We start from the raw sequence: 115,343 nt of genomic DNA, 5'->3' as shown, positions 1-115,343 counted from the left end.
CCAGAGTGCCAACTTAAATGGTTTTCGCTACAGTCTATACTCAATGGAGAAGAGACTCTCGCGTTTGACCATCAAAAAACCATTGAAAAAGCGTGGCAGAAGCTTCGTGCATCCATTGAATACACATCGGTTCTTTTGTTTGCATTAGACAAAGAGTTTTTGGTTGCCGACATCATTTCTGCTTATCAAGAGTTTGGTATTGATATTAGCCGAATGACGATTAAGCGCCGCTTGATAGATTCAGGCGTACTAAAACCCACCAATAAAGTCGCTTCTACCAACAAAGGCAAAGGTGGAAAACCCGCAATGGTATATACGCTGACCAGCGACGAAGTAACCTTTTTTCAAAACTGTTTGCGTGGATAAACGCAGGCAGGCAATCAGACAGACAAGGAGTCTGCCATGACTGTTCGAGTAAACTATCAAACTACAGCAGTGATCGACGTTGATCCAGAGAAAGGCTTTAGTGAGTTATGTCCAAATGAACTACCCGTTGCAGGTGCGTTGGAAATCGTACCGGAGCTTCTGAGTAATCATGCCAAAGGCCGATTAAAACTGGTGAGCCGTGACTTGCACCCACCGAAAGCAAAATGGGATGCAGAAACACCAGCCAACATGCTTGAACCCGTCGGTCTACCCAATGTGGATATAAAATGGAACCGCCATTGTGTGCTTGGCACAACAGGTTCTGAACTGCTAGACGGTTTACCACCCGTGTTGGACTACGATTTTCAAGTTAATAAAGGCATGGATCCTGACGCGCACCCTTACGGTATTTTCTTCCATGATATTGCCGATACTAAAACGACAGGCGCACATGAATTTCTAAAATTCAACGGGATTGATACCCTAGTGATCGGTGGTCTCGCGCTAGATTTTTGTGTGAAGAAATCCGTCATGCAAGCACTGGATCTTGGCTACAATGTGGTGGTCAACCTTGCTTCAACTCGCGCAGTGCTGCCTGATAATGTTGAAAATGTGCTGACAGAGCTCAAGGTTCAAGGCGCATTATTTGTCGAAAAAGCGGATGACATCATCGTAGAAAAATTCGCCTAGAGACGATAGTAACCGAGAAGGATTTCACTATGCATCAACATGAAAAATTGAATTACGTCGAATTTAGTTCCACCAATATTAACGCTACAAAACAATTTTTTGAGAGTACCTTTGACTGGACCTTTATCGATTATGGTCCTGAATACTCTGCATTTTCAGGACAAGGGTTAGATGGCGGATTCTTCAAATCTGAGTTTGTAAACCAAACCGCAAATGGTGGCGCACTTTTAGTGTTTTATAGCTCAGATATTCAGGCCACGCAGATAAAAGTTGAGCAGCATGGTGGAAAAATTATCCGTCCTATTTTCGAATTTCCCGGCGGCTGCCGATTCCACTTCACCGAACCAAGTGGAAATGAATTCGCAGTATGGTCGGAGAGCCATTAGTACTTACCCCAACACCACTTCCACACCTAGCTTTTTGATTTGCTCAAGGTCGCTTTTCGGAGCGGCTTTGTCGGTTAACAACACCGATATTTCGTTGGTATTTCCAATTGAAGAAGGATAAATCTGTCCAAATTTACTGGAGTCCGTCAGTACGATGTTACGTCTACTCTTTGCCAGAATGGCCTCTGCGATGTCGGCACGCATCATGTCTCGGCTAGTAAAACCAGTGTCTTGGTGAAATCCGTCGATACCCAAGAAAGCCGTGCTGAAGTGAATGTTCTCAATACACAACTTGGTTAATGGTCCAACTAAGCTCTCGCCTTGATGCTGATACACACCACCAAGCAAGATGATGTTAGCTGAGGTGTTACGGATGAGATGGGCGATGTACGCCGATGGGGTAATGATGGTCACATCGCCGCGTTCAGCTAAAGTGCGAGCCAAGAGCGCATTAGCACTGCCGCCCTCGATCAATACGGTTTCGTTTGGTGATACCAAGTCCGCCGCTTTATTTGCAAGTGATTGTTTAATATCGAAACGGACTTCTAATCGGGTATCAATATCATCACTTTGCAATGCGGTTGCTGCGCCGTGTACGCGCTTTAGATAGCCCTGTTGCTCCAGAAAATTCAAATCCTGCCTGATGGTCACGCCCGACACGCCGATAATGTCAGAAAGCTCCGTGACTTGAACGCGTTTACGATCATTCACTAATTGCAGGATTTCATTTTGTCTTGGGTTCACAGGCTCGCTCCTTATTAATGAGCTTGCAGTATACGCCCGAATACTTTCATATGAAAGCAGCCTGTGAACGATAGAAATAAGCGAAGCTGCGTTACACCGTAAGCTCTAGACGGTTGCCATCCGGATCTAAGATGCAGCTTTCGTAGTAACCATCACCCGTTTGTCTCGGACCGTCGATCCATTGGTAGCCATCATCTACTAAGGTTTTGGTTAATTGATCCACCGCCTGCTCTGATCCTAAAGCGAAGGCAAAGTGTGCTAATCCTGTTATCTGCATCGCATGAGATTTTTCACAAGCTGTCACACCTTCCATCGACATCAACTCCAATCGTGCACCACTTTCAAACGAAAGAAAGTAAGATGAAAACTGCTTAGTTGGGTTGTGGTATTTATCGTTAGACATCGCGTTAAAATATTTCTCATAGAAGGCTTTTAACTCTTCCAAACGTTCTGTCCAAATCGCGATATGTTCAATTTTCATTGGGATTCCCCTTAGCTCTTAACTGCGCTCAATCTAACGAGGAAAAGCAGCACAAAAAAGAGAGCAAATCACCACCGAGTTGTTCCTGTTTTATGTCCGAACTGCTCATCGATGAGTCATTAAATCTATGGTTGGAGTTGTGTTTGAGCGAAAGTGATGTCCATAATGGCGCAAAGTTTTACAGGATAAAATGATGGAAGAGATTTACTTCGCAGGCGGCTGCCTTTGGGGCGTGCAAGAATTTATGCGCCACCTTCCGGGCGTAATTGGCACCGAAGCAGGGAGAGCAAATGGCACGACGGATAATACTCAATCCGAATACGATGGTTACGCAGAATGCGTGAAAACCCAATTCGACCCTGAGCTGGTTTCGGTTGAAACTTTGATGGGGTATCTGTTTGAGATCATCGACCCGCACAGCGTTAACAAGCAAGGTGAAGACGTAGGTGAAAAGTACCGTACCGGTGTTTATAGCCAAAACGAGCAACACCTAACTATTGCTAAAGCGTTTATCGCAGCAAGACCGGATGCCGATAAAATCGCCGTAGAAGTGCTGCCACTCACAAACTACGTGCCAAGTGATGATGAGCACCAAGACCGACTCACGCGCTTTCCAAATGACTACTGCCATATCCCATTAGATTTGCTGCATAAATATAAAAATTAATGGCCAGCCTTTATCGCTGTTTCTATTATCTCAAACTAAGAGGCGCAACGCCTCTTTTTGCACCCTAACCGGGGCTATTTGATCCTCCTCCAGTTCATTTTTATGTCTAGTTATTTGTTTCAAAATAACTGGAATATAAATCACATAATAACTTTTATAATATTCTGCATTATTAATGACGGCTATCACACTTAGCTCTCAGTGATACAAAAATATAGTTATTGGTTTTTTTTTACTATTTCAGAAAACCGTAACATTAATTAAATTTGCCTCATTACTTCAGTACCAATGATTCAAAAAATGATTACAGAACTAACAAACGTCAATTTAATTAAAGGCAACCTTCAAGCAAATAATAAAAAAGAAGTCTTTGAAGAGCTAGCACAGATGCTATTCGAAAATAATCGAATCAGTAGCAAAGAGGCTTTTTTAATCGACATCGAAGCACGCGAAGCATTAAGCGTGACTTCAATGGACGGCATCGCTTATCCACACGCAAAAAGCAAAGCAGTAACAGAGCCTGCAATCGCTGTTAGCGTAAAGCGTGAAGGCATCGAGTATGGCGACGAAGAGGGAGTCAAACCAACCGTATTCTTCATGATTGCTTCACCTGATAACGGTGCCGACCACCATATTTATGTTCTTCAAGAATTATTCGGAAAATTTAGCGAAGAGTTTATTGAAGATATTCATAACGCAAAAGACGAAAACCAAATACTAAATATTTTAATTAATTCATAAGGCGTGAAATTATGAGTACAATCACAGCTCAAGCTAGCAATAATAGCGATTTCAAAAAACTCCTAAGTACCATGAAAGGTCACCTTTTATTCGGTACTTCTCACATGCTTCCATTTATCGTTGCGGGTGGTGTACTACTGGCTCTGGCGGTAATGGCATCCGGTAAAGGTGCGGTTCCTGCAGACGGGTTATTGGCTGATATTTCTAATATCGGTATTAAAGGTCTGGTGTTGTTCCCAATTATTCTTGGTGGCTTCATAGGTTACTCAATTGCAGACAAACCAGCACTAGCGCCAGCGATGATCTCTTCTGGCATCATGGCTGACATGGGCGGCGGCTTCCTAGGTTGTATCGTCGCTGGTTTTATCGCTGGTGGTGTAGTTCTACAACTTAAGAAGATCCCTCTTTCTGCTAACATGACTGCGTTGGGCGCTTACTTCATCTACCCACTTGTTGGTACGCTTATCTCTGCAGGTATCGTTCTATGGGGTATCGGTGAGCCAATCAAGATCTTCATGGCTTCTATGAACGAATTCCTAGCTTCTATGGCTGGCGCTTCTAAAGTGGTTCTAGGTACGATTCTTGGTGGTATGACTGCATTCGATATGGGCGGTCCAATCAACAAAGTAGCAACGCTATTCGCTCAAACTCAAGTTGATACTCAACCATGGCTAATGGGCGGTGTTGGTATCGCAATCTGTACGCCTCCTCTAGGTATGGCACTAGCAACATTCCTATTCAAGAAGAAGTTTACTAAACAAGAGCAAGAAGCAGGTAAAGCAGCAGCAATCATGGGTTCTATCGGTATCTCTGAAGGTGCTATCCCATTCGCAGCAAACGACCCTGTACGCGTTCTTCCTTCAATCGTTGCTGGTGGTATCGTTGGCTGTGTGTTCGGCTTCCTAACAAACGTACTACTACACGCACCATGGGGCGGTTTAATCACAGCACCTGTATCAAGCAACATCCCAATGTACGTTGTGGGTATCGCACTAGGCTCACTAACAACTGCAGTTATCGTTGGCTTCTGGAAACCAGTCGCTGAAGAAGAAGCAGAAGACGAAATCGTAGAAGCAGCACCTGCACAAGCTCAAGCGGCTCCAGCAGCAGGCGAAGGCGAGTACGACATCGTAGCAGTAACATGTTGCCCATCTGGCGTAGCACACACATTCATGGCAGCGAAAGCACTAGAGAAAGCAGGTGCGGCAGCGGGTCTGAAAATCAAAGTAGAAACTCAAGGTCAAAACGGTATCCAGAACCGCATCACTGACCTAGATGTAGCAAACGCGAAGCTGGTTATTCTAGCTCACGATATCCAAGTAAAAGACGCTCACCGCTTTGCAAAAGCAAACGTTGTTGAGTGTTCAACGAAAGAAGCGATGCGTAACGCAGCGACTCTTGTGAAAGCTTAAACCTTAAGCTCCTCCCCTAAGAGCCCTTTCCCCCAAAGGGCTCTATTTCAAGTTTTCAAGTTTTCAAGTTTTCAAGTTTTCAAGTTTTTAAGTTTTAGTAATACCCCTGATTTTTTAATCACATAACCATATGATTTACAAGGCTTTAAAAATGAAATTCAAACCTTCCCTACTTGCTTGCGCAGTTTTAAGTGGTCTAGTCGGTCTGACTGGCTGTAACGACGACACAACCAACATTTATGAAGGCGGTGACACCAACCCTGCACTGCCGGATATTCCTGACGGCGGCAAGCCAGTATGTCCTCCAGTTGGCGATGGCGACTGCGATGACAAGCCAAACCCAGAAACACCTGAAATCGACATGGGCGTTCACATCCCGGTAGATTTCGCCGATATGGACGTAACACGCTACGTCAACCCATTCATCGGCACAGGTAACCTAGGCAACACCTACCCTGGTGCAACCACACCACACGGCATGGTGCAGCTTTCTCCAAACAACGGCTCTAATGGCTGGGAATACATTTCAGGCTACTACTACCACGACGCACGTACTTCCGGTTTCTCTCATACCCACCTTTCCGGAGCTGGTGCTGGCGACTTGAACGACATTCTCGTCATGCCAATCAACTCGCGTTCGGATTACATGATTGATGAAGGTTCGGCAACGCTAAACCTAGAAGCGTCTCGCTTCCAACATCGTGACGAGCAAGCGACAGCAGGTTACTACAAAGTCGATCTATTGGATTACGACATCAAAGCTGAGTTGACGGCGTCTGATCGCGTTGGTGTACACCGGTACACCTTCCCTCGTGATGAGAAATCAGAAATCATCGTGAACACCGGCTTCAAAATTAACTGGGACTACACATCAGATTCTTACTTGAAATGGGACAAAGACAATAACCGTCTTGAAGGTCACCGTTTCTCTGATGGTTGGGCACCAAGCCAAAAAGAATTCTTCGTGATGGAATTTGACCAACCAATCAAAAACGTTCGCTTTGCTTACTACGATAAAGAGCAAGGTCGTTACATGGATGTGCCAGAAGGCATTACGGAAATCGGTAACGAAACACGTGGCAAGTATCAATACGCACGCGCTTACGTTGAGTTCGACACATCTAAAGACGGCTTAACGGTTGAAGCGAAATTGGCGCTATCAAACGTTGAGATTGGCGAGAATGGCAAGTCTGGTGCTTCTCTTAACATGACAGAAGTTGCGGGCATGAACTTCGACCAAGTACGCGAAGCGGCAACGAAGAAATGGGAAGACGAACTCGGCAAGATCCAAGTCTCTGGCGACGAAGATTACAAACAAACCTTCTACACCGCGATGTACCACTCGTACCTAGGTCAAACCATTCACTCTGACTTAGATGGTCGCTACCGCCAAGTTCACCAAGGTCGTAACGCTTACCCAGATGGCAACACACCTTGGGGCGATAAGATTGATACGCTGAAAGAGTCAATCCGCACTGCCGATGCCAACAAAGATGGCAAAGCAGACTTCACGCGCTACGACACTTTCTCGTTATGGGATACCTACCGCGCAGTTCAACCGCTGTCTTCGATTCTTGAACCTGACCGCCTAGCCGACGTGGTGCTGTCTATGTTGTCTTACGCTGAAGAAGAATGGGTGGATGACAAAGGCAACGTGCGCAAAGGTCGTCTGCCTGAGTGGACATTCAAAGGCAACGAAACCGGCATGATGATGGGCATGCACTCAACGCCTGTGATTCATGATGTATTGTCGAAAGGCTCACTAGAAAAACGCATGATCGATCTTGGCTTCACAGAAGCAGAGCGCAAAGACGTGAAAGAGCGCTTAGTTGAAGCAATGATCACTGACGCGCGCGCCGCAACGAGCCAAGGCGTAGCATGGATCAAAGAATACGAAGAACAAGGTTACGTGCCAGCGCAACTGCACGACACTCCACCAGATTCTTACGGCGGTCACTCACCATTTAAAGATTCTTGGACAGCATCTTACTCGCTTGAATACTCAATGAACGACTGGGCAATCGCACAATCGATCAAGGAAGTCTTCGGTGAAGAAGATCCACGCTACACCGAGTTCGCTAACCGTTCTAAAAACTGGCAAGCGCAATTCGACTTCGGTGGTAAGCAATACCAAGGTTGGTTCAAAGCCCGTGACTACGATGGCGAGTTTATCGATGCAGGTTGGGTAGACCCAATCACCGGTCGTGCGGTTGGTAAAGACTGGCGTCCAGACATGTTCAACTGGTCATTCTCTGAATCGAACGGCTGGCAATACTCGTTCAGTGTTCAGCACGACATTCATGGCTTGATTGACCTGATGACACGCTTCGACAAGACACAAAACCCTGAAGCAGAGCGCGGTGACTTGTTCGCAGCACGCTTGGATGAATACTGGTCAACTTACCCAGACCGCAACGCAGGCGATAACCAATTCCCAGTGTTCAACACTGGTAACGTTGGTCAGCACGTTCAAGGTAACGAACCAGATATCCACGTGCCGTACCTGTACAACTACGTCGGTCAACCTTGGAAAGGTCAGGCAGCCATCGCCGCAGCAACCAACATTTGCTACAAGAACACCGCTGACGGCATTTGTGGTAACGACGACTTCGGTACGCTCTCTGCGTGGTTCGTGTTCCGTGCACTTGGCTTCTACCCAGTGAACGCTTCTTCTGGCATCTACGAAATCGGTACTCCGCTGTTTGAAAGCGCGTCTATTGATGTCGGCAACAACCAGAAGTTCACGGTTACCGCAAAAAACGTTAGCCGCGAGAACATCTTCATTCAATCGGCTCGCTACAACGGTAAAGACTTCAACCGTACTTACCTGACTCATGACGAAATCATGTACGGCGGTGAGTTGGAGTTCGTGATGGGCGACAAACCAAATCAACGTTGGGGATCTCTAGAGCAAGACCTACCACCAGCACAAGGCATCGGTGAGTTCTTGCATGAAGACGAGATGCCAGCAGGTTCTCGTTAATCCCAATAGTGACAACTCAGCCGGGGGAGCGCATCTCCCGGCTATCCCTACAAGCAAATTTTATAAGCAGTCTCTTATAAACACTTTTACATACGAATAACGACAAAACGGAAAACGGTATGCACATGTTTAAACGTAATCTTATCTCTTTGGCTATCCTGGTTGGTCTGACGGGTGGCTTAGCTGGCTGTAACAGCGACAACGATTCTTCCTCTTCACTGCCGGGCGATCCAATTGTTGATCTTGCGGTGTTGAAATACGTCGATCCTATGATCGGCACAGCAGCTTCTGGTCATACATTCCCGGGCGCGACGGTACCGGCAGGTATGGTTCAACTGTCTCCAGATACCTTCATCGGTTCTAACACAGACCATGAATCTGGTCTTAACCCTTGGCACTCGGCATCTGGCTACTGGGATTCATCCAACTACGAAACTGGCGAAGTAGTTAACACTGACGTTCCGCTGTACGGCTTCTCCCATACTCACCTTTCAGGAACAGGCGCAACGGACTTAGGCGACATCTTGGTTCTGCCATACGCAGACATGGCGAACACACAACTGAACTCTTTCGACAAAGCCAATGAAGAAGCAAGCGCGGGCTACTACAAAACCAAGCTAAACCAAGGTCAAATCGAAGTAGAACTGAGCGCAACCAAACGCGTTGGTTTGCACAAATACACCTTTGCTGATGGCGCGGACCGCAACGTGAAGTTCGATTTGGGTCATACCCTAATGAACAACAACGGCAAGTCTTTGAAGAACAAAGTAGAGGTGGTGGACGAATACACCATTCGCGGTCGTAAAACCTCAACAGGCTGGTTCCAAGGGCAAGATCACCAAGGTCAGGACATCTTCTTCTACGCGAAATTCAACCAACCAATCGCCAAAGCACTGTTGGGCGAACAAGACCTAGAACCAACGCGCGAAATGCGTAATGGTGCGGTTTACTCAGGCGATGATCTGACGGCTTACCTAAACTTCGGCACAGGCGAAGAGCCAATTGAAATCCGCGTCGGTATCTCTCCAGTTAACTGGCAAGGTGCGCAGAAAAACTTAGAAGCGGAAGCACCAAGTTTCGACCTAGCAAAAGTAAAAGAAGACGCAGAATACGCGTGGGTTGAGAAGCTGGCGAAAATCAAAGTAGAAGGCGGAACAGACGCAGAGAAAACCAACTTCTACACTGGTATGTACCACATGATGATCGCACCAATCGAGTTCTACGATGTGGATGGTCAATACGTGGATATGCTTGGCACAGTGCGCACACTGAAAGATGGCGACACACCAAACTACTCGATTTACTCAACATGGGATACATTCCGCGCCGTTCATCCAATGTGGACCATCATCGACCCAGACCAAGCAACGCTATACGTGAAAGACTTGATTCGTAAATCCAACGACGAATTTGGTCTATTGCCGAAATGGGAAGGTCATGGCTCAGAAACCGGCACCATGATCGGCTCCCCATCAGCAGCGATTCTGGGCGATGCGGTAACCAAAGGCTTGATTGATGCAGAGCAGGCTTACACGGCATCAGTGAAATCAGCGCGTTACACACCGCATGAGTACCCACAGATTCATGACGACATCTTAAGTTCGCTCATGGCTGGTCAGTTGAACTACCACGAGAAAGAACAGTGTGTTCGTTACCCGAACTGGAACTCCGTGTCGTACTCGTTGGAATTCTCATTCTACGATTGGACGATCGCAGAAATGGCGAAAGCCGCTGGCGATATGGACGCGTATGAAGAGTTCAAAGCTCGTTCTTACAACTCTTTGAAACACTGGGATGCAGAAGCAGGTAACGCAGACGGCACGGGCTTCTTCGTACCAACAGAGCTGAAAGAAGGCGACCCATGTGCACTGAAATACGCTTCAACTGACTTCGACCCTTACAAGTCTGACGCGTTCTACTACACAGAAGGTAACGCGTGGCAATGGCAATGGGCGTTCATGCAAGATTTAGACAAGCTGACTGAAATCATGGGCGGCACGCAAGGTCTGAACGACAAGCTGAACAACCTATTTACTGCCGATCCAAATGGCGGCGAAGCGCACCAAGACATGACAGGCTACATCGGTCAGTACATTCACGGTAACGAGCCTTCGCACCACGTCATCTACTTGTACAACCGTACTGAAGAGTCTTACAAGGCGCAGGAATACCTAGACCAAGTTTACGACCAGTTCTACAAACCGACGCCAGACGGCATCATCGGTAACGAAGACGTAGGTCAAATGTCGGCGTGGTACTTGATGTCGGCACTGGGCTTCTACCAAATCTCGCCAACCGATCCAACCTACAGCATCGGTCGTCCAATCTTCGACAAAGCGACGGTAGACATTGGCTCTGGCACCTTCACGGTAACAGCTGAAAACAACGGTCCAGACAACATGTACATCAAAGAAGTGACCATCAACGGCAAGCCTCTGGATGTGTACAACACCTTCCAGCACAGCGAATTCAAAGCAGGCGGCGAACTTCACTTCGTGATGACAGCAGACAAGTCTGAAGCAATGCAAGCCAACCTAGGCGAATAATGATTTTGAGGGGACCTCGTGTCCCCTTTTCTCGTGGAATAAAAACAATGAAACTAAAAAGAACCCTACTATCTACCGCAGTGTTAACCGCCATGCTTGGTCTTGCTGGTTGTGGCAGCGACTCTGATCCAGAAACTCCAGTTATCTCTACCCCTACTTTGGAATTCGTTGATACCTTGATCGGCACTAAAGGTCTTGGCAACGTTAACCCGTCTCCAGTTATGCCTGAAGGTATGATTCAACCTTCACCAGATAACTTCGATCCAAACGGTTGGAATGGCAAAGGATCACCTGTTGAATACGATCCTGTACACAGCTTGCTTTCTGGCTTCTCAATGACCCACATTTCCGGCGCAGGTAAAGGCGACCTAAACGACTTCGCTTTCTTGCCATACACAGGCTTCAATACCGATGCCGTAACCATGGATAAAAGCTCGGAAGTGGCAGAGGTTGGTTACTACTCGGTTAACCTTGTAGAAACCGGTGTAAAAGCTGAGCTGTCGGCAACCGACCGCGTGGCGTTCCAACGTTACACCTTTAAGCCGGGTGAAGATCGTAAAGTACGTATCGATCTTCAACACGAACTGTTGGAGCAATACGGTAACCACTCTCGCAGCATCTACTACAAACGCGTTAACGACACCACCGTCGTAGGCGCGCGTACCTCAAACGAATGGGGTCAATGGCAAACCGTGTTCTTCGCGGCAGAATTCTCTGATCCAATCATTGAAGAGAACCTGTACACCAAGCTGGCTTCTGAAAGCAAACTCACCCCAACCGACGCTACCGAAGTCGGCTTGGAAGATTACCGTGGTTACGCAGAGCACAAACCAATGCCGGGCGAACCAGAACCTGACCCAGAACGTTTGGCAAAACGCGCAAACGATGTCCTGACGCATTTGAACTTTGGTAAGAGCGACGAGCCATTGGTGGTCAAAGTAGCGATTTCTGGCACTGGCGTTGACGGCGCACTGAAAAACCTAGAAGCAGACACCAACGGCTGGGATTTCGACAACGTCGTACAACAAAACCGTGTGGCTTGGGAAAACATCCTTGGCGAGTTTGAACTGGAAGGCGGCAACAAAGCTGACAAGACCATGTTCTACACCTCGCTCTACCGTACGTTTGTTGCTCCATTCCTATACCAAGACGTGGATGGCAAATACCGTGGCATGGATGGCAAAGTGCACCAAGCAGAAGACGGCTTAGTGAACTACTCAGTGTACTCAATGTGGGATACCTTCCGCGCGGCACACCCACTGAAAACCATCATAGATAAAGACCGCGCGATTGAACACGCACGCGATCTATTGAACAAATACCAAACGGGTGGCGTGCTGCCAAAATGGGAACTGCACTCGGATTACACTGGTGAAATGGTCGGTCACCCTGCGGTTTCGGTTATCGCCGATATCATGGTCAAACACCCAGAAGCCTTTACCGCAGCTGAATTTGATTTGGCGTTAAAAGCCGCTGACGAAACAGTCAACTTCAACCTTGATAAAACTGAAAGCTGGGTGCCTTACCAAGACGCTTGGAACGGTGACAAACGCTTCACGATCATGACGCGTCACAACGACTACCAAGAAGACGTCGGCTTTATTCCAGCTAACACCAAATGGGCGCCGGACTCTGGCGACAAACCGGGTTACGTAGAAGGCTTAAAAGTCGATAAATACGACGAGCTCGTGAACGAGTCGGTGTCTTACGGTCTTGAGAACGCATACTACGACTGGTGTATCGCTCAGATCGCTAAACTTGCGGGCAACGACCAACAGTACGACCGCTACATGGCTCGCTCTGAATCGTTCAAGAACTACTTCGATTACAACCCAGAGCAATACGGCAAACTGCAAGACACCAAAGGCAACGCATTGGGTGCGACGGGCTTTATGCGTCCGGCTTACATGAACAGCGGCAGCAAAGTTTGGGCAAATAACCTGAAAGCCGAATGTTTGGACGGCAACATGGCGCTGTCTATCCCAGACGGTATGGACTACAACGCGTGTAAAGACCGCAAAGCACTCAACGAAAGTGACGTGTTCTGGCCTTACCGCGCCGAGCACCGAGGTGAAGATTTTACCGAAGGCAACACATGGCAATGGACATGGTTTGCACCGCACAACTTGAACGGTCTGGCTAACGTGATGGGTGGCGAGCACATCGACCGCACTGACTTCTCTCTTCCTGAAGACGTAACCGAACAAGGCAAAGCGGCATTCCTCGCTAACCTGAATGCGCTGTTTAATGCGGACTCCAACGCCGATACGAGCCAATCACACGACATGTCTGGCTACATCGGTCAGTTCGTGATGGGTAACGAGCCTGATCACCACGTGCCTTACCTATACAACTGGACGGCGGAACCTTGGAAGACACAAGAAATCGTCGACCAAGCGATGGACGAGTTCTACCACCCAACACATGAAGGTCTAATTGGCAACGAAGACGTCGGTCAGATGTCGGCGTGGTATGTGATGTCTGCATTGGGCTTCTACCAAGTCACGCCGGGCGAAGCAAGTTACACCATCGGTCGTCCTCTGTTCGACAAAGCCGTGATTCCAGTCGCGGACGGTAAATTCACCATCACCTCAGAAAACAACAGCCAAGAGAGCATCTACGTGAAGTCGGTGACCATCAACGGCAAACAATTGAGTGACAACTTCAGCTTCGCGCACAGCGATTTGAAAGACGGTGGTGAGCTGCATTTCGTCATGACTTCAGACAAATCTGAAGCGATGAAAGCGCAGTAGTCGACACCTATCCAAATAACGAAAGGGGGCATCTAGCCCCCTAAAAAACTTCACTTCAGTGGAACCATAAAAATGAAACTAAAAAGAACCCTTATCTCTACCGCTATTCTCGCTGCCATGTTTAGTCTTGCTGGCTGTAACAGTGATGACGACAACAGCAAATCTGGTACTCCATCCCTCGACACTACGCTAACCCAATACGTCAACCCATTGATTGGTACAGGCGCAGATGGTCACACCTTCCCAGGGGCGGTTGTGCCTTACGGTTTGGTACAACTTTCTCCTGATACCGAAATGGAAGGCTGGGGCTCTGCCGCCGGTTACTTCGACCACGGCAAGCTGACTGAAATCCCAGTGTATGGCTTCTCCCACACCCACCTTTCTGGCACAGGCATCACCGACCTTGGTGATATCTTAGTTCTGCCTTTCACCAAGAAAGAAAACGCCGTTTTCAACACCTTCGATAAAGACAACGAAACGGCAGAAGCGGGCTACTACGCAGTTGAACTGAACAAAGGCGAAATCAAAGCTGAGCTAACCACCACGCAACGTGTTGGCTTCCACCGCTACACCTTCAAAGAAGGCACTACGCCACACATCAAGTTCGATTTAGACCACACTCTCAACAAAGGTCACTTCAACAACCGCACCATGAAGGGCGATTTGGAGTTCATCGACGCTTACACCATCCGCGGTTTACGTAGCTCGAACGGCTGGGCGAACAACCAACACGTGTACTTCTACGCCACCTTCAACCAACCTATCGTCAAAGCCATCGCTTTGGTTGACGGCGCAGAAACCGAAATCGATGTAAACAACGACAACATCGACGCAGTGAAAACCATCGCTTACCTAGAATTCGCACCATCATCAACACCGCTAGAAATCCAAGTAGGCTTGTCACCAACAGGCACAGAAGGTGCGGAGAAAAACCTAGAAGCAGAAGCGAAAGACGTATCATTTGATACTGCGCGCGCTCAAGCCAACGACGCATGGCACCAAGAGCTTAGCCGCATGATGGTATCTGGCGGCACGGAAGATCAGAAAGAGATCTTCTACACCGCGCTTTACCACGCTTCTATCGCGCCAATGATTTTCCAAGATGTCGACGGTCAATACCCTGCGATGCGTACTCGCATTCAAAAAGACGCGGGCGACACACCAAACTACTCTGTGTACTCCATGTGGGATACTTTCCGTGCAGCCCACCCACTGAAAACCATCATCGACCCGGAACGTGCCGAAGAGTTTGCCAACGACTTGATTCGTAAATACGAAGACGGTGGCATCTTGCCGAAATGGGAACTGCACAGCCACTACACGGGCACTATGATCGGCTTCCCTGCGGTCTCAATCATTGCTGACGCGATGGCGAAAGGCTTAGACATCGACCCACAACTGGCTAAAGAAGCGGCTGAGTTTACGGTGCGTTACCACGAGGCGTCTGAATTCCCAGATTGGACGGAAGACAACAACATCGGCGCAGCAAACGTTGTGCAAGTGAAGGTGTACGAAGAAAACGGCTTTGTTCACCACGGCTACTGGAACAGTGCGTCTTACACGCTTGAGTTTGCTTACGGCGACTGGGCAATGGCAGAAATCGCGCGCATGGCTGGCGATGTAAAACTGCAAGAAGAGTTTATGACTCGTGCCGACAACTGGCTTAACCATTGGGATGCAGAGACGGGCTTCTTACGTCCGAAAAACCATCCGCTGAGTTCATCACCAAACAAACCGCCTTTGGAGTTCAACCAACCAATTGATGAAGAGCGTTTGGATGAGTGTGAAATGGTTGAGTGGCCAGAAGACTCTGGCGTAATGAAAGAGAAATGCCCACTGCTACCATTTGACCCTTACTACGTGGACGAGTTTGCCTACACCGAAGGGAACGCGTGGCAATGGAAGTTCCAACCAATGCACGATTTCAATCGCCTGAAACAAGAAATCTATCAAGCCGACTTGGCGCAAGGCAAAGACACCACGCCAGAGAAAGCCTTCCGTGAAGACTTGGACGAGCTATTCAACGCGCGTTCTTCAAACACAGGTGAAGAGCTGCCAGACCTAACGGGTTACATCGGTCAGTACATGCACGGTAACGAACCATCGCACCACATTCCTTACCTATACGCGCTAACGGATGAGCCATGGAAAGCGCAAGAGTACCTAGACCGCATCATGTCAGAGATGTACACCAGCGAACCAACTGGTTTGATTGGTAACGAAGACGTGGGTCAGATGAGCTCTTGGTACTTGATGTCGGCAATGGGCTTCTACCAAGTGACGCCTGCAGACCCGGTCTACACCATCGGTCGTCCTATGTTTGATGAAATCACCATTCCAGTGGAAGGCGGCGAGTTCAACGTCATCGCAGACAACAACAGCCCACACAACAAGTACGTGAAGTCCGTAACCATCAACGGCAAACCGCTGGATGCCAACTTCACCTTCAAACACAGCGAAATCAAAGCGGGCGGCGAGCTTCACTTTGTCATGACGGGTGACAAGCAAGAAGCGCTTCAAGCTCAGTAACGTTTTATGTAATTCATGTTTAAAGAATAAGCAGATAGATTAACTCAGTGGCAGGAAGTGACGCGCTTCCTGCCTAAGGAATCAAGATTATGAACTTTACGAAAACCGCTATCGCCACCGCAGTGATTGCAAGTGTTATTGGTTTGGCTGGCTGCAACGATGACGACGATAACACCTCACCAAGCGTCGATACTTCCAACCTAAAATACGTCGACCCATTCATTGGTACCGGCTTTAACGGACACACATTCCCGGGTCCTGTTGTGCCAGAAGGCATGGTGCAACTTTCTCCAGATACCGAGCTGATCGGCTGGCACTCTTCATCAGGTTACCACTTCGATAAAAAGACTCTATTTGGCTTTTCACACACTCACCTATCCGGCACGGGTATGGGCGGCTTAGGTGACATTCTGTTCCTGCCGTTTACCGAAGACAAAGCTAAGTACATCGAAGACAGCGACGATTACCGCGAAGCGATTTCGGTCAAGATGGACAAAACCTCAGAAGTGGCAGAAGCGGGTTACTACTCGGTGAAAATTGCAGAGAACGGTATCAAAGCTGAGCTTACAGCTTCTGAACGTGTCGGCTTCCACCGCTACACCTACCCACAAGGTCAACCACAACGTCTGAAGATTGACCTCAACTCCATCCTAAATAGTGACTGGGGTTCGACCTCTCTGCGCAACAAACTGACGGTGAGCGAAGACGGTCATACCATCACGGGCGAGCGCGATGCAGCACACTTCTCTGGTTGGGCGAAAAACCAAAAAATCTTCTTCTATGCGACTTTCGATAAGAAGATCAAAGACGTCTACATCCTTGCCAATGGTAAGCCTGTTGACGGTCTAACGGCAGAGCACGTTTCTGAGTTGATTTACGATGACCAAGGTAATCCAGTTAAGCGTGTCAAAGCGGACGTCACTGCCTACATCGAATTTGAAGATGAAGGCTCACAAGAGTTGAATGCGCAAGTGGCGTTATCTGCGGTTGACCCACAAGGCGCAGAAAACAACTACGATGCCGAAGCGAATGTCTCTTTCGATACTGCGTGCAACAACGCACGCGAGAAATGGGCAAAAGCACTCAACTTCTCAATTGAAGGGGGTACCGAAGATCAAAAAGAGATCTTCTACACCGCGCTTTACCACACCAAGATTGCGCCTATGGTACATCAAGATGTAGACGGTCGATTCCGTGGCATGGGCAAAGGCTCGATTCGTGAAGGTGAAGGGGAATACTCCATCGCTTACGGTCAAGCAACAGAAGACCAACCAAACTTCTCAGTTTACTCTCTATGGGATACCCAACGTGCATTACACCCACTAAAAACCATCACAGAGCCAACCCGCGCGGTGCAATACGCGAAGAACCTAGTTCAGAAGTACACTGAAAGCGGCTTGCTGCCGAAATGGGAGCACTTAGGTGACGAAACAGGCACCATGGTCGGCTATCCAGCGGTAGCAGTGATTGCGGATGCGATCACCAAATTCCCAGAAGAGTTTACTCAACAAGAGAAAGACCTGGCGCTGAAAGCCGCGATCGACTCTTCGACTTACGACAACTACCCTGCACTGCAAGCCGATTGGGATCAGGGCGTATTGGATCGCACTTTAACCAAGCACATCGACTACATTGAGAAAAACGGCTTCACGCCAGCTATCCAACGTGTCGATGGTGAGCCAGTATTTGAAGACTACACGGTTGAGTCTGTTTCTTACGGTCTGGAAAACGCATTCTACGATTGGGCTATCGCACAAATCGCCAAAGCGGCCGGTGATACTCAAGCAGAAGAGCAATACCTTGAACGCTCAAAAGGCTACAAGAAGTACTTCGATTACAACCCAACGGAATACGCAGAGCATGGCGTGACGGGCTTTATGCGCCCAGTGATGATTGATGAAACCTTCATGACGCCATTCGACCCATACGGCACAGAACACGAGACAGGCAACTACACCGAAGGTAACGCATGGCAGTGGACTTGGTTTGTGCCGCATGACATCGCGGGCTTAAAAACCATCATGGGTGGCGATGCTGAGTTCCAGAAGAACCTAGAAGCAACCTTCACCGCAGAAAGCCAAGGTACAGAAACACCGGATATGTCTGGTTTGATTGGTCAAGTTGCGTTTGGTAACGAGCCTTCGCACCACATTCCTTACCTTTTCAACTGGACCGCAGAACCATGGAAGACACAACAAGTTGTCGATCACATTCTGGATGACATGTACTTTGCAGCGCCAGAAGGTGTCATTGGTAACGAAGACGTGGGCGCAATGTCCGCTTGGTATGTGATGTCTGCATTAGGCTTCTACCAAGTGAACGCAGCAGAGCCTATCTACACTGTGGGTCGTCCGCTATTCGACAAAGCGGTGATTCCGGTGAAAGGCGGCACGTTCACCATCACCACAGAGAACAACGCCGATGACAACATGTACATCAAGTCTGTCACCATCAATGGCAAAGCTTTGGATAACGGTTTCTTCTTCGACCATTCCGAGTTCAAACCGGGTGGTGGGTTGCACTTCGTGATGACGGGCGATCAATCTGAAGCGATGAAAGCGCCTCAATAACCTTCACTTGAAATGTGTTCCTCAGGCCAAATCAGTCTGAGGAACACAAGCTCAAATCAATCCCTTCCACTAATGATAGTGTCATTTCTGCTGCTGAAACTTCTTTGCAACCCGACGAATTTTGTCCGCACCACAACGGCGTAAATTCATCTCGGTTTTGCTTCTCCATAAGCGCTCTTAACTGAGTCATTTCAATGGACGCATATGGGAATTTCGGCGCAGACTCACAGATGTAGCCTAGCTCCGACATCGCGCGATTCACAATGCCTCGTGCTGGCCTGCCCGAGAAAACATTAGTCACCGCCGTATGCTGCGCGCGCTCACTGGCAATCGCATATCGATGTAAAGACGAGGTTTTTGCCTCATCACACAACAAATAGGCGCTGCCAACCTGCACGGCACTTGCTCCTAACTTCAGCGCGGCTTGTACACCGTTTCTATCGGCAATTCCTCCTGCTGCAATAACAGGCAAATTCACGCGCTTGACGATTTGCGGTAACAACGCCATCAAGCCTAATTGAGTAGATAAATCATCCGATAAAAACATGCCTCGGTGTCCACCAGCCTCCAAGCCTTGGGCGATAATGCCGTCAACGCCTTTTGCTTCCAGCCATAGTGCTTCATCCACTGTGGTCGCTGTCGAAAGGATCTTCCCTCCCCAACCTCTAATTCGCGCTAACAAGTCATCGGCAGGCAAACCAAAGTGGAAACTGATTACTGGCGGTGCAAATGGTTCAATCGCGTCAGCAATATCATGATTGAAAGGCATCCTTGTCGGAGCGTTTGGCTGAGCCTGTACGGTTGCACCAACTTCAGAAAAATACGGTTGCAGCGTTTTTTGCCACTCTTCGTGCTTGTTGGCGTCGTATTCCGGCATTTCATGGCAAAAGAAGTTGAGGTTGAACGGTCGATTGGTCGCCTGTTGAATAAGTTGAAGTTCTTTAACGATGGCGTCTTTATTCAGCATTCCACAAGGTAACGAGCCAAGCCCGCCAACATTACTGACAGCTATGGTCATTTGGCTGTCTTGCACGCCGGCCATTGGCGCTTGAATAATCGGTAACTCTGTTCCCAAAAGTGTATTAAATACCTTGTTTATCATGATCTTTCCTTGAAAACTTAACCTTTACCTGTGATGGCTCTGCGCCATAGTTATCCAGACTAGACTTTCACATGATTAACCACTTATAAAGTTAAAGTGATGCATTTGTGCGCTATGCACTTTTGATAGAAATGACAAAGGGAGCACATGGCTCCCTTGATGTAGTGGCGAACAAGAATTGAAATGGCTATCGTGCTACATCTGATTCAAGCTCTAATTCTGCAACAGAAAGCATGGCAAACTCTTCCTCGGCGGTTGCTGCCACCAATTTGTTGCGGCTGTACAACCCATAATAAACACCACCGATAAGAAACAATCCCATTGTCATGAAAAAGGCTGAGGGATCAAAAGCATAAACACCTGTCATTGCGATCAAAGAAAGCACCAGAGAAATACTCGAAGTAATTATCCCGCCAGGCGTTTTATATGGGCGAGCTAACTCCGGCTGTTTAATTCGCAATAAAATATGGCTCAAGGACATTAATGCGTACGATACCGTCGCACCGACAACAGCCATCGCCAAGATTAAGTCCCCCTCCCCCGTAAGAGATACCAAGAACCCAAAAACGCCCGGAACCAAAAGCGCACGAGAAGGCACTTTTTTGTCACTGGTTAATGACAAAGTTTGCGGCAAATAACCCGCGCGGGAAAGCGCAAACACCAAGCGACTGTAACCATAAATGATAGAGAAGAAAGAAGCGATAAGACCAGCCAATCCAAGTAAGTTCACGGCCATTGCTACCGTTGAATTGCCTGTAAGCTTCAGCGCGTCAACTAATGGCACAGCGCTATCGCCTATGACCTTTGAACCAACCGCACCAGCCAAAAGAACGACTACTAGAGTTGCGGTTAGTAATAAGAACAACATCGCACCAATGATGCCTTTTGGAACATCTTTCGCCGGGTTTTTTGCCTCCTCTGCTGCTAAAGGCACACCTTCAACCGCAAGAAATAACCACATCGCAAATGGCAACGCAGCCCATACGCCATACCACCCAAACGGCAAGATTTCTGTTGCCTGAGCCGTCGCCGGAGCAATATCGAATAAGTTGTTCACATCAAAGTGACCAATAAGCACACCAGTAGTAATAAGAATGGCTAACACAGCCAAACCGCTGATGACCATCATCACTTTGAGAGCTTCGCCAACCCCTGCCATATGAATAGCGATAAAGACGGCGTAGAAAAGTGCGTAAACAACAGGGCCATCGATACCAACCAATTCATTTACTGCAGAGCCAATAAAAATCACTATCGCAGCAGGCGCGAGCGCATATTCAATCAAAACTGATAAGCCAGTGAAAAAGCCGCCTGTCGGCCCCATCGCCTGTCTTGCGAAGCTGTAACCACCACCCGCAGCAGGAATCGCCGCAGACATTTCAGCTAAAGACAATACTAGCGTGAAATACATTACTGCCATCGCGATAGCAGCAATAAGAAAACCTCCCCATCCTGCTTGAGCGATGCCAAAGTTCCAACCGGCGAAGTCACCAGATATAACATACGAGACACCTAAGCCAGCAAGTAAAATCCAACCTGCGGTGCCTCTTTTTAGCTGCCTTTTGGCCAAGTACTCCTGATGTTTAGACATAGTAAATCCTTCTACTTTGATGAAATTAAAAAGTTGTCACTGTGTTTATCTTCAACGCTTGCGCCACCTGGCTCATTGATGTCGGAGCGATCTTTCAGGTTCACTCCTGACAGTTGTAATTTTCGAGCCTCCTTGAGCAAGTAAAGTGCGCGTTCACAGGCATCGTCATAGTTGAACCCCTGAGGGCGCACATTGGAAATGCAGTTTCTTTGGGAATCTTTAGAGCCTCGTTTAGCCCCCCAAGTGAGATACATACCCATGCTATCCGGAGAAGTTAGACCTGGCCTCTCTCCAATTAAAACCAGCACGGCCTTAGCGTTAAAACATTCACCAACATCATCCCCTACCGCTACTCTTCCTTGCTTTACGATTGTGATAGGTGCGAATTTCCATTGATGTTCATCATCAGCGCTTAAAAGAGAAATCAATCGAGTCACAACAGGCACGGCATGGTTTTGAATTGCGACGGAAGAAAGTCCATCAGCAATAACAATCGCAAGATCAATGTCAGTGTTATGCTCATTTGCTATCGAGTTGAGCGTTTTCCAAGAAGATTCATCGAGCTGCCGTCCTAAATCGGGCCTTTGCAAGTACATAAGCCGATCACTCACTTGGCTGCTCACTACCACTGGAGGCTCTAAGGTATTTTCAAGAATCGAGTAAGAGTCCGACAAACCAGCAACGAGAGACTCAGTATTCAAACTGCAATGCACTGCATCCATAGCTTGGGCATGATCCAGCTGAAATGAGAGTAACTCGTTGGTTGGTACACTGTTTCCGCTGCGACCCAGAGCGATCCGAGCAGAGGTGAAGTCGCGTAACTTGCCCCAAGGGTTGTGTGTGACAACTTCAGACTCGTCTTGTGTGGACTGAGCAATGGTGATCACTTTACCCATGAGAATACCCCTTATTCAGTTGGTTAATTGCTCCCGAAAACGAGCGAGAGACTTGCTCACTTAACCGAACGTCTTGCACGCTCTCGAAAATCTGCATCTCCATTAACCATCGTTCAAACTCTGGAGCTGGCTTCAAACCGAGTACTTTTCTTGCATAAAGAGCATCGTGAAATGAGGTAGTTTGATAGTTGAGCATGATGTCATCAGACCCTGGAATACCCATGATGAACGAGCACTCGGCCACGCCTAATAGTGTCAGCAAGTTATCCATGTCATTCTGATCGGCATAGGCATGATTGGTGTAACAGATGTCGCAACCCATAGGTAAACCAAGCAGCTTCCCACAGAAATGATCTTCAAGCCCAGCACGAATGATCTGTTTGCCATCAAACAGATACTCAGGGCCAATAAACCCAACGACAGTATTAACCAACAAAGGATCGAACTGTTTAGCGACAGCATAAGCACGGGCTTCACAAGTCTGTTGATCGACCCCATGAAATGCATTCGCAGACAACGCTGTACCTTGTCCGGTTTCAAAATACATCACATTGTTTCCTACACTACCTCGATTCAAAGACAACGCGGCTTCATGGGCCTCTTTCAAAATCGACAAGTCGATTCCGAAGGTATCATTCGTCCCTTGCGTGCCGCCTATCGACTGAAAAACGAGATCGACTGGTGCACCCATTTCAATGGCTTCGATCGTGTTCGTGACATGAGTTAACACACAAGACTGAGTCGGTATTTGATAGTGTTGAATCACCTCATCCATTAAGTTCATTAACTTAATAGCTTGAGGCACATTATCTGTTGCCGGATTGATACCGATAACCGCATCGCCATTTCCGTACATCAGACCATCAAAAATGGTCGCTGCGATACCGTTGAGAGAATCAGTGGGATGATTCGGCTGTAAGCGAGTAGAAAGGCGACTCGGCAAACCAATCGTATTCCGAAAAGCCGTGACAACTTGGCATTTTTTAGCAACGAGAATCAAATCCTGGTTGCGCATAATCTTACTGACTGCGGCCACCATTTCTGGTGTTAAACCTTGACGAATTTTAGCCAACATTTCACTGTCGGCTTCTTCACTCAGCAGCCAATTTCGAAAATCTCCGACCGTCAAGTGCTCAATCGGCTTAAAGGCTTCAAGGTCATGCGTATCGATAATTAGGCGAGTGATATCGTCGCTTTCGTATGGAATAACCGCCTCGTTAAGAAACGTTTTAAGTGGTAACTCAGACAGCGCCATTTGTGCGACTACACGTTCTGCCGCTGACTGAGCACAAACCCCGGCTAACGCATCGCCTGAGCGCTCCGGTGTCGCTTTCGCCATCAAGTCAGCTAATGACTTAAAGGTATAGACTTTACTTCCTTGTTGCCGACGATAAGTTGCCGTCATTGCTCTTCCTCTTCACTATTTGGTTCGCTTTTTGCTGAACTATCAATAAGCTTTAAGAAAGTATTGCCAAATGTGTTCCGTAGCGTTATCAAAAACTGGCAACATTTATAAACCAATAATAAACAATGAGTTATGTAAATACTGCTCCAACATGACTCACAAAAAAGGAATGAGCATCACAAGGATGAGTAACCAAATGCCCCAAACTGCACCAATGCTGTGCATCCATCACACTAAGGATGCAAACCAACAAGCTGCGAGTCTGATAAACTGGCAACAGGAATATGACCAACTCAGCAATGGTCGATTTTTAGGTCAAATTCGAGAACGACGATTTCCCAATTTCCATGTATTTCGTGAAGACAGTAACCGCTCACTAAGACAGCAATGCAGGGTTGAAGAAGGGGGAATTTGGTTGGGTTTGAGTGCGGAAAATAAACCGCTACACCTAAATCACAGTCAGTTTAATTCAAGCCAACTTTTGCTTAGGCAAGGTGGCGCTGATTTTGAGTTAATGACACCGGAGCAGTTTTCTATCTATGGAATAGTGCTCGACAAAAACTTCGTTCACATCATAGAAAATCAACTTGAGCTTGGGAGTATCCAAAACAACACATTGCACTTAACGGGTTTGACGGAAAAACACATTCAACAACTTAAATACTACTTGGGTACTTTGCTCGGTCCCACTGAGTCGCGATGGTCTGACAGCACACATCAGGTGGTTTTAAAAGACATCGTACTCGAACTGTTCTCAATCAGTTCACCAAGCGCAAGCCACCCGATATCAATCTCTCATCGTCAGCATGTGATGCGCCGCATAAAGCAACAGCTACACGACTTAGATTACAGAACTCCGATCACCGTCAGTGAACTGTGTGACGCTGTGCACGTCAGTCGCCGAACACTGCAGTACACTTTTGAACATTGCTGTAATACTTCGCCAAAGCAATTCATACACCGAATGCGGCTGAATCAAGTACGTAGAGTGCTACAAAGCCCTGAAGATAATCGAACAATTGCAGAAATCGCTTTTGACTTTGGTTTTTTTCATCTCGGGCAGTTCAGTCAAAGCTACAAGCGGCTATTTGGTGAGACGCCAACTGAAACGAGAAAATGGGAGTCCAGCAAATAAAATGACAGGCAGTATATTCTTTCAAATTCTGCGTTGGGGCCATTTTATGTAGTCGCAATGATTTGCTGAAACTTAGCATGAAGCTCTTCAAGTGCCACTTCAACATCCGGTTCTGCTCGGCTTAAATGTGCGATTAGCGTCATGAAGTAGCAGTCAAAAATCAACGGCATCTTCTCTTCAAGAACAGAACTTGCGCTTGAAGATTCAAACAAAGCTTGGTTAAACGACTGGTAATAATCCAAATCCCAAATCACCTCTTTCAACAAGGCTCGGCTCAGCTCGACGTTCGCAAAATAGTAGCGATAGTATTTCTCCGTCAGCGCCAAACCAATGTCGATAGCTGTCTTACCTTCCACACTGACTAGCGTCTCTTGGCTGATCTGTTGCAGTTGCGTCAGCATCCCTTCGCGTAAAATCGACAGTTTAGTCGGGAAGTGGCTGAACACCGTACCATCGGCTACTCCTGCTTCTCTCGCTATCTGCCTTGTGGTCGTCATGTCATAGCCATTTTGAGCAAAAGATGCCCATGCGGCTTTTAGAATTTTATCTCTGGTTTGTTGTCGCTTCGTCATTGATGTGTCTGCTTAATGAGCCTGAAAGGATCATACCTTGCGTGGTTGAGATTGACAAATTGAGCGCGCTCATTTATAAAATTGAGCATGCTCATTTTATATGAAACAAAAGGAATCGCTCATGTACGTATTAAACAAACTAGGCCAAGGATTGATTTTCTTCCCGACCATCTTCTGCTTTTCGTATATTTTAAGACCGATATTAATGGTCATCCTTATTCCAGGAGGACTCGCACTTTTGGCGTTAATCGGTGGCGCAGAAGTCAGAGCAGAACTCAAAGCCATGCTGCTTGAGGAGCTTTTTGGGGTCAGTCCATCACACACCACCTCGAAAAAGGCGTGAGTGCGCGAGAAACGTTGGCAAGGTTAAGCAAAAACAAAACGCGCAGGTATCGAGATCTCAATACCTGCGCGATATAGATGTGGTGAAAAGAGGACTGGCGTTAATCAGTATTCATGTTCTGACCGATTCGCCATAAAACGCCACTAGGGTCAAACAAACAACATTCGCGCATACCCCAAGGTTGCTCGACCAGCTCAGTTAAACGCGAACCAAATTCCTCATGGCCTACTTTGGATAAGTGCTGATGCCAGCTTTCTGCGTCTTCTACGAGCAAGTGCATCATGAAGTTGTTGCCGTGTTCTGGCTCATAAAAATTCTGTAAAAGAAACGCGCAACTGCCTTGAGAGAAGTACGCCACATCACCGAAGTCTGACGCCATATCAAAGCCTATCGCCTCATAAAAACGTTTTGAGAGCGCGTAATCTTTCGCTGGAACAAATGATTTGATTTCAACAATATTGAGGTTTTCCATTTCCAATTTCCTAAGCCCTTTTCCATCAAACTGACTGACGTAATCACGCTCTACGCCTTCTATTCGCCTTGCGTATTTTGCTGCGATGGTAGTGGTACACACTCTACCATTTGCGTTTGTAACCACGTGATGAATTTATGTTCGAGTTCTGTACGCTTTTTATCTTGGCTCAATAAAACATAATTGCAACCTGATAACACAAAACCAAATGGCGCGACCAAATTACCGCGCTTAATATCGTCCATAACAAAAGGATACGATCCCATCGCCGCGCCTAAGCTACCCACCGCGGCTTGTATGCAAAAATAAAAATGCGCAAATGATTGCTGAGTGTTGCCGTTGAAGGTTTCACAACGTGTTGATTGCTGCCAATCCGCCCAAGCATGTGGGGCGGGATTGGTCACTTTCGGCGCGATGCTGGGCTTAAAGACTTAATGCGCTTGCGATCAGATTTCGACGATAAAAATGCGGCTACTAGAGCCGCATTACAATCCACAAACCTTCGGTCTGATAAGTGAAACGTTTATTGAGTGATAACGGTGAGCGTATCCCAATCAATCGTGAAGCGAATTTGTGCCTCAGTGTAGTGGCTCGTTGTGCCTTGATCGTACCAGTTACACGCATTGCGAGAGAAACCTTCCTCAACTTCTTTCATGCCAGCTCGTGCGATCATCTCCGTTTTTGGCTCTTCTCCGTGCTCAAATTCTGGTGTGAACACGTACTGAAATTTCGGTTTGAAACCGTAGATCAAACGCGGCAAGTTCTCTTCTGGTAATAGGTTCTCGTTTGAACAACCTGTGTAGTGGTAAACGCCCGCCCATTTACCGTAGTACTGGTAATCGTTGGTGTAAATTTGGCTAAGAGAGGTGGTCCACTTAACACCCATACCACGTTCCATGGAAGCCTTTGGTTTTGCTGCGGTGACGTAATCCTTACTTGAGTAGCGAGACGTATAAGCCACACCCAGGTCGGTCGTCAACGAGCCAGAAAAACTTGGTGCCGAGCCCGGTGTTGCAGTCGCGGTTAAGCCGATAGACGGAGCAACCGTGGTTGTCGATACGGAAACATCATTGGCTTCGTTTTGCGGTGAGTAATCCTCACTAAATACCGGCGTGCCACCAGCTTGATAGATACTGTAGTCGAACGTGACTGGGTAGTTTTGAGTAAAACGGTCCACAATCGCAGCATCGTAAGTGTGTTTTACACCCGGATTACCTGGTACATAACCATTCCCCAGAGTGATCACGCGAGCCGCTTTTTTGTCGTTCTTTGAATTATGGAATAACTCAACCAGTAACTTCACCTGCACACGGCTACCACGAAACGCGTACGGGAAAAGCTCAGGCTCGCTTTGCATCACGACCTCATAGCTTTTTTTCACGTAACCTTCTAGCGCGATGTCATCAATCAAGACACTTTCTACAACCTTGTTATCAGAAGCAGCGGCAGTAGCGGAAATCCCTAATATTAAGGGAAGCAGTATTTTCTTATTCATTATTTTATTACCTTACTTGGGAACAATCCCAATTTAAGCTAACACATTGAACAAATAGCAACAATAAAACGAAAACGATTCACATTATCAATAATTTGACCTACACCCAGAAATGAAAAAAACAGCCAACTTACGTTGGCTGTTTCGATACAGTTAATGAATGACCCGAGCGTCCCCTTTAAGTAACTGAGACAGATCGATAGTGAATATCGTCACTGTCGGACGTTTAGGCAGAGCATTTTCGATCGAAAACTCTGGCCCAGCTGGAACGAGGGGGAAGTGAATAGCAGTCGGCCACGTTGACGAAGCTTCATTACCGCCCGGCTCAGATATTGAGAAAGAAAACGCAGGTAAACGGGTCATAACACTTACCTCAAATGACTGATTCGCGGGCTCAAGCGAGCCCGCTTAGGTTTTGCAATGTTATTGTTGTTTTAATGCCTACTTAATCACTAACGATTGATAACGTTAGATATCAAGTTCTTTGTCTTCAACGTGGTTGGTGATCATCGCTTCAGTCGTGATCATCAAGCCAGCAACAGACGCCGCGAATTGAAGCGCTGAACGTGTTACTTTCGCAGGGTCCAAGATACCCATTTCGATCATGCTGCCGTATTCACCTGTTGCAGCGTTGTAACCGTAATCGGCATCACCCGCTTTGACAGCATTCGCTACGACTGAAGCTTCGTCACCTGCGTTGGTTGCGATTTGACGAAGAGGCTCTTCCATTGCACGTAGCGCAACTCGGATACCCACGTTTTGGTCATCGTTGTCGCCTTTTAGATCCGCCAATTCTTTCGCGATCTTAGTTAGGGCAACACCACCACCAGCAACAATACCTTCTTCAACCGCTGCGCGAGTAGCGTGTAGCGCATCGTCCACGCGGTCTTTCTTCTCTTTCATCTCAACTTCGGTTGCAGCGCCGATCTTGATCACCGCTACGCCGCCAGAAAGCTTCGCAACACGTTGTTGAAGCTTGTCTTTGTCGTATTGAGAAGTGGTTGTTTCGATTTGTTTTTCAATCGAAGCCACACGATCAGCAATCGCGCTTGCTTCTGCTGCGCCACCCACAATAGTTGTTGTGTCTTTGGTGATGGTCACTTTCTTCGCGCTACCTAGTTGCTCTAGCGTTGCTTTTTCGAGTTCTAGGCCGATTTCTTCAGAGATGACCGTACCTGCGGTTAGTACCGCAATGTCTTCCATCATCGCTTTACGGTTGTCACCAAAACCAGGTGCTTTCACCGCCGTCGCACGCACGATGCCGCGCATGTTGTTCACAACCAATGTCGCTAGCGCTTCACCTTCGATGTCTTCAGCAATGATCAATAGCGAGCGAGAAGATTTCGCCACTTCTTCTAGCACTGGCAATAGCTCGCGGATGCTGCTGACTTTTTTGTCCACCAATAGGATGTAAGGGTTGTCTAGCTCTACGCTGCCATTTTCTTGGTTAGTGATGAAGTATGGCGACAAGTAACCGCGGTCGAATTGCATACCTTCAACCACAGACAATTCGTTGTCTAGACCTTGGCCTTCTTCCACCGTAATCACGCCATTGCGACCCACTTTTTCCATCGCTTCTGCAATGATTTCACCGATCGCGCGATCGCTATTTGCAGAAATGCTACCCACTTGGGTGATGGATTCTTTGTCGCTGCATGGCTTAGACATTTCACGTAGTTTCTCAACCGCCGCTTCAGTAGCTTTGTCGATACCACGTTTTAGGTCCATTGGGTTCATGCCAGAAGCTACCGCTTTAAGACCTTCGTTGATGAAAGATTGCGCCAGTACAGTAGCGGTCGTTGTACCGTCACCTGCTTCATCATTCGCTTTGGACGCCACTTGTTTCACCATTTGCGCGCCCATGTTTTCGAACTTGTCTTTCAGTTCGATTTCTTTCGCTACAGACACACCATCTTTGGTAATGGTTGGCGCGCCGTAAGATTTATCAAGCACAACGTTGCGGCCTTTAGGGCCTAGTGTCACTTTTACTGCGTCCGCCAGTAAGTTCACACCTTTCAGCATTTTTTGACGTGCGTCATTAGCAAATAATACGTCTTTTGCAGCCATAATTATCTCCTCAAAAAACTACTACAAAAATAATTACTCAACGATTGCTAACACATCAGATTCGGACAGAATCAAGTATTCTGCGCCGTCAATTTTCTCGGTTTTCACCCCGTAACCGTCATTGAAAATGATTTGGTCGCCCACTTTGACTTCCATCGCAGCGCGTTCGCCATTTTCAAGGCGTTTACCTAAACCAACAGCAATGACTTTCCCGCGGTTTGATTTTTTCACCGACTGAGAAGTTAAAACGATTCCCCCTTCAGATTTATTTTCCACCTCTTGTCTTTCAACAATTAGCTTGTCATTTAAAGGACGAATTTTCATTTTTAAGTGCCTCCTACTTGGAACCAAAAATAAAAGACAGAATAAACATCAAGATGGATTTGCGAGTCGACCGCTCGCTTTCGATGAGAATAATAAGGTCGAAAAATTGGAGTTCAAGAGGTGGATTTCATAAAAATTTTTTATTGAATTGAATAAAATCTTCTATCGAAACTTTTGACATTCACGACCACTTAAAACCTCTTTATGATGGAAAATGTGTTCAATCAAATCTAGAGTGGTTACATACTCTTAAAAAGGATAATCAAACAATGAAAAAGGTCGTATCTCTGTTTCTTGCAACATTGTGCGTTGGCTTGCTTTCTTTCAGCGTTGCGGCTTCTGAGCGTGCTGAGCAAGGGTGGCAACTGATTGAGAAAGGCGCAATGATTGTCGATGTACGCACGCCGCAAGAATTCTCTGAGGGGCATTTAGACAATGCGGTCAATTTCCCTTTATCTGATCTTGATAAACATTTCCAAGACGTCGATAAAGATCAAGCGATCGTGTTGTACTGCCGCAGTGGTAACCGCTCTGGTAAAGCGTATCAATATTTGCAATCGCAAGGGTTCACGAATCTGCACAATGCAGGTGGCTTAGAAGAACTGCAAGACGCAAAATAATCATCTCTGTTCTAATTTCAAAAATAAAAGTGCAGAGGGCGTTGCAGACTTATTGCAACGCCCTCTGTTACTAAATAATTCTCTTCCGCTACTACTCTATTTGGGCCCGGCCTCAAACTGAGTCAGGTTATCCGATATCTCAAGCCACGGCGCTTTGGACGCGACAAAAATATGGAAATTTGGCTTGTGGGATGGAGCATCATCCAAGACACCTAGGCGAATATTGACAATCCCATTGTTCTTTTTCGAATACAGGCTCGATCCACAATGGCGACAAAAACATAACATGGTATTTTCGCTTTTCTGATAAGTTTGAATATCCTCTTTTCCTTGGATAATGAGCAACTTATCTAGAGCAATACCGCCCGCCGATGAATAGTCAGAGCCAGTAAATTTTCGACATTCCGAGCAATGGCAATTTCCCATGTACTTGAATTCATCTGCCACTTCCAATTTCACCTTACCACACAGACATGAGCCTTTGAGTACTTCCATTTGAGTCCCTTTTTGTTATGAATCTAATTGAATTAGACGAATACACCGACACCATGCCACTGCAATGCGAAAAATTAAAGGCAGGTAATACAGGTTTTCAAAAATGAAACGAAAATGTAAAACACTCTACTCAGAGGAAAGATAGGTGTGCTCAGCACGTGAGAGCTCAAGCTATTGTCGATACAAAAACACCAAGCAAGACGCTTGGTGTTTTCTTAATATTTTGTCTAACACAGTCATCGCTCTTAATGAGAGACGCCGTGTTGAGAAAGTGTAGTGCTTAGAAAATGCAGTGCTTAGTAAAGCTGGTGGCTTCGTTTGCACTCCAGTCACCTTTTGGCTTATCTTTCAAGTTCTCACACCATTGCTCGCTGCCCACACCATCTTGAAGAACACAGTGCTTCGCAAAGTCTACTGCGTTGTCTGCTGTCCATTCTGTTTTTGGCTTATCGCGCATGTCGTTACACCAGCCTTCAGTGCCCACTTCATCACTACAAGCGGTTAAAGCAGAAGCCGCCAACATCAGCATGACTAGTTTTTTCATAAATTTAAGGTTCCAGTTGCAAACAATATTAAAATAAAACTCAATCGCTTCAACAAATGCCCATTCAACTGTCTGAACTAAGCAGTCACTTGTTGAAGTGACTTTTGTATCAACTATAACGAAATTATCAGTCTACGTGTTAAGACACCGAAAAATTATTGAGCCAAGCTGCGTAAATGACACCATAAACACCTATAAGTAGCGCGCTTGCGTTAATGCGCTGATCTTAGAAGACCCCGTGCCAAAACATGCTAAACGTAACTCTAACGCCATTTGCTCAAAGTGCTCGACCACCGCTTGAGTGTTTATAGTAGCCGCTTTCAAGACTGCGCCCGCTTGCCCAACGAGATTGGCGCCCAAATGTATGGCTTTCGCCGCTTCAAGTCCGTTATGCACACCACCTGAGGCAATCAAAGGTAATGTAGGATGCTGTGCTCTTATCTGAGTCAAACATTTTGCCGTCGGGATACCCCAATCGCGAAAAAGCTCGGCTGCACGCTGCATTTTCGGATTATCTTGGCAATAGCCTTCAACCGCGCTCCAACTTGTGCCACCCGCGCCCGCTACGTCAATGGCATCCACACCGGCGTCAACCAATCGCTGCGCAACGTGACCACTTATACCAAAACCGACTTCTTTGATAATGATCGGAACATTCACGCGAGATTTAAGCTGCTCGATAGCGTGTAAGACGCCAATCCAATTATGGTCGCCATTTTTCTGAAACACTTCCTGCATTGGGTTTACGTGTACAAACAACGCATCCGCTTGAATGGATTCAACCGCACGCTGCGCATTATCAAGTTTACCTTTGTCGCGCAACTGAGCGGCTCCAAGGTTGGAATAAAGCGGCACATCTTTGGCTAAATCACGAATGGTTTTACCTAGACCTGCGTGTTGGCGCTCTTCTAAGCTAATACGCTGCGAACCCACGCCCATCGCAATGCCTAATTCACTGGCAGCTTCAGCCAAACGACAATTGATCACTTCTGCGTCTTTTGCTCCACCTGTCATTGAGCTAATCAGAAACGGCAGCGCCAGTCGGTGGCCAAGAAACTCTGTCGAAAGGTCGATCGCCTGAAAGTCACATTCTGGCAGCGCGCAGTGTTCAAACTCGACAGACTCAAAGCCCGCCGTTTTATGCTTCATGCTCATGTCATGATGTAAAACAGCGTCTAGATGTAAATCTTTTCGGTTAGTTTGCGGAGCCATAATGTCACCCTAAAGTAAAACAGTCGCGCAGTATTGCGATCCTTATCAGTAACGTCAATGCGAATTTTCTGAATTCACGAGATTACTTTTCCGAAACCAGTAATGAATCACGACTTACTCTGACATTATAGGAAGAGAAACTCGCCTTCTGTTTTAAACAAGCAGGCGAGTGTTTCTCCAAGTTGAAGTAATCAGCGTGCGAGACACCACGATAAAAATGGGCCGCATACTTCTCTAATTTACTTTGCGCTTTCTGACAGAATCAGAGACACAACGGTGCTTGTGGTGGTTGGAGCAAACTGCTCAGGGTCATCACAGAATTGAATTTTCCCTTTTTCTTCAACGTGGAACAACGGTACTACCGAGTTCCCTTTGTGGTGCGCTAAGTAGTCTTGATACGTAAAGTTGTCGCTCAATTTCGTGTGTTTTATCTCTGCACCGCGGCTCAATAAACTGGCCAGCTGCGTATAGCTTACGTTACCGCCCATCAGCAATTTACCGTGGTACTCCTGAGCCACGGAGTGCTTCTCGCTACCATTGCCGTTGGTTTTCACTTTTTGCAAGCAGTGAACTTTATCTTCACCAAACTCGTCGACAAATTGCATGCAAGCCATAATGTTGAAATGCTGATCAGGCGTTAATGCAACGACTTGTCCCACCCCTATCAGGTTCAAATTGTCATCTGCGTGACTAGAAATCGGATTCCCGTAGTAGTAATCCAGCCCCAACATACGAACTTGACTGATGTACTCCCAGTTAGAATCGGTCATCAATATGCGGCGGTCATAACGTGCCAACGCTTGACCAATTTCTCTGGCTACTCGGTTAGCACCAATCAACAAGAAGCCGCGTGGCGCTGGCTCCGCGACGCCCAACATCAATGCGACAGGACGTGCCGTTGCACTTTGTAAAACAACCGTTCCGATGATCACCATGAAGGTCATAGGAACCAGTAAAATCGCTTCATCAATACCGTATTCGGTCAATTTGATCGCGAAAAGAGACGAAATAGAGGCAGCGACAATACCGCGCGGTGCAACCCAAGACAGAAACAGTTTATCTTTAAGTCTCAAGTTACTGCGGATGGTTGAGAGGAAAATCGACAACGGACGCGACACCAACTGCATAAATACAAACAGCAATAACGCGCCACTACCCAGCGCAGCAAAATCATCCAAGCTGATGCGTGCAGCAAGGAAAATAAATAGGCCGGTGATCAGCAATATGGTCAAGTGCTCTTTAAAGTGCAGAATTTGTTGAATATTGATGCCCTTTGCGTTGGCAAGCCACATACCCATTACAGTAACCGTGAGTAATCCGGCTTCAGACTCAATATGGTTGGAGACGGAAAATACGCCGAGCACGATCATCAAAACCGCAAATGGCTGCAAGTATTCCGGTAGCCACGCACGGCGCATAATCGTTGCGACTGCTGCGCCAGAGGCCGCACCAAGAATGACGCCCACGGCAATGAGCGTCCCGAACACTTCGACGCTATTTATCGCGCTGTGCGATACGATGAACTCATAAACCATCACAACAAAAAGCGCACCGAGTGGATCAATCAAGATCCCCTCCCAACGCAATATATTAGCAAGCGTACTGTTAGGTCTTACCGTCCGAAGAAGTGGCACGATCACCGTCGGACCTGTTACCACGGTTAAGCTGCCGAACAACATGGCGAGCTCCCAAGTAAAACCGAGGAAATAGTGCGTCGCAATACTGGTTGCTGCCCACGAAATGATGGCCCCGATGGAAACGATACTCCAGACTGAGCCACTCACACCGCGAATTTCTTTAAAGTTTAGGGTCAAGCTGCCTTCGAAAAGAATCACCGCAACCGCCAATGAAACCAACGGAAAGAGCAAATTCCCTAAAATCTCATCTGGATTTAACCACTGCATAAATGGCCCGACAATCAACCCAGCTAGCAGCAAAAATAAAATCGCTGGTAAGCGCAATCGCCATGCCAACCACTGACAACCTAAACCAATGACCCCAACCGCTGATAGAACCAGCGCTTCATTACCCACTTGCATTAATCATTACCTGTTTTGTCTTTTTTCGCGTGAATGCGCTATACCCAAATAACCTCGGGCGTGCGGTTCAATAAGCATGACTTGGCATGCAGACTAAACGGCTTACCTTCGACTCTTCGACAGCATGCCTCTGAAATGCACATTTTTGAGGTCACTTGGGTATCGCATCAGAATTATGAATATAGTTGAACCCCAATGACTTAACGACTCATTTCTGTTCATCAGATCTTAAAGTGACACACAAGTATGTCGCTTTGTCGAATTCATCATTACGCATTGAGTTTCATTATGTAGAATGATTCTTAAAGAAAGCGCGGAACCTAGCACTATATGAAGCTAAGGCAAAGCGCTTGGACTAAGCTTTAGCGTACGTGCTCAAAGTTAAGAATCGTGTGTCACGCGACGTACGCAGGGAGAAATGGATTGTACGTAATACTAGCACTGTTCATGGCGTTGCTCGCCATCCTCATCGGAGTGAAAGCCGCCAACCGAGCAGCACTTTTAGAAAAAGAGCTAACCAAACTTCGTGAAGAGGTAACATCACTGCGAGTCAGTCTAAATAAGGACTCGAACCAACCAACGCGCCAACAATCCAGCGTTGAAGAGGTAGCAAAAGAAGCAAACTCCTCATCCTCTAAGGAGCATGACCCGATTACCGACCGAGCATCTTATCCAAACACAACACATCAAGCTCAATACCAGACAAGCGAAGTTCAACTGGACGTTTTTAGTCAAGAACAAGAGTCTATATTACCAAGTAGAGTGCAGAGTCTGTTTAGCAACATTCAAGAAAACTGGTTGGTTTGGGTGGGCGCGCTGGCAATGCTAATTGGTGGGGGGTATCTCGTACAGGTTATTGGTAGTCACATTGAGTTTTCGCCACTTATGCGTGTGTCCTTTGCGTTTGTACTCTCGTTACTTATGGTGCTTGTTGGCGAATGGTTCCACCGCAAAGAACAACAAAATCCTCAACGAGCAACACGAGCCCAAGGCTTTACTTATGTGCCTGCCGCCGTTACCGGAACCGGGCTAACTGGCATTTACTGCACGGTTATCTTTGCGTTTGTTGTTTATCAAATGCTGACACCTAGTGTCTCGCTTATCATCTTAGCCGCTGCCGCATTTTGCAGCTTGGCTCTATCTTTACAGCAAGGGCCGTTGATGGCGGTGCTTGGTCTGATTGGTGGATATACCGCACCGTTATGGATTGGTGGAAGCGAGCCTAATTACTTCTTATTAGCTGGGTATATCAGCGCGATCTCGGTCGCGGCAACATTGCTAATGCAAAAAGTGCGTAGTGCATGGATTTCTCCAAGCATCGCGCTTCCACATGTTGTTTGGATGCTGTTGCTCATTGAAAGCATGCCGCTTGAGACGCTTTTTTCTTGGCTGGCTATTTATCTCTCCATTACGCTCTATCTTATTTTCGCCGTTCCAAGACTGGGTTGGACACTCAATCCTCGTTCTCATCAATGCCAGAATAAGTGGACAAATCCGCCGACCGCTACCTCTCTCGCGATTGCGTTATTGACCTTTTCGGCTGTCACTAGAATGCCAGAATTGGACACACTGCAAATGGTGTACTGTTATGCGCTGCTCGTTGCGACAGTATGGCTCCCAGCGGTTCGCACAGGTTGGTCATTGCGCGTATTTTTGCCTTCCATATTGGTCTCTGCGACCGCACTTGTTGTCCTCACTGTCGCGTTTGACGCTTTGTATATGCCAGAACATGGTGCCAGTATCTTACTCGCATTGGCCACCAGTATTGCACTGATCTGCTGTCGAACTTATTGCCAGTCACTCAGTGACCGATCGCAACTTAGCGGCGTACTTCTGTTGGTACTGGCTCCAGCAATGAGTTTGATTACGTTGTTTTATGTCGACGAATTTATGCAAGGCTACCTGTGGCACTGGACTGCATTCTGCGCATTGGTGACCGTTTATTACGTTGTACTTGGTCAGCGCTTACATTCGCTAGCATTGGAATGTTCTGCCGTCATGCACGCTTTAATCGTAGGCGTCGCCTTTGTTTGGTTAAGCGATACCTGGTTGACGACAGCAATCTCGATACAAGTTGCGGTAATGGCGCTACAGACGCAATCAGGGTTATTTCGCCCCGCAAGTTGGGCGATTAAAGTGGCGATGGGGATACTGGTCATCCGCCTCACACTTTTACCCTTCATCCCTGAATGGCAACCCGTAGAAGCAGGACATTGGGCTTGGGTTATTGTGAGTTACCTACCGTCTCTCATCATCCTGCTCTATGCTCGAGCCACGCTAAAGCAAGTGGACCTCGAACTGACCAACTGGTTTGAAGGCGCATTTTTGCATGTATTCTTAATGGCGCTATTCACCCAAACCAACTACTGGTTAACTGGGCAGTACGGCTATTTGGGACACCTTGATTTCACAAGCGCCATCGTTTTTGCTAACCAAGCGTTGGTTATGGGTTTGGTGTACAGCTACCGTAGCCAATTTGCACAACGCTTAAGCCGCATCTATGAAGCCTACAGCTACCTGCTTTGGTGTGCCTTCGCATTGCTGATAATTTTGCTTAATACGGCAGAGTCGCCATTGGTGACTGACAACGTCTCAGCCCAAGCTCTTCCCGTTATTAATATGCTAAGCGTCGGCTGGTTGCTGCCAGCTTGCATCCTACTTATCGCAACCTTTAGAGGCTGGAATACGTTACATGTTCATCGATTTGCGGTTGCTAGCCTAGGCTTTGCACTTGCTGCTATTTGGTTAGGTATGTCTATCCGTCAATTCTGGCAAACCACATCCATGATGTTGTACCAACCGACCAGCATGGCAGAACTGTTCAGTTATTCAGTAGCAGGTTTGCTCGTGGGTGGATTGCTTACTTGGCGCGGTGTGACACACAGAGGGTTGATGATGCAGCGCGTGGGTCTAGTGGTTTTAGCTTTTGTCGCACTCAAAGTATTCTTATGGGATGTTAGTTCTCTGGATGGGTTCTGGAGAGCAATCAGCTTCTTAGGTTTAGGAGCATCTTTAATCGCGCTTGGGTGGTTATTCCAGAAATTGAATCGCTCGGTGGCAAAAGCACTCGAACCATAAACGAATTAAAGAGAGATTCCCGACAATGCACCGTTCTCGTTATTGGGGGGCGATAGCGATGCAAAGCCGGGAATCATTGGAGTGTTCGTTATTTTAGCAACGCAACAACCGTATGACGACGCACGTTTGCTTGTGCATTCAACGCTTGAAAAGTCGAGGTAAACTCACCAGACTTCTGCACAAAACCATCCAGTTTTGCATTCACATCATCCACAGAAAGCTGCGCGGTTTTATTTTGAATTGAGCGCATTTGAGTATTCAACTCTCCATGAAATGCTTTCGCTTCCTGCAAGCTCGTTTGCACTTGTCTTAGGTGCTGGTTCACTTTGGCAATCGTCTGTTTCATGCCATCGCGTGACGCCAAATCAAACCCAAGTTCTGCAATACCATCTGGCTCTGACTTTAGATTTAGAACGTTCGGCTGGCCCGCAGGAAAACGGTGCCCTTCGCCCGTGACCATCACTTTCTGCTGCATTTGCTGATAAGCGTTGTCTCTGGCTTCAAATAAAATGCTGCCATCGTCAGCTAATGAGGCACGCATCCCTAAAGCAATCAAGCTTCGGTCAAGCATTTTGACAGTTCGAGCACCATCGGCTTGTCCATCGAACTGAATCATTACCGCTTGACCCTGAGGGAAATCCAAACGAATTTGCTCAGCCTTGTCACTTAAGCGATGCACGTTCAAGCCAGGAATAGAAAAGCGACGAATGTCTGCTTTATCTAGCTTTAAATGCAGTTCGTTGTTGAGCACTTTCTGGCCGTCGAAACGAGCATGCTCCACAACGTTCTGAATGGTGGCTTTAGAACGAACCAATGTATCCTGCAAGCCAGGTACATTTTGTACGCCTTGATTCACCGCTTGCGTCAAGCCACGTTTAATTTGAGTCAGCTCTTTGCCAATCACCTGCAACGATTTCGATGCGATCTGCACTGCCGTCGCTTGCTGCTGACCCTGGGTCAGTTGAATCCCAGAGACAGAGTAGGCTGACGCAGTGTCAGCCTGAACTTGCGCCGGGCGCGGTTTAATTGCAGTACTTGAGTCTGCAGAACGGGTCGGCATGATAGAGGCTTGTTCTTGCCCACCCAAGCGTATGCTATGGGGTCTGACCTCTACTGTACTCATTACCATAAAAGAACTTCCTAACCTTATAGACGGTCAAACAACGATAGATCATTGATCTTTACATAGCTCGCTTGCGTTGCTTGCAAAGCCGCCATGTAATTGCTCAAGCGTACCGATGCTTCACCGTAATCCAGAGCTGAGAGGTCACCTGATACTTTATCGACGAACAGTTTATTCTCACCATGAGCACCGCCAACCAAATCTAGGTTATTGTGTCGGCCACCAATCTCCGTCATCGTGCCAAGTACGCTTGCCAACGTATCATCAATGGCACTCAGGCTTGCGTCCACTTCGGCTTGGAAATTCGGACTCGGGTTCTCAAATTCTGTAATTAGATTATTAATTTGATCCAGTACGTTTTTGCCGCCACCAAGGTCCAAAATGTCCTTTGCCGTCATGTTGGAACCCATCGTTACGCCTTTCGCAATCGTCACGACACGTTTATCGCTGTTGCCCTCGATGACATAACTACCGCTTGCACTGTTTATAGCAGGGGTGTCAGTTTTGGTGCCTGAAAATAGGTAATGTCCTTCTTCATCCTGAGCATTGAAAGACGACTCAATTGAATCACGATAGCTCTTTAGCTCCGTGATCATACCGGTACGGTCTTGATCAGTCAGTGAGCCATTCGCGCCCCATAATGCAATATCACGCATGCTCATTAGGCTCTCTTTCACTGAGTCTAAATGTGTTTCTTGACTCGAAAGCGTGGTTTTGACGTTTGCGATATTGTTTTGATATTGGGCGATGGCACTGTTTTCACGATCCAAATTAAGCAGCTTAATCGATGCCATTGGATCGTCAGATAGTTTAGTTAGACGCTCACCTGTCGTCATTTGTTGTAGCACGTGCCCCAGACCTGCATTGTTACCTTGCAGGCTTTGCAGCATCATTTGGCTAAATTGATTGTCACTGATTCGCATCTGGGTTTCCTTTAGAATAACTGCAATACAGAATCGAACAGCTGATTCGCTGTGCTGATCACTTTCATGTTGGCATTGTGTGCATTAGCAAACGTCATTAAGTTAGCCGCTTCTTCATCACTGTTAACGGCACTCACATTGTCACGAGCCGCATGTGCTTGCTTGTTCATGGCTAACTTAGCTTGGTAATCGGCGTCTGCTTGGCGTGCTTTAATCGCGGTTTGACCCACCATAGAACTGAATGCGTCATTCAAACTCACTGAGCCATAGCCAGTCACAGAAACAGGCTTGTTGCTTAAATTAATCAACGACTGCAATACATCCGCATTACCTGGCGTACCATCACTTGAAAACGCAAGCTCACCTGGAGTCAACTCAGTGATATCCAAACTTGCCGCTGGGTTGGCAGGGTCGTAACTGAACAATGGTTTACCTGGGTTACCATTTAAATCTTGTCCAGTAGCGAGCACAGCGTTGTATTCATCCGCTAATGCTTTCGCCATGTCATTCAAAGCCAATTGGTTTGGTTTTAATACATCGGTTTGATAATCGTTAATCGCACCTAATTTGCCACCAAGAGAGTCACCAATCGCAAAACTTTGGCTTGAGAATGTTACGTGTAAGTCTGCTACGTAAGGGTCACTAGGGTCTGGAACGGCTGCGAGTTTGCCATGGTCCGTGCCCATCACAAGTGGCTGACCAGAGGTCAACGTTACCTGAACACTGCCGTCAGGCTGTTCTGTTGTTCTGATTTCGATGGTTTGAGATAACTCGCCGATCAATTTATCTCGTTCATCCATAAGTTGCGATGGGTTGCCGCCTGTTCCTTGCATTTCAACCAGCTGCTTGTTTACCTTCGCGATGTTTTCCATGAGGCTATTCGCGTGGTTGAGTGCCGCATTACGCTGATCGCTCATATCTTTATGTTGATTGTGCAAAGACTCGGTCAGCGTATTAAAGCGGCGTGCCAACGCTTCAGATTCGTTGATGATTTGTTGACGGTAAGGGATCGACTCAGGCTTAACCGTGGCATCGTTAAGCGCAGCGTTTAGAGAGTCCAAACCAGCAGAAATACTGAAGCCATCGGCCCCTAGCGTATTTTCCAATTGGCTCATGTTGCTGGTGTAACCAGAAGCGTACGCCGCCATACTGTTAGTTGACCACGTTTGCTTAATCAGAAATTGGTCTGTAACGCGGCGAATGCTGGTGACCTCTACCCCTAGACCAGGGCTTAAGCGGTTAGCTTTTCCGTCATCGACTGATGCCATCAATGCTTGTTGACGGCTGTAGCCCACAGTATTCACGTTCGCCACGTTTTGTGCCGTTACGTCTAAGGCCACGCGGTTCGCGCCTAAACCTGAAAGGGCAATATTAACTAGGTTCATTTACAGCTCCATTTTCCTGATCAACGGCTGAGAAAACGCGGTAGTCATACCGGCCTCACCGAGCACCTGTTTTACAGAGGCGACGGCTTGAGAGGCGGTATTAAATAAGCTCGAGTTCCCCTCAATCTCGTTAGCATCAAGCTGTGAGATAGATTCAGAATTCGCACCTTTACCATCGTTTGCAGATGAGATGTTACGCGCAGCATCAAAGGCGACTTCGCGCATAGAGGGGCTAAGTTGCTGGATGAGCATATTGGCAATGCCAGAGCTCTGCTTTTTTGCCAGTTCCATTGCCAGTTGCCCATCGTACATATCGCGGAAAACACCTTGCTGTTGGCTCGCAAACGGGCTGTCTTTATCCGCTAGAACATCGCTGCTGCTGCGCATTTGACGCAGCACCATTTGTAAAAACATCGCCTCAAATTGACCCGCCACTACTTCAAGCGCGCCTTCCTGATCTCGACTCTGCTTGATGTTGGCAAGTGCGCTGTTGTCGTGATACAGCATCGAATTCAGTTGAGTTTGTTCATTGGTACTGTCTAGTTTCATCCTTAACTCCTTAAATCACGACCAATTCAGCGTTCAATGCACCCGCTTCGCTCAGTGCTTGCAGGATAGACATTAAGTCAGTAGGTGTGGCACCTAAGCTGTTTACCGCAGTCACAATAGTGTTGAGCTCCGTGCCTGGAGGCCAAATCACCATTTGAGCTAAATCTTCGTTCACATCAAGATCCGTTTGGTTAACGACTTTCGTATCGCCATTTGCAAACGCATTTGGCTGACTGACTTGTTGTGATTCAGAAATTCGCACGGTTAAGTTGCCATGGCTCACTGCTGCCTCACTAACTTTGACACTCTTACCGATCACGACCGTTCCCGTACGAGAGTTAAAGACAATTCGAGCCGGCTTGCGGCCTTCCACGACGCTCATTTCTTCAAGCATCGACATCATCACTACGCGCTGTTGGGTATCTTTTGGTGCACGCATATCAATGCGCGCTTTATTGATCGCAACAGCAACGTTAGGCCCAAAAGTGTTGTTGATTTCACGCGCGATATTTTTTGCCGTCGTGAAGCTTGGTTTACGCAGGTTTAAGGTGACTTCATCACGCTGGTTGAAATCAGTTTTGATTTCTCTCTCTAACGTCGCACCATTCGGGACGCGACCTGCCGTTGGCGTGTTAACTTCGACTTTGGAGCCACTTCGCCCTTCTGCAGATAAACCGCCCACCACGACGTTTCCTTGTGCAATGGCATACACTTCACCATCAATACCGCGTAAAGGCGTCAACAATAGCGTACCGCCACGGAGGCTTTTCGCGTCACCAATTGAAGACACGACCACGTCCAAAGTTTGTCCGGGGCCCGCCATTGGATCAACGGACGCTGTCACGCTCACAGAAGCCACATTTCGTAGCTTAGGGTTCATACTGTCATCAATTTGAACCCCAAACTGACGAAGCATGTTGGTGATAGATTGAGAAGTAAATTTCACTTGGTTTCGGTCACCCTGGCCAGCTAAGCCAACCACCAAACCATAACCAACCAATTGGTTTTCTCGAATGCCGCGTACATCGACCAAGTCCATGATCGGAATTTCCACTTCAGCATGTGAAGTGGTTGGTAATCCCAAGGTCAACACCAATAGGAAAGACGTAAAGAAAGATTGCATTGTCTTCATTAGAAAGGTACCCATGGGCTGTTGAAGAATTGAGTTAGCCATCCGGCTGCGTTGCTGTCAGCCAGAGCTCCGCGACCTGCGTAAGTAATTCGTGCATCAGCAATTCGTTGAGAAGAAACTTGGTTGCTGCGATTAATATCATCCACACGAACAATGCCAGTGAGACGAATAAACTCATCTCCCTGGTTAAGGCGCAGCCATTTTTCGCCACTGATACGCAATACACCATTAGGTAACACCTCGTGTACCGTTACGGTGATAGCACCTTGCAGCTTGTTACCCTGTGAGCTTGAAGCGCTGCCATCAAAGTTGCGGCTGCCATCGACACTAACCCCTAGCTCATCGAACGTTTTCGTTCCAATGGTCGGCGCCGCGAAATTAACCGCTGAACTTTTGCCAAACTTAGTACCCGCTTTTTTGCTCGATGAGGTTTCTTCTGATAGTTGAACCGTTAACACATCGCCAACTCGGTAAGCACGACGATCCTGAAACAGGGTCATCGTGTATTGGTGACGATAAAGGCTACCAGACTGGGTTTCCGGCAACGTGTAATCGAGCGTTGGTGGTGCGTATTCCTCGGCATTTGGCTCAGGCGGAATAAATTCCTGACGGCCGGCACATCCCACCAGCAACACGGCGGCTACTGCCCAACTCTTAGAAAGCCATTTCATTGCTTTTTCCTTCATCATCACCAATTTCATACTTACATTGATTGCGAAACAAACTTCAGCATGTCATCTGCAGCAGAGACCACTTTCGCATTCATCTCATACGCACGTTGAGTCGTGATCATGTCGACCATCTCTTCCACTACTTGTACGTTTGAACCTTCCAATGCACCTTGCTTGATGAGGCCTGCGCCATCTTCACCAGCAATCAGTTCATCTGCCGGGCCGCTGGCTTCCGTTTCACGGAACAAGTTACCACCCACAGCCTCTAAGCCTGCTGGGTTAATGAATTTTGCGAGTGTGATTTGACCAAGCTGCTGTGGCGTTGGATCGTCCGCCGTCGTTGTTGTTACCGTGCCATCAACACCAACAGAGAATGAAGAGGCATTATCTGGGATCTGAATTTGTGGCTCTAACGGCAAGCCTTGGCTGTTAACCATCAAGCCTTCAGAGTTGACATGGAACTGACCATTACGTGTGTACATGATCTGTCCATCCGAGTTTTCGATTTGAAAGAAACCCTGTCCCATAACGGCAAGGTCCAACTCTTGTGTTGTATTTTGAGTGTTACCTTGCGTAAACACTTTTTGCGTACCAACTACGCGAACACCACTACCTAGCTGAATACCACTTGGCAACTCGTTAACTTGGTCTACTTGAGCACCAGGTTGACGCTGAATGCTGTAGAAAAGGTCTTCGAATACAACTCGGTCACGCTTAAAGCCAACTGTATTTACGTTCGCTAGGTTGTTAGAAATGGCAGTCATTTTCGTGTCCTGCGCTGCCATGCCTGTTTTACTTACCCATAATGCTGAATGCATTTTTTATTACTCCTTGCGGGGCGAGACTTATCTCGCCGCCATTAATTTATTACCAGCTTGTGCCAACGTCTCGGCCGTTTTCATCATGCGAACTTGCATCTCGAAGTTACGCGTCAACGACATCACGCTAATCAACTCATCAATGGCAGATACGTTACTGCCCTCAATGTGCTCAGGAGAAAGTTGCACGGTTTCATCGGCAGCGAATGGCACGCCATCTACACTGTGCAGTAGGCTGTCACTCTCTTTTTGAAGTTGGTTCATTTCTGGTTTAACCAACTTCAACGTTCCCGCGACGATTTCTGCGCCACCACCTGGTGGAATCACAGATACTTGACCACGCTCGCTAATTTCAATCTTTTGATAATCAGGCACAACCAAAGGCCCATTTTCACCAAGAACAGGAAAACCGTTGATGGTCATGGCACCAAAAGTGTCGACTTGGATATTGCCCGCTCGCGTGTACGCTTCGTTACCCGCAGGGGTTTCAACAGCGAGATAACCCTCACCCATGATGGCGACATCCAACGGGCGTCCCGTTTTCATAATGTCGCCAGAATCAAAGCGCGTTGAGGCAGAGTTGGTCACAACCATAGTGCGACCATCAAAACCTGGGCCTTGCATTTCTACACTGCGCACGCGCTCCATATCCGCTCGAAAGCCAGCAGTATCAGCGTTTGATAAGTTGTTTGAACGCACGTGCTGAGCCTTAAGAACTCGACTCGCACCTGACGTTGCAGTAAATAACAAGCTATCCATGCAAAACTCCCATTACACCGCGTTAAACAAAGCTTGAGTTAGCTTGTCGCTGGTAGAGATGGTTTTCGCGTTTGCTTGGTAGTTACGCTGTGCGGTCATAAGCGCCACAAGCTCACTGGTTAGGTCAACGTTAGAACCTTCTAGCGCACCTGGGGTTAAATCACCCAACGTACCTGAACCAGGGACACCCGTGATTGGCGCACCAGAGCTGAAGCTTTGAGTCCACGCCGTACCACTCACTTTTGCTAAACCTTGTGTGTTGGCGAAGTCTGCAAGTATAACTTGACCTTGCAGCTGTGATTGGCCGTTATTGTAGGTCGCGTAAACCATGCCATTACCTTCAACGCGTACACCTGTAAGCTTACCGGATGTGTAACCATTCGGGCTGTTAGTACTTACGCCGAATTTCGCACCAAACTGCGTGCTGCCTTTCAAGTTAATGTCGACACTCATCGCGTTTGCGCCTGCCGCAGGGAATGAAACATTAAACGGAGCCGTCGGTGAAGAAAGCGAACCGTCTTTGTCAAACGTTACTGGCACCGTTGTCACTGGTGTTGCGCCACCATCCACTTGAACATTCACTTCCCAAGAGTTAGAAGCGGTCTTAGTGAAGTACTGGGTTACCGTGTGCGAGTTGCCCAGCGAGTCATAGACTTTTGTGGTGTAAGACGTATTGAATGAGTTTGAATCGTCCGGATTGAACGGCGTTACCGTTTTATCAATGGCAGACACACTTGCATCAAAGTTTGCAACAAAATCAACACCGTCTGTCGCTTTTGCACTCAGTGATGACGTAGATACTTGGATATTGCCCACAGAGCCTGTCATCAGGTTGTTGTTGCTATCCACACTGTAACCTTGCAGTTTTGCGCCACTGTTGGCCGTAATAAAGTTGTCCTTATCCCTTGAGAATACACCTGAACGCGTGTAGAGCGTTTGACCCATGTTGTCTTTAGTGACAAAGAAGCCACCGCCGTTAATTGCTAGGTCCATATTACGGCCTGTCCCTGAGATACTGCCGTCTTTGTCGAAGTTCTGTGAAATTGACGCGACTTCTACACCACCAGGTTGCATGCCGTTGTATACTGCGGAGAATTCTGTGCGGCCACCTTTAAAACCATACGTTGATGCGTTGGCAATGTTGTGACTGATTGTGTTTAGCTCTGTGTTGGTCGCGTCCAGACCACTTAGTGCGATGTTAAAACTCATAAAAAGACCTCTGATTTCCCTATTTGGTTAAGCACCAAACTGAGTGATTTGATAGAAAGGAACGTTGCCAACGCCATGGACATTGACTAATGCTGCGCCGCCAGTGTTTGGAATACGCACTTGCTCAACAGTGCCAGCCATAAGCACATTTGGACTTGCTTGCCCTTCTTGCACTTCTACTGCCACTGAGTATTTGCCTGGTTTAAGACCAAGTTCTTCAGGATTAATTGAAAAGTCGACGTCACCTTTGCCGTGAGCACCTAATGGCACTTTAGTGGATTGACCAAACTCATCTTTCACAACTAACGTCACTTGGTTTGAGCTATGAGCGAGTTCGATTTTTCCGTTCTGTACGCCTTCACCAAGCTCAAATTCTTTGGAATTGACGTAAACAGTTTGTCCGACGAGCCCCGCTGTCGATAGCACTTGCATGTTGTCGAGGAGAATCATGCTCTGTTGCATTGTCTTGGACATATTCTCGGTACTTTGAACTTGAGAGAATTGAGCCAACTGACCAACGTATTCCGTGCCATCAAGTGGGTTAAGTGGATCTTGGTTTTGGATCTGCGCCACCATCAAAGAAATGAATTCGTTCTCTAATGAAGAAGCACTGTTCATATCTTTAGGGTTTGGTGCAATGCCATTGTTCTCTTTTGCTTTAGTGCTCACCGGAGCATCAGACGATAAAGGTGTATATTGTGCGAGACTCATTAACTGCCCTGCCCTAATCTAAGCAGACCTTGCTGCATACTTTTCACATTTGATAACACTTCAACATTGGTTTCGAAGCTACGTGTCGCTGACATCATGTCTGCCATTTCAGCCACGACATCGATATCTGGGTAATACACATAACCTTCACCATTAGCCAACGGGTTGTTTGGCTCAAAGCGTTTCTCGGCTTCTCCCGCATTTTTCACAACGTCAACAATGCGAACTTCAGCATTGGGATAAACCCCGTTTTCCGTCGTCAACTGCGCTTTTTGGTACACAGTCGCGAATACAGGCTTCAGCGCTTTATAAGCGTCATCTGGATTTGCAGACACCGCGTCCGCGTTAGCTAAGTTACTGGCGACCGTGTTAAGACGCACAGTTTGTGCTGTCATCGCGGATCCAGTGATCGAGTAAATATCAGTGAATGACATAATTAACGTCCCTCAATCGCTTTCGTTAAGCCATTAAATTTCATGTTGAGAAACGTCAGGCTAGTTTGAAAGTCCATGTTGTTTTGCGTGAATTTCGCTTGTTCAACACCCAGTTCTACAGTGTTGCCATCTTTGCTGTTCTGGTAAGGCACCGAGTATTGGGCCTGAACCTGAAACTTAGGCACTGGTTTGTTCACACCGCCTGCAGCCACCTGGTTCATTACGGTGGTGAAACTTAGGTCTTTCGCCAAATACCCAGGGGTGTCAACATTTGCTAGGTTACTGGCAAGGACTTTGGTACGCTGAACGCGAAAATTAAGTGCCTCTGGATGTACACCTAAAGCATTTTCAAATGTGATCGCCATGCATCTTCCTTACAGTTGGCTCGAATACGCCAACATACAAACAAGATGCGTGCCATAAAAAATAGCTATATATATCAATGATTTACAAACAAGGATGGAAGCCAAACTTCCGGCTCACGGAAAGCATTAAAAGCAAGGGGAAAGTGCTTACTTCCTCAACATTAATGCTAACTCTGCTTGCTCTAATACCAGGACAAACTTTCGCCAACCCCTCTGGCAGAACCCTAAGCGTTGAGGAGATAAAATCTGTTGTAGCAGAGCATTTCAAACAAGAAGTGGCCCAAAATGCTCACTCTAACCAGTGGGGAGAATACCAACTGGATTTCGACATGTGGGTACCAGGCTCGGCGAATCACCTACCTGAGTGTGAGTCGCCTCTGGTCATCACTGGTCGCGACAATCAAGCGTTGCCAGTTGGAAACCTTAAGCGCTCAGTAAGTTGCGATGACATCGCTTCACCCTGGCGAATTAACATCACGATAAAATCTTCTCTGACACTGCCTGTCTTGGTTGCCACAACCACGGTCGGTCGAAATGAAGTTGTGACTGCCAAGCACGTTAAACTGGAAACGCGCACCATCTCGCGACAAGACGATTTTTATACTCGCCCAGGACAAGCAATAGGCTTAGAAACCTCTCGCCGTTTACGTGCAGGGCAAGTGGTCAACCCATCCAATTTATCGGCTCCCCCTTTAATCGAAAAAGGCAATGAAGTCATAGTGATTGCGAGCAAAAATGGATTTAGCGCCAGCACGAAAGGAGTCGCCTTAGAAGATGGTGCGAAAGGGCAACAAATTGAAGTAGAAAACCTAAGTTCTGGCAAGGTCATTAGAGCTGTCGTAACCGGGTTAAACCAGGTTCATACTCAATTTTGATTTTGGACTCAGAGTAACATTTTTTAATTTTGGCTCTCGTCAGTAACGCTGAATTTCGAGTACAAAAAAAATATTTAATGTTTATCACATCCTAACCGCCTACTTAATTTAGAACATGATGATGAGGACCACAGCATGAAAATCGACAAAGTCGCGGGCGGTCATGTCCCACAAACAAAATTACAGCAAGCAAGCAAACAGCCTGTCGACGTCGTCGAACAGAGCAAAGTACACGAGCCTGCATTTCAAGCGAATACCGTAGCGATAGATCGCGCTCAAGCTGAAATGGCATCACTACCTGATGTTGATATGGAAAAAGTAGAACAAGTACGTAACGCATTAGCGCGTGGCGAACTTAGCCTAGATACAAAAGCACTATCAAAGGCGATCATGCAATTCCATACAGGTCACGAGTAATAACACACTAGGAAGAGATCATGGCAAGCGCAGTATCGCAGCGAATTCAACAATTTATTCGCTCAATACCTGAGGATATCAAGCTCTATCAACAACTTATCCCTTTGCTTCAACAGCAAAAAACGTTGTACTTAAAGTTTGATGGTGAGGCACTGAGCAATAATGTTCAGAAACAAATGCCAATACTCAATAAACTTAGCCGCTCAGCCAGTGATAGAAGCCAGTGTATGCGAGAGCTGGGGTTAGCGTGTAATGACGCCAGCGTAAAACGAATTTTCAATGCTTTGCCTGCCCAAATAGGTATGCAAGCTAGAAAACAATGGGCGCTATTGGAAACGTTGGTAAGTCAGTGCCAACAATACAATCAGAGCAATGGCCACAGCTCTGCGGCGTTCCATGAGTTGGTCAGTCAACTCAAACAACCTGTGCAACACACTTATGAAGATAAATCGTTCTAAACGATGTTCGTCTTGCCTACAGATTCAGTCGCCATCTCGGCTGAGTACTGTAGGCCTTTTTATTTTTATCGCCTTACTATCCTGCCTTTCAATCACCAGTCAGGCGAAACCAAGCCCAGCTGATATTCAAACGCAATATCAAGTTTTAGCCCCATACAAACCACAAATTGCCAAGCGTCTCGATTCATCCAGCCTGGTGATTCATCATATTTTCAAACAACTGCAAAGCCACTCTTTACCAAAGAGTCTAGCCTTAGTGCCAATGTTGGAATCCTCTTACAACCCCAAAGCCGTTTCTCATGCCAACGCCGCCGGACTTTGGCAACTGATACCAGCAACAGCTCAACGATTCGGGTTGACCGTAGATACAAAACAAGACGATCGCTTTGATACAGAAGCAAGCACAGCTGCAGCACTCAAGTATCTGACGTTTTTATACAACAAATTCGATCAAAACATGGCGCTGACATTAGCGGCCTACAATGCAGGTGAAGGGCGTGTCGCACGCGCTATTCAGCGAGCAGGCAGTAACGACTTTCAGAAGCTCACACTACCTAAAGAGACTCGCCAATACGTTAGTCGATTCTTCGCGCTGGAAAAGTTGATAGATATCGGTCAGTTACAATCCTCATCATTTCAACCTTTACTCTTATTTGCTTCAGATGCTCCGATGGTTTCGCAACCGCTGATCGACTTTAGTCCACTACCTCCGTTGGTCAATTTGTGATAAAAATCACGACAAAATCCAATGTCAGAAAAACGTAAAATTACAAGATCGTGTTCGGCCAATTTGAAAACTCGTGATCTCTATGCAAACGTGTGCAAAAAAGTTGAGGTAAGGTATCTCAAAGATAAGAAAGAGTAGTGGTTTATTAAAAGGTACCCAAATTGCGCTTGCCAATTGGGTAGATATGCGTCACATTGCGTTTGCAAAAAACATGAAAACCAATGGTTGGACCTAATAATTATTTACACACTAAATGTAAAACAGCTATTGTTTTCATAGTTCGAAACAAATTTAAAATATCAAGATGACGCTTCGCTTGCGCGTCTGGAATAAGTCCGGGTTCCGGGGGGGAGTCCGGACTTTTTTTATCGATTTAAAAGCTGACCTATCAACAGAACAATGAGTGGGTAAGTCACTATGAGGCAAGCTAAGTTATTTATAGTAATTCTTTAGAAATCAACTGAAGCAAAAACGTTTCGCGCTCGATGCTCGTGCCTTTTTTCGGGCTTTCTGCCATGGTCTTTTCATTGTGCGCTATCGCTTCGTGAATGTTCATCCATACTGGACGCATTCCATTTTTAACTTCATAGTCTTCATAAGCCGTTTCGCCTAGCTCACGATCAATTTTACATGTATAGCAATACGACACCATGTGCATTACGTCAGCGTCGTCTTTGTACCAAGGACGAAACTCCTCAAAGATTCCGAAAGGCTTAATACCATGGATATTCTGCGCGCCGGTTTCTTCTTCCAGTTCACGAACTAGTCCAGCAATCACATCTTCACCATCATCAATACCACCACCTGGCAAAGTGTAGTCATGGTAACGCTCTGTATAGAGCAACAACACATCTTCACCATCTAGTACGATGGCGCGTGCCGCATTGCGCTGGAAAATAATTTTGTCGTCCAAGTGCTCAATGTCCGGATGAACGGTCGATTTTAAGTGTCTCATCGAAAATACCACTGTCATGTTTTGCGCGCATATTACCGAACTTCACGCTTTAAATCATCGTTGTCGGTCCAAATGCGTTCAAGACATTGATTTGAACGTAACGGTTCTAACCTTCGTAACAATCCGCAACAAATAGAAGTGTGACGTGATAACCAGTAAAAGATGAGAATATCTAAATTCTTATACGTCCCTCTTACTTTTAACATCGATAAGACAATAATCTCTGAAAGTTGCCTATAATCAATACAATACTCGCCCACCCCATGCGGAGATAAAGAATGAAAAAGACAAATTTAATGATGGCTATGGCTGCAACGTTGGTACTGGCTGGTTGTTCAACTTACGAAGGTGCCACTCGCTCGACTGAGTATACCTCCGTCGCAAATCCTGCAGCCGTTTACTGTGTTCAGCAAGGTGGTGAGTTGGATACCGTTTCGGAAAATGGCGAACGTGTGACTTACTGCGTGCTGTCTGACGATAACCGTGTCGAGCAATGGGAATACTATCGCGACAATCATAAAGAAAGTGAGAGTGGCGACTACTAAATTTTTTTGTCGACACGTTAGATTCCCTCTATCACTTAGGAGCCTTTAGGCTCCTTTTTTATTTGATTTATCAAAACTTTCTCACTTCATTTTTACATACCTCTGACTTTACCGCACATCGATACTATATCGAACAGTGTTCTATTCTTGACATTCCTCTGACATAACTTTCCACTTGGACAATAAAATTCCAAACACAGATCACACTAATTCACATTTCTTCCACATTTTCTGGAACAGGTGAGCAAGATGAAAACACAAATAGTAAAAGAAGCCGAGTCAGCCCCAAGCAACGTTGTTACTGAAGAGTCAAAGCGCATCATTTATAAATCGAGTTTAAGTGCATTGATGATTGTCGCTATCAGTATTCTCGTTAACCTCAGTCTTCGCCTTGATTATGTCGTGTTGGGTTCAAGCCTTGGTGAGCTTTCCATAACAGAAACACTCCAGCTTGTGATGCTCGCGATTGCGTCATGGTCATTTTTTAGCCTATCCAAACAACAGCCTCAGCTAAAGCATGCGGCCATTTTGATTGCCGGCTTTTTCGCGGTGCTCATTATTCGTGAAACAGACTATTGGACAGACATGATTCGTCATGGTTCTTGGGTTTTCCCTGCGCTAGCTGTCACCGCACTGGCTTGCGCCAAAGCTTACCAAGGTGGTAAAGGTACCATGAACGAAATGGCGACCATCTTAACGGTTCCCCACATGAAACTGTTAATTGGTGCCGTGATGCTATTGTTGGTCTTCTCTCGCTTGTATGGCATGGGCAGTTTTTGGCAACAAGTGATGGACGAGAACTACATCCGTGATGTTAAAAATATTTCGGAAGAAGGCATGGAACTCCTTTGCTACTGTTTGATCGCATTGAGCGCAGTCCGCACAAAACGCGAACTTAATGAATAGACTCAGGATCCAAGCGGCGGTTCAATGCAGTTAATATCGGATGAACGATCCTTAACGCTTGTTCCGCAGCTCCTACAGATTCATCCAAGGCCGTCATTTCGATGGCCTTTTTCATATCTTCAATCTGTTGCAAACTATCTTTATCGATTGGTAAAGCGAGCAATTGCTGAATGGTATGTCTCGCGATCATAAGCGGCTTCTTTCGGACAACCGATAAGTCTCGTAAAAATGCTCCCTGCTTGACCCCTTCTAAATAAACTCGGTAAGTCGTGAGTTCATCCAGTAATAAAAATGCCGCCGCCACAGGCCCTTTATGTGGGTATGGTACGCTGATATGTTTGTTGATATCCAAGGGTAAGTTGAGAGTAACGCCCATGGAGGCGCACTCAGATTTTAGTACTCGTAATAATCCCTGCTCATCCATCAAGGTTTGGATTTCTATGATTCGCTCAAGGTGGTAGTCATTCGACAACAAGGTGACCTCAACCGGACGCGCTGACCATAACTGGAACAAACCACTATCACACAAAACGCGAGAAGCGTAACGCATGTTCTGAAACGTATTCAAAGAGCGATTTTCTAAAAGTACTTGATGTTCAGGGAACGGATGCACAGCGGCCGCATTTAGAGATTTAAAATAACTGTACATTGCATCTGCTTCAGAAATGCGTTGACCTTGCGTTAATCCACCACAAAAAATAATCGCCGTTCGCTCTGTCGGCAATGACGCAATCACATTAGATAACGCTTCGACTCTTGTTACCCCCTCAACGGTCAATCTGCTATTGACGAGGCGTTTACCTAAAACGATGACCACATTGTCTAACTTCATTTCAAAATCTCGCGCTTAGTTGGCAGTGTTACAAAAATCTTCTTTCACTCCCGGCCTACAGGCTTTAACATCTAGTTAACAACACTGTTCTAGAGACCTTTATAAAGGTTCACTGCTAAAGGAAGTCAATTATGCTGTCGATTTTCGATATATTTAAGATTGGTGTCGGGCCTTCTAGCTCCCACACTAATGGTCCTATGCTTGCCGGATTCCATTTCACTCAACTAGTTAGCGACTCTATGGCGAAAGTGCATCGGGTGCAAGTGGACCTTTATGGCTCATTATCGCTCACTGGTAGAGGGCACCACACAGACCGAGCCACTGTCCTTGGTTTGATGGGAAATAAACCCGATACGATCAAAATGAGTAGCGCTAAAAGTGCGCTACAAAATACTATAGACAACAACACGCTGCTGCTCGCTGGTACGCACCAGATTGAGTTTAGCTACGACCATGACATCGTCTTTCATAGTGACAACCTTCCCCTGCATGAAAACGGAATGACGATTACTGCACTAGACGCTGCGGGAGACCAAGTGGCGTTTGAAATTTATTATTCCATCGGAGGTGGGTTCATCGCCACCGCTCACGAACTAGAAAACGGCACGCAACAAGATGAAGTCGCGGTACCATTTCCTTTCACATCAGCGGATGAGATGCTGGAAAAAGCCGAGACTAACGGTTTTAGTTTGGGAGGTATGATTCTACAAAACGAGCTGGCATTCCGCTCAGATGAAGAAATTAGCCAAAGAGCAGAACAAATTTGGAAAGTGATGTCGCTCTGCATGCAACGTGGTTTCGATACGGAAGGGATTTTAGAAGGTGGTCTCAATATCACTCGTCGTGCACCAAATCTTTTGAAGAAGCTCGAAGCTAACGCTGCAGTTGAGAATGATCCAATGGAGATCATGGATTGGATTAACCTCTTTGCCTTTGCGGTTAGCGAAGAAAATGCAGCTGGAGGACAAGTCGTTACTTCTCCAACTAATGGCGCTGCAGGGGTTATTCCGGCGGTATTGATGTACTACCATCGCTTCATCAAAGAGCTTGATATTAAACAGCTGAAAGATTTTCTCGCAGTCGCTGGCGCTATCGGCATCTTATATAAAACTAACGCGTCAATTTCCGGCGCCGAAGTGGGTTGTCAGGGAGAGGTCGGGGTTTCTTCATCCATGGCAGCCGCTGGTTTAACGGCGCTCAGAGGCGGCAGTAACGAGCAGATTTGTATTGCTGCGGAAATTGCGATGGAGCATTCATTAGGAATGACTTGTGACCCGATCGGCGGCTTGGTTCAAGTGCCTTGCATTGAAAGAAATGCCATGGGCGCAATGAAAGCCATTAATGCCTCACGTATGGCATTAAAGCGCACGAGCAAATGCCTTATTTCATTAGATAAAGTTATCGAAACCATGTATCAAACTGGTAAAGATATGAACAAAAAATACCGTGAAACTTCCTTAGGTGGCTTGGCCGTCATTCATATGGCACCGCCATGCGAATAGTCAAATAAGCCCGCTATATCATTGCTGGCGATGCACTTCGTCAGCAATTTCCTTTCTCGCAAGACCTCTTTTTATTTACCAGTAATCCTATAAACCCCCCTTCGGTCTCAATTAGTAACAAATACAACAAAATTAAACAAAAACAGAATCAAGCACTGCTTTATTCAAATTGATCCAGAACAACACATTAGCATTTAGCCACCTAAGCATTAGAAAATATAGTGCAGCATTTCCACGTTATGCGACAATTATTTCAATACTCAATCTTTCGTTTCATTACTATTTAATAGAAATAACAATACCTACCTTTCTCCGCTAATGTGAGTACAAAATTATGTGGAATAAACTCAATAAATCCATGATGTTCTGCCAAATGATGTTTGGCTTATCATTTTACGGTGTATTAGTAAGTCTAACTCGATTTTTTCTAGAGGTTCTAAATTACAACGAAGCCGATACGATGATGATCGTTGGTGCTTTTTCGGCGATCGGGCCACTTTTCGCGATTGCGGGCGGCTTTATTGCAGATAAGTTTTTAGGCGCTTATCGCTCACTTTCTATCGCATATTTCGCTTTTGCATCCGGTTACGTATTACTCGTGTTGGGGGCTTCTGCTTCTAACGTTCCACTTTCAATGTGTGGTATTGCGCTCGCCAGTTATGGCCGCGGCCTGATGTCACCCTCTTACCCTAGCCTCTATAAACGAACGTTCAAATCACAAGAAGATTTTGAAAAAGGATACCCAATCAATTATTCAGTGAATAATGTTGGCGCCTTTTTAGGTCAATATTTGTTCCCAATGATTGTCCTTGTGATCGGCTTTAATGGCGGTTTTACCATCTCTGCTGTTATGGCAGCAGCGGCATTGATCATGCTATTGGTATTCCGCAAAGATCTTGTTGGCGTAGCCTCTGAGCTTGATCAAAAAACCGTAAGTTTAAAAAACTGGGTACTCTTTGCATTGATTTCATTGGCAATGATCGCGTTGGTATTTTTCATGTTTTCAAACATGGATATTGGCCAAAATATCGTATACGCCATCGGAGGGGCGGCGATCGCATACTTCATATCTCTGATGCTTAAAGCAAGCAAAGCTGAGTCTTTGAAGATGGGGACCATCTTAATTGTGACCTTGCTGACAACCTGTTTCTTTGTTTACTACGGACAAATGATGACCTCGATGAACATGGTTGCTATCAACACATTAAAAGGCTCTCTATTTGGTTTTATTCCGCTCGAACCAGAAGCAGCAATGGCAATGAACCCGCTTTGGTGTATGGTTGGTGGTCCTATCGTAGCTGGCTTTTTTGGGTTGCTGGAAAAGCGCGCTATCTACCTCTCTACCGCGACAAAAATCGCCTTGGCATTTGTACTGACCGCAATAGCGTTTGGTATCTTGACGTTTGCCGTGACTACCGTGGGTGAAGATGTCGTGATCATGCCAGAAATCTTTCTCGCTATTCACTTCTTCCAGGCGATTGCAGAAGTCATCGTGGGTTCGATGGTCGTAGCGTTTATTCTTTCCGTCGCGCCGAAGCACATCGAAAACTTCTCTGTGAGCCTATTTTCTGTGGCAATCGCATTGAGCGGTATTATTGGCGCTGCATTCTCAACCTCTATCGCGTTAGAGAAAGGACAGACCATCACACAAGACATTGTACAAAACGTATATGGTGATTATTTCCAATTACTCACTGTCCTTGCTGTCGTGATGGTCGCTATCGCAATGGCAGCGTCACTCATTATTCGCAAGATGCTTGATGCGGCGAAAGAAAGCGATACTCAAGCGCAACCAGTCGAGATCGAAGCTGGGGTTGAAGTTCAAAGCTAAGTTTGATGATTTACCTATCTCAAAATATAAAAAATGCCGCGCGATATTCGCGGCATTTTCTTAACAACAACATGTTCGATTAATCACGTCGACCACGAAGTTCAATTTTTTGTGTAGCAGCATCCGTTTGGATGATTACCCCGCCATAGGCCGTTTCATTTCGACCTTTCAGCGTCAGTTGAGAATCTGCGCGCTCGACGTCGACCTGATTTTTCGTAGCCATCGTCATATCAATCGTGCCCGTGTATGACCCATCGCCAGCTAATGCTATGTTTGTTGAGCAAACCATCAAACCAAGTGCGATTAATTTTTTCATACGTCACCTCTGTTTTTGTTCTTACTTTCTATCGATGAAAAAACTGTAACAACAGAAACGTGTTCATACGAGGAAAGTCATCATTTACCAAATGGAAATCCAAACCACTAAATTGATATGACCAAGCCTATTTGCTGTCCACCGTCGCCTTCAATAAACCATAAGATACGACAGCATGCTTAAATTGACCGAACGTTGTCTTTTGTTCAGTAATCCAGAGATATGATTTCTCAGCAGAAGACAAATGAGACGATGTATGAGCATTAATCTGGACATTCAAAACGTATTGGTACTAAAACGGATGTATGAGTTACGTAGCGTCCGATTGGTGGCAGATTCACTCGGAAAGACATCAGGATCAATCAGCAAAAACCTGACAAAAATGAAAGCGCAGCTCGATGACCCTTTGTTCATTCAGACTAAAAATGGCTTTGAACCGACCGCTTTTGTCGAGGCGAACATGCCACATTTTGAACAAATCCTCACCAGTATTGATTCCATCAAACCACAGAGTTTTTCACCCGCTAATTTTGACGGCTCGATCACTATTTATGCGAACACATTGTTTTGGGATTACTTTGGTGACAAGTTTTACTTAGAATTACTAAAACACGCCCCAAAAGCAAAGTTCTCTTGTTTACGTTGGGGGAGCGACGCGAAAAAGCGATTAACTGAGGGTGAAAACGCTATTGCGATTCATTATTTTGATGAGGATCTTCCGCAGTCAATTATTCAAAACGAACTAGGTCGAGGAAAAGCCGTATTTTTTGTTCGAGATGAGCATCCCGCTCAACATTTCCAAGAGCTAGAAAACTACCCCTTTTTACTTTTCAAAACGCCGGGATGGAACGACTACCGATACCCGTTGTTGGAAAGGCTCAACCATATGGGGTTCAGAACCACACCTAAGGTAGAAATTGAACACCCTGCGATGATTCAAAAAGTGCTCCTACAAACGGATCATTTTGGTATAACCATGAGTGGACATGTGCCTAAGGGCTGCCGAAGTATCGCGCTTCCTGGCGGGTTAGAGCTTGATGTTCGCTACGTGATGAGCTGTCGTCGATCACAACAGCAAGCCCCGATAAACCAGTGGCTATTCAATGTCATTAAAGATATCACCCAGCCCTAACCTAAAAGTCCTAGGGTGATGACTTGTCTATGTTTTCTTAGGTACTCGATATCGTTGAGGTAAGCGGTATGATGGCAATCTTTTAGATTCGCTTGAAACCTATCATTACCTTGAGCTGCTAACCCCCTCATATGATCAACTAACACGGTGAGTCGGTGTGTCATCACCTCCACCAGCTCTTCCCGTTCCAATCTCGAACAGCCATAAGCGTCACAGAAAAGTTTTGCACGCTGAATTTGTTGCTCCAAACAGCCCATTTTATCGTGCTCATCGGTTTTAAATGGTGCCCAACCATAGACCGAAAAAGCGACATCCCAAACTCTTGGCGCCGGATGCGCCGTATCAAAATCAAACACACCAACGACAAACTCTCCACGGAGTGCCACGTTATATGGCATGAAATCACCATGACAAATCACCTCTTGTGGTGTTCGTGGTGGCAGCATCCAGTGCAGCGTTTCATTTTGATATTGATTAAGGAAACCCTCAGATGCATCGTGCATATCGCGTAACATTTTTGCCGCAGATTGGAGCGCGGAAACAGAAGCAATGTTGCCAATCAATGGATAGTTGTAAGTCTCTCCTTCGACATAGCTAACCCACTCTTTTCCTTTTTCAATACCAACCGCTTTAGGGCATGCCGTAAAGCCTCGTGAATGAAGATAGGTAAGTAGCTGATGGATAGTCATCGTCCAATAACTGGCAGGACGAGATATCAAATTCCCTTTTCGATAGATGGCATTTTCTCTACCGCCTTGCATTGTTTCCATAACAGTATCCTGTGTGGATTAAGCGCGCATCAGATAACGTAAAGCTAGCTCATCTTACACTCAAAGCTTTTAGAGAAGGTTGACTGACCCTATAAGAAACCGCGCATTTTGTTAGGTAAATCGCAAGAATAAGTACCGCTGTAAAAATAGACCGTAAAACATCAAAGGCTTTGTATTAACCATTGGGCAAAGGTGTTTACGTGTGACTTTTCTGATGCTCTAACCATCATATAGTGTGCGCCGGAGCTGGGCATACGCCAATCTCCGATTTGTACTAATATCCCTTGTTGCAACTCATCCTCAACAAGAAAGTCTCTCACCAGCAAGACACCAAGTTGATTGGTTGCAGCTTGAATAGCAAGCAATGAATGTTCAAATTCGGCTATCACTTTGCTCACCTTGCCTTGATAACCTTGGTACGCAAACCATACCTGCCAAGATTCATGATAACCCCCGGTGCAAATTTTAGGTGTTTGAGACAACTTCGTGAGGTCATCAATCGGATTTAACTGAATAAAGCCGGGGCTTGCTACAACGATCCAGTTTTCTTGGGTAAGCTGAATAGCTTGTTGTTCTTGCCAATCGCCATCTCCGTTAATAATTTCTATATCTGCTATCGCACTGGCGTTTGGAACCGTATTCGCGGTTGTCGAGATCTTAAAGGAAACATCTGGAAATTGACGCTGAAAATCGGCTAGCCTTGGCATTAGCCATTGCGAGCAAAAACTGTGGGCGACATGTAAGGTAATTTGCTTGTTCTGTGGGCGAGTAAATAAATGATGGGTCGAGGTTGATAAGGTTTGAAGCACATGGTTAACCACAGGCCAGTATTCTTTTGCTGAGCTGGTCAGCGTAAGGTGCGTACCCTTGCGCTCGAATAATGTTGCATTTAACTGCAGTTCTAGCGATTTCACCTGCTGACTGACGGCCGCACGGGTCACATTTAGCTCCTCTGCGGCTTTAGTGAAGCTCTGTAATCGCGCCGTGGCTTCAAACGCTCGGAGCAAATTAAGCGGCGGTAAACTTTGCATAACACTCTCCCAAATACTTGGTAGCCATGGTATGAACTGGTGATGACAAATTGATGAAAGTGCTGAGTTTGTTAAGCGGGATCAAAAAAGCCAGCGTGATACACGCTGGCTTTTGGAACTGTCTCTTAAGCAGGAATTATTCTGCTTTCTCAGTGGTTTGGTATTCAAACGTAGGGACAACTACTTCAACACGACGGTTCATTTGACGACCTTGACGTGTTTCGTTGCTTGCTACTGGGTTAGCTTCACCCATACCTTTCACTGTCATACGCTCAGCCGCAATACCTTTTGCTTGGAACTCGTCAGCAACGGCTTTCGCGCGTTTTTCTGTAAGTTGCTGGTTGTACGCAGCAGAACCCGTCGTATCACTGTAACCCGTGATCTCAACTTGAGCTTGTGGGTAAGTGTTCATCAGATCAACGGTACCAGAAAGGGTCGATGCATCTTTCACTTCTGCACTTTCTAGGTCGAATTGTACTGTCGCTGTTGTTTGAGCAGGGTAAACATGCTCAACAATACGTGTTGCAGGGCGTGTTTCTACTACTTCCTCAACCACTTCTTCTTGAACTACTGGCTCAGAGCCGAACTTGTAGTTAAAACCAATACCGAAGAAATCTGAATCCATGTCTTCAATCACGTCATCAGACATATCTTGGTAACGTTGGTATTCAGCACGTAGGCTCCAGTTGTAGTTGATTTTGTACTCAGCACCTAGAGAGCCTGTTGGTACGAAATCTTTTTCGTCACCCGCCATCATGTATGCAGCACCAACTTTCGCGAATAGATTCCAAGAATCTGTTAGCGGTAGGTTGAATTTAGGAGCAAGAGTCAACGCCCAAAGATCACCGTCAACGGTGTTTAGGCCCGGCTTTTTGAAGTTTGCAGTGAAGTCACCAAGGTAATCAACACCGTACTCTGCTGCAACGTACTCGTTGAAGCTGTAGCCCAGGTGCATAGATGCTGCAAAACTGTCGTCGTCACAAGGTTCGTTTAGGTAACACGCATCATTTAGAGAGTTGTAACCTACTTTACCGCCCATGTAAGTGTCAGCAAGTGCGACGTTTGAGATCACACCACCAGCAAGTACAGTAGCCACTGCTATAGCGATTTTTTTCATTATTCTTTTCCTTTTTCTTGTGCACAAAGCAACACATCGAGGCAGCATACTGCCGTAAAATATGAAGCCGTAACTTTCTCTTTTCTTCGAACAGAAATAGCTAAATAGCGTAGGAAAGAATCAAAAAATGATATTCAAACGCCAATGACGTAAAACGGAGAAAGATAACCTCAAGACCATCTATTCATGAGCTTCATCCGCATACCCAACCGAGAAATAAAGTCTCGTTGCGTTGGTTTAGCCATAGTCAATTCGTTGCGGAGAATATCACAAAATAGCCAGTTTTCTGTGACGCAAATCACCATAAAAACCCATTTTCTCAAATTTAAGAATCGACATTTAAGCCTGTGAATGGCAACAAATTTTTACAGGAGAGAATGGATATCGAAGGCATAAAAAAACAGCTCATTTAAAATGAGCTGTTTTCGAAATAATGAACAGACGTGAACTTATCGAACTAGATTTTATCCGCCACGGTAAGCGTTGCAGCTAAGACATCTTGCCCAAATAATACACTGCGTTCTGGTGACCAACCATAAAGCGGATCTGGGTGATTGTTGTTATCTTTAAATGGCATCTCGATCGTGTACGACAGGCATTTGAACTGCTCCGCGACCCAGTTTGAGCCTACCGTCAAATTCGCTTTACCCGGCTCATCTTTATCATAACCAATCTCATCTTGGAACTCAGGTGTAATAGTCAGTAACGCTTGCTTAAATGATGCCTCTAAAGTGGCAAGATTTTCATCGTAAGAAGGAATACCTTCTGAGCCAGCGACGAAGTTATACGGTATCGCTTCATCACCATGGATATCTAAAAACATGTCAACACCCGTTTCCAGCATACGTTGACGCACAAGGTAGACTTCTGGACTTTTCTCCATAGACGGAGTTTGCCATTCACGGTTCAAGTTCACGCCTACCGCGTTCGTACGCAAGTGGCCGCGAATACCACCGTCTGGGTTCATGTTTGGTACCACGTAAAGCACTGCTTTTTCCAGTAATGCACGCGCAACCGTGTCATTTTCGTCCAGTAGACGTTGGATCATACCTTCCATGAACCATTCAGCCATGGTTTCACCCGGATGTTGGCGTGCAATCATCCAGATTTTCTTTTTGCCTTCTTCTGGCTCACCAAACGTTAGCAAGCTCATGTCATTGCCGTCTAATGTGTGGCCTAGTGTTTCTAGTTGGCAGTGGTGCGCGCTTTGTGCCATGTGTAACAAATCTAAGTGACGATCGTATGTGTAAGGCGCAAAGTACGCGAAGTAAATTGAGCTACGCTCAGGGATAACAGTGAAAGTCAGTGTGTCGCCATCGAACTCTGCTGGTATACGGAACCATTCTTCACGGTCGTAAGACGCTACGACATCATAACCTTGCCACCCTTCTGGATAAGCCGACTTAGCCAAATCAAGCAGTTTGATCGTGTGCGACTGCTCTGCTTCGGTTTCTAGACGGAAATGGAACCACTGGTAGAATTCCGACATATTGTCATTAGGGATTTTAAGTTGGATGTCATTTTTGTCGTCCGCTTTCACTACGTGAATGCTGCCGCTATCGAAGTTGCTGAATACTTTCATTATATTACTCACCTTTTAAATCTGAGCTTGAAAGACAGAGGCTAACACAAGGCTACATCGCCCCCCAATGACTTTCACTGCAAACTGTCTCGTTTGTGGCTAAAGTCTTCAGTTTAGTCGAGCTTATCCGCTTTGCCTGCTGGTCCTGCGAGTTTCGCTAGCCATTTATCCCAAACAAACGGACGTTTCTCATTATCTTCCGCTTCCTCTTTTCGGCGAACAGCATTTCGTACCATCATTGCTCCCAGCCAACGTATTGGTTCTGGTGGAAAATACCCAAGCGGTCCTTGCGCTAAACCACTTCGCGTCCATTCGTTATCTAGCCCTAACACCAACGACGATAAAATCTTTCCACCCATTCGAGTTTGGGCAACGCCGTTACCTGAATAACCAAACCCGTAAAAGACATTACTTTGCTCATCCAATTGGCCAAAAAAAGGAAACCCAGTTGCGGAACGATCCGAACCGCCAGTCCAAGAGTACTCAAATTCAGCCCCTTTTAAGCGAGGAAAAAGGTTGTCGAATGATTTTTTTAGTAGCGTTTGATAACGCGTCGGTTTGTTAAACATCGCATCAACTTGGTTGTTGAAAGAGAACTGATTACCGCCTTTACCTAGCATCAAACGGCCATCTGGCGTATCTCGGTAATAATGTACGAAGATGCGTGAGTCCAAGACACTCGAACCTGCTTGCCAACCAGATTGAGACAAAGTATCACCAAGCGGCTTGGTGATCACCATGTCGGAAGAGACCACCACGATACTGTTCTTGAACTGTTTAAACTGCTCCACCATCCATGCATTTAATGCCAACACCACCTGCTGCGCTTGAATGTTTCCTTTAGGTGTACAGACGGTGGCAGGTTTTCCATAATCTAGACGCGTCATTGGCGTGTTCTCATAAACTTCTACACCCAGATCAATAGCAATACGGCGTAACCCTCGCGCAAGTAAGGCGGGTTGTACGTTAGCAGAAACCGGAGAGTGGTAGCCTTCAATATGGCGAGGTGAACCCGCATTGGCACGCAGTTCCTCCACCGAGCAACGACGCCAACTGTTCACATCTAGCCGTTGTAACTCGTCGACAACTGGCTGCATTCCACCTTTCTGAGCCTGATTGGTTGCGGTGTAATAAACCCCTTTTAACGATAATTGCGCATCGATATTGTATTGCTGACAAAAGTCGTCAATCTCCAACACCGCTTGTTCCGACTCTTTTACCAACCAAACAGCATGTTCTTCACCGAATAACCGTTTCAACGTCGGGAACTTGGTAGACCATGTCAGCATACAGCCGCCATTCGCGCCAGATGCCCCACTGCCACACAAGCCCTTTTCGATAACAACCACCTGTTTTTCAGGAGATTGCTGCTTAATCATAATCGCTGTCCAAAGTCCGGTGTAGCCACCACCGACAATAGCAATATCGGTATCAATATTTTGATGTAATGGTTGCGGCGTTTCTGGCTGTTCAGCTTCAATGGCCTGTTTGAACCAGTATGAACTGTGTGTCATCGGATATCCTTGTTAGTGCGTTGCATCGTTTCTGTAAATACTTTACAAACGATGAGCACAATCAACGAGCAAGAATATCTAACGCTGAGCGATAGCAAATGTTGCTCTGAGAGAGTGGAAGTTTCCGCTATCAATGAATACAAAAATGGGGAGCAGCGCTCCCCAAAACAAACAGCAAGGATATAAATTATCGGAAAATCGAGACCGTCTTACTGGTTAGTATTTACCGGTTTCACGCATGCGGTACTCGTATTGAACATTGAGAATAGGCTGGTATACAACTTGCCCGTCACTTTGCAAGAACTCATTCACCATGACTTTTGAGTCGGTGATAGAAAACGACTGGCGATCAACATACTCTGTAAGGCTTGTAAACTCGTCACGAAGCTGACCTGGTGATTTGCTTTGATAGTTCTGAATCATGTCACGACCCATTTCATAAGCCGCTTGTTTGCTATCCATAACATCACCATGGATCGTTTCGGTATCGTTTGTCCACTGATAGCCACCAGCAAAAACAACAGAAGGTGCAGCAGTCAGAGCAATCATACTTGCTAAAGTCATTAAGCGTTTCATAAACCTCTCCTTACTTACCTTTATATCGGGCCAAAATTGGCTCGATATTTATAAGGTACGTATAAAGACCAGAAACACGTCAAAATAATTTCAAATAACGTTCAATTCTTGTTCAACTCATTTCACTTTAACTTAGCAACACGGCATCATACTCTGCCAACACGAGCATTTTTCCACCTCGTAATCACAACGTTCAAAGTGGCTTCCAAACTGACATTTTCTTACCAACCCATACAATACCTAAGGTCAATTTTCTCTTAGAATCCCACCAAAAGAACAGTGTTCAAAACCTTATATAAACGTCGGGCACAGCAAAACCTCCCCTTTTAGTAGTGCTTTGCATTTCCCCCTTTTTCGGGTTCTTCGCTGCTCGTCCGTCGGTTCTTAATTGTGGCTGTTGAGCACACGTTAATCTGGAGTGAAAATGACCGCGAACAAATCCATTTTTTACCATAGCAAATCAATTTACTCAGATGATTATGCTGATGTCTATAAGCCAATTTGGACCTACAGAGCGAAGTTCATCTTGCGCGCACTTTACTACAAACGAGCGTTTAAGCACCTGTCAGATAATATTGAATCGTCATTGCTAGAGATGCTTTGTGCACGTACGCACCGCTTTTTAGAAAAACCGTTTCGTCCCTACATCATCAAAAATAACTCAGCTTTCGATCGTTCAAACCTAGTGGTTGATCACTACAAAACCATTTCAGAGCTGTTTTCTAAACAGACCATTGAAGAGATCTATACCGATTCGACTGGCTTAACATTAACATCATTTGAAATCGACGAGACATTGTACTCTGTGCGATTGGTGTACGAAGCGCGTTACCAAAAAGAAGGCGACATGAGCCTAGTGCTACACAGCGCGGAAGATGGCAACTTCTATACGCTCTCATTTACTCTCGGCCACATAGAATCTGGACGCAGCATTATGATTGGCGGCTTGCAAGGGCCACGCAGCAGTGAAGAGAACAACGCGAAAATTAAAAAGTTAACTCGTAAACTTTACGGGCAAAGACCAAAAAGCTTGATGGTGAGTTTGCTCACTTTACTCGCGCAAATTTGGGAAGTGAATACGATTCTAGCGGTAAAAACACAATCCCATACTTATGCTGCACGACGCTACAGTAAAGGACGAATCAAAACCGATTACGATGCACTCTGGCAAGAGTTGGGCGGCACCGAATACAACCGTCATTTCTACTCACTCGATGTGAATGCCCCGCGTCGTGATATTGAAGGCATGTCGCGTTCTAAGCGTTCGATGTATCGACGTCGTTACGAATGGTTAGACAATACCAAAGCGGAGTTCATGACAAGGCTACGTTAACCCAACGCACCACATGACGTTTTGTTTTTTCATTTTATGATTCGGAGTTTTTATGTCTTACAAGTACGCTGTTGCATGCTTACTATCCGCACTTTCCTTAACGGCTCATGCACAACCAACCCAACATGTTGTTGGAGCAAATTTAGGCTACGGTAATGTTAGTTACGATGTGAACAATAGCCATGATGAAGGTGACATGTTCCTTGGTGATGTATATTACCGTTACATGTTCGATCACAACTTTGGCATTGAAGCTGGCTATAAGGGCGCATTTAACGGCATTGGCTCCGTACTTATCAGTCCCTTAACAGAAATCACCGATGTCAGTTATGGCGGACCTCGACTCAGCGGTTACGCAAGTTACCCTCTGGGAGCTGGCTTTGAGCTTTACGGGAAAGGCGGTATCACTTACTACACGTTAAGTTACACGCTTAAAAACAATGGTCAGAATAAAGAATATGACGAGTCTAGTCTTGGCGGAGAAGCCGCTGCTGGTGTCGCTTGGGCCTATAAACACTTTGGTTTGAACTTAGAGTACAACTACGCCAAGAATAGCGATTTTGATTCTGGCGGTGTGATGTTTGGTGCACAATTGCGATTTTAAAAATTTAGCTGTGCCAAGGCACCGAATCGACATCGGTGCCTTATACCTCAAGCAGGGCTCAATGACAGAATGATTCCGCTCAGGATCAACAGCACCCCGACGCCTCGCGTGAAATACCATTTTTCAGCCAACAACCAAACGCCCATTAATAAACCAAATACAATGCTGATTTGTCGCAAAGCCACAACAAGGCTGACGTTATCAGTCATAGTCATCGCAAACAGCACCAAGCCGTAGGTTGATGCCATCATGATGCCAGCCATACTCGCACTTTTGCGAATCATCCAAGCGGTTTGTAGTTCTTGCTGACTCCCCGAAACAATACACCACAATAAAACCGGTACTCCCATAACCCAAAACTGCACGCCTAGATAAAAAATCGCGCTATAGTGGTCGTTAAGAATGGTCGATGTTTGTTGAGTTAGCAGATTCAGTGCTTGCTTGTCCACAACGGAGTAACCCGTCGTGCCAAACGCCGCAATCAAGGCCCAAAACACACCAACATTCAGGTACTCCCCAAGAGTAATTTGACGAAAACTGGTTACTGGAACTAGGACACAACCTAAAGTAATAAGCAGGAAACCCAACCACTGCTGAGCATTCAACTCATAACCTAAGGCGACGGTGAGTGCGCCCACCATCATTACAGGAAGTGCTCTCGCAATGGGATAAATAACTCCCACATCAGCGTGCTTGTAGGCCACGATCAAACCAATCAAATAGACGATTTGAGATAAACCACTGATAAACAACATTCCCCAAAACACGTTGGGCAACGTCGTCCAGCCAATGTTAAAGAGATACCAAATAAGATAAGGAGTGAGCAGAAGGCAAGCAGATAAACTTGCCGCCATCGTAAACGCGAGCCCTGAACCAGCATTGCTTTTACCAAGAATATTCCAGCCAGCATGCATAACCGCAGACAATACAACGAGTGCTATTGCCAAGAGATCCATTCCGTTTTCCTGTTTATGATATTTAGATACCCTCAAGGTGCTTGGGTACAACAAAGGCCCCAATATGGAGCCTTTGAATTTGAGATATAAATTGCTCGCCGCCAACTAGACAGATGCCCAGCAAACAGAGATTAATTCAGCTCTGCGACAGACTCGATGCTGATGGCATCGTGCCGCCAATACTCGATATCGCAATCAATCAACTCACCATGTTGGTTGTAGTTGATACGTTCAACCACCATTGCAGGCGTACCAGACGTCGCGCGCAATGCCTGTGCCACCTCACCCAACAAAGTACTAGTCGAAATGCGGTAACGAATTTTTTGATACGTCACACCGTAGTGTTCACGATAAATGTCGGTTAACGAGTTTGATAAATCATAAGACAATAAGTTGGGAAATATGTTTGGTCGAATGTAGTTCGTGACATAAACCACCGGACGCTCTTCTAGGTAACGAACGCGGTCGACACGAAATACGTCTGAAAACGGCTGAAGGTCCAACAAACGAGCGGCCAATTTATTAGCCAAGGTGCCTTTTGCGGCTATCACTTCTGTTTTTGGCACGCGATTTTGCGCTTTTGCCATGTTTGGGAAGTTCAACGTTTGGGTTGGGTCGTAACGCAATGGCTCAGGTGAGATAAACCAACCTCGGCGATCTTCGCGATAGATTCGACCTTCCGCTTCTAGCAGTGATAAAGCTTCACGCAAAGTAACGCGTGTAGTATCGAACGACTCCGCCAACTTACGCTCTGCTGGCAGTTTTTGACGCGGCGATAGCATGCCCGCTTCAATCTGTTCAACAATCGAATCTTTAATTTTTACGTATTGCACGAAGTGTCCTTATCTTTTTCGCCAAGCTTGTGTGCGATTCTCTAACAATTTACCCAAAGTCATCTGAACAATCTTCGCAATTGCGGCAGCAATCATGATCATCACCGCCATTGCCGCAGCAGCGCCAGTTTGACCGGCATCGTCCATATTCAGAATCGAGACCGAAGCCGGAATCGTATCGGTTGAGTAAAGGAATACTACCGCAGAAGTGGTGGTCAATGCATTAACAAACAAGTAAGTCGCAATGTCCAAAATCGCAGGTAAACACACAGGTAATGTCACTTTAAAGAACAACTTGTATTGAGGAAGCTTCACCGATGCCGCCGTGGCTTCAATCTCCGATGGCAACTGCTTTAACGCTGTCAGGGCTGTCATGTGACCCACGGTGTAGTAATGCACTACCGTGTTAATCACCAAGAATGCCATGGTGCCATAAAGCACGTTCAAAGGATTGTTCGCGTCGTTGAAGTAAAAGATGTAACCCAAGCCAAGAACCATACCCGGAACCGCCATTGGCACCACGCTGAGCATTTGCATCACCTGACGAATTGGACCAAACGCACGCCCTTTCTCAATGCAGTAAGCACCGACAAAGATGATGGCTGTACCAATAACCGCTGTCCAACCTGCCAGTGTTAGCGAGTTGAAGAATGGGCTCCAACCGTAGGTGCTCATTTCAGCAAAGTTGTAGTTGTTTAGCGTCAGCGCTTTGTTCCAAGGCCAGAATGTGACCAACGAGCCATACACCGCCATGCCAAGCACTGCCAGCACTGCGATAGAAATGATGCTGCAGTAAACCAAACAAATGCTGTCGCGCGCTTTGTTAGGTTCTGGCTGATAAGGCACCGAGCGAGTGTCGAATAAGCTCTTCTGCTTTTTCTGTACCCAGCGGTCTGCGCCGAACGCCATTACCGCAGGGAATAGAAGCATAATGCTGGTCACCGCACCCATGGCAAAGTTTTGCTGTCCCACCACTTGCTTGAAGATGTCAGTCGCCAGAACGTTGTAGCTTCCACCAATCACTTTCGGCACACCAAAGTCCGTGATAACCAGTGTAAAGACGACGATAAGCGTACTGATCAAACCGTATTTCGCCGCAGGTAACGTCACCATAAAGAAGGTTTTGATGGGTGATGTTTTCAGTGCGCGGGCAGCTTCATACAAACGGGCATCAGAAGTACGCAGTGAAGTGGTCAAAATCATCAATGCATGAGGGAAGGTCCAGAAAATCAAACCCATCGAGATACCAATCACGCCGTAAACCGAGTTTCCTAACAGCATCTCTTTGGCAATGCCTTGATTACCGAAAAGGAAGATCAAACTGATCGCCGGCAACAACGAAGGCGCGAGAATCGGCGCAGTACCGAGGATTTGGAACAAACCTTTAAACGGCATACATGAACGAGTCAGCGCGTAGGCATAGCCAAACGCAAGCACACCCACTACCGAGGTCACTATCACGCCCAAAGTGAAGGTGTTACCCACCGACACCCACAAGCTTGAAGAAGAAAAGTACGTCGCAAAGTTTGCCAATCCGACAAATTCGCCATTGGCATTTTGTACACTCTTGGTCAACATTGCCCAAAGCGGCATTAAGATGAACAGCACCATCATGGTCGACAAACCAGCGAGCAAACCGAACAATACTAGGTTATCGCGGCTGACTCGTCCGAGTAGGGATTTTGCTTTGTCTTGTGTGGTCAGGCTATTCATCGTCACTGTCTTCGCATCCATGTTTACACCTACGCCGCTAGCGCTTTATCAACCGAGGGCACGGCGTAACCATGCAACCCTTCTTCAGCAAACTGGATGTAACGTACATCGCCCGCTTTGATATTGAGTTTTTGAACCGTTTCCACAGGCACATCCACTACGATGGTTTTCCTTGAGCTGTCGTTTTGCAATACACAATCAATGCGGAAAAACGCCCCCAGAAACTCGGTTGCGGTAACTCGCACTGGTAAAGAGTTGGCGTAGTTTTCAACAAACTTGATGCTTTCAGGACGCACTGCAAGGTCGAAGCGGTCACCACGTTGTATCTTACGATTGGTCAAGCTTGGCGCTGGCATCAAGGTTTCTGCAATGCGCACTTGGGAGTCCGTCGCGACGGAGGTTTCAATAAAGTTCATGCTGCCGACAAACTCAGCGACAAAGCGCGTTGCCGGTTGTTGGTAGATTTCTTGAGGCGTGCCGACTTGCTCAATTACGCCATGGTTCATCACCACAATTCGATCTGCCATCGAAAGCGCTTCATCTTGATCGTGCGTAACCATAATGGTAGTGATGCCCAGCTTTCGTTGCAGCTTACAAATTTCATCACGTAAGTGAACACGTACTTTCGCGTCCAACGCAGATAAAGGTTCATCAAGAAGAAGCAGTCCCGGAGATAAAGCAAGCGCTCGCGCTAACGCCACACGTTGTTGCTGACCGCCCGACAACTGGTTAGGAAACTTCTGCCCTGAGGTTGGTAAGCCTATCGTTTCTAGCCACTGCTCTACTTTCTCCAGCGCCTCTTTGGTTGACATACCTTGGTTTTTCAAACCCACCGCAATGTTCTCTTGTACGGTGAGGTTTGGAAACAGCGCGTAAGACTGAAACACAATGCCGAAATCACGCTTTTCTGGTGGTAGAAATGTGGTCTCTTGACCGTTTTGAAAAATCGCGCCAGAAGTAGGTAGATCTAAACCTGCAATGGCACGTAATAACGTAGTTTTACCGCAGCCAGAAGGGCCCAAAAAACAAACGAACTCGCCTTTTTCGATCGCCAGTGAGATTTGCTTTAATGCAGTGAACTGTCCGAATTGCTTCACTACATTTTCGATATTTAGGTAATGTTGGTTAGTTGACATAACACACGCTCCAAATGGTATATACCAACTTTAGTTTTGGAGTGTTACGTTCCAATGACAAATTTATAGCCAGAAGATGACAAATAGATGAACGCCCTCGATATTAAACGCTTAAATCTAAACTCATCTTGAAATACGGAATGTCTGATTTATAAAAGCGCTCGCCCTCCTTCTGTAATCCAAACTTCTGATAAATTTTCAATGCCGACTCACGCGCATCGCACCAGAATACCTCTGCGTTAAACGCCTTAGCATCATCAATCATCGTCTCCAACATTCGAGAGCCGATCCCTTTACCTTGTTGACTTGAAGATACAGCAAACTTCCTTAGTCTTGCTGCGCCATTGTTGAAGAAGACTGACGCCACACCCACCAGCTCTCCGTTCACATAACTCCCGTAATGATAGCCAGTTTCATCTTCATCAACCTTGCAAAACTCAATGCTTTTGCTTGGCCATAAAACCTGCTGTCGAAGCGGCAGTGTCTGCTCCGCATTAATACGTTGGATTTCCATGCACTTCCTCTTTTCAACCTGAGTATCCGGCCATTAATGTGCCTCTACTTGTCGCAAGATGCAAAAAAGGAGAGCAACCGCTCTCCTTTTGACAATCGGATTTGTCGTAACCCTTATGATTTTGGCTCTGATTTCGCGTCAAATTTCTCAGACCATGTCGCTAAGATTTCTGCACGCTTGCTGCCCATTTGCGCGAAGTCCATCTTCGCCATGTTCTCTTGAACGTTCGGGAAGTTAGATACGGTCGCTTTCACTTCTTTATGTCCAACCACTGGGTACATTTCTACGTAAAGCTCATTTGCTGCTTTAGAGATTGACCAGTCGACAACACGCTTGGCTGCATCCGACTCTTTCACTAGGCCAACCGCTTCTGATTCCCAGCCAATGCCTTTAGGTGTGATAACCGCAAGTGGTGCACCTTGTGTTTTCAGCTTCGCGCCGCGGCTCGCCATCGAAATACCGATAGCCACTTCGCCCATACCTGCTTGAACGCATGGCTTAGAGCCAGAATGTGTGTAGTGTGCAATGTTTTTGTCTAGGTCACGCATGTAGTTCCATGCCTGATCTTCACCCATGTTTTGTAGCCAAGCAGACACCTGCATGTAACCAGTACCTGAAGAAGCGGGGTTAGGCATTGCAATGTGACCTTTGTAAACCGGCTTTGTTAGGTCTTCCCAGGACGTTGGTTTCGGTAGGTTAAGTTGTTTCGCTACCGCTTCGTTGAAACAAACTGCATTAAAGAACGCATCATTACCGAACCAAGCTTGGTTTGATTGAGGGTCGTTTAGATTCGCGTGCAGCTCTTCCAAACCTTTTGGTGTGTAAGGCTTAAGAAGACCTTCATCTTTAAGCAGTGCCATTGACGAGCCAGCAAGCCCCCAAACCACTTCGGCTTGAGGGTTGTTCTTTTCTGCCAGCAATTTCGCCGTCATGATACCTGTTGAATCACGAACCCACTTAATCTTGATATCTGGGTTGTCTTTCTCAAACGCAGACTTGTATTTCGCAAGAATGTCAGTTTCGAAAGCGGTGTAAACCGTCACTTCCTGTGCTGCCATTGCATTCGTTGCTAGCAGAGAGACAAGTGCAGCCAGCGATCCTTTCATCAAACGGTTTTTCATCATTTTCTCCAGTTAATTTGGCTAAGTTTTCATTTGGTCTGTACCAGTTGACGATAACCACCCTACTGAGCCTTTGTGACGAAATCATGACCATTAAATGGCAGTTTTGAGAAAATTATCGATAAATAGGCGACCAACTGATCGGTGAAATTTTGGATATGAAAGTTTTATGAAATTCACTAAATGGCTATTTACGACCCTTTTTCATCCTTGTTAGAGTGAACCCAACCTCTGGTGTAGACCAATAAAATTATTCTAATGGAAATCGAGATGAAAAACGAATACCTACTACTGACTCCTGGCCCTTTATCCACTTCTGAAAGCGTTCGTGAAGCCATGCTTAAAGACTGGTGTACTTGGGATGATGAATACAACAAAGACATTGTCGAAGTGATCCGCACTAAGCTTGTAAAACTGGCAACCAACCAAGACGGCTACACCAGCGTACTAATGCAAGGCAGCGGCACTGCGTCGGTAGAAGCCACGATTGGCAGCGCCATTGGCAAAAATGGAAAGCTGTTGGTTGTCGACAACGGTGCGTATGGTGCACGCATCGCTCAGATCGCTGATTACCTAAATATTCCATGCCATGTAGTTTCCCCAGGCGAAACATCACAGCCACACTTGAACGAGGTGGAAACTGCATTGGCATCGGATCCTGCGATCACACACGTGGCGATTGTTCACTGTGAGACAACCACTGGCATGCTGAACCCAATTGAGGCATTTGCTTCTGCAGCAAAAGCACACGGTAAAGTGGTGATTCTCGATGCTATGTCGAGCTTCGGCGGGATTCCAATGGACATCGCCGATCTTGGTATCGATTTTATGATCAGCTCTGCAAACAAATGTATTCAAGGCGTGCCGGGCTTTGGCTTTGTGATTGCGAAGCAAACGGAACTCGAAAAGTGCCAAGATCAGGCACGCTCTTTGAGCCTTGATCTTTACGACCAGTGGCACTGCATGGAAGTGAACCACGGCAAATGGCGGTTCACGTCTCCTACGCACACGGTTCGCGCTTTCTATCAAGCATTGTTAGAGCTGGAACAAGAAGGTGGTATTGAAGCTCGTCATAACCGTTACCAAACTAACCAGAAAACACTGGTTGCAGGTATGCGTTCTTTGGGTTTCGAGCCACTACTGAGTGATGATCTTCACTCGCCAATCATCACTTCTTTCTACTCTCCGACTCACAGTGATTACCAGTTCAAAGCGTTCTACACACGTTTGAAAGAGCAAGGTTTTGTAATTTATCCGGGTAAGGTATCAAACGCAGACTGCTTCCGTATCGGCAACATTGGTGAAGTTTACCCAGCAGATATCGAGCGCTTAATCGGTGCGATTGAAAAAGCAATGTACTGGCAAGTTGCTTAAAGCAGCCTTCTAATTGAGAGAGCGTTATGACTCAGAATATCAAACCGACCCATTTCCGCAGCGAAGGCGATGTCAACACGACACCAGCGCGCCAAGCTTGGAATGCATCGATGGACGACGAACGCACGCAAGCATTGTTGAAGCGTGATTCGGAGGTCTTTCTTCATCAAGCCATGTCGACGCCTTGCTTAGATACCTTGGAAGCAGCAGAAGGCATCTACATCCAAGATTCTACGGGCAAAAAGTACATGGACTTCCATGGCAATAACGTCCATCAGTTGGGCTACGGTCATCCGCATGTGATTAAACGTGTGCAAGAGCAAATTGCCAAACTGCCGTTTTCTCCACGTCGTTTTACCAATGAAACCGCGATTGAATGTGCCGAAAAACTCACGCAAATCTGTGGTGGAGAATTAAACCGCGTTTTGTTTGCTCCGGGTGGCACATCTGCGGTTGGCATGGCACTTAAACTAGCGCGCCACATCACGGGCAACTGCAAGGTAGTGTCTCTTTGGGATTCCTTCCACGGCGCATCGCTGGATGCCATCTCAGTGGGTGGTGAAGCGTGTTTCCGTCAAGGCATGGGACCATTAATGGCAGGTGTTGAGCGCATTCCACCAGCGGTGTCTTACCGTGGCGCTTTCCCAGTCGCGGACGGCAGCGATGTGCATTACGCCGATTACCTTGAATACGTGATTGAGAAAGAAGGTGGCGTGGGCGCGTTTATCGCAGAAGCAGTTCGCAACACGGATGTTCAAGTGCCAAGTAAAGCCTACTGGAAACGCATCCGTGAAATCTGTGACAAACACAATGTCATGCTGATCATCGACGACATTCCTAACGGCATGGGTCGCAGCGGTGAATGGTTCACCTACCAAGCCTACGACATCGAGCCAGATATACTCTGCATCGGTAAAGGTTTGGGCGGAGGCTTAGTGCCTATCGCAGCCATGGTAACCAAAGACAAATACAACACTGCCGAGCAAATCTCCATGGGTCATTACACTCATGAGAAAAGCCCTATCGGTTGTGCTGCAGCACTGGCAACCATGGAAGCCATTGAGCAAGACGGCTTGCTAGATAAAGTCAAAGCCGACAGCCAGTTCATGCGTGAAAAACTGCTAGAGATGAAAGCCAAATACCCAGTGATTGGAGATGTGCGTGGCATTGGCATGTTGTGGGGTATTGAGTTGGTCACTGACCACGAAAGCAAAGCGCGCGCGTATGACGAAGCGGAAGCTGTGCTGTACCAATGCCTCAACAATGGCGTGAGCTTCAAGGTATCGCAAGGCAATGTGATTCAACTCAGCCCACCGCTGATCATCACTCGCGAACAACTGATAGAAGCGTTGGCGATCTTCGAAGAAGCGATCGCCAAAGTGTGTAAAGACTTTAACTACTTTTAGGGTCAATAGACCTCAACAAAAACCAATTTATTCAGAGCGCCGTTTCAACGTGTAAGCAAGCGCTCTGGCAAGCAAGAAAAAGGATTGAACATGAGCAACTCACCAATTCAAGCAGTGATCTTTGACTGGGCTGGTACTATCGTCGATTTCGGCTCTTTTGCACCAACCAGTATCTTTGTGGAAGCGTTCAAACAAGGCTTTGATTTTGAAATCGGTCTTGAAGAAGCGCGTGAACCAATGGGGCTTGGTAAGTGGGACCACATCCAAGCTGTGGGTCGCATCCCTGCAGTTGATAAACGTTGGAATGAGAAGTTTGGGCGCTCAATGACCAACGAAGACATCGACGCAATTTACGCGGCATTTATGCCTCTGCAAAAAGCAAAAGTGGCTGACCACGCAGAACCAATCCTCAACGCAGTTGAAGTGGTAAACGGTCTGAAAGACAAAGGCATCAAGATCGGTTCTTGTTCTGGTTACCCTCGCGAAGTGATGGACGTACTGATTCCAGTTGCAGCGGACTACGGCTACCAACCAGATTACGTAGTAGCAACGGACGATCTGCCACAAGGCGGTCGCCCTGCGCCGTTCATGGCACTGAAAAACGTGATTGAGCTTGATGTAACCGACGTTAAAGCATGCGTCAAAGTGGACGACTCTGCACCAGGCATCTTTGAAGGTCACAATGCGGGCATGTGGACTGTGGGTCTGCTACTTTCTGGTAACGAAGCAGGTCTGACATTTGAAGAATACCAAGCCGCAGACGAAGCAACCTTAGAGAAAGCTCGTGAAAAAGCACGCGCGAAGTTTATCAAGAGTGCACCTCACTACTTAATCGATACCATCTCCGATCTGCCAGAGGTGATCGTAGATATCGAACAACGCCTAGCCGCGGGCGAACGTCCGTAGTTTTCGCTCATGAATTCAGAATGTAAAAAGCCTCTCCATCTTGAGAGGCTTTTTGTGTTTATGGAAAGCGGAAGTGTCAGTTAATCGCGGTACTTGCTCGACGCTTTAGCTTAAAGCCCATACTGGCCGGCCGTTCTTCTGGCTCACCTTTGATGGCATGCAACAGTTTTTCTGCCGCCTTGGTGCCCATGCGCTCGTAATCAAATTCTGCCGATGTCAAACTTGGGTAAGCGTGCTCCCCCATAGAAGAGCCTTCAAGACAAATAATGGCAATGTCGGTCGGGACTTTGAGAACACGGCGATGGCACTCAAAGAGCGCACCAATTGCTATCTCCTCATGGCTACACACCAAAGCATTCAAGCTTGAATCGCGCAGCAATAACTTCGCCAATCCTTCCGCACCCAATTGCGAAGATGGCGCTTCATGAGTCGTCAGAAAATGGTCTGGAGTGAGATAGTTTTCAATCATCGCACTTTGCCAACCGTGTAACTGGCGTTGCAACGTTGAGTGATTCCCGCGCGCCCCAATAAAACCAACGTTCTTAAAACCTTGTTCAATCAGATGTCTGGTACAGGCCTTACCCACTTCGAAGTGATCCACGCCAATGTTGAGATAACTGGCCTTTGAGCTCAGTTCGGCAATCTCTAACACTGGCGTATTTGACGCCTCTAACAGTTGATGCGTTCGCTGACTATGCTCACTTCCAAACAGTACAACGCCCGCAGGACGGCTCTCTAAAAAAGTCGAAAGCAACTTTTCTTCTTGCTCAATCGAGTAGTCGCTGTAACCCAGTAGTAATTGATAACCCGCTTTGTTTAACGCCTGTTGGAAGCTTGGTAAGAAATGCGCGCATGCTTTTTCAAACAGTGACGGAATGATAAGAGCGATGGAATAACTTTCTGCAGATGCGAGAGCCCCTGCGGCTTTGTTCGGGATATAGCCGAGCTCATCAACCACTTGTTGAATTTTTTCTCTCAGCTTATCGGATACCAGCTCTGGCGTTCGTAATGCTCGCGACACCGTCATCGTGCCTACGCCTGCTTGTTTGGCGACATCAGCCAAAGTGACATTGCCGGTACTTCTTCGTTTGCGAGGTTCGCTCATTGTTTTTATTTAATGTTCTCTAATTTCAGCTGCGACATCTTATCACAGCGCTTTAATGGTTTTGATATTAGCGCATTAGAACTCGAACACCAGCACATGAAACTTCGATGCCTGATAAAAATGATAGCGCTATCACAATTAATGGTAGCGCTATCAGATAGCGCTACCATTTGTGATCACTCTCAGGTTTTTCTGGCAAATTGATCGATAAAGTACGCAGCAACAAAACAACAAATCGGAAACATTCCAATGCTACGTGAACTGATTACCTCTGATGTCATTCGCATCCATTCTGACGCAACCGACTGGAAAGATGCGATCAGCAAATCTTGTGAAGCTTTGATTGAAAATGGCGCGATAGAACCAAGTTACGTTGAAGCAATTTACCTCTCGCACGAAGAGCTTGGCCCTTACTACGTGGTAGGTCCGGGCATGGCGATGCCACACGCTCGCCCTGAAGATGGCGTTAACCGTTTGTCACTGGCGATCACGGTGATCCAAAACGGCGTCAACTTTAACTCTGAAGAAAATGACCCAGTAAAAATGCTGGTCACGCTAGCGGCAACGGACAGTAATAGCCACGTTGATGCGATTTCGAAACTGGCGGAATTGTTTATGAATGAAGAGCATGTAGAGGCCATCTGCAACGCTCAAAGCAAAGAAGATGTTCTTGCGATCATCGACAAATACTAAGTTTTACTCCTGACATACCCCATTCACAAATGGGTATACCCCCTATAAAAAAGAAAAGGTCTGAATTATGAAAATTATGGTTGTTTGCGGTCACGGTCTTGGTACTAGCCTAATGATGGAAATGAGCATCAAGAGCATCGTAAAAGAATTGAACGTCGATGCCGCTGTGGATCACATCGATCTTGGCTCAGCAAAAGGCACAAGTTGCGACATTTTCATCGGCACAAAAGACATTGCAGAACAGTTGGAAGCACTTGGCGTTGAACAACGTATTGTAGCGCTTGATAACATGGTCGACAAAGTCGCAATGAAAGAGCGTTTATCTTTGGCACTTCAAGAGCTTGGCGCTCTATAAGGTGGCGTTATGGAATTCTTCAGTTTCTTAATGAACGATGTCCTATCAGAGCCAGCAGTTCTGGTCGGTCTCATCGCTCTAATCGGCTTAATTGCCCAGAAAAAACCAGTCACCGAGTGCATTAAAGGCACGGTAAAAACCATTCTTGGTTTCATCGTGCTTGGCGCAGGTGCAGGCTTAGTTGTGACTTCTCTGGGTGACTTTGCGACCATTTTCCAACACGCATTTGGCATTACAGGCGTGGTTCCAAACAACGAAGCTATCGTCTCTATCGCGCAAGAAGCGTTTGGTAAAGAGATGGCGATGATCATGTTCTTCGGTATGTTGGTGAACATTCTGATCGCTCGTTTCACGCCGTGGAAATTCATCTTCCTAACAGGTCACCACACGCTATTTATGTCGATGATGGTGGCGGCGATTCTGGCATCTAGTGGCATGAAAGGTGTTCCACTGATCGCTCTTGGCTCTGTGGTTGTAGGTTCTGTAATGGTGTTCTTCCCTGCAATTGCGCACAAATACATGAAGCAAGTAACAGGCTCAGACGATGTTGCGATTGGTCACTTCTCAACGCTTTCTTACGTCCTAGCTGGTTTCATTGGCAGCAAGTTTGGTAACAAAGAGCACTCAACTGAAGAGATGAATGTCCCTAAGAGCTTGTTGTTCTTACGCGATACGCCAGTGGCTATCTCGTTCACAATGGGCATCATCTTTATGGTGACGTGTTTGTTCGCTGGCGGTGATTTTGTCCGTGAAGTCAGTGGCGGTAAACATTGGTCTATGTTTGCGCTAATGCAATCCATCACATTTGCAGGTGGTGTGTACGTTATCCTGCAAGGTGTACGTATGGTTATCGCAGAAATCGTTCCTGCATTTAAAGGCATCTCAGACAAACTGGTTCCAAACGCAAAACCTGCACTGGATTGTCCGGTTGTGTTCCCATACGCGCCAAACGCGGTATTGGTGGGCTTCCTATCGAGCTTTGCAGCCGGTCTAGTGGGCATGTTCCTACTTTACGTGATGGGTCTTACTGTGATTATCCCTGGTGTTGTTCCACACTTCTTTGTAGGTGCTGCAGCAGGTGTATTTGGTAACGCTACAGGTGGTCGTCGCGGTGCAATCTTGGGGGCTTTTGCACAAGGTCTACTGATTACCTTCCTACCAGTATTCCTAATGCCAGTACTGGGCGACCTAGGCTTTGCTAACACAACATTCAGTGATGCTGACTTCGGCATTGTAGGTATCCTACTTGGCCTGATTGTGCGCTAAGCTTTTATTCTTATGAATGCAGAATTAGGCTCGTCGGCATTCATCTCTCAAAGGCTCTAGCAGGAAAAGCACTCAAACAAAACGCCCCTCACGTGAGGGGCGTTTTTCATATTGAGGCTATCTTATTGAGACAACAACTTTCTCGTTGGTTCTTGCTCGGTGTATTCAACGGATTCGTTACCAGATAGCTTATCGACGTCAGCTTGTTCGCCGCTCACCACCAGTACCTGTTGCTTCACCAACGCATCAACCACTTTAAGGTTATGTTGACGAAGAAGCGCTCTCACTTCGCTCTCTTTCCCTTTGTGATACTTAACAAAGTAACGCGTAGGTTGTTGCTCAGCTTGTTCAGAACGTTCATCCACGAGCGGAAATCCTTGATTGTTCGCCAAGCTGGCCGAGCTTAGTCCGATTGCCAATAGTGCGGTAGCACTCACCGCAGACAAAGAAAGTAAGGTCAACTTCTTCATAGCCACTCCTTATTGAAAAGTCAGAGTCCAACTGTTGATTGTGCCCGTGTCTCTTCTGGCACTGTCTACCGCTTTTAGTTCCCAAGAACCTTGTGATTCAAAACCAGAGAAATCCGCTTGGAAAGTGGCTTTGATATCGTTAGCGCTGCCGCCAGTATTATCGTGAAGCACGACTTCTCCACCAGTCGGTGAAGTTAGCGTCACTCGTAGGTCACCGATGTAAGTGTGGCTAATATCAACGTCAATACTTACTGTACCTGAATCACCAGAGCGATCGACATCTACTGCGCTGATTGCGCCAGAAGATTTGTTGTCAGGAATCGCAACAGGGCTGGTGTTTGAGAAGCTAGAGTCCGAAGAGCTACCGCCACCGTCAGGACCGTTACAGCCCGCATCCAAGAATAGTTTCGCCGCTTCCGCATTCACTAGGCCGTGACCTGTGCGGTTGTCTCGTCCAGCGACATCAATGTCTGTTGCCGTTTGAACTAGGGCATTACGTACTTGCGCTGCTGTACACGTTGGGTGGTAACTCCACACCAAGCCTGCTACGCCTGTTACATGAGGTGTTGCCATCGATGTACCATTGTAGTACTCGTAATCTTCACCAGAGGTGGTTGAAACCGTAATTTCTTGACCAACATACCCCAACAGCTCTTGACCAAATGCACGATCAACCGTTACCGAAACCATACGATAAGCGTTGTTTGTGTCAACCAAGAATGGGTTTTGTAAACCAGGTAGTTCAGAGTTGCTGTATACAATTGCAGCTCGTGCACCTGCATTGTAACAAGCCTGAACTGCATCCACTTCTGGGTAGTTACCTGAAGACTGGTTGCCAATACGCTCAGTCAAACAAATTTTGCCCGACATATCACCACAGTTAAAGTTACCGCCAGATACATCACAGCTATCTAGCATTGCTGTTACTGAACCAGCGATTGGATCCGGAACATACGAAGAACCGTTATTGATCAAACGATTGTGAGGGACAATACCGCGATCAAATTGGCTTACGCCATTCAAGGTAATATCAGAAAGTTTACCTTCGCCTACCGTAACCGTTGATAAGATCGCCACACCTGGGCCAGAGATCTCAACTTGATCAGTAGATTGCGAGAACGCCGCATGATCATTTTGGTTATCGACAGCAGCAACAGACATAACTGAATCGTAAGAAGCTGGGTAGCTGTGTGCGGTGTTACCGTCATTACCAGCTGCGGCGATTAGCAGAACGCCTTGATCGTAAATGTTTTGCAGTGCATTTTGCTCAGTTCGGCTTGATTGACTACCACCAAGACTCATGTTCACAACGTTGGCACCATTATCTGCACACGTTTGGATCGCTTTAACAAGTCCAGATGAGTAACCCCAACCTGATTCGTTAAATACTTTCACGATGTGTAAATTCACATTCTGGTTTGGCATCACACCCTTCACACCTTCGGTGTTGGCAATCGCTGCGATAGTACCTGCAACGTGAGTACCGTGGGCGTTATTGTTACCCGGATCGCTCCATGATCCTGTACCACTATCGTTGGTACCTGCAACACGGTTACCGCTTAGGTCGTTGTGCGAGATGTCGTACCCTGAATCGATAATACATACAGTGCGATTACCAGCATTGAAGTCATCTAACTGTTGAGCATTAACCGCTTCATAACCCCACGGGGTAGTTTCGCTTAGCAAATAGCGAGGCGGATCGACTTCGACATATTCCACATCACTGCGATTACGAAGTGGTTCTAAGTCATCACCATCCAACTCAACGCTGTAAATGGCGCGATTACCTAGTTTTTCCACCTTACGTGCCTTCACCTGTTCTAAAACAGACTCCTGCGCGATTCGTGGTCCCCAAAAAGAGTTACCACCCATTGAAGATCGGCTGACTGCATCTTCTTTGAATTTGACGATGTACTTCGTCGGTAACTTAGATTCATCAAATCCCATTGGTGGAGCCGCAAACGCTGACATAGAAGTGGTCAGTGCTATCGCTACGGCAGACAACGAAAATAAGCCTTGTTTTTTACTTGTTGTGTAGTGCATTTGCCCTATTCCTTATTTGAGCTAATTTTTATTCACTATATTCTCATGAAAAGTCATCACCATGATGTTCGCATGAGAGCTTCAGCTATAGTTTATAGGCCAAAAATGCCAAACAATTTGTTTCATGAATATACAACTTTGTACAAAAGATCATTCAATAAACATTTTTAGTTAACATCAAAAAGCATAAACAAAACCTTATAAAGCAATCACTTAATTAACAAAAAGTGAATGTTAAACTAATGTTAGTGAGTAATTATTCTAAATAATACACATTTAATCGATTGCTATGCTGAATGGATTTTTTGACTGTGGTGCCAAAACTGAAATATTGAATATTTAGTTGTTGACTGTCTTGAGTATTTACTCAGAATTAGAAGGTTTAGTGAGAAAAATTCTCATCTAAATACTGTTATAGCCGAGCGTATTCACGTATTCGGAACCATAACCATTACAAGAAGAGTGAATGATGAAAAAAACAATCACACTATTAACTGCATTACTTCCGCTTGCCTCTGCCGTTGCAGAGGAACCAACATTATCACCAGAAATGGTTTCTGCGTCTGAAGTGGTCAGCACGCAAGAAAACCAAACCTATACTTACGTTCGCTGCTGGTATCGTACGAGCCACTCTAAGGATGATGCGGCTACCGACTGGAAATGGGCAAAAAACCAAGATGGTAGTGACTTCACTATCGACGGTTATTGGTGGAGCTCTGTTTCATTTAAAAACATGTTCTACACCAACACCTCACAAAACGTGATTCGCCAGCGCTGTGAAGAAACACTAGATCTGGCAAACGAGAACGCAGACATTACGTTTTTTGCTGCTGACAATCGCTATTCTTATAACCACACGATCTGGAGCAATGATGCTGCAATGCAACCAGATCAAATCAACAAAGTAGTGGCTTTGGGCGACAGCTTGTCTGATACAGGCAACATCTTTAACGCTTCCCAATGGCGCTTCCCTAACCCAAACAGCTGGTTCTTAGGTCACTTCTCGAACGGTTTTGTTTGGACGGAATACGTTGCTAAAGCCAAAAACTTACCGCTTTATAACTGGGCAGTTGGCGGCGCAGCAGGTGAGAACCAATACATTGCGCTAACAGGTGTCGGCGAACAAGTTTCTTCTTACTTGACCTACACAAAACTGGCGAAAAACTACAACCCAGCGAACACATTGTTTACGTTGGAGTTTGGTTTAAATGATTTCATGAACTACAACCGTAGCGTGCCGGAAGTAAAAGCGGATTACGCTGAAGCTCTGATTCGTCTAACAGACGCGGGCGCGAAGAACTTTATGTTGATGACACTGCCAGACGCAACCAAAGCACCACAGTTCAAATACTCAACGCAGAAAGAAATTGAAACGATTCGCGCGAAAGTATTGAAAATGAACGAGTTCATCAAAGCACAAGCGATGTACTATAAAGCTCAAGGTTACAACATTTCATTGTTTGATACGCACGCGCTGTTTGAGACGTTAACCTCGGCACCAGAAGAACACGGGTTCGTGAATGCAAGTGAGCCTTGTCTGGACATCAACCGCTCATCCTCTGTTGACTACATGTACACCCATTCATTACGCTCTGAGTGTGCGGCATCTGGCGCAGATAAGTTTGTGTTCTGGGATGTGACTCACCCAACCACAGCCACGCATCGTTATGTTGCTGAAAAAATGTTGGAAAGCAGCAATAACTTAGAAGAGTTTCGCTTTTAATAAGACTTTCTTATAGGTTAAACTCTTAATCATCATAAATACGTTGATGATTAAAAATGGCCACGATATTTCGTGGCCATTTTGTTTTCATATACATGAGTCTAATTTATATTTAAATATAGATGAACAATAATTTAAATACAAAATTTCAAGTTATAAGTATTATAAACAAAACTTTTAAATACCAATAAACCAGTAAAATAAAAAATTATTCAATATGCCATCCATTAAAATTTGATTATGGTCATTTTGATTATGCATTTAAAGAGGAGTTAAGTGGCAAGTTAAATAAAAAATACCCACATAACACAGGTAAGACCGAGAGGAGTGTGTCATGTGGGTTTAAACGATAGTTCTCTTGCTGATTCGAACTACCAACGTTGGGATGCAATGGAAATACAAATGACTCAGAGTTTCCATCACGGACACTTTATCGCTGGATTTCCCTCTATTTGTTAGGGAACAGTCAGCACAATAAAAATAGAGAAGTAATACCGCAAAAATAAAAATAGAGGCTCTGAGTTTAATTTACACGTAAAATAACCACCACATTCACGACATGAACCATTAATAAATTCACCAATAAATATTTATTAAGTTAAATTTATTTATTGTCAACATACTGTTAGTTTTACCCCTAAATACACTGGTCAGATTTGTTTATTTTACTGATTTTCGTTGCAATACAACTTCTAATTAATTCATGAGAAAAACATGCAGCGACAATTCACTCTTTCACCGATTTATTTATTAATCGGGTTAGCCTCCTCGACGGCGTATGCCGGTGGTTTTCAAATTAACGAACATTCGGCGACGGGTCTTGGTCGTGCTTTTGCTGGTGATGCCGTCATTGGTGATAATGCGTCTGTAGTCAGCCGCAACGCCGCAGCGATGACGCTGTTTAAACAAAGTGCCTTATCGTTCGGTGTCACTTACGTCAAACCTGACGTTACCGTTAAAAATGCGCAATATCATCAAGCTAACATTAATGCAGATGTCAATGTTGGTATGGGCGGTTTTCCTCCGTCCCCTCAAGTTGATATTACCCCGTCCTTCTCTCAAACCGTGACCGACATTGATGACGTCGATGGCGTTGGTCAACCAGCCGTTGTACCCAATTTTTACTTTATTCACCCTATCAACGACGACTGGTATCTAGGCTTATCGGCATACTCCAACTTCGGAACCGACATGGAGTTTAAACCAAACTATGGCGCACCTGTTTTTGGCGGTGTCACCAGCGTAGCGAGTGTCAACCTTGGCGCAAGCTTGGCATACAAGGTGAACGACCGTTTTAGTATCGGTGGTGGTATTGATGTGATTTACGGCTCTGGTGAGCTGTACCGCGATATGGACGTGGGTGTTTGCGTTGGTGGGAACATACTTGGAAACGAACTAGAACAACGCTGTGGATCCGTAAAAGGCAACGCACTTGATGTGGAAGCTGGTGGCATTGGGCTTGGCGCGAACATTGGCATGATGTACGAGTTTAACGAGCGTCATCGCTTAGGTTTAAGCTACAAGCACAGCCCTAACATTGATGCCAAGGGCGACATCCACTTTGCTGGCGAATCGTACGACTCGCTTGCTATGCCTCTACCGGATATTGCGGAGTTTTCCGGTTATCACCGCGTCTTACCTAAATTTGCCCTGCACTATTCTGTGCAGTGGATTGGTTGGTCAGCATTTGACAGCTTGAAAGCTGATGATCAGTTGCTAAAAGATTTTCAGTGGCAAGACTCCGCGCACTACTCCATCGGTGCGACTTGGTACGCCAATGAACGTTGGACACTACGCACGGGTTACATGTTCGACAAAACACCTGTCGATGAGCTGACTTCGCTTTCTATCCCAGATTCGAACCGTCACTGGTTATCTGCGGGCGCCTCTTACCAATGGTCATCAGATACCACGGTTGACATCGGCATGACGTACTTGATTGGTGAAGATGTCAACGTAGAAGAGTACGCGTATGAAGGTGTTCCTGCACCTATGGTGACGGGCGTGACCCATTCAAATGCGTTCCTAATTGGTGCCCAACTCAGCCACCGTTTCTAATTTGTCAGGCAGTGATCAAACCTCTAGGTCATTGCCTTGTAACAACGCTTATCGAAGCGACCGAACAGAGACATTATTATGAACAAAACACTACTTGCTTTTTCACTCTCACTTCTCACTCTAAGCGCGGCTCAGGCTTCGGAATGGGGCTATGGCAATGACAAACACGGGCCAGAGCACTGGGGAGAAATCGCCAAAGACTGCGCAACCACGAAAAACCAAAGCCCAATCAACATCGACAACCCAGCCGACGCAAAACTGGAAGCACTGAACCTTTCGTACACTGGTCAGGTCATTGGTTTAACCAACAATGGTCATACGCTGCAAGCGCAAGTGAACGGACGTAACAGCTTCACCATCGATGGCGAGACGTTCGAGCTGCAACAGTTCCATTTCCACACACCTTCAGAAAACCAAATCAAAGGCCGCCAATATCCACTTGAAGCGCACTTTGTACACGCCAACGCAGACGGCGAGTTGGCGGTAATTTCGGTGATGTTTGATGCTGGTGATCAAAACGCAGCGCTGTCTAAACTGATCAACGCAATCCCACAAGAGAATCAAACCACGTTCTTTAAAGATACGTTTGAGATTAACGACTTACTGCCAAAAACTGCAAACTACTATCGATTTAACGGCTCTTTAACCACACCGCCATGTTCAGAAGGTGTGCGCTGGTTTGTGCTTAAAGACACTCAAACCTTATCCAAAGATCAAGCCGCGAAACTGATGGAAGTCATGGGACAAAACAATCGTCCGCTGCAACCGCTAAATGCGCGCGTTGTACTTTCTAACTAATCGCCATATCCGATAAGGGGCATCGTATTTGCCCCTTATTTTGATTCGCTCTAACCTCACTTCGTTACAGGAACCCCCAATGAAAACTCCATCTGTTCTGTCACTCTTACTCGCACTCGCCCCGACATTCGCCTTCTCTCATAACCTTTCTGTCGGTCACCCCCCCCCCCCTTCCGTCAGCATTGATACCTATGGTGAAATGACGCTGCAAGGAGACGATGTGGCTTATCAACCTTGGGCAACTCAGCAGATGTTAGGCAAAGTCCGTGTGATACAAGCCATTGCAGGTCGTAGTAAAGCCAAAGAGATGAACGCGCCGCTGATGTCAGCAATCACTGCCGCTCACTTTCCTGAAGATCAGTATCAGACCATAACCGTGATCAACCAAGAAGACGCCATATGGGGAACCGGTACATTTGTAAAATCGTCGGCAGAGGACAGCAAAAAGACATTCTCTTGGTCTTCCATGGTGTTAGACAAAAATGGCGTATTAGCAACAACTTGGGATCTTCAGCAAGAAAGTTCTGCGATTATCGTACAAAATAAACAAGGCGAAGTTATATTCGTGAAAGAAGGGGCTTTAACTCAAGACGAAGTCACACACGTCATCGAACTGATTAAACAGAATATCTAAACCTAAGGTAAGGAAAAGCTATGAAACTGTTCAACACCATCGCGCTCTGTCTTTTAGCGGCTGTAGCCTCTTTCCAATCGATTGCTGGAGACAACGATTGGGACAAGATTGCAGATAAAACCGTCAGTTTTAAATCGGAAACCGACACAGTCAATCCACTGTCACCATTTGCTAACGCTCGTTTCAGCCACATCAAAATCAAATGTACGCAAGGTACGGTCGATCTGAAAAGCGTTAAAGTAATCATGAAAGATGGTCAGGAAAAGACGTTCGACAGTTTAGGTGTTCTGACTAAAGGCATGTCATCAAGAAGCTTAAGCCTACCAACAAAAGATAACGCGAAATTAGACAAGATCGAGTTGAACTATGAATCGGTTGGCAGCACAGCGCTGCAAGTCGCGGGGGTGACCAAGAAAGCAAAAGTAGAAATTTTAGGTAAGAAAATCGACGAGTAAGCGATGGCTCAACGAGCTCTCCCAAACTAAAAACAGCGGCACTAGGCCGCTGTTTTCATTAAAAATTATCATTAAATGAATTTCTTCAGCTTCGCCAAACCATAAGCCGCGATAGTGACACAATCTTTGATCGTGCCGTCGATCATCATTTGTTCGAACTCCTCAACAGAAAAAGCGCGAGTGATCAAATCCTCTTCTTCACTGTCGAGTTGATTGCCCACGTCCGTTAAATCACTGGCGAAGTAGACGTGACATGTCTGATTCAAAAAGCCGTATGCGATAAACTGCGCGCCGACATACGCCATTGCGCTCGCCTGCATGCCCGTTTCTTCACGTAGCTCACCTTTGGCAAGCTCAAGATGATCCGCATCTGGGTTTGATTCCCACGCCCCTTGTGGGATCTCCCAGCAACGTTGACCTACGGTGTAACGGTACTGCTGAACCAAGTGAATCATCCCATTATCGATAGCCAGAATCGCAGCACAATCAGGTTTGTCGACCACACCATAGATGCCCTCTGCGCCGCTCGGACGTAAAATTTTGTCCTCACGCACCGTCATCCACTTATTCTGGTAAACGACTTTGCTGTCTAGCTGTTTGATGTCTGGCATGGTTATTCCTTGATTTTTCTGAGGGTTACTGCGGAATAATACCCGATTCGGTTACGCCACCAAAATGTTCTTTAGTTCACTCAAAGACTCAACGGTGTAATTTGGTGCGATACGCTCATCGACACTTGCGCCTGTGGTATTTAGCCAGCAAGTTTCAATACCAAAGTTATTGCCACCAAGAATATCGGAATGCAGGTTGTCACCCACCATCAGTACGCGCGTTTTGCATGGGTTGCCCATTTGCTGCATCGCGTATTCAAAAATACCTAAGTCCGGTTTTGCTACGCCCACTTGTTCAGAGATCACCACTTTATCGAAATACTCAGTCATCCCTGTGCGCTCAAGGCGAATTGCTTGCAACTCTGTAAAACCGTTGGTGATGATGCCCATTTTAGCTTTGCCTTGCAGCGCTTCCATCAGCTCTTTTGCACCTGGCAACAAACTGCAAATATCGGCCATTGCTTCTAAAAATGCGCTATTGAGATCGGCTGTTGTGGTATTCAACTTCTCAGCCCACTCGGTAAAGCGGTTATGTTTTAGCTCATCTGCCGTTACTTTGCCGTCTTGGTAATCCACCCAAAGCGGTTTGTTTACGGTTTGGTAATGAGCAAAATCTTGTTCAGTAAAATCTACGCCTTTGCGAGAAAACATAAGCTGCAAACCTTTGAAAGCATCAAAGTGGAATAAGGTTTCGTCAGCGTCAAACAGGATCCAATCGTACTTCATTTTCTTCTTCCCAAAATCAAGGTCGTAATACTGGTGCATAGTCTAGATTGTTTTCTTCTTGAAGATAATCTCTATAATTGGAAATTAATTGTATCCTTATGCTCAACAATAAATGCTTCACGATGATAGGAGATTGATGTGAACGCGATTGCCTCCCTGCCCGTTTTTGTTGCTGTTGTCGAATGCGGCAGCTTTTCCCTTGCGGCCAAACAGCTGAATCTGACGAAATCGGCGATCAGCAAACGCATCAACCAACTAGAAGACGATTTGGGCATTCGTCTCCTTAACCGAACCACGCGTAAGCTGAGCCTGACCGAAGCGGGAGAACGCTATTTTGAGTACGCCTCTCAAGCGCTCAACCTAGCCCAGCAAGGCGTGGACGCGGTATCGGAGCTGCAAGGCTCTCCACAAGGTCGGCTCAAAATTACCGTGCCGATGTCTTTCGGTGTGCTGCATATCGCGCCTTTGATCAGCGAGTTTCTCGCTCGTTACCCGAAAATTGAAGTGGATTTAAACCTCGAAGACAAAATGGTCGATTTGGTTAAAGACGGTTTTGATTTGGGGATCCGTATTGGTGAGCTCACCTCTTCCAATCTAATCGCAAAACGTCTCGCCCCTTGTAAAAGTGTGCTTTGTGCCTCACCAGATTACTTAGCGGAGTTCGGCACACCACAAAAACCAAGTGATTTAGTCAGTCACAACTGCCTGCGCTACTCCTATTTCCGTGGCGGCGTCGAATGGATGTTCATCAACAATGGCAGCGAATACAAGGTGCTTCCAAAAGGAAACTTTATCGTCAATAACAGCGAAGCCATTCGCCAGTTGCTGTTAAGAGGTTCGGGCATTGCGCAACTACCAACATTTATTGCAGGAAGAGACTTTGCCGCAGGAAATCTAAAACCGGTGATGGAAGAGTATTCTCTACCAGAACACGCCATTTATGCGGTGTTCCCTGAGCGCAAGCACATGCCGTTGAAAGTAAGAGCCTTTATCGATTTTATCAGCGAAAAACTCGGCACAGATTTACCTTACTGGGATCGTTACAACAGCCCAGAAAAATAACCATATTGATGATAAGTGAGTGAGATTTCACTACTGACATGTTCTGACATTCCATCCGCTTAACCTTATTTGGAACTCAACAGGCAATCCGCCAAAACCAATAAGGAATCACAATATGGAAACCGTTATCGAAACTGTGCAATTTCGTCTAACCGCAGGCACAACAGAGCAAGACGTGGTCGCCGCCGCCAAGCAGTCACAAACGTTTGTGAAGAATCTGCCGGGCTTTTTGTATCGCTCACTCAGTCACGAAGCGGCGGACGATGTGTGGACAGACATCATTTACTGGCGTTCAATGGACGATGCAAAACAGGCGGGAAAACAGCTTAAGCAAGCCGCTGAATTTCAGCCTCTGTTATCGATTATTGACTGCGAAAGCTTCGAGCTTAAACATCACAACTTAAAAATGTGCAGTGAGCTAGAGAAGTAATCAGCCGCACTACCACTAACAACCAGTAGGTCTAGATAAGGAACATCATGAGCAAATCAGAACGACTGTTTGAGCTACTGACGCTTTTGCGCGCAAAGCGTTACGCCGTGACAGCGAAAGAGCTCGCAGAAAGAATGGAAGTCAGCGAACGTACGATTTATCGCGATATTCAGTCGTTGCTTAGTTCTGGTGTTCCTATTCAAGGTGAAGCAGGTGTCGGCTACCTGTTGCAAGCGGGCTCTCATCTGCCGCCTTTGATGTTCTCAGAAAAAGAGATGATGGCGCTTGAACTGGGTATGCGGATGGTTCGAGCCTGGTCGGATGCCGAACTAGCCGAAGCGTCTCATTCTGCGTCCACCAAAATACTTTCGGTATTGCCAGATAAGCTCAAACAACAAGTGGAAGATTGTCCGCTGATTGTGCCCGATTATCACACCCAATCCGAGACTGCCAAACGAGGGCAGCTTCTGCGCCACGCGATTGATCATCAGTTTAAGGTCAGTTTGGATTACCAAGATGAAAGCGGACACGTGACCGAGAGAAAAATCCAACCGTTAGGCCAGTTCTTTTGGGGCAAAGTCTGGACGCTGGTCGCCTGGTGCGAATTGCGCGATGATTACCGCCAGTTCCGCCTCGACCGTATCCAAGCACTGCGTATGCACGATGAAGAGTTTCAGAGTGCGGAAACCAAATCTCTCAAACATTACATTGCGCAGTATGAATCGAAAGATTGAGTGTTCTTCATCCTTCCGTCACAAGGATTCAAACTTGCTCTGCTCAATGCGTGATATTTGGAAAGGCACATTTAGTTAAACTAATGTTTCATTTTTAACAGATGCACAACAAACCTAAGATCGTTAACTTAAGTAGCACGTCAACCACACCGGAGCGTGAAGCTATGAAAGTACTGATTCAATACACCCAAGCAGGGAAATATCGAGATCAAGCGTGGGAGTCTTTAACTCTTCGATCTAAAGGTGATATGCAGGCCGTTACCCCTTCTTATGCTGCCCAACTTATCGAACAAAGCAAAGCGACACTTGTGATGACTGAGGAGCAACAAATCGTTATTCATCCATAACCGACTATTAGCCTTGTTTAACCAACCTTTGTTAGTTACGCAAGGCTTACACCTCGCCATTACACGTTATCAATTTTATATACGACCACCTATATTTACAAAAAACCAATAAGATAGTTCTTATTTTCATTCTCGACATTCTTCTAAAACGCCCTTCCATTCATAGCTAAGATATAGGCTATCTGTTAGTCTCTTTATTTCTTCATGATAAAGATTAGGATATTGATATCCTATAAATAGGATAAACCTTGAAAAAGCATCGGTTTATTATAAGGACAGGTGTAATATGCAATTGTTCTGGAACATTATTGGATACTTAATGTTCTCTGGTGTATTAGTTATTTTTTTCCAGACATTCTTTATAGGTATCATGCACCTTTTAATGCCAAAAGACATTGTCAATAGCTACTTTAAAGAACCTTATTTTAACACTTTCGAACTAGCTCTATTTACAGGTTGGCCTTACGCATCTTTCCGAACATTGATGTTTGTTCGTTTAATCGTTCAACCTAACTCAGGTGAAAAACGAAAGTTACCCGATGTATCCCAAGAGGTGCCTAGATGGTACCGTCTATTATCCTTCATATTAATATGGGTGATTATGATAAACTCTACAATGTTAACGCTTGTATTTTTTATCGCAGGTTTCTTAGCACTAGCGGATCCTTTATGATATTGACTTATCCAGTTAAATCCAACATCGCAATTTAAATGTAAATAACAACACTAATAATTGCACGCAAATGACAAATATATCATCCAATTTGTATGTTTTTAAAATGAAAGTCTAGAATGTAAAAAAATAAACTTCCTAAATATAGTTTTTTGTTAGTATCTGAGAAAATTAATTATTAGCTAGAGGTGCTCTATGTCGGGATTATTTGAGTATAAAATAAAAACTCATGATAACTTATCATCAATTATATTAAACATGTATGGTGCTCCATATGGTAGCAAGGACTATCAGAGAGTGCTGACTCATATAATGACATTGAACAAGCATATTTCAGATCCTAACCGCATTAAAGCAGGCGATATCATTTGGTTATCAGCTCTACCCAAATCAAGCACCCAACTTAACACTCAACGTAACAATGCTTTACCTCCTAAAAGTATCGCGAAGCTAGGGACTTACCCAGCGTCTAAACCTCAAATATCTAGTTCTCCGCCCCATAAAGTTTTGCCTCCCAATATTCTCAGCTACAATCAACCTCCAAAATCGATCTCAAATCAAGTTCCACCACAACATGCTGATATGTTTTGGGCGTTAGCATGGTTAGAAAACAACGCCAATATGATTACTATTCCAGGAGGTACCTTGATGGGTGCTACAGGAAACTTGATGAGTAAAGGAAATATTAAGCTCATTGAGAACATCAACGACCTTTACGCAAACTATAAAAACGGAGTAATAAGTAAAGGACAATATGATGGTCGACGTAAGAAACATCTAGACCTACTAAAGAAAAATGTTGGCCCTATGGAAAAGCTTTTGTTTGGCAACAAAACGACTCACCAGTCTATTCGTATTGCTCGAAATGGAGGATTACCAGCTAATGCTCATATAGTTAAACAGGCCGAAAAACTGAATAAAATAGCTCAGGCATCTAAAGTTGGCGGACATGTTTTAGTAGGTGTTGGTCTAACGGCTTCCTGTATTCAGATCGCGAATACACAAGACCAACATGAGAAGAATGAAATTTTTGTTGAGTCAATAACTAGCACAGCTGTAGGAATGGGTACCAGCGCGTTAGTCGGTCTATTTTTAGTATCAAATCCTATTGGTTGGGGGACTGCTATTGTACTCGCTGCAGGTTCAACGGCTGTAGGCTACGCTTCCGGCAAAGTGGCAAAAGGCTTTTATAATTCAAGTGAAAGCAAGCCAAACTTAGTCGCTAGTACTGGAATAGAAGCCATATGCAGCAAGTAATCACATTTCTTTTTTACACTTTAATGACTGGTGTGGTTATTATTTTCTTACAAACCATTTTTATCGGTGTCATGCACTTTCTGATGCCAAAGAAGATTGTTGGGAACTATTTTAAAAAACCATATTTTAATGAATTTGAGCTTTCTCTATTCACGGGGTGGCCTTACGCATTTTTCCGGACATTGATGTTTGTTCGTTTAATCGTCCAACCTAGCTCAGGTAAAAAGCGAAAATTACCTAATATTTCTGGAGAAGTACCAAAATGGTATCGTTATTTGTCGATTCTATTACTAGTTATTATCATTGTTAACTCTGTTGTCGTTGCCCTGACTTTATCAATTGGGGCCGTTCTGTTAGCAATTGAGTGAGGAATTAACACTTAAATATAACGATGTACTCGACGAAGAGAGCTCAGGCAGAACTCTCTAATCGCCAGTGTTTTGCCAACAGCCCTCTACTCTTCTTCGTTGAGACGACGAATCAACTTAGCAGGTGTGCCTCCGTATAGACAATCTGGCGGCACATCATGGTTGACGACCGAGTTCGCCGCAATCACCGAGCGAGCACCAATCGTTACACCTTGGTTAATGACGGAGTTACCACCAATCCACACATCATCTTCAATCGTGATAGGTTTACAAAACGTCTCCCAACGTCGGCGACTTCGGTAATCAACAGAATGAGAAGCCGTATACAATTGCACGCTTGGACCGATTAGCACGTGGTTCCCGATGGTAATTTTAGCGCCATCAAGCATGACCACATTCATGTTGATAAAGGTTTCTTCGCCGATTTCGATGGTTTTACCGAACTCGCAATGGAAAGGTGCTTGAACAATGCAAAGACCCGCTTTGCCAAACAGCTGTTTTTGTAATTCGTCGCGCTGACTTTCGTCGGTATTGTTATTGAGCGCTCTAAGTGCTTGAAGAGCATGACTTCTAATTGCGTCAATTTCTTTGTCCATGCCATCAAAGATTTGACCAGACATCATTTTTTCGAGTTCTGTCACTGGGAGACTCCTAAAACCTGCAATTACTACTTTCAGATTAATCACACGGTACGTGAATTGCGGAATAAAAAAAGAGAAAAGCCTGCACTTTTCTCTTTCCTGTTTTTATATTTTGTGGAGTCTGTCGACTTACACGATTTCCCAGCTGTGGGTCATCTCAACACCTTCACCTAGCATTAAGCAAACCGAGCAGTATTTTTCTAGCGAGTCAGCCGCCACTTTTGCTACGACTTCTGGGTCAAGCTCGTCACCTGAAACTTCAAAGTGGATATTCACTTGCGTAAAGATACGTGGTGCGGTTTCACGACGCTCTGTGGTTAGCTTGGCATTAACTGACAAGACCTTTTGGCCTGCCGTTTTCAAACCGTCGACAACATCGACAGAGCTACAGCCACCAGCGGCCATTAGTACCATTTCCATTGGGCTTGGTGCCGTTGCACCGCCATTGCCATCCATCACTACGGAGTGACCCGACTGAGATTGCCCAAGGAATTTAAAATCTTCTACCCATTTAACTTCTGCTTGCATGATTTACCTCATTTAGCATCGCTCGTTGAAGACATCGTTGCCCTATCAAGCGGTGTATTTCGTGTCGATACTTTAGCTTTCTCGCATAAAAGGGCAACGGAATTTTCAACATTGCTGTAATTTTTTCGCTCGGTTGCCTTTCTCTATACGTAACACTTTTTATTTCAGTCACACTTTCTACGGAAAACAACCTTGAGGTAGCTATGAAGAATATATCTAAGTTATTGGTCGGATTCTCTTTCGCACTTCCTGTCTTGTTCCTACTTTTGAGTAAAGCAGGCACCGCCGATACGATGGATAAGATGAAGGCTTCAGAGAATGCAGAAATCGCCACACTGGCTGGCGGCTGTTTCTGGTGTACAGAATCGGATTTGGAACAGTTGACTGGCGTAGTCGATGTCGTATCAGGCTATTCTGGTGGTCATGTTGAAAACCCAACTTATCGCCAAGTTTCATCAGGTAAATCAGGTCACATAGAAGTGATCGAAGTTAAGTACGATCCAAAAGTGGTTAGTTACGAGCAAGTGTTGGACTACTTTTTTCGTCATATCGATCCTACTGACGATAAAGGCTCTTTTGTCGACCGTGGCCCACAGTATCGCCCTGCTATTTTCTATCATAACGCGGAGCAAAAGCAGATCGCAGAACAGTTTATAATGGAAATCGACAAGGCGATGATCTATCCAAAACCGTTGAAAACAGAACTGATCGAGTTTGAGAAGTTTTATCCTGCAGAAGAGTATCACCAAGACTACTACAAAAAGAGTAGCTTAAAGTATAAGTATTACCGCTATGCGTCTGGTCGAGATAAATACTTGGATGAAGTATTTGGTGATGATCGTAAAGAGAACTCAAAAACGCTTCGTCAGTTGATCGAAGAAAAAAAGTTGATATCAAAAGTGAAAGCGTACAGTAAGCCTGCTAAGTCCGAGATCAAATCAAACTTAACGGAGTTGCAATACTACGTAACGCAAGAAGAAGGCACCGAGCGTCCGTTCGACAACGAATATTGGGACAACAAAGAAGCGGGGATTTACGTTGATATCGTAACTGGTGAGCCGTTGTTTTCTTCTACCGATAAATACAAATCGGGGACGGGTTGGCCAAGTTTCACTAAGCCAATCAACCCAGGTTACATCGTTGAAAAAACCGATTACAAGCTGATTTATCCAAGAACGGAAGTTCGCAGTAAGTTTGGTGATTCTCACCTTGGTCATGTTTTTAAAGACGGTCCGAAGCCAACAGGATTACGCTACTGCATGAACTCTGCGGCAATGAAATTTGTACCTGTAAGTGAAATGAAAACGCAGGGGTATGAAGAGTATCTGTATCTCTTTGATAAATAGTTCGTATTCATTCAACTTCAAGGGCATACGATGGCAAATGGGGAGGACCAGATGAAAGGTTTTAAAACACAATTACCAACCAAAATCTGCTCTGTTTGCCATCGCCCATTTTCTTGGAGAAAGAAATGGGCAAGAAATTGGGACGAAGTCGTTTACTGTTCTGAGCGCTGCCGAAGAAACAAATCAGTCAAAAGTTAGAACCACAAAAACTTTATGCCGCACTGCTAGCCTTATTTTCCAAGGTTACTTTGCCCAGACCAAGCTGCGCTTCACCAAGGTAACAAGGCACCATCATAAGCCAAAAATGCCCCACTATCCTGCGGGGTTGCTTTGTCAATCAATCCCCATAAGTCTCGCGCGACACGCTCTGGGCTAAACAGCTTTCCTTCAGGTACATTCGCTTGAAAAGGTGCCGATAAAGCCGTATCTGTTGTGCCTGGGTGAAGAGCAAGTACAGTCCCATGTTTGACCATTCTCCGCCATTCAATCGACATGGTTTTGAGGAACATATTTAACGCGGCTTTCGATGCACGATAGCTGTACCAACCGCCTAAGTGATTATCACTAATACTGCCAACTTTGGCCGAAATGGTCGCAAACTTAGGATTGACACTGCGTTTTAACTTGGGCGTGAAGTATTTCGCCAACAGTAAACTCGGCAAAGTATTAACCAAGATGGTTTGCTGAAAAAAGTCTGCGTCGAGCGAGCTAAGATTCTTCTCAGGACCTTTATCTTGGGCGTGCAACATACCAACGCAGTTCACCAACCAATCAACATGTTCAATTTGCTCACTGAACGCTTTCATCTGCTCGTCCTGCGATACATCCACTTGATGCCAAACTACATTTGGGTGTTGCCAGTCTGGTTGATGCTTACGATAAGTGGCATGCACGCGAGCTTGAGGAAAGCGAACTAGCGCTTGTTGAACCATCGCCAATCCAATGCCGCCATTTCCACCAACGATCAGTATGTCCATTACAAGCTCTCCAAGTTTTCCATATAGTGCTCAGCAGTATCTAATATCGCTTGGCGTTGCTGCTCTTCCATATTGTCCCAAGATCGGAAAATCATCCCAATACGTGGATTCGTTGCTAAGCGTTTGTCGTGTTTATTCATAAAGCGCCAATATAAGCTGTTGAACGGACATGAACCTTCACCACTGCGTGCTTTGTTATCGTAGTGACATCCTTTACAGTAGTCGCTCATTTTGTTGATGTAAGAGCCACTCGCCGCATACGGTTTGGTGCCAACAATCCCACCATCTGCAAACAGTGCCATACCGCGCGTATTGGGCATTTCTACCCATTCAATCGCATCAACGTAGATACCGAGATACCATTCATCCACTTGGTCTGGGTCGATCTCGGTTAATAAACAAAAGTTACCAGTGACCATCAAACGTTGGATGTGGTGTGCGTAGGCATAATCGAGAGACTGGCCAATCGCGTTTCGCATACAGGCCATTTTGGTTTCGCCGTTCCAGAAGAAGTCTGGCAGCTTTCTACTCGCTTCCAGTTCATTCTTTTTCGGGTAATGAGGCATGTTCGCCCAATAAACGCCTCTGATGTACTCTCGCCATCCCAAGATCTGACGAATAAAACCTTCTACCTGAGAAATGTCTATGTCGGCATTGGCATGAAATGCCTTAAGTGAAGCATCAATCACCTCTCGCGGATTCAGCAGCTTACTGTTCAGCGAGAACGAAATCCGGCTATGATACAAGCTCCATTTAGCCTCGTGCTGACCTGTCATGGCGTCTTGAAAACGACCAAACAGTGGCAAACAGACCTGACAAAAATGCGCGAGTAAAGACAAGCTTTGAGAGCGATTTACTGGCCAAAGTAAATCACCATTTAATTTACCTATGGTTTGAATGTTGTGCCGACCTAAGCGCTCGACAATATCACTGACGTCATGACTAAACATTAATGGCTTTGGCAGCTGTTCAATGTCTTTTGCTTTAAGTTTATTTCGGTTATTGGCGTCGTAGTTCCACTTTCCACCAATAGGCTTACCGTCTTGCATCAAAATGGTGAAACGCTTACGCATACGGCGATAAAAGTGCTCCATCATGATGTGTTTACCTTGAGGAAACTGCGATTCTATTTCCTCAAACGGTAACAAAAAGTGTTCCGAATCGACGCTTCGCATCACGACCCCATCAAACTTTAGTTTGGCTAACTGCTCTAGTAAACGGTATTCGTCGGGGCGTTGATATTCAAACTTACTTGCACCAACTTCACTCACGTAGTGTTGTAAGACTTGCGCAAGATCCTCGAAAGATTGTGTGTCATCCAACGTAAGGTGCAAAACTTGATGCCCTTCTTCCTGCAGCTCGTTGGCAAAATTCGCCATCGCAGAGAAAAAAGCACACACCTTTTGAATGTGATGCGTAACGTAAGTATTTTCTTGTTTTAACTCAGCGACAAGGTAAAGCACCGAGTCGTCTACACGTTGAAACCACGAATGCTCGCTATTAAGTTGGTCACCAAGAATGAGCCGAACCGTCTCGTAATGCATTGGTTATCTCCCGCTCTCTTTTTTTGGCGCAATCGGCCAATCCACCATATCGACACTATCAAGATGTACGCCTACGCATCTCCCCTGCCATTTGTCGATAAATGAAAAATCTGGATCATAAGTTTGTGTCTGCTTTTCTAGATTAAACTGACGTGAGCCACGTGGGTCAGCGCCAACACCAGCCAAATACTGCCAGTTGCCCCAATTAGACCCGACATCGTAATCAATCAACTGAGTTTCAAAATAAGCAGCACCGTAGCGCCAGTCGAGTCCGAGTTCATGAACCAGACAACTCGCGACCAGTTGGCGCCCTCGGTTAGACATATAACCCGTTTTATTAAGCTGATGCATACATGCGTTAACGATTGGAAAAGGTGTCTCGCCTTTCTTCCACTGCTTAAAGCGTTGCGCATAAAAACTGGTCAGTGGTGGCTGGTTGGCGATACCGCCAAATCGAAACAACTTCTGTTGATACTTTCTCGCGTACCAATAAAAGTATTCCCGCCACAACAACTCGAAATAGATCCAATAGGTTGAATCATTTGCTCCGTTCTTCTGCTCATATTGTTTGAGCATGGCATAAATGATTGTAGGAGAGACGCAACCATGAGCTAACCAAGGTGAAAATTTGGTTGAATACTCCATCCCATCGAGCTCATTGCGAGTCTGTTTATATTCGCTCGCTAAACTTGAAGCAAAATAGCGTCGACAATGTTCAAGACCGCTCAGTTCTCCGCCATCAAATGCTGGTTTGGTGTCAAAGTAATATGTCGTGGCGGTAGGAAAATTCGCACCTGAAGGTGCTGGCGGTAAAGCATGAACGCTCTCGTAAGGCTGAGAGAGGTCTAAACCTTCGACCTGCTTTCTAAATTTCGTGAAGGTCACAGGCAGTTGCCTTAATTCAAATGGTAACTGTTCTTCGCACAACAAAGTGCGGATCGCTTGCTGTTTTATGTTCACATGGGGAGTGCCTTCAATTGCACGCTCTAGTGCCTGTTGCTCATCCGAACCCGCAAACGCATCAGCATAAATATGAGTGATACCGAAATGACTGATGGCATATTTGATCGCTTGATAAGGTGTCAGTTCAACCGTCCATAATCGTTGCCCCAATTTAGCTAAAGATTGATTAAGTTCATTAAGCGATGCCTCGAGAAACTGCAATTTCGCACGGCCTAAAGAGGTCTCCTGCGCAAAGTGCTGCAAGTAAGGTGTCACCGAGGGGCGACAATACAAACAAATTAACTCATCCATTTCTGCATAAGCGTCTATCAACAGCGGGTTGTCATGCAAACGCAGGTCATTAGTGAACCAATACAGTCCTATTTTCTTATCCAAGTCGCACCCTCTTTTTGTAAACTCGTTTTTTGTAAACTCGGAGTCCCGCGTTCTTGTTGCAAATAGCCTAAGCGTTAAGTCTTTTATTCCACTCGTTGTTGTACGGGCAATAGAGCTTTACGATCATTAGGTTACTGACAATCTCACTAAACCAATTGGCTGGTCATCTTAGAGCTCTTAACACCAAAACATCGTTCGCGCATGTTTCATACTAAGATTTTATAAAATTAAAATTTGGCGATATTGATAACGGTCTTAATCACTCATTTTTTATATAAACCATGCAAAAATGATAAAAATTAAAGCGATATTAGTTAATATCCGTTAATCTAAGTCCAATTCCATTTTGCTAGTACCATCGCAGAAATGACCGACGAGTTTAAAAAATCGACCGCTAATTTGAAAAAAGCGGTCCCACTAATGATCAAAAATCATGTTGCTGCCACGCCAGCCAACTATGCGCTTTGGTATACCTACGTTGACAAGACCATTCCTGAACTCAACTTTGAGTTGGATACGGTGTTAGAAAACTACGGTATCTGCCCGCCTGCAACCAATAAACAGCTTTATAACAACTATGTTGCCAGTAAAGCAGAAACTAGCCTTGAAGATCTTAGAACCAATGTAGAAGTTCTGCTGCATGAAGTGTCCAGCTCGATGAGCGATACACTTTCAGATACTTCTTCCTTTTCTGAAATGGTAGACAAAAGTTTTAATAAGCTAGAAAAAGTTGAAGACAACAGCTTAAGTATTGAAGAAGTGATGGTGGTGATTCGTCAACTTGTCGCTGAGTCACACGAAATTCGTCACTCGACAAAGTTTTTGAATAGCCAATTAACTAATGCGAGTGAAGAAATTTCTCGCCTCAAAAATCAGCTGGCTGAAGTACAGCAAGACGCATTATTTGATGGTCTATCCAACCTTTACAACCGTCGAGCTTTTGATAAAGATCTGTCTTCGCTTATCGCATCAAATCAAGCAATGACCTTGATCATGCTTGATATCGACCATTTCAAGTCATTTAACGACAATTACGGCCATCTTTTCGGCGATACGGTGCTAAAAGCCATTGCCCGTCGACTACAACAAAGCTGTCGAGATGGAATATGCGCGTATCGTTTTGGTGGTGAAGAGTTCGCTTTAATTGTGCCCAATAAGTCTCTGCGAATTGCTCGCCAATATGCAGACACACTACGCCGCATGATAGAAAAACTGCGCATCAGAGATAAGCGTTCTGGTACACAAGTTCACAGCATTACCGCTTCTTTTGGGGTAGCAGAATATGAGGTGGGTGATACGCCTGAAGCTCTGGTCAATAAAGCCGATAAGCAACTTTATGAGGCAAAACAACTCGGTCGTAACCGCGTGATGCCCATTTAAATCAACTTGTTATGTAAGCTTGATTAATAGGACCGAATTTTTCGAAGTAGAATAAAAACCCCGCACTATTGAGTGCGGGGTCTATTTATCTGGCACTTCACATCTTAATCGACACTGTAGCAGTAGCTTAGAATATAGTCGTCACCGTTTTTCGCAGTGTATTCTTTATCTTCGCTGCATGCCATCGGCTTACCTTTTTTGTCGCCTTTGATTAGGCTGATCCAGTGGCGCATCGCCGTCGGCGCATTACCCGTTAGTTCAGGATTAAACGTAGTGCGGGTTTCCAGTTGAATGTCATCAATATCCATCAACTCCACACAACCGGTGCCTTTATGACAGCCAAATAGCACTTCTACGTGGTTACCTGAATCGTCTTTAAACAAGATCGATTTTGGATCTTCTTTCTCACCCGTATACGCCACAAAGTGTTTTGGGCTTTTCAGGCCGCTGTGTGTACCGTCTTTGAAGTAAGCCAATACATGGCGGTAATCAATTACGTAACTTGATACATCTTGGTGCGACCCGTTCTCCAATGGGAACATGCGGTCTAGTAGTTGCTTCGCTTTTACTTGCTTCTCGCTCTGCTGCTCAGCACTTACCGCTTCGACGGCAAATACAGCTTCAGCGATAAATGGGCGTTGTTGTTGTTGCATCTCTTTTTTATCGAAGTTCAGCATATTCATCGTCATATCCTCGCACTTAAAAAAACTCGTCCTAGAGTAAAAACTTAATTCCTTCGTTTAAGTTTCAGGCAATTCTGTGAAGTTGATGGTTAATTTCCTTGCCTGCTTATTATGTAGACTAGCGAAATATTGACTACAATTTCACAACAAAAATTTTACAATGTGAATTTTACAAAATGTCTGTGTCAAAAAGCCTTATTCGTCAGTCCCATTTTCTAGGTACGAAAATTCGCAACCTAAGGAAAAACAACCATTTAACTATGGAGGATTTATCTGCACGCTGTGTAAGGATCAATCCTGAGTACGCACCGTCGGTATCTTACCTTTCGATGATAGAGCGTGGAAAACGCGTTCCGAGTATTGATATGCTCGAAGTAATCGCGGAAGTTTTTCAAAAAGATCCTGCGTGGTTTTTAGATGATGAACCGGAATTAGAGGCCATTACCCCCAACAAAGGGAATCGTGGCGGTATCAACGGTATGGCATTGGAGCCGAGCTTTTTGTTCTCCAATGATATTCTCCAAATCGCGATTCCAGAGATGTTGTCTCAAACGGGTATTACTGGACGTCAATTCGCCCACTTGTTGATCCGTGCGCACCAAGAGAACCATCAAAACCATTTTCCTGATTTAGAACGCGCAGCCGAAGAGGTCGGCTTGAAACGCCTGAATCTATCGGTAGAAGATCTGATAGATATTGCGAAAAGCATGGGGTTGGATATTCGCTGGGTAGACCGAGCACCACAGGATGTGATTGATGAACTGGGCGTCAGCGCCAAACAGTTGATTACGTCTTTTATGGAGCCACCTGGTACCATTTATCTCAATAAACGAATGCGTGACTACCCAACCCGATTGAAATATGACTTGGCGGTATACATCGGCCATCGCGTGCTCCATAGCAGTGATGCAATGAATAACGTTTTATCTATTGGGCATCAAAACAACTGGGAGCAAATGGACAGCCCAGTTTCCAACTCTGAGCTCAACTCGCAAGATATCCTACAAGCTTGGCGCGATTTTGAGTCCAGCTTTTTTGCTGGTGCCCTGCTTTGCCCCAAAGTACCATTTCGTCAGTTGCTTGACCGTTCCGGTTACGAAATTGATGTTCACAAAAAGGCCGGCGTTTCTCCTTCCGTTGCGATGCGTCGTATGACCGTGGTTTCTCCGTACCCTCATTGGCACTACTTTGATGCCTATGGTCCGGGCAAGTTGAAAGCGGTATATCGTGGAAATGGCATCCCGCTTCCTTGGGGCAATATGCGCAAAGTGAACGATCCTTGCCAACACTGGGCCGTATTTAGACGTCTAGCCCAACCTTTGGATACCAGTTCAGCGCAAATTTCGATTTTGAATGTGGGCGACGAGCCACGTATTTACTGTTGTGAATCAGTCAACGTATTTGACCCTGCGGGGAACAACCGAGTGTTGTGCGCGGGGATAGATTTAAACCCTGCGATTTCTGCGCAAGGTGGTGATGCGGTTTCTATTGCGGAAGAGCTGAAGTCACTTTGTGTCGCTTCCGGCGGAAGTAGTGTCATTCCTCCCCACATCAAAAAAGACTTAACAACCATCGCTAAGATATTAAACATCAATTGGATAGAACGAGGTATTCAAACCCAAGCTAGGCTAATCTGCTCAAGAGGGGCCGTTTGTCCAAGGCAGCCTAGTTGTTACAGTAAGTGCGGAGAAGCCGATGAGACAGGTGACAACGTGAATATTATTGGTCTCTAGAAAGAAAAAACGCCAATCACAATAATCGTGATTGGCGGTATATACTTGTGAACAATGTGTATTCACTAACAACGTCAGTTGGCTAGGTGACCCTCGGCTTAATAAGGGTCACTCTAGATAAAGCACGATGCGTGCCAACTTTAAAAAGGCCGTTTTTTAATAGATCCAGATGCATATCGTTGCTTTATTAACCATAAATTTCGCAAACTGCATTTGCAAAATGCAACAATATGCAAATATGCCACTTCATGCACTGCTAATAATGACTCTCTCAGCAAAGAGTCTATTAACATGTAAAGTCATATATTCTTATACCCAAATGATGGTGAGATTTCGGATTCTTAACCTTACCACTGCTCCAAAGCCCTGATTGAAACTGGGCTCAGGTTCATCCGCCATGTTTTTGTTGATACATTCTCTCATCGGCTATTTTCATCATTTGCTCTGGAGATGACATGTCCGGATCAAATATCGCGTACCCAATGCTGGTTCTCAGGTAAATGAGCGCTTCATCGTAAATCACGGGCGTCGAACATAAAGCTAACCTGAGCTTTTGTAGCAGAGACTGAACATTTTCTTCCGTCCCAGGGTTATGAACGACAACTAAAAACTCATCACCTCCCATTCGGGCCACTATATCTGATTTACGCAGAGAGCTTCTCACTCTTTCAGCCGTAGCGACTAAGACCTTGTCGCCTGCGTCATGACCATAGGTATCGTTAATATGTTTAAACCTATCCAGATCTATATTGATTAAGGCGAAGCTGTAACGCTTTTTGTAACGTTTCGCTATTTCAAACTGCTGCTTGTAAAACTTCATAAAATAGCGACGGTTTGGTAAGTGCGTCAGTTCATCATGCAGTGCTCTATCATCCGCAATGGTGTATAAGCGATAAATCGCAATAAGCGCGAGGCTCAGTGCAAAAACAATGGGATAACCGATAAGCCTTGCTAAATAAAGCTGATGCCAAGGAATTTGACGGTCGAGTTTGTCTCCGGAGAAAACCACCATACTCCATCCACCATAAGGAAAATGAACCATTTCTTTCGCGTATGGCTTTTTGGTTTCACTCCGTGCGCCAAAGAAAACGTCACCAAAAGCACCGCCACTGTCGTAACCACGAATCATCAAAGGATAGCGATAAGAGAAATCGATCACGCCAGTTTCTCGCATCAGAGCATCAAAATTAATCACCGCACTGATCACACCCCAATAATCTTGGTTCAACGGTGGATCAAGAAAAACCGGAACCCGCACGATCAAGCCTTTGCCGCCTTGAATCAAGTTGACAGGTCCTGCTATGAATATTTCTTGTATATCCTTGGCTTTTTGCACCTGTACCCACTGCTGTGGCACCGTTCGGTAATCGAGGCCGATTAAACGCTCATTACCTTGGCGGGGAAATATATGACTGATAACATCATTCTTCGCGATGCCAATGATCGTAATATGTTTGCTTTTGTTCAAAATGCGGTGAGCCGCAATGTTCAATTCGTCTTCTTGGTTTTTAGGCAGTAAAGTAATGAGTGTCGCCAAGGTACTGGCTTTATAGATATCCGCCATAAGTACCGCTTCCAAATTGGAACGGAGGGTGGAAAGTTGCTCTTTGGCCTCAACTTGAACTCGCTCTTGGTGAAGCTCTTGCTGATTTCGATGCAACAGCTCAATAACCCCAACGCATAAAGCGAAAAAACTGAGGAAGAACAATGCAAAATAGCATCGCTTTCTGGGTAAATAACGCATTTTCTCCCCACAACTCGTATATCGTTACGAGATTTTTATTTATTGTTAAAATTCTTATTATCACAAGAATAACCAATCCCAATCGGAAAGGTAATAGTGATTAAAATTTTTTATGTTTTAGGTATGAGATGATGCATCAACAAGGCGATTTATTTGGCGGTACTCAGTGGCAAGAAGTAGAAAGGGGTAAACTCTATTACGATCCTTATTTTCTTAGCCATCTAGAAGCGGATCACTACTTTGACCAACTCCTGAAAACACTGCCATGGCATCAAGAGCGCATTACCATGTTCGGCAAGTCAGTACTTCAACCTCGTTTACAAGCGTGGCACGGTGATGCAGCATATACTTACTCAGGCTTAACCATGCAGCCTCACCCTTGGACTCCTGAATTAACTCAGCTCAAAGTGCGCTGTGAGTCGATTGCGGATGTAGCCTTCAACTCTGTACTTGCCAACCTATACCGACACGGCCAAGATTCGATGGGCTGGCACCAAGACAATGAACCAGAGCTAGGTAGAAACCCGGTTATCGCCTCTTTGAATTTAGGTGAAACACGTCGATTTTTGCTCAGAAATTTACATTGTAAAACTGAGATTGAATATGAGCTTTCTCACGGCTCCTTACTGGTTATGGCTGGCGAGCTCCAACATCACTGGAAACACTGTGTACCAAAAACCGCGAAAACCAAAGGTGAACGTATCAATCTGACTTTTCGACAGATTTTTAACTATTGACTCAGCTTTTACATTCTTAATTAATATTGATGGTAGGTTTAGATTCAGGACTTCATAGGGAATGGATTTATGCGTATCAAACCTCTTAGCTTAGCGGTCTTACTCTCTTGCTCACTTACCTTTGCTGTTCAGGCATCACAGGAAGAGATACCGCTCCTAGATAATGCTCAATCAGCACAGTTGATTCGTAGTACCTACGAGCAGGAACTGTTCACTTTACCTGCGTTTAAAGAGGGGCACTTTGGCTTACGCATGTACCGCCAGACGTTAGATGAGAAATATCACGCTGCCGTTTGGACCGACATGGCACAAGTAGCTAGCCGATTAAACCGATTTGCTAATGAAGTCGTTGAACCTGAAGATATTATTCTTTATTCATCACAAAGATTGACCGCGTATCAAGAGAAAGAAAGTGAGCGAGGGCAACGACGCTATACCGTCACTAAACACCATCCTGAATATCTTTATCTTGGCGTGGATTTGCTTGGCGCAATGGCAAGAGCAAACGAATATGGTCTGAAACATAAGCAAAACAAAACGCTGAGAAAGATCCTGAGGCGCTACGATTTCTCGCGTTACGTTACGGACAAAGAAATGATAGAGGCGTGGGCAGCTCAGCTCGCAAACCAAGTCTACTGGCTTCGCCAGCTTGGTGAGCAAGATGTGGTCGAGGAATTTACTCAAACCTTTCGCAATACCTACCCCGACGATAAAGATAAGATGCTGTCAGCTCAGCAGTATTGGAACAAACTCTATGGTATGACGCACATCATCTTTGCCGACTCACAGTACTATCAAGAACGAGTAAGCGAAAAGAAACACCAATGGATTTATGATTACTTTCGCAACAACATCGACACTATTCTACTGCGCGCCAAAGAAGATGTGATTGCAGAAGTCGGCATTTCGTTTTTGTTAGCAGGCTTGGACCATGATCCGGTCGTAAAGAAAACCCGCCAAGCCATTCGTCACGCAATCAATGCTGAAAAAGGGATGATTCCATCGGTCGATGGGAGTTTTGATCTCAAGTACGGCGAGCACCGTAACGTGCTAGCCATCATGCTGCTCGATTGGAAAGGGGTACATAAAGCGCCAACTTATCAAGAGCACCCTGACGCTTTTAAATCAATACCCTACGGCTTAATACCTAAGCCTTAGAAATAATAAAACCCGCCATTTAGGCGGGTTTTTAGTGTGCATCTTCAATCTAAATTAGAGCGAGATGAAAATACCCGCTAAACACGCACTCATCAGGTTAGCGAGTGTGCCAGCAGCAACCGCTTTTAGGCCTAAACTTGCTACATCTTTGCGGCGCTCAGGTGCCATCACGCCGATAGAACCCAGCTGAATAGCAATTGAACCAATGTTTGCAAAGCCACACAACGCAAAAGTGATGATGACTTGAGTATGCTCAGACAGCGTCGCTTTGTGCTGTACAAAATCGATGAACGCAACAAACTCGTTCATCACCACTTTCTGACCAATATATGAACCCGCAGCAAGAATTTCGTGGCTTGGCACACCAATCAACCACGCTAGAGGTGCAAACAAGTAACCAAAAATCGCTTGTAGCGTCACACCAGAGAAACCAAGTATGTCACCTAAGTTTTCTAGTCCCGTGTTCACCATCGCGATAACACTAACAAAAGCGATAAGCATGGTACCAACAGCAACGGCCACTTTCATACCGCCCATGGCACCGCTTGCTAGCGCATCAATAACGTTGCTTTCTTCTGATTTATCTAGCTCAATATCGTTGTAATCGCTTGGCGTTTGGCGTTCAGGAACGATAATTTTTGCCATCATCAAACTACCTGGAGCGGCCATAAAGCTTGCCGCTATCAAGTATTTTAGGTCGACACCTAAACCGGCATAACCACCAAGCACACTGCCCGCCACTGAAGCCATACCACCAGCCATCACAGCAAACAGTTCAGAGCGAGTCATGTTCGAAAGAAATGGACGAATAAGAAGTGGGGACTCGCCTTGAGATAAGAAAATGTTACCTGTTGCAACCAGAGACTCTGCTTTACTTGTACCCAAGAACTTCTGGATAGCGCCGCCAATAAATTGAATCACTTTTTGCATGATGCCCAAGTAGTAAAGGGCGGAAATAAGAGCACTGAAAAAGATGATGATAGGAAGGACACGAATAGCGAAGATAAAGCCAGAAGAAGCGAGGTCACCAAAGAGGAATTTAATCCCCTCATCAGCAAAGCTGAGTAGCCCCGCGACACCATTACTTAAACTCGCCAGCGCCGCCTGACCTAACGGGAAATAAAGCACTAAGGCAGCAAATCCCATTTGTAGCATCAAGGCGCGAGATACGGTTTTCCAATTAATGGAAGAACGGCCCTCAGAAAGTAAGAAGGCACAACCTAGCAGTGCAACAATACCAAATAGACTAAATAGAACACTCATGAGCTGGACCTACTGAACGTTGAAAAAGAAAAAAGAGCCAAAGGAATTGGCAGAAAAAAGGGACAACGCAGCGAGTGATAACTCGCCTTCAGATCCAGAATGTAGACAGAACGAATAGTTCGACATCTTATTTTTACCTTATACAAGCAATTGAACGTAGCTGGTCCGGTCCGTGGGGTCATTCACTGCTGGCGAGCGTATTGCTTGGCCTGCTCCATGTGACGGCTTGTATGGGTAAGGGTCCTGAACAACTAAACCCTAATTCCCGCTTAAACGGGACGCAAGTATAGCCAACAAAAAGAGATATTCATCACATTTATTTACGCAAACGTTCAAGCGTTCAAAATTTAGGCAAAAACGTTCTTTTGTCGTCATACTGTTAATAAAAGTAAGGGTATAAGGACAGACTTTGATGGTAAAAAACGCAAAAGTGACCAATAAATACGCAATCAAACTCGAAAGATCCAAAATTCGTCATTTTGCTCTCGCCAACAGATGGATTTTGGTTATACAATTCGCGGTGCTTCTTTTCGAGGCCTCTGAGTATTCAGAGCATCATGATGCCGAGATGGTGAAATTGGTAGACACGCTAGCATGAGGTGCTAGTGCCTTTGGTGTGAGGGTTCGAGTCCCTCTCTCGGCACCATTATCCTTCTTCCCTAATTTTGTTCGAGTGTAATGCAAAGTTCTAAGCAGGCAAGACAGTCTACAGATGCTAACCAACTTCTGAGTGAGCTTGCGGTTCACGCTTTATTGCACCTGCACTTTAAAATTCACGCGTCCTCACATGGTCTATCCCTTAAAGAGCGTAACGACTTACTGCAGAAATGGCTGAAGCCAAAACTGAAGAGTAATCGCTATAAGCTGATTAAAAAGCCGTTAAAGTCTTTGACTCAACAGGCAAAAGGCGAGAACGGAAATCTGGAAGCGTTACTCGAACGTTGCGTAGGTGCAGATAAACCAAGTAACCCTCAACCTGATCTAGATAGCTACTTGCTGTTGATTAACGAGATTGAGAAGAAGTTGGGGACTACCGTATTATTATCTCGACCGGAAGACGTCGACTTATCTCACGACCAACACGGCTGTTTGCTGTGTGTGCTTTCTGAGAACTTAAATCAGCACTTCGATGATAATAACGCCCTAATCGCTCCTATTTCGATGCTGTTCCGTGGACCAATGAGTCAACGCTCACTTTTCCTTGGCAGCATTTACGCCAGTGGTACCTTCAATTATGAAGTGCAGTATCAAGACGACCAGTTCGTTCGTATTACGTTGGAGTTGGCGTAGCTGTAACGCTAAGAAATAAACGAATCGAAAAAGGCCGCGAAACTCGCGGCCTTTTGCTTATCTAGATTTAAACTTGAGTTAATCGATCTCTTTAAACCGAGCAGTAAAGTGGCGCAGCACTGGTGGCTCGTACTCGAAAGTGAGTCCTTTTAACTCATGTGCACGATTTTTCAGTTCGATAATCGCATCCGCAATGTAATCCATATGATCGTTTGTATAGACACGACGTGGAATGGTCAAACGCATCAACTCAAGCTCTGACGCTTTTTGTTTACCCGTTTCCGGATCTCGACCAAGCAGCAACGATCCTATCTCTACTGCTCGAATACCCGCCTCCAAGTACAAAGCATTACACAATACCTGCGCAGGGAACTGATCCGCTGGAATGTGTGGCAAAATCTTAGCGGCATCCACAAACACCGCGTGACCTCCCGTTGGGTATTGAATCGGAATACCGCCTTCACGTAAGCGTTCACCTAAGTATTGAACTTGGCTAATTCTATAGTGAAGAAAACCCTCATCCGCGGCTTCATACAAACCGCGAGCGAGCGCTTCCATATCACGCCCAGCCATGCCGCCGTATGTTACAAACCCTTCCATGGGTACGCAGCGCGTCTGCACCGCCTGGAACAACTCCTTATGATCACGAATACAACACATGCCACCAATGTTTACCATCGGGTCTTTCTTAGCTGACATGGTGAGCATATCACCGTACTGGTACATCTCACGGATGATTTCCAGAATCGATTTATTCTCGTAACCCGCTTCACGCTGCTTGATAAAGTAGGCGTTCTCACAGTAACGAGCCGAGTCAATCACCACGGGAATATCGTACTTGGTTGCAATCTCGTACACGCTGCGCATGTTTTCCATCGATACAGGCTGACCACCGGAGCTATTACAAGTAATCGTGGTGATAATCGCACAAATGTTATGTGAACCGTGTGCTTCAATTGTTGCCACCAACTTATCGATATCAAAGTTGCCCTTCCAATCATAAGGCGTAGTGGTGTCGAATGCTTCTTCCGTTACCACGTTAATCGCTTTACCGCCATTGAGTTCAATGTGACCCGCGGTGGTATCAAAATGGTAGTTCGAGATAAATACTGGCGTTTCGCCACCACGCACCTGACGCATACGCTCAATCAAAGCTGGGAACAAAATTTGCTCGGCACCACGTCCTTGGTGCGCAGGCACGGTGAGCTTGTAACCAAAGAAGTGCTCGACTGCATCACACAGGTTGTAGTAATTTCGGCTACCCGCATAAGATTCATCCCCCATCATGATGCCAGCCCACTGATTATCACTCATGGCACCAGTGCCAGAGTCAGTCAGCAAATCGATATAAACATCATCACTACGAAGAAGAAATGGGTTATAACCCGCTTCTTTTAACGCGACTTCACGGTCTGCCAAAGTGGTCATTTTGATTGGCTCAACCATTTTGATACGGAAAGGTTCTGGAATACGTTTCATTGTTAATTTCCTTATACGCATTGCCCTACGCGCTATCACGTAAGACTAAAAAACAAATAGATAAAATGCTTTTCAATGCGGTTGCATTGAGGAAATCAACGAGAAGAGATTTTACTAAGAAGAGACAAGCAGTAGTCTAGGTTGTACCAGAACGACAGCACCAAACGGCTATCGAGAATATCCTTTATTCTCATCGTCTTCGTCCTCCTGATAAAAATAAAAAGCCAGAAACCCCATGTTTCTGACCTTTTCAATATAGTGCAGTTTTCAATCAACTTTCAGTGAAGTCACCCTCATTTTAAGAAGGTCTCGCCCTTTTCATTCTGCGTTTGATATTACTTTCTTTGACTAAATAATCGAAAAGTGGCGCGAATAAGTTAGCAAATAAAATCGCTAACATGATGCCTTCTGGATAAGCTGGGTTCAGCACTCGGATAAAAATCGTCATCACACCGATTAATAGTCCGTATGCCCATTTACCGTTATTGGTAAAAGCCGCCGAGACGGGATCTGTCGCCATAAAGAAGGTACCAAACGCAACCCCACCAATCACGAAGTGCCAGTAGAACGGCATGGAGAACATTGGGTTAGAGTCCGAACCGATCGCATTCAATAGTAATGAAGCCGCCACCAAACCGACCAACACGCCCGCAACGATTCGCCACGACGCTATCTTCATAAAGATAAGAATAAAGCCTGTTAATGCAATCAACAGCGTGGAGACTTCACCCATCGAGCCTGGCAAATTACCAACAAGAGCATCTCCCCATGAAATTGGCTGTCCCGTCATATTATTTATCAAGGCACTTTGTCCACCTTCATACCATTGGCTCAGCGGTGTAGCGCCTGAGTAACCATCAGCCGCGACCCACACGGCACCACCGGACATGTTGGCAGGATAAGCAAAGTACAAGAACGCGCGCCCTGCCAGAGCTGGGTTTAGGAAGTTTCGCCCCGTACCACCGAAAATCTCCTTCGCCACAACAATACCGAAAGTGATACCTAAAGCCGCTTGCCACAGTGGAATTGTAGGTGGAAGGATCAGCGCAAAGAGTATAGAGCTGACAAAAAAGCCTTCGTTCACCTCATGCTTTCGCACAATAGCAAACAGAACTTCCCAGAAACCACCAACGATAAACACCGTCGCATAAACAGGAATAAAGTAAGTAGCACCAAGCCACATTTTACTTGCCCACCCCGCCTGTAAAACTGCATCTAACGAGCCCCATACCCAACTCAGTTGCCACGAAGAGGCCAGCGCTTGCTGAGCTGAGGCTTGATCCATTCCATACAACAAAGCATCACTGGACTGCTGACCTATGTTGTACATACCCCAGAACATTGCAGGGAAGACCGCCAGCCACACCATGATCATAATACGTTTTAAATCGATGCTATCTCGAACGTGAGTCATGCCCTGATTAACCTTACCAGGCGTGTAAAAAATGGTTTCGACAGCTTCGAACAGTGGATAGAACTTGTGATACTTCCCACCTGGGCCAAACTTAGGTGTCGCTTTCTCAAAGTAGTGTTTAAGGCTCATAACAACTCCTCCTTTATCTAAAAGATGGTACGCACTGCCGTAAAAAGCGATCGTTTTTTAATCTCTTAGCCTTCCTTCTTCGTATTCCATTTTGTTCGTCGCTCTTCCCTCATCTCTTCCAATTCGGCGAACTGTTAATTCGAAACTAAAAAGGGAATGCCCATGGACACACTCGCCATCGATTTAGCCAGATTCCAATTTGCCTTTACTGTCTCTTTCCACATTATTTTTCCAGCTTTTACGATTGGTTTGGCAAGTTACCTCGCTGTATTAGAGGGCTTGTACTTAAAAACGGGCAACAAACATTACATGCAAATCTATAAGTACTGGCTCAAAATCTTTGCCATCAGTTTTGGTATGGGTGTGGTGAGTGGCATCGTGTTGAGCTATCAATTCGGGACCAACTGGAGCGTATTTGCCGACAAAACAGGCCCAATCCTAGGCCCGCTAATGGGCTATGAAGTTTTTACTGCGTTTTTCCTCGAAGCGGGGTTTTTAGGCGTGATGCTTTTCGGTATGGATAAGGTAGGTAAGAAGCTTCACTTCGCCGCGACTTGTATTGTTGCATTCGGGACGTTTTTGTCTGCGTTTTGGATACTTTCGGTTAATAGTTGGATGCAAACACCAGCGGGCTATAGTATCAACGAAACCGGACAGTTTATCCCAGAAGACTGGTGGGCGATTGTCTTCAACCCTTCCTTCCCTTATCGGCTCGTCCATATGTTGCTCGCCGCTTACCTCACTACCGCCTTTGTTGTAGCGGGCATTGCCGCTTATCACTTATTAAAAGCAAACCATAATCCACTAGCCAGAATTATGTTCTCGATGGCAA

109 protein-coding genes, 1 tRNA gene and 1 pseudogene (2 of these 111 cut by a window edge) are annotated in these 115,343 nt (G+C 45.8%); 52 read left to right on the top strand and 59 right to left on the bottom strand.

What is annotated here, in order from left to right; genetic code table 11:
* The 3 genes in view from NB463_RS04215 to NB463_RS04205 are tightly spaced (at most 36 nt apart) and all read left to right on the top strand, a layout consistent with a single transcriptional unit that may run on beyond the window.
* Window positions 1–366: the 3' portion of an NUDIX domain-containing protein gene (locus tag NB463_RS04215; RefSeq protein ID WP_065646362.1), read on the top strand. The gene continues 360 nt to the left of window position 1, outside the view; only the last 366 of its 726 coding nucleotides appear in the window; its start codon lies off the left edge, out of view; its stop codon occupies window positions 364–366.
* A 36-nt stretch (window positions 367–402) separates the two neighbouring features.
* Window positions 403–1,056, top strand: coding sequence for an isochorismatase family protein (locus NB463_RS04210; RefSeq protein ID WP_258431882.1), 654 nt, complete (start codon window positions 403–405; stop codon window positions 1,054–1,056).
* A 29-nt stretch (window positions 1,057–1,085) separates the two neighbouring features.
* Entirely contained in the window at window positions 1,086–1,442 is a 357-nt protein-coding gene (locus tag NB463_RS04205; RefSeq protein WP_258431881.1) for a VOC family protein, read from the top strand.
* Window positions 1,443–1,445: 3 nt separating this feature from the next.
* On the opposite strand, the gene NB463_RS04200 is transcribed toward NB463_RS04205, so the two are convergent.
* Complete coding sequence (locus NB463_RS04200; RefSeq protein ID WP_258431880.1) at window positions 1,446–2,186, bottom strand: DeoR/GlpR family DNA-binding transcription regulator; 741 nt, start codon at window positions 2,184–2,186, stop codon at window positions 1,446–1,448.
* Between the two features lie 91 nt (window positions 2,187–2,277).
* Complete coding sequence (locus tag NB463_RS04195) at window positions 2,278–2,667, bottom strand: VOC family protein (protein ID WP_257887323.1); 390 nt, start codon at window positions 2,665–2,667, stop codon at window positions 2,278–2,280.
* Between the two features lie 193 nt (window positions 2,668–2,860).
* Here NB463_RS04195 and NB463_RS04190 point away from each other — a divergent pair, with 193 nt between their 5' ends.
* From NB463_RS04190 to NB463_RS04155, 8 genes are all read left to right on the top strand, one after another.
* Window positions 2,861–3,334 carry a peptide-methionine (S)-S-oxide reductase gene (locus tag NB463_RS04190; RefSeq protein ID WP_053808098.1) on the top strand — a complete coding sequence of 158 codons (474 nt, stop codon included), beginning with the start codon at window positions 2,861–2,863 and terminating at the stop codon, window positions 3,332–3,334.
* A gap of 300 nt (window positions 3,335–3,634) precedes the next feature.
* A complete protein-coding gene (locus NB463_RS04185; RefSeq protein WP_053808099.1) occupies window positions 3,635–4,075 on the top strand; it encodes a PTS sugar transporter subunit IIA in 441 nt (146 codons plus the stop codon).
* 11 nt (window positions 4,076–4,086) lie between these two features.
* Window positions 4,087–5,487, top strand: a complete 1,401-nt coding sequence (locus tag NB463_RS04180; RefSeq protein ID WP_074189807.1) for a fructose-specific PTS transporter subunit EIIC — start codon at window positions 4,087–4,089, stop codon at window positions 5,485–5,487.
* A 151-nt stretch (window positions 5,488–5,638) separates the two neighbouring features.
* A complete protein-coding gene (locus tag NB463_RS04175; protein WP_025526150.1) occupies window positions 5,639–8,470 on the top strand; it encodes a GH92 family glycosyl hydrolase in 2,832 nt (943 codons plus the stop codon).
* Between the two features lie 125 nt (window positions 8,471–8,595).
* Complete coding sequence (locus NB463_RS04170; RefSeq protein ID WP_258431879.1) at window positions 8,596–11,016, top strand: GH92 family glycosyl hydrolase; 2,421 nt, start codon at window positions 8,596–8,598, stop codon at window positions 11,014–11,016.
* Window positions 11,017–11,063: 47 nt separating this feature from the next.
* Window positions 11,064–13,769, top strand: a complete 2,706-nt coding sequence (locus NB463_RS04165; protein WP_258431878.1) for a GH92 family glycosyl hydrolase — start codon at window positions 11,064–11,066, stop codon at window positions 13,767–13,769.
* Window positions 13,770–13,841: 72 nt separating this feature from the next.
* Window positions 13,842–16,298 carry a GH92 family glycosyl hydrolase gene (locus NB463_RS04160; RefSeq protein WP_258431877.1) on the top strand — a complete coding sequence of 819 codons (2,457 nt, stop codon included), beginning with the start codon at window positions 13,842–13,844 and terminating at the stop codon, window positions 16,296–16,298.
* An 89-nt stretch (window positions 16,299–16,387) separates the two neighbouring features.
* Window positions 16,388–18,868 (top strand): GH92 family glycosyl hydrolase, encoded by a 2,481-nt coding sequence (locus tag NB463_RS04155; RefSeq protein WP_258431876.1) that lies wholly within the window; start codon window positions 16,388–16,390, stop codon window positions 18,866–18,868.
* A 31-nt stretch (window positions 18,869–18,899) separates the two neighbouring features.
* Here NB463_RS04155 and NB463_RS04150 read toward each other — a convergent pair whose 3' ends face one another.
* The 4 genes from NB463_RS04150 to NB463_RS04135 all read right to left on the bottom strand — a co-directional run bounded on the left by NB463_RS04150 (window position 18,900) and on the right by NB463_RS04135 (window position 23,862).
* On the bottom strand, window positions 18,900–19,970 hold the full coding sequence (locus tag NB463_RS04150) for an NAD(P)H-dependent flavin oxidoreductase (RefSeq protein WP_006741327.1): 1,071 nt from the start codon (window positions 19,968–19,970) through the stop codon (window positions 18,900–18,902).
* 187 nt (window positions 19,971–20,157) lie between these two features.
* Window positions 20,158–21,561 (bottom strand): ethanolamine permease, encoded by a 1,404-nt coding sequence (gene eat, locus NB463_RS04145; protein ID WP_258431874.1) that lies wholly within the window; start codon window positions 21,559–21,561, stop codon window positions 20,158–20,160.
* Between the two features lie 11 nt (window positions 21,562–21,572).
* Window positions 21,573–22,457 carry an ethanolamine ammonia-lyase subunit EutC gene (gene eutC / locus NB463_RS04140; protein ID WP_258431873.1) on the bottom strand — a complete coding sequence of 295 codons (885 nt, stop codon included), beginning with the start codon at window positions 22,455–22,457 and terminating at the stop codon, window positions 21,573–21,575.
* Complete coding sequence (locus tag NB463_RS04135) at window positions 22,450–23,862, bottom strand: ethanolamine ammonia-lyase subunit EutB (protein WP_258431872.1); 1,413 nt, start codon at window positions 23,860–23,862, stop codon at window positions 22,450–22,452. The genes eutC and NB463_RS04135 overlap by 8 nt, the downstream gene beginning before the upstream one ends.
* A gap of 184 nt (window positions 23,863–24,046) precedes the next feature.
* Here NB463_RS04135 and NB463_RS04130 point away from each other — a divergent pair, with 184 nt between their 5' ends.
* The gene (locus tag NB463_RS04130) at window positions 24,047–24,997 is read left to right on the top strand and encodes a helix-turn-helix domain-containing protein (protein WP_258431871.1); all 951 of its coding nucleotides are present in this window, start codon (window positions 24,047–24,049) and stop codon (window positions 24,995–24,997) included.
* A 44-nt stretch (window positions 24,998–25,041) separates the two neighbouring features.
* Here NB463_RS04130 and NB463_RS04125 read toward each other — a convergent pair whose 3' ends face one another.
* On the bottom strand, window positions 25,042–25,569 hold the full coding sequence (locus NB463_RS04125) for a TetR/AcrR family transcriptional regulator (protein WP_258431870.1): 528 nt from the start codon (window positions 25,567–25,569) through the stop codon (window positions 25,042–25,044).
* Window positions 25,570–25,690: 121 nt separating this feature from the next.
* Between NB463_RS04125 and NB463_RS04120 the strand changes: the two genes are divergently transcribed.
* Complete coding sequence (locus NB463_RS04120; RefSeq protein WP_017819779.1) at window positions 25,691–25,912, top strand: hypothetical protein; 222 nt, start codon at window positions 25,691–25,693, stop codon at window positions 25,910–25,912.
* A 100-nt stretch (window positions 25,913–26,012) separates the two neighbouring features.
* Here the strand turns inward: NB463_RS04120 and NB463_RS04115 are convergent, their stop codons facing one another.
* The 6 genes and pseudogenes from NB463_RS04115 to NB463_RS04090 all read right to left on the bottom strand — a co-directional run bounded on the left by NB463_RS04115 (window position 26,013) and on the right by NB463_RS04090 (window position 30,270).
* Window positions 26,013–26,384 (bottom strand): VOC family protein, encoded by a 372-nt coding sequence (locus NB463_RS04115; protein WP_005395273.1) that lies wholly within the window; start codon window positions 26,382–26,384, stop codon window positions 26,013–26,015.
* A 59-nt stretch (window positions 26,385–26,443) separates the two neighbouring features.
* A pseudogene (locus tag NB463_RS04110) lies at window positions 26,444–26,773 on the bottom strand (LysR family transcriptional regulator); the annotation flags it as partial.
* A 134-nt stretch (window positions 26,774–26,907) separates the two neighbouring features.
* Window positions 26,908–27,879 (bottom strand): leukocidin/hemolysin toxin family protein, encoded by a 972-nt coding sequence (locus NB463_RS04105; RefSeq protein WP_258431868.1) that lies wholly within the window; start codon window positions 27,877–27,879, stop codon window positions 26,908–26,910.
* Window positions 27,880–28,032: 153 nt separating this feature from the next.
* Complete coding sequence (locus NB463_RS04100; protein ID WP_005464025.1) at window positions 28,033–28,242, bottom strand: hypothetical protein; 210 nt, start codon at window positions 28,240–28,242, stop codon at window positions 28,033–28,035.
* A gap of 105 nt (window positions 28,243–28,347) precedes the next feature.
* Window positions 28,348–29,946 carry a chaperonin GroEL gene (groL, locus tag NB463_RS04095; RefSeq protein WP_005395280.1) on the bottom strand — a complete coding sequence of 533 codons (1,599 nt, stop codon included), beginning with the start codon at window positions 29,944–29,946 and terminating at the stop codon, window positions 28,348–28,350.
* Window positions 29,947–29,979: 33 nt separating this feature from the next.
* A complete protein-coding gene (locus NB463_RS04090) occupies window positions 29,980–30,270 on the bottom strand; it encodes a co-chaperone GroES (protein WP_005373989.1) in 291 nt (96 codons plus the stop codon).
* 269 nt (window positions 30,271–30,539) lie between these two features.
* On the opposite strand from NB463_RS04090, the gene NB463_RS04085 reads away from it, so the two are divergent.
* Entirely contained in the window at window positions 30,540–30,890 is a 351-nt protein-coding gene (locus NB463_RS04085) for a rhodanese-like domain-containing protein (RefSeq protein WP_134645406.1), read from the top strand.
* Window positions 30,891–30,986: 96 nt separating this feature from the next.
* Here the strand turns inward: NB463_RS04085 and NB463_RS04080 are convergent, their stop codons facing one another.
* From NB463_RS04080 to NB463_RS04065, 4 genes are all read right to left on the bottom strand, one after another.
* Window positions 30,987–31,385: a GFA family protein gene (locus NB463_RS04080; RefSeq protein ID WP_005395284.1), complete on the bottom strand. Its 399-nt coding sequence runs from the start codon at window positions 31,383–31,385 to the stop codon at window positions 30,987–30,989.
* A 280-nt stretch (window positions 31,386–31,665) separates the two neighbouring features.
* Window positions 31,666–31,929: a DUF3012 domain-containing protein gene (locus NB463_RS04075; protein ID WP_005395285.1), complete on the bottom strand. Its 264-nt coding sequence runs from the start codon at window positions 31,927–31,929 to the stop codon at window positions 31,666–31,668.
* A gap of 192 nt (window positions 31,930–32,121) precedes the next feature.
* Window positions 32,122–33,141, bottom strand: a complete 1,020-nt coding sequence (fni, locus tag NB463_RS04070; protein ID WP_258431864.1) for a type 2 isopentenyl-diphosphate Delta-isomerase — start codon at window positions 33,139–33,141, stop codon at window positions 32,122–32,124.
* Window positions 33,142–33,380: 239 nt separating this feature from the next.
* Window positions 33,381–35,180 (bottom strand): cation:proton antiporter, encoded by a 1,800-nt coding sequence (locus tag NB463_RS04065; protein WP_005395287.1) that lies wholly within the window; start codon window positions 35,178–35,180, stop codon window positions 33,381–33,383.
* Between the two features lie 447 nt (window positions 35,181–35,627).
* On the opposite strand from NB463_RS04065, the gene NB463_RS04060 reads away from it, so the two are divergent.
* Window positions 35,628–38,258, top strand: a complete 2,631-nt coding sequence (locus NB463_RS04060) for a DUF2339 domain-containing protein (protein ID WP_405054834.1) — start codon at window positions 35,628–35,630, stop codon at window positions 38,256–38,258.
* A gap of 88 nt (window positions 38,259–38,346) precedes the next feature.
* Here NB463_RS04060 and NB463_RS04055 read toward each other — a convergent pair whose 3' ends face one another.
* From NB463_RS04055 to flgB, 12 genes are read right to left on the bottom strand one after another with little or no spacing between them, the layout of a single operon-like run.
* On the bottom strand, window positions 38,347–39,387 hold the full coding sequence (locus NB463_RS04055) for a hypothetical protein (protein ID WP_012842382.1): 1,041 nt from the start codon (window positions 39,385–39,387) through the stop codon (window positions 38,347–38,349).
* 17 nt (window positions 39,388–39,404) lie between these two features.
* Window positions 39,405–40,304: a flagellar hook-associated protein FlgL gene (gene flgL / locus NB463_RS04050; RefSeq protein ID WP_258431861.1), complete on the bottom strand. Its 900-nt coding sequence runs from the start codon at window positions 40,302–40,304 to the stop codon at window positions 39,405–39,407.
* An 11-nt stretch (window positions 40,305–40,315) separates the two neighbouring features.
* A complete protein-coding gene (flgK, locus tag NB463_RS04045) occupies window positions 40,316–41,689 on the bottom strand; it encodes a flagellar hook-associated protein FlgK (protein WP_005395291.1) in 1,374 nt (457 codons plus the stop codon).
* Complete coding sequence (locus NB463_RS04040) at window positions 41,690–42,238, bottom strand: rod-binding protein (RefSeq protein WP_005395292.1); 549 nt, start codon at window positions 42,236–42,238, stop codon at window positions 41,690–41,692.
* A 10-nt stretch (window positions 42,239–42,248) separates the two neighbouring features.
* Window positions 42,249–43,370, bottom strand: a complete 1,122-nt coding sequence (locus NB463_RS04035) for a flagellar basal body P-ring protein FlgI (RefSeq protein ID WP_258431860.1) — start codon at window positions 43,368–43,370, stop codon at window positions 42,249–42,251.
* Window positions 43,370–44,041 carry a flagellar basal body L-ring protein FlgH gene (gene flgH / locus NB463_RS04030; RefSeq protein ID WP_005395295.1) on the bottom strand — a complete coding sequence of 224 codons (672 nt, stop codon included), beginning with the start codon at window positions 44,039–44,041 and terminating at the stop codon, window positions 43,370–43,372. Before flgH ends, NB463_RS04035 begins: the two co-directional genes overlap by 1 nt.
* Window positions 44,042–44,073: 32 nt before the next feature.
* Window positions 44,074–44,859 carry a flagellar basal-body rod protein FlgG gene (gene flgG / locus NB463_RS04025; RefSeq protein ID WP_005395297.1) on the bottom strand — a complete coding sequence of 262 codons (786 nt, stop codon included), beginning with the start codon at window positions 44,857–44,859 and terminating at the stop codon, window positions 44,074–44,076.
* A 27-nt stretch (window positions 44,860–44,886) separates the two neighbouring features.
* Complete coding sequence (flgF, locus tag NB463_RS04020; protein ID WP_006741308.1) at window positions 44,887–45,618, bottom strand: flagellar basal-body rod protein FlgF; 732 nt, start codon at window positions 45,616–45,618, stop codon at window positions 44,887–44,889.
* A gap of 12 nt (window positions 45,619–45,630) precedes the next feature.
* Window positions 45,631–46,827, bottom strand: a complete 1,197-nt coding sequence (flgE, locus tag NB463_RS04015) for a flagellar hook protein FlgE (protein ID WP_257081006.1) — start codon at window positions 46,825–46,827, stop codon at window positions 45,631–45,633.
* Between the two features lie 27 nt (window positions 46,828–46,854).
* Window positions 46,855–47,538 (bottom strand): flagellar hook assembly protein FlgD, encoded by a 684-nt coding sequence (gene flgD, locus NB463_RS04010; RefSeq protein ID WP_005395303.1) that lies wholly within the window; start codon window positions 47,536–47,538, stop codon window positions 46,855–46,857.
* The gene (gene flgC, locus NB463_RS04005; RefSeq protein WP_005395305.1) at window positions 47,538–47,972 is read right to left on the bottom strand and encodes a flagellar basal body rod protein FlgC; all 435 of its coding nucleotides are present in this window, start codon (window positions 47,970–47,972) and stop codon (window positions 47,538–47,540) included. Before flgC ends, flgD begins: the two co-directional genes overlap by 1 nt.
* Window positions 47,973–47,974: 2 nt before the next feature.
* Window positions 47,975–48,337, bottom strand: coding sequence for a flagellar basal body rod protein FlgB (gene flgB / locus NB463_RS04000; protein ID WP_005395306.1), 363 nt, complete (start codon window positions 48,335–48,337; stop codon window positions 47,975–47,977).
* Window positions 48,338–48,414: 77 nt separating this feature from the next.
* Between flgB and flgA the strand changes: the two genes are divergently transcribed.
* The 4 genes from flgA (at window position 48,415) to NB463_RS03980 (ending at window position 50,814) form a co-directional block, all read left to right on the top strand.
* Window positions 48,415–49,212: a flagellar basal body P-ring formation chaperone FlgA gene (gene flgA / locus NB463_RS03995; RefSeq protein ID WP_258431859.1), complete on the top strand. Its 798-nt coding sequence runs from the start codon at window positions 48,415–48,417 to the stop codon at window positions 49,210–49,212.
* Between the two features lie 135 nt (window positions 49,213–49,347).
* A complete protein-coding gene (gene flgM, locus NB463_RS03990; RefSeq protein ID WP_006741305.1) occupies window positions 49,348–49,629 on the top strand; it encodes a flagellar biosynthesis anti-sigma factor FlgM in 282 nt (93 codons plus the stop codon).
* Window positions 49,630–49,649: 20 nt separating this feature from the next.
* Window positions 49,650–50,087: a flagellar export chaperone FlgN gene (flgN, locus tag NB463_RS03985; protein WP_006741304.1), complete on the top strand. Its 438-nt coding sequence runs from the start codon at window positions 49,650–49,652 to the stop codon at window positions 50,085–50,087.
* The gene (locus tag NB463_RS03980) at window positions 50,068–50,814 is read left to right on the top strand and encodes a lytic transglycosylase domain-containing protein (RefSeq protein WP_104970254.1); all 747 of its coding nucleotides are present in this window, start codon (window positions 50,068–50,070) and stop codon (window positions 50,812–50,814) included. The genes flgN and NB463_RS03980 overlap by 20 nt, the downstream gene beginning before the upstream one ends.
* Before the next feature lie 436 nt (window positions 50,815–51,250).
* Here NB463_RS03980 and NB463_RS03975 read toward each other — a convergent pair whose 3' ends face one another.
* Window positions 51,251–51,769, bottom strand: coding sequence for an NUDIX hydrolase (locus tag NB463_RS03975; RefSeq protein WP_258431856.1), 519 nt, complete (start codon window positions 51,767–51,769; stop codon window positions 51,251–51,253).
* 278 nt (window positions 51,770–52,047) lie between these two features.
* Here NB463_RS03975 and NB463_RS03970 point away from each other — a divergent pair, with 278 nt between their 5' ends.
* Both NB463_RS03970 and NB463_RS03965 read left to right on the top strand, forming a co-directional pair.
* Complete coding sequence (locus NB463_RS03970; protein WP_005395313.1) at window positions 52,048–52,314, top strand: putative hemolysin; 267 nt, start codon at window positions 52,048–52,050, stop codon at window positions 52,312–52,314.
* Window positions 52,315–52,563: 249 nt separating this feature from the next.
* On the top strand, window positions 52,564–53,220 hold the full coding sequence (locus NB463_RS03965) for a hypothetical protein (protein WP_048624711.1): 657 nt from the start codon (window positions 52,564–52,566) through the stop codon (window positions 53,218–53,220).
* Here the strand turns inward: NB463_RS03965 and NB463_RS03960 are convergent.
* On the bottom strand, window positions 53,210–54,052 hold the full coding sequence (locus NB463_RS03960) for a YdcF family protein (RefSeq protein WP_258431855.1): 843 nt from the start codon (window positions 54,050–54,052) through the stop codon (window positions 53,210–53,212). The two genes, NB463_RS03965 and NB463_RS03960, sit on opposite strands and share 11 nt — an antisense overlap.
* A 131-nt stretch (window positions 54,053–54,183) precedes the next feature.
* Here NB463_RS03960 and NB463_RS03955 point away from each other — a divergent pair, with 131 nt between their 5' ends.
* Window positions 54,184–55,554 (top strand): L-serine ammonia-lyase, encoded by a 1,371-nt coding sequence (locus NB463_RS03955; RefSeq protein WP_258431854.1) that lies wholly within the window; start codon window positions 54,184–54,186, stop codon window positions 55,552–55,554.
* A gap of 334 nt (window positions 55,555–55,888) precedes the next feature.
* Entirely contained in the window at window positions 55,889–57,385 is a 1,497-nt protein-coding gene (locus NB463_RS03950; RefSeq protein WP_258431853.1) for a peptide MFS transporter, read from the top strand.
* 79 nt (window positions 57,386–57,464) lie between these two features.
* Here the strand turns inward: NB463_RS03950 and NB463_RS03945 are convergent, their stop codons facing one another.
* A complete protein-coding gene (locus NB463_RS03945; protein WP_005395322.1) occupies window positions 57,465–57,701 on the bottom strand; it encodes a hypothetical protein in 237 nt (78 codons plus the stop codon).
* Window positions 57,702–57,957: 256 nt separating this feature from the next.
* On the opposite strand from NB463_RS03945, the gene NB463_RS03940 reads away from it, so the two are divergent.
* Window positions 57,958–58,833, top strand: coding sequence for a LysR family transcriptional regulator (locus NB463_RS03940; protein WP_085343324.1), 876 nt, complete (start codon window positions 57,958–57,960; stop codon window positions 58,831–58,833).
* On the opposite strand, the gene NB463_RS03935 is transcribed toward NB463_RS03940, so the two are convergent.
* The 6 genes from NB463_RS03935 to NB463_RS03910 all read right to left on the bottom strand — a co-directional run bounded on the left by NB463_RS03935 (window position 58,830) and on the right by NB463_RS03910 (window position 65,423).
* Window positions 58,830–59,603 (bottom strand): phosphotransferase enzyme family protein, encoded by a 774-nt coding sequence (locus NB463_RS03935; RefSeq protein WP_258431852.1) that lies wholly within the window; start codon window positions 59,601–59,603, stop codon window positions 58,830–58,832. The two genes, NB463_RS03940 and NB463_RS03935, sit on opposite strands and share 4 nt — an antisense overlap.
* A 161-nt stretch (window positions 59,604–59,764) precedes the next feature.
* On the bottom strand, window positions 59,765–60,634 hold the full coding sequence (locus tag NB463_RS03930; protein ID WP_257080984.1) for a LysR substrate-binding domain-containing protein: 870 nt from the start codon (window positions 60,632–60,634) through the stop codon (window positions 59,765–59,767).
* A gap of 136 nt (window positions 60,635–60,770) precedes the next feature.
* Window positions 60,771–61,751 carry an OmpA family protein gene (locus NB463_RS03925; protein ID WP_258431850.1) on the bottom strand — a complete coding sequence of 327 codons (981 nt, stop codon included), beginning with the start codon at window positions 61,749–61,751 and terminating at the stop codon, window positions 60,771–60,773.
* Between the two features lie 457 nt (window positions 61,752–62,208).
* Complete coding sequence (locus tag NB463_RS03920; protein ID WP_046873853.1) at window positions 62,209–63,333, bottom strand: M14 family metallopeptidase; 1,125 nt, start codon at window positions 63,331–63,333, stop codon at window positions 62,209–62,211.
* Between the two features lie 113 nt (window positions 63,334–63,446).
* A complete protein-coding gene (locus tag NB463_RS03915; RefSeq protein ID WP_258431849.1) occupies window positions 63,447–64,847 on the bottom strand; it encodes an FAD-dependent oxidoreductase in 1,401 nt (466 codons plus the stop codon).
* Window positions 64,848–65,063: 216 nt separating this feature from the next.
* Window positions 65,064–65,423: a DUF3316 domain-containing protein gene (locus NB463_RS03910; RefSeq protein WP_005395335.1), complete on the bottom strand. Its 360-nt coding sequence runs from the start codon at window positions 65,421–65,423 to the stop codon at window positions 65,064–65,066.
* A 424-nt stretch (window positions 65,424–65,847) separates the two neighbouring features.
* On the opposite strand from NB463_RS03910, the gene NB463_RS03905 reads away from it, so the two are divergent.
* Together NB463_RS03905 and NB463_RS03900 are read left to right on the top strand one after the other, a co-directional pair.
* Window positions 65,848–66,756 (top strand): VirK/YbjX family protein, encoded by a 909-nt coding sequence (locus NB463_RS03905; protein WP_046873855.1) that lies wholly within the window; start codon window positions 65,848–65,850, stop codon window positions 66,754–66,756.
* A gap of 52 nt (window positions 66,757–66,808) precedes the next feature.
* A complete protein-coding gene (locus NB463_RS03900) occupies window positions 66,809–67,360 on the top strand; it encodes a porin family protein (RefSeq protein ID WP_047008000.1) in 552 nt (183 codons plus the stop codon).
* Window positions 67,361–67,407: 47 nt separating this feature from the next.
* Here NB463_RS03900 and NB463_RS03895 read toward each other — a convergent pair whose 3' ends face one another.
* From NB463_RS03895 to NB463_RS03870, 6 genes are all read right to left on the bottom strand, one after another.
* Window positions 67,408–68,316 (bottom strand): EamA family transporter, encoded by a 909-nt coding sequence (locus tag NB463_RS03895; RefSeq protein ID WP_258431848.1) that lies wholly within the window; start codon window positions 68,314–68,316, stop codon window positions 67,408–67,410.
* Between the two features lie 131 nt (window positions 68,317–68,447).
* Window positions 68,448–69,149, bottom strand: coding sequence for a phosphonate utilization transcriptional regulator PhnR (gene phnR, locus NB463_RS03890; RefSeq protein WP_258431847.1), 702 nt, complete (start codon window positions 69,147–69,149; stop codon window positions 68,448–68,450).
* A 9-nt stretch (window positions 69,150–69,158) separates the two neighbouring features.
* Window positions 69,159–70,883 carry a putative 2-aminoethylphosphonate ABC transporter permease subunit gene (locus NB463_RS03885; protein ID WP_258431846.1) on the bottom strand — a complete coding sequence of 575 codons (1,725 nt, stop codon included), beginning with the start codon at window positions 70,881–70,883 and terminating at the stop codon, window positions 69,159–69,161.
* 8 nt (window positions 70,884–70,891) lie between these two features.
* Window positions 70,892–71,998 (bottom strand): putative 2-aminoethylphosphonate ABC transporter ATP-binding protein, encoded by a 1,107-nt coding sequence (locus tag NB463_RS03880; protein ID WP_258431845.1) that lies wholly within the window; start codon window positions 71,996–71,998, stop codon window positions 70,892–70,894.
* A gap of 103 nt (window positions 71,999–72,101) precedes the next feature.
* A complete protein-coding gene (locus NB463_RS03875; RefSeq protein ID WP_025499398.1) occupies window positions 72,102–72,512 on the bottom strand; it encodes a GNAT family N-acetyltransferase in 411 nt (136 codons plus the stop codon).
* A gap of 113 nt (window positions 72,513–72,625) precedes the next feature.
* Window positions 72,626–73,636 (bottom strand): putative 2-aminoethylphosphonate ABC transporter substrate-binding protein, encoded by a 1,011-nt coding sequence (locus NB463_RS03870; RefSeq protein WP_025533230.1) that lies wholly within the window; start codon window positions 73,634–73,636, stop codon window positions 72,626–72,628.
* 267 nt (window positions 73,637–73,903) lie between these two features.
* Between NB463_RS03870 and phnW the strand changes: the two genes are divergently transcribed.
* From phnW to phnX, 3 genes are all read left to right on the top strand, one after another.
* A complete protein-coding gene (phnW, locus tag NB463_RS03865; RefSeq protein WP_258431842.1) occupies window positions 73,904–75,007 on the top strand; it encodes a 2-aminoethylphosphonate--pyruvate transaminase in 1,104 nt (367 codons plus the stop codon).
* A gap of 26 nt (window positions 75,008–75,033) precedes the next feature.
* Window positions 75,034–76,413, top strand: coding sequence for an aspartate aminotransferase family protein (locus NB463_RS03860; RefSeq protein WP_053808135.1), 1,380 nt, complete (start codon window positions 75,034–75,036; stop codon window positions 76,411–76,413).
* Between the two features lie 90 nt (window positions 76,414–76,503).
* Window positions 76,504–77,319, top strand: a complete 816-nt coding sequence (gene phnX / locus NB463_RS03855) for a phosphonoacetaldehyde hydrolase (protein WP_025503820.1) — start codon at window positions 76,504–76,506, stop codon at window positions 77,317–77,319.
* 76 nt (window positions 77,320–77,395) lie between these two features.
* Here the strand turns inward: phnX and NB463_RS03850 are convergent, their stop codons facing one another.
* Window positions 77,396–78,424: a LacI family DNA-binding transcriptional regulator gene (locus NB463_RS03850; RefSeq protein WP_203347684.1), complete on the bottom strand. Its 1,029-nt coding sequence runs from the start codon at window positions 78,422–78,424 to the stop codon at window positions 77,396–77,398.
* Window positions 78,425–78,673: 249 nt separating this feature from the next.
* Between NB463_RS03850 and NB463_RS03845 the strand changes: the two genes are divergently transcribed.
* From NB463_RS03845 to NB463_RS03835, 3 genes are all read left to right on the top strand, one after another.
* Window positions 78,674–79,117, top strand: coding sequence for a PTS sugar transporter subunit IIA (locus NB463_RS03845; RefSeq protein WP_021484352.1), 444 nt, complete (start codon window positions 78,674–78,676; stop codon window positions 79,115–79,117).
* Between the two features lie 67 nt (window positions 79,118–79,184).
* Window positions 79,185–79,472: a PTS sugar transporter subunit IIB gene (locus NB463_RS03840; RefSeq protein ID WP_020834885.1), complete on the top strand. Its 288-nt coding sequence runs from the start codon at window positions 79,185–79,187 to the stop codon at window positions 79,470–79,472.
* 9 nt (window positions 79,473–79,481) lie between these two features.
* Entirely contained in the window at window positions 79,482–80,738 is a 1,257-nt protein-coding gene (locus tag NB463_RS03835) for a PTS ascorbate transporter subunit IIC (RefSeq protein WP_203347685.1), read from the top strand.
* A 122-nt stretch (window positions 80,739–80,860) separates the two neighbouring features.
* Here NB463_RS03835 and NB463_RS03830 read toward each other — a convergent pair whose 3' ends face one another.
* Window positions 80,861–81,208 carry a hypothetical protein gene (locus NB463_RS03830; RefSeq protein WP_005395359.1) on the bottom strand — a complete coding sequence of 116 codons (348 nt, stop codon included), beginning with the start codon at window positions 81,206–81,208 and terminating at the stop codon, window positions 80,861–80,863.
* Window positions 81,209–81,217: 9 nt separating this feature from the next.
* Entirely contained in the window at window positions 81,218–83,251 is a 2,034-nt protein-coding gene (locus tag NB463_RS03825) for a S8 family serine peptidase (protein ID WP_006741281.1), read from the bottom strand.
* Between the two features lie 466 nt (window positions 83,252–83,717).
* On the opposite strand from NB463_RS03825, the gene NB463_RS03820 reads away from it, so the two are divergent.
* The 5 genes from NB463_RS03820 (at window position 83,718) to NB463_RS03800 (ending at window position 88,919) form a co-directional block, all read left to right on the top strand.
* The gene (locus NB463_RS03820; protein ID WP_101911924.1) at window positions 83,718–84,974 is read left to right on the top strand and encodes a type 2 secretion system lipase; all 1,257 of its coding nucleotides are present in this window, start codon (window positions 83,718–83,720) and stop codon (window positions 84,972–84,974) included.
* A 714-nt stretch (window positions 84,975–85,688) separates the two neighbouring features.
* Window positions 85,689–87,032 (top strand): OmpP1/FadL family transporter, encoded by a 1,344-nt coding sequence (locus tag NB463_RS03815; RefSeq protein WP_085344259.1) that lies wholly within the window; start codon window positions 85,689–85,691, stop codon window positions 87,030–87,032.
* Between the two features lie 78 nt (window positions 87,033–87,110).
* Window positions 87,111–87,830, top strand: a complete 720-nt coding sequence (locus NB463_RS03810) for a carbonic anhydrase (protein ID WP_020841751.1) — start codon at window positions 87,111–87,113, stop codon at window positions 87,828–87,830.
* A 79-nt stretch (window positions 87,831–87,909) separates the two neighbouring features.
* A complete protein-coding gene (locus tag NB463_RS03805; protein WP_258431391.1) occupies window positions 87,910–88,464 on the top strand; it encodes a YtfJ family protein in 555 nt (184 codons plus the stop codon).
* A gap of 20 nt (window positions 88,465–88,484) precedes the next feature.
* The gene (locus NB463_RS03800) at window positions 88,485–88,919 is read left to right on the top strand and encodes a hypothetical protein (RefSeq protein ID WP_085344257.1); all 435 of its coding nucleotides are present in this window, start codon (window positions 88,485–88,487) and stop codon (window positions 88,917–88,919) included.
* A gap of 71 nt (window positions 88,920–88,990) precedes the next feature.
* Here the strand turns inward: NB463_RS03800 and NB463_RS03795 are convergent, their stop codons facing one another.
* Both NB463_RS03795 and yjjG read right to left on the bottom strand, forming a co-directional pair.
* Entirely contained in the window at window positions 88,991–89,530 is a 540-nt protein-coding gene (locus NB463_RS03795; RefSeq protein ID WP_005393699.1) for an NUDIX domain-containing protein, read from the bottom strand.
* 51 nt (window positions 89,531–89,581) lie between these two features.
* Window positions 89,582–90,256, bottom strand: coding sequence for a pyrimidine 5'-nucleotidase (yjjG, locus tag NB463_RS03790; protein ID WP_029800868.1), 675 nt, complete (start codon window positions 90,254–90,256; stop codon window positions 89,582–89,584).
* A gap of 138 nt (window positions 90,257–90,394) precedes the next feature.
* Between yjjG and NB463_RS03785 the strand changes: the two genes are divergently transcribed.
* From NB463_RS03785 to NB463_RS03760, 6 genes are all read left to right on the top strand, one after another.
* Window positions 90,395–91,318: a LysR family transcriptional regulator gene (locus NB463_RS03785; RefSeq protein ID WP_005384329.1), complete on the top strand. Its 924-nt coding sequence runs from the start codon at window positions 90,395–90,397 to the stop codon at window positions 91,316–91,318.
* A gap of 115 nt (window positions 91,319–91,433) precedes the next feature.
* On the top strand, window positions 91,434–91,748 hold the full coding sequence (locus tag NB463_RS03780; RefSeq protein ID WP_258431387.1) for a hypothetical protein: 315 nt from the start codon (window positions 91,434–91,436) through the stop codon (window positions 91,746–91,748).
* Window positions 91,749–91,795: 47 nt separating this feature from the next.
* Complete coding sequence (locus tag NB463_RS03775; RefSeq protein WP_029861916.1) at window positions 91,796–92,482, top strand: helix-turn-helix transcriptional regulator; 687 nt, start codon at window positions 91,796–91,798, stop codon at window positions 92,480–92,482.
* 164 nt (window positions 92,483–92,646) lie between these two features.
* Window positions 92,647–92,829 (top strand): hypothetical protein, encoded by a 183-nt coding sequence (locus tag NB463_RS03770; RefSeq protein WP_021035913.1) that lies wholly within the window; start codon window positions 92,647–92,649, stop codon window positions 92,827–92,829.
* Window positions 92,830–93,697: 868 nt separating this feature from the next.
* Window positions 93,698–94,759, top strand: coding sequence for a glycine zipper family protein (locus NB463_RS03765; RefSeq protein WP_258515966.1), 1,062 nt, complete (start codon window positions 93,698–93,700; stop codon window positions 94,757–94,759).
* The gene (locus tag NB463_RS03760; protein WP_047008157.1) at window positions 94,747–95,127 is read left to right on the top strand and encodes a hypothetical protein; all 381 of its coding nucleotides are present in this window, start codon (window positions 94,747–94,749) and stop codon (window positions 95,125–95,127) included. Before NB463_RS03765 ends, NB463_RS03760 begins: the two co-directional genes overlap by 13 nt.
* 86 nt (window positions 95,128–95,213) lie before the next feature.
* On the opposite strand, the gene NB463_RS03755 is transcribed toward NB463_RS03760, so the two are convergent.
* The gene (locus tag NB463_RS03755) at window positions 95,214–95,768 is read right to left on the bottom strand and encodes a sugar O-acetyltransferase (protein ID WP_005393677.1); all 555 of its coding nucleotides are present in this window, start codon (window positions 95,766–95,768) and stop codon (window positions 95,214–95,216) included.
* 129 nt (window positions 95,769–95,897) lie between these two features.
* Window positions 95,898–96,296, bottom strand: a complete 399-nt coding sequence (locus NB463_RS03750; RefSeq protein ID WP_005393675.1) for an OsmC family protein — start codon at window positions 96,294–96,296, stop codon at window positions 95,898–95,900.
* Window positions 96,297–96,499: 203 nt separating this feature from the next.
* Between NB463_RS03750 and msrB the strand changes: the two genes are divergently transcribed.
* Both msrB and NB463_RS03740 read left to right on the top strand, forming a co-directional pair.
* Entirely contained in the window at window positions 96,500–97,642 is a 1,143-nt protein-coding gene (gene msrB, locus NB463_RS03745; RefSeq protein ID WP_145472611.1) for a peptide-methionine (R)-S-oxide reductase MsrB, read from the top strand.
* 51 nt (window positions 97,643–97,693) lie between these two features.
* On the top strand, window positions 97,694–97,840 hold the full coding sequence (locus NB463_RS03740) for a DUF2256 domain-containing protein (RefSeq protein ID WP_074189751.1): 147 nt from the start codon (window positions 97,694–97,696) through the stop codon (window positions 97,838–97,840).
* A 71-nt stretch (window positions 97,841–97,911) separates the two neighbouring features.
* Here the strand turns inward: NB463_RS03740 and NB463_RS03735 are convergent, their stop codons facing one another.
* From NB463_RS03735 to NB463_RS03725, 3 genes are read right to left on the bottom strand one after another with little or no spacing between them, the layout of a single operon-like run.
* Window positions 97,912–98,619, bottom strand: coding sequence for an SDR family oxidoreductase (locus NB463_RS03735; protein WP_258431749.1), 708 nt, complete (start codon window positions 98,617–98,619; stop codon window positions 97,912–97,914).
* Window positions 98,619–100,163, bottom strand: a complete 1,545-nt coding sequence (locus tag NB463_RS03730; RefSeq protein WP_258431750.1) for a cryptochrome/photolyase family protein — start codon at window positions 100,161–100,163, stop codon at window positions 98,619–98,621. The genes NB463_RS03735 and NB463_RS03730 overlap by 1 nt, the downstream gene beginning before the upstream one ends.
* A gap of 3 nt (window positions 100,164–100,166) precedes the next feature.
* Window positions 100,167–101,501, bottom strand: a complete 1,335-nt coding sequence (locus NB463_RS03725; RefSeq protein ID WP_258431751.1) for a DASH family cryptochrome — start codon at window positions 101,499–101,501, stop codon at window positions 100,167–100,169.
* 366 nt (window positions 101,502–101,867) lie between these two features.
* On the opposite strand from NB463_RS03725, the gene gefA reads away from it, so the two are divergent.
* Window positions 101,868–102,881 (top strand): diguanylate cyclase GefA, encoded by a 1,014-nt coding sequence (gefA, locus tag NB463_RS03720; RefSeq protein ID WP_005393654.1) that lies wholly within the window; start codon window positions 101,868–101,870, stop codon window positions 102,879–102,881.
* Window positions 102,882–102,985: 104 nt separating this feature from the next.
* Here gefA and NB463_RS03715 read toward each other — a convergent pair whose 3' ends face one another.
* A complete protein-coding gene (locus tag NB463_RS03715; RefSeq protein ID WP_005393653.1) occupies window positions 102,986–103,564 on the bottom strand; it encodes a malate synthase in 579 nt (192 codons plus the stop codon).
* Between the two features lie 176 nt (window positions 103,565–103,740).
* Here NB463_RS03715 and NB463_RS03710 point away from each other — a divergent pair, with 176 nt between their 5' ends.
* A complete protein-coding gene (locus NB463_RS03710) occupies window positions 103,741–105,297 on the top strand; it encodes a DUF3612 domain-containing protein (protein ID WP_104973366.1) in 1,557 nt (518 codons plus the stop codon).
* Between the two features lie 388 nt (window positions 105,298–105,685).
* Here NB463_RS03710 and NB463_RS03705 read toward each other — a convergent pair whose 3' ends face one another.
* Window positions 105,686–107,041: a diguanylate cyclase gene (locus tag NB463_RS03705; protein WP_053808154.1), complete on the bottom strand. Its 1,356-nt coding sequence runs from the start codon at window positions 107,039–107,041 to the stop codon at window positions 105,686–105,688.
* A gap of 131 nt (window positions 107,042–107,172) precedes the next feature.
* Between NB463_RS03705 and NB463_RS03700 the strand changes: the two genes are divergently transcribed.
* On the top strand, window positions 107,173–107,778 hold the full coding sequence (locus NB463_RS03700) for an alpha-ketoglutarate-dependent dioxygenase AlkB family protein (RefSeq protein ID WP_053808155.1): 606 nt from the start codon (window positions 107,173–107,175) through the stop codon (window positions 107,776–107,778).
* Window positions 107,779–107,847: 69 nt separating this feature from the next.
* Window positions 107,848–108,936, top strand: a complete 1,089-nt coding sequence (locus tag NB463_RS03695) for a DUF3541 domain-containing protein (RefSeq protein ID WP_258431752.1) — start codon at window positions 107,848–107,850, stop codon at window positions 108,934–108,936.
* A gap of 54 nt (window positions 108,937–108,990) precedes the next feature.
* Here the strand turns inward: NB463_RS03695 and NB463_RS03690 are convergent, their stop codons facing one another.
* On the bottom strand, window positions 108,991–110,199 hold the full coding sequence (locus NB463_RS03690; RefSeq protein ID WP_005393641.1) for a NupC/NupG family nucleoside CNT transporter: 1,209 nt from the start codon (window positions 110,197–110,199) through the stop codon (window positions 108,991–108,993).
* A 562-nt stretch (window positions 110,200–110,761) separates the two neighbouring features.
* Here NB463_RS03690 and NB463_RS03685 point away from each other — a divergent pair.
* Both NB463_RS03685 and NB463_RS03680 read left to right on the top strand, forming a co-directional pair.
* Window positions 110,762–110,845, top strand: a tRNA-Leu gene (locus NB463_RS03685).
* 32 nt (window positions 110,846–110,877) lie between these two features.
* Window positions 110,878–111,489, top strand: a complete 612-nt coding sequence (locus tag NB463_RS03680; protein WP_005374167.1) for a DUF2913 family protein — start codon at window positions 110,878–110,880, stop codon at window positions 111,487–111,489.
* Between the two features lie 78 nt (window positions 111,490–111,567).
* Here the strand turns inward: NB463_RS03680 and NB463_RS03675 are convergent, their stop codons facing one another.
* The gene (locus NB463_RS03675; RefSeq protein ID WP_258431753.1) at window positions 111,568–112,968 is read right to left on the bottom strand and encodes a tryptophanase; all 1,401 of its coding nucleotides are present in this window, start codon (window positions 112,966–112,968) and stop codon (window positions 111,568–111,570) included.
* A gap of 298 nt (window positions 112,969–113,266) precedes the next feature.
* Window positions 113,267–114,511, bottom strand: a complete 1,245-nt coding sequence (locus tag NB463_RS03670; protein ID WP_046873880.1) for an NADH:ubiquinone reductase (Na(+)-transporting) subunit B — start codon at window positions 114,509–114,511, stop codon at window positions 113,267–113,269.
* Window positions 114,512–114,673: 162 nt separating this feature from the next.
* Between NB463_RS03670 and NB463_RS03665 the strand changes: the two genes are divergently transcribed.
* A protein-coding gene (locus NB463_RS03665; RefSeq protein WP_258431754.1) for a cytochrome ubiquinol oxidase subunit I crosses the window boundary here: on the top strand, window positions 114,674–115,343 show its start. Its footprint extends 719 nt past the window's final position; the window shows 670 of its 1,389 coding nt (coding positions 1–670); the start codon lies at window positions 114,674–114,676; its stop codon lies beyond the right edge, outside the window.

The organism is Vibrio sp. RM-41-2B, from assembly GCF_024744415.1.
GTDB classification, from domain to species: domain Bacteria; phylum Pseudomonadota; class Gammaproteobacteria; order Enterobacterales; family Vibrionaceae; genus Vibrio; species Vibrio diabolicus.
The sequence above is the reverse complement of the archived record's forward strand: the minus strand, read 5'-3'. Positions and strand labels throughout refer to the sequence as shown.

Excerpts from the sequence above, each read along its gene's own strand:
- NB463_RS04210 (WP_258431882.1), top strand. The coding sequence starts at position 403 with ATGACTGTTCGAGTAAACTATCAAACTACAGCAGTGATCGACGTTGAT.
- NB463_RS04205 (WP_258431881.1), top strand. The coding sequence starts at position 1,086 with ATGCATCAACATGAAAAATTGAATTACGTCGAATTTAGTTCCACCAAT.
- NB463_RS04195 (WP_257887323.1), bottom strand. The coding sequence starts at position 2,667 with ATGAAAATTGAACATATCGCGATTTGGACAGAACGTTTGGAAGAGTTA.
- NB463_RS04190 (WP_053808098.1), top strand. The coding sequence starts at position 2,861 with ATGGAAGAGATTTACTTCGCAGGCGGCTGCCTTTGGGGCGTGCAAGAA.
- NB463_RS04185 (WP_053808099.1), top strand. The coding sequence starts at position 3,635 with ATGATTACAGAACTAACAAACGTCAATTTAATTAAAGGCAACCTTCAA.
- NB463_RS04180 (WP_074189807.1), top strand. The coding sequence starts at position 4,087 with ATGAGTACAATCACAGCTCAAGCTAGCAATAATAGCGATTTCAAAAAA.
- NB463_RS04175 (WP_025526150.1), top strand. The coding sequence starts at position 5,639 with ATGAAATTCAAACCTTCCCTACTTGCTTGCGCAGTTTTAAGTGGTCTA.
- NB463_RS04170 (WP_258431879.1), top strand. The coding sequence starts at position 8,596 with ATGTTTAAACGTAATCTTATCTCTTTGGCTATCCTGGTTGGTCTGACG.
- NB463_RS04165 (WP_258431878.1), top strand. The coding sequence starts at position 11,064 with ATGAAACTAAAAAGAACCCTACTATCTACCGCAGTGTTAACCGCCATG.
- NB463_RS04160 (WP_258431877.1), top strand. The coding sequence starts at position 13,842 with ATGAAACTAAAAAGAACCCTTATCTCTACCGCTATTCTCGCTGCCATG.
- NB463_RS04155 (WP_258431876.1), top strand. The coding sequence starts at position 16,388 with ATGAACTTTACGAAAACCGCTATCGCCACCGCAGTGATTGCAAGTGTT.
- NB463_RS04150 (WP_006741327.1), bottom strand. The coding sequence starts at position 19,970 with ATGATAAACAAGGTATTTAATACACTTTTGGGAACAGAGTTACCGATT.
- eat (WP_258431874.1), bottom strand. The coding sequence starts at position 21,561 with ATGTCTAAACATCAGGAGTACTTGGCCAAAAGGCAGCTAAAAAGAGGC.
- eutC (WP_258431873.1), bottom strand. The coding sequence starts at position 22,457 with ATGGGTAAAGTGATCACCATTGCTCAGTCCACACAAGACGAGTCTGAA.
- NB463_RS04135 (WP_258431872.1), bottom strand. The coding sequence starts at position 23,862 with ATGACGGCAACTTATCGTCGGCAACAAGGAAGTAAAGTCTATACCTTT.
- NB463_RS04130 (WP_258431871.1), top strand. The coding sequence starts at position 24,047 with ATGAGTAACCAAATGCCCCAAACTGCACCAATGCTGTGCATCCATCAC.
- NB463_RS04125 (WP_258431870.1), bottom strand. The coding sequence starts at position 25,569 with ATGACGAAGCGACAACAAACCAGAGATAAAATTCTAAAAGCCGCATGG.
- NB463_RS04120 (WP_017819779.1), top strand. The coding sequence starts at position 25,691 with ATGTACGTATTAAACAAACTAGGCCAAGGATTGATTTTCTTCCCGACC.
- NB463_RS04115 (WP_005395273.1), bottom strand. The coding sequence starts at position 26,384 with ATGGAAAACCTCAATATTGTTGAAATCAAATCATTTGTTCCAGCGAAA.
- NB463_RS04105 (WP_258431868.1), bottom strand. The coding sequence starts at position 27,879 with ATGAATAAGAAAATACTGCTTCCCTTAATATTAGGGATTTCCGCTACT.
- NB463_RS04100 (WP_005464025.1), bottom strand. The coding sequence starts at position 28,242 with ATGACCCGTTTACCTGCGTTTTCTTTCTCAATATCTGAGCCGGGCGGT.
- groL (WP_005395280.1), bottom strand. The coding sequence starts at position 29,946 with ATGGCTGCAAAAGACGTATTATTTGCTAATGACGCACGTCAAAAAATG.
- NB463_RS04090 (WP_005373989.1), bottom strand. The coding sequence starts at position 30,270 with ATGAAAATTCGTCCTTTAAATGACAAGCTAATTGTTGAAAGACAAGAG.
- NB463_RS04085 (WP_134645406.1), top strand. The coding sequence starts at position 30,540 with ATGAAAAAGGTCGTATCTCTGTTTCTTGCAACATTGTGCGTTGGCTTG.
- NB463_RS04080 (WP_005395284.1), bottom strand. The coding sequence starts at position 31,385 with ATGGAAGTACTCAAAGGCTCATGTCTGTGTGGTAAGGTGAAATTGGAA.
- NB463_RS04075 (WP_005395285.1), bottom strand. The coding sequence starts at position 31,929 with ATGAAAAAACTAGTCATGCTGATGTTGGCGGCTTCTGCTTTAACCGCT.
- fni (WP_258431864.1), bottom strand. The coding sequence starts at position 33,141 with ATGGCTCCGCAAACTAACCGAAAAGATTTACATCTAGACGCTGTTTTA.
- NB463_RS04065 (WP_005395287.1), bottom strand. The coding sequence starts at position 35,180 with ATGCAAGTGGGTAATGAAGCGCTGGTTCTATCAGCGGTTGGGGTCATT.
- NB463_RS04060 (WP_405054834.1), top strand. The coding sequence starts at position 35,628 with ATGGCGTTGCTCGCCATCCTCATCGGAGTGAAAGCCGCCAACCGAGCA.
- NB463_RS04055 (WP_012842382.1), bottom strand. The coding sequence starts at position 39,387 with ATGGTAATGAGTACAGTAGAGGTCAGACCCCATAGCATACGCTTGGGT.
- flgL (WP_258431861.1), bottom strand. The coding sequence starts at position 40,304 with ATGCGAATCAGTGACAATCAATTTAGCCAAATGATGCTGCAAAGCCTG.
- flgK (WP_005395291.1), bottom strand. The coding sequence starts at position 41,689 with ATGAACCTAGTTAATATTGCCCTTTCAGGTTTAGGCGCGAACCGCGTG.
- NB463_RS04040 (WP_005395292.1), bottom strand. The coding sequence starts at position 42,238 with ATGAAACTAGACAGTACCAATGAACAAACTCAACTGAATTCGATGCTG.
- NB463_RS04035 (WP_258431860.1), bottom strand. The coding sequence starts at position 43,370 with ATGAAGACAATGCAATCTTTCTTTACGTCTTTCCTATTGGTGTTGACC.
- flgH (WP_005395295.1), bottom strand. The coding sequence starts at position 44,041 with ATGAAATGGCTTTCTAAGAGTTGGGCAGTAGCCGCCGTGTTGCTGGTG.
- flgG (WP_005395297.1), bottom strand. The coding sequence starts at position 44,859 with ATGCATTCAGCATTATGGGTAAGTAAAACAGGCATGGCAGCGCAGGAC.
- flgF (WP_006741308.1), bottom strand. The coding sequence starts at position 45,618 with ATGGATAGCTTGTTATTTACTGCAACGTCAGGTGCGAGTCGAGTTCTT.
- flgE (WP_257081006.1), bottom strand. The coding sequence starts at position 46,827 with ATGAGTTTTAACATCGCACTAAGTGGTCTGGACGCGACCAACACAGAG.
- flgD (WP_005395303.1), bottom strand. The coding sequence starts at position 47,538 with ATGAGTCTCGCACAATATACACCTTTATCGTCTGATGCTCCGGTGAGC.
- flgC (WP_005395305.1), bottom strand. The coding sequence starts at position 47,972 with ATGTCATTCACTGATATTTACTCGATCACTGGATCCGCGATGACAGCA.
- flgB (WP_005395306.1), bottom strand. The coding sequence starts at position 48,337 with ATGGCGATCACATTTGAAAATGCTTTAGGTGTACATCCAGAGGCACTT.
- flgA (WP_258431859.1), top strand. The coding sequence starts at position 48,415 with ATGATTTACAAACAAGGATGGAAGCCAAACTTCCGGCTCACGGAAAGC.
- flgM (WP_006741305.1), top strand. The coding sequence starts at position 49,348 with ATGAAAATCGACAAAGTCGCGGGCGGTCATGTCCCACAAACAAAATTA.
- flgN (WP_006741304.1), top strand. The coding sequence starts at position 49,650 with ATGGCAAGCGCAGTATCGCAGCGAATTCAACAATTTATTCGCTCAATA.
- NB463_RS03980 (WP_104970254.1), top strand. The coding sequence starts at position 50,068 with ATGAAGATAAATCGTTCTAAACGATGTTCGTCTTGCCTACAGATTCAG.
- NB463_RS03975 (WP_258431856.1), bottom strand. The coding sequence starts at position 51,769 with ATGAGACACTTAAAATCGACCGTTCATCCGGACATTGAGCACTTGGAC.
- NB463_RS03970 (WP_005395313.1), top strand. The coding sequence starts at position 52,048 with ATGAAAAAGACAAATTTAATGATGGCTATGGCTGCAACGTTGGTACTG.
- NB463_RS03965 (WP_048624711.1), top strand. The coding sequence starts at position 52,564 with ATGAAAACACAAATAGTAAAAGAAGCCGAGTCAGCCCCAAGCAACGTT.
- NB463_RS03960 (WP_258431855.1), bottom strand. The coding sequence starts at position 54,052 with ATGAAGTTAGACAATGTGGTCATCGTTTTAGGTAAACGCCTCGTCAAT.
- NB463_RS03955 (WP_258431854.1), top strand. The coding sequence starts at position 54,184 with ATGCTGTCGATTTTCGATATATTTAAGATTGGTGTCGGGCCTTCTAGC.
- NB463_RS03950 (WP_258431853.1), top strand. The coding sequence starts at position 55,889 with ATGTGGAATAAACTCAATAAATCCATGATGTTCTGCCAAATGATGTTT.
- NB463_RS03945 (WP_005395322.1), bottom strand. The coding sequence starts at position 57,701 with ATGAAAAAATTAATCGCACTTGGTTTGATGGTTTGCTCAACAAACATA.
- NB463_RS03940 (WP_085343324.1), top strand. The coding sequence starts at position 57,958 with ATGAGCATTAATCTGGACATTCAAAACGTATTGGTACTAAAACGGATG.
- NB463_RS03935 (WP_258431852.1), bottom strand. The coding sequence starts at position 59,603 with ATGGAAACAATGCAAGGCGGTAGAGAAAATGCCATCTATCGAAAAGGG.
- NB463_RS03930 (WP_257080984.1), bottom strand. The coding sequence starts at position 60,634 with ATGCAAAGTTTACCGCCGCTTAATTTGCTCCGAGCGTTTGAAGCCACG.
- NB463_RS03925 (WP_258431850.1), bottom strand. The coding sequence starts at position 61,751 with ATGAAAAAAATCGCTATAGCAGTGGCTACTGTACTTGCTGGTGGTGTG.
- NB463_RS03920 (WP_046873853.1), bottom strand. The coding sequence starts at position 63,333 with ATGAAAGTATTCAGCAACTTCGATAGCGGCAGCATTCACGTAGTGAAA.
- NB463_RS03915 (WP_258431849.1), bottom strand. The coding sequence starts at position 64,847 with ATGACACACAGTTCATACTGGTTCAAACAGGCCATTGAAGCTGAACAG.
- NB463_RS03910 (WP_005395335.1), bottom strand. The coding sequence starts at position 65,423 with ATGAAACGCTTAATGACTTTAGCAAGTATGATTGCTCTGACTGCTGCA.
- NB463_RS03905 (WP_046873855.1), top strand. The coding sequence starts at position 65,848 with ATGACCGCGAACAAATCCATTTTTTACCATAGCAAATCAATTTACTCA.
- NB463_RS03900 (WP_047008000.1), top strand. The coding sequence starts at position 66,809 with ATGTCTTACAAGTACGCTGTTGCATGCTTACTATCCGCACTTTCCTTA.
- NB463_RS03895 (WP_258431848.1), bottom strand. The coding sequence starts at position 68,316 with ATGGATCTCTTGGCAATAGCACTCGTTGTATTGTCTGCGGTTATGCAT.
- NB463_RS03885 (WP_258431846.1), bottom strand. The coding sequence starts at position 70,883 with ATGGATGCGAAGACAGTGACGATGAATAGCCTGACCACACAAGACAAA.
- NB463_RS03880 (WP_258431845.1), bottom strand. The coding sequence starts at position 71,998 with ATGTCAACTAACCAACATTACCTAAATATCGAAAATGTAGTGAAGCAA.
- NB463_RS03875 (WP_025499398.1), bottom strand. The coding sequence starts at position 72,512 with ATGGAAATCCAACGTATTAATGCGGAGCAGACACTGCCGCTTCGACAG.
- NB463_RS03870 (WP_025533230.1), bottom strand. The coding sequence starts at position 73,636 with ATGATGAAAAACCGTTTGATGAAAGGATCGCTGGCTGCACTTGTCTCT.
- phnW (WP_258431842.1), top strand. The coding sequence starts at position 73,904 with ATGAAAAACGAATACCTACTACTGACTCCTGGCCCTTTATCCACTTCT.
- NB463_RS03860 (WP_053808135.1), top strand. The coding sequence starts at position 75,034 with ATGACTCAGAATATCAAACCGACCCATTTCCGCAGCGAAGGCGATGTC.
- phnX (WP_025503820.1), top strand. The coding sequence starts at position 76,504 with ATGAGCAACTCACCAATTCAAGCAGTGATCTTTGACTGGGCTGGTACT.
- NB463_RS03850 (WP_203347684.1), bottom strand. The coding sequence starts at position 78,424 with ATGAGCGAACCTCGCAAACGAAGAAGTACCGGCAATGTCACTTTGGCT.
- NB463_RS03845 (WP_021484352.1), top strand. The coding sequence starts at position 78,674 with ATGCTACGTGAACTGATTACCTCTGATGTCATTCGCATCCATTCTGAC.
- NB463_RS03840 (WP_020834885.1), top strand. The coding sequence starts at position 79,185 with ATGAAAATTATGGTTGTTTGCGGTCACGGTCTTGGTACTAGCCTAATG.
- NB463_RS03835 (WP_203347685.1), top strand. The coding sequence starts at position 79,482 with ATGGAATTCTTCAGTTTCTTAATGAACGATGTCCTATCAGAGCCAGCA.
- NB463_RS03830 (WP_005395359.1), bottom strand. The coding sequence starts at position 81,208 with ATGAAGAAGTTGACCTTACTTTCTTTGTCTGCGGTGAGTGCTACCGCA.
- NB463_RS03825 (WP_006741281.1), bottom strand. The coding sequence starts at position 83,251 with ATGCACTACACAACAAGTAAAAAACAAGGCTTATTTTCGTTGTCTGCC.
- NB463_RS03820 (WP_101911924.1), top strand. The coding sequence starts at position 83,718 with ATGATGAAAAAAACAATCACACTATTAACTGCATTACTTCCGCTTGCC.
- NB463_RS03815 (WP_085344259.1), top strand. The coding sequence starts at position 85,689 with ATGCAGCGACAATTCACTCTTTCACCGATTTATTTATTAATCGGGTTA.
- NB463_RS03810 (WP_020841751.1), top strand. The coding sequence starts at position 87,111 with ATGAACAAAACACTACTTGCTTTTTCACTCTCACTTCTCACTCTAAGC.
- NB463_RS03805 (WP_258431391.1), top strand. The coding sequence starts at position 87,910 with ATGAAAACTCCATCTGTTCTGTCACTCTTACTCGCACTCGCCCCGACA.
- NB463_RS03800 (WP_085344257.1), top strand. The coding sequence starts at position 88,485 with ATGAAACTGTTCAACACCATCGCGCTCTGTCTTTTAGCGGCTGTAGCC.
- NB463_RS03795 (WP_005393699.1), bottom strand. The coding sequence starts at position 89,530 with ATGCCAGACATCAAACAGCTAGACAGCAAAGTCGTTTACCAGAATAAG.
- yjjG (WP_029800868.1), bottom strand. The coding sequence starts at position 90,256 with ATGAAGTACGATTGGATCCTGTTTGACGCTGACGAAACCTTATTCCAC.
- NB463_RS03780 (WP_258431387.1), top strand. The coding sequence starts at position 91,434 with ATGGAAACCGTTATCGAAACTGTGCAATTTCGTCTAACCGCAGGCACA.
- NB463_RS03775 (WP_029861916.1), top strand. The coding sequence starts at position 91,796 with ATGAGCAAATCAGAACGACTGTTTGAGCTACTGACGCTTTTGCGCGCA.
- NB463_RS03770 (WP_021035913.1), top strand. The coding sequence starts at position 92,647 with ATGAAAGTACTGATTCAATACACCCAAGCAGGGAAATATCGAGATCAA.
- NB463_RS03765 (WP_258515966.1), top strand. The coding sequence starts at position 93,698 with ATGTCGGGATTATTTGAGTATAAAATAAAAACTCATGATAACTTATCA.
- NB463_RS03760 (WP_047008157.1), top strand. The coding sequence starts at position 94,747 with ATGCAGCAAGTAATCACATTTCTTTTTTACACTTTAATGACTGGTGTG.
- NB463_RS03750 (WP_005393675.1), bottom strand. The coding sequence starts at position 96,296 with ATGCAAGCAGAAGTTAAATGGGTAGAAGATTTTAAATTCCTTGGGCAA.
- msrB (WP_145472611.1), top strand. The coding sequence starts at position 96,500 with ATGAAGAATATATCTAAGTTATTGGTCGGATTCTCTTTCGCACTTCCT.
- NB463_RS03740 (WP_074189751.1), top strand. The coding sequence starts at position 97,694 with ATGAAAGGTTTTAAAACACAATTACCAACCAAAATCTGCTCTGTTTGC.
- NB463_RS03735 (WP_258431749.1), bottom strand. The coding sequence starts at position 98,619 with ATGGACATACTGATCGTTGGTGGAAATGGCGGCATTGGATTGGCGATG.
- NB463_RS03730 (WP_258431750.1), bottom strand. The coding sequence starts at position 100,163 with ATGCATTACGAGACGGTTCGGCTCATTCTTGGTGACCAACTTAATAGC.
- gefA (WP_005393654.1), top strand. The coding sequence starts at position 101,868 with ATGACCGACGAGTTTAAAAAATCGACCGCTAATTTGAAAAAAGCGGTC.
- NB463_RS03715 (WP_005393653.1), bottom strand. The coding sequence starts at position 103,564 with ATGAATATGCTGAACTTCGATAAAAAAGAGATGCAACAACAACAACGC.
- NB463_RS03710 (WP_104973366.1), top strand. The coding sequence starts at position 103,741 with ATGTCTGTGTCAAAAAGCCTTATTCGTCAGTCCCATTTTCTAGGTACG.
- NB463_RS03705 (WP_053808154.1), bottom strand. The coding sequence starts at position 107,041 with ATGCGTTATTTACCCAGAAAGCGATGCTATTTTGCATTGTTCTTCCTC.
- NB463_RS03700 (WP_053808155.1), top strand. The coding sequence starts at position 107,173 with ATGCATCAACAAGGCGATTTATTTGGCGGTACTCAGTGGCAAGAAGTA.
- NB463_RS03695 (WP_258431752.1), top strand. The coding sequence starts at position 107,848 with ATGCGTATCAAACCTCTTAGCTTAGCGGTCTTACTCTCTTGCTCACTT.
- NB463_RS03690 (WP_005393641.1), bottom strand. The coding sequence starts at position 110,199 with ATGAGTGTTCTATTTAGTCTATTTGGTATTGTTGCACTGCTAGGTTGT.
- NB463_RS03680 (WP_005374167.1), top strand. The coding sequence starts at position 110,878 with ATGCAAAGTTCTAAGCAGGCAAGACAGTCTACAGATGCTAACCAACTT.
- NB463_RS03675 (WP_258431753.1), bottom strand. The coding sequence starts at position 112,968 with ATGAAACGTATTCCAGAACCTTTCCGTATCAAAATGGTTGAGCCAATC.
- NB463_RS03670 (WP_046873880.1), bottom strand. The coding sequence starts at position 114,511 with ATGAGCCTTAAACACTACTTTGAGAAAGCGACACCTAAGTTTGGCCCA.